General features: G+C 63.3%; 105 protein-coding genes and 2 pseudogenes (1 of these 107 running past the window's edge). 39 read left to right on the forward strand and 68 right to left on the reverse strand.

Annotated elements, in window-relative coordinates; genetic code table 11:
- From tilS to rpsB, 18 genes are all read right to left on the reverse strand, one after another.
- Positions 1-705, reverse strand: the 5' portion of a protein-coding gene (gene tilS / locus CAG18_RS07855) for a tRNA lysidine(34) synthetase TilS (protein ID WP_085720705.1). 579 nt of this gene lie to the left of the window's left edge; the window shows 705 of its 1,284 coding nt (coding positions 1-705); its start codon is at positions 703-705; the stop codon falls past the left edge of the window.
- 141 nt (positions 706-846) lie between these two features.
- Positions 847-1,794: an acetyl-CoA carboxylase carboxyl transferase subunit alpha gene (gene accA / locus CAG18_RS07860; protein WP_013971263.1), complete on the reverse strand. Its 948-nt coding sequence runs from the start codon at positions 1,792-1,794 to the stop codon at positions 847-849.
- 106 nt (positions 1,795-1,900) lie between these two features.
- A complete protein-coding gene (gene dnaE, locus CAG18_RS07865; RefSeq protein ID WP_013971262.1) occupies positions 1,901-5,425 on the reverse strand; it encodes a DNA polymerase III subunit alpha in 3,525 nt (1,174 codons plus the stop codon).
- 187 nt (positions 5,426-5,612) lie between these two features.
- Entirely contained in the window at positions 5,613-6,236 is a 624-nt protein-coding gene (gene rnhB / locus CAG18_RS07870) for a ribonuclease HII (protein WP_013971261.1), read from the reverse strand.
- 1 nt (position 6,237) lies between these two features.
- Positions 6,238-7,365 (reverse strand): lipid-A-disaccharide synthase, encoded by a 1,128-nt coding sequence (lpxB, locus tag CAG18_RS07875; protein WP_061551307.1) that lies wholly within the window; start codon positions 7,363-7,365, stop codon positions 6,238-6,240.
- Between the two features lies 1 nt (position 7,366).
- A complete protein-coding gene (lpxA, locus tag CAG18_RS07880; protein WP_085720706.1) occupies positions 7,367-8,143 on the reverse strand; it encodes an acyl-ACP--UDP-N-acetylglucosamine O-acyltransferase in 777 nt (258 codons plus the stop codon).
- Positions 8,140-8,580, reverse strand: a complete 441-nt coding sequence (fabZ, locus tag CAG18_RS07885; protein WP_004375427.1) for a 3-hydroxyacyl-ACP dehydratase FabZ — start codon at positions 8,578-8,580, stop codon at positions 8,140-8,142. The genes lpxA and fabZ overlap by 4 nt, the downstream gene beginning before the upstream one ends.
- A 114-nt stretch (positions 8,581-8,694) precedes the next feature.
- Positions 8,695-9,750 carry a UDP-3-O-(3-hydroxymyristoyl)glucosamine N-acyltransferase gene (lpxD, locus tag CAG18_RS07890; RefSeq protein WP_013971258.1) on the reverse strand — a complete coding sequence of 352 codons (1,056 nt, stop codon included), beginning with the start codon at positions 9,748-9,750 and terminating at the stop codon, positions 8,695-8,697.
- 1 nt (position 9,751) lies between these two features.
- Entirely contained in the window at positions 9,752-10,255 is a 504-nt protein-coding gene (locus tag CAG18_RS07895; protein WP_015269197.1) for an OmpH family outer membrane protein, read from the reverse strand.
- 44 nt (positions 10,256-10,299) lie between these two features.
- A complete protein-coding gene (gene bamA, locus CAG18_RS07900; protein WP_013971256.1) occupies positions 10,300-12,660 on the reverse strand; it encodes an outer membrane protein assembly factor BamA in 2,361 nt (786 codons plus the stop codon).
- 74 nt (positions 12,661-12,734) lie between these two features.
- Complete coding sequence (gene rseP / locus CAG18_RS07905) at positions 12,735-14,087, reverse strand: RIP metalloprotease RseP (protein ID WP_085720853.1); 1,353 nt, start codon at positions 14,085-14,087, stop codon at positions 12,735-12,737.
- Between the two features lie 71 nt (positions 14,088-14,158).
- A complete protein-coding gene (ispC, locus tag CAG18_RS07910; RefSeq protein WP_085720707.1) occupies positions 14,159-15,349 on the reverse strand; it encodes a 1-deoxy-D-xylulose-5-phosphate reductoisomerase in 1,191 nt (396 codons plus the stop codon).
- A complete protein-coding gene (locus CAG18_RS07915; RefSeq protein ID WP_085720708.1) occupies positions 15,346-16,161 on the reverse strand; it encodes a phosphatidate cytidylyltransferase in 816 nt (271 codons plus the stop codon). Before CAG18_RS07915 ends, ispC begins: the two co-directional genes overlap by 4 nt.
- Entirely contained in the window at positions 16,161-16,916 is a 756-nt protein-coding gene (gene uppS / locus CAG18_RS07920) for a polyprenyl diphosphate synthase (protein ID WP_015269194.1), read from the reverse strand. Before uppS ends, CAG18_RS07915 begins: the two co-directional genes overlap by 1 nt.
- Before the next feature lie 15 nt (positions 16,917-16,931).
- Positions 16,932-17,489 (reverse strand): ribosome recycling factor, encoded by a 558-nt coding sequence (gene frr / locus CAG18_RS07925; protein WP_004375414.1) that lies wholly within the window; start codon positions 17,487-17,489, stop codon positions 16,932-16,934.
- On the reverse strand, positions 17,486-18,229 hold the full coding sequence (gene pyrH, locus CAG18_RS07930) for a UMP kinase (RefSeq protein WP_003252294.1): 744 nt from the start codon (positions 18,227-18,229) through the stop codon (positions 17,486-17,488). Before pyrH ends, frr begins: the two co-directional genes overlap by 4 nt.
- 180 nt (positions 18,230-18,409) lie before the next feature.
- On the reverse strand, positions 18,410-19,273 hold the full coding sequence (tsf, locus tag CAG18_RS07935; RefSeq protein WP_085720709.1) for a translation elongation factor Ts: 864 nt from the start codon (positions 19,271-19,273) through the stop codon (positions 18,410-18,412).
- A 186-nt stretch (positions 19,274-19,459) separates the two neighbouring features.
- Positions 19,460-20,197 (reverse strand): 30S ribosomal protein S2, encoded by a 738-nt coding sequence (gene rpsB, locus CAG18_RS07940; RefSeq protein ID WP_003252287.1) that lies wholly within the window; start codon positions 20,195-20,197, stop codon positions 19,460-19,462.
- 346 nt (positions 20,198-20,543) lie between these two features.
- On the opposite strand from rpsB, the gene map reads away from it, so the two are divergent.
- The 3 genes from map to dapC are packed head-to-tail and all read left to right on the forward strand — an operon-like array spanning position 20,544 to position 25,297.
- Entirely contained in the window at positions 20,544-21,326 is a 783-nt protein-coding gene (map, locus tag CAG18_RS07945) for a type I methionyl aminopeptidase (RefSeq protein ID WP_004375406.1), read from the forward strand.
- Between the two features lie 41 nt (positions 21,327-21,367).
- Complete coding sequence (locus tag CAG18_RS07950; RefSeq protein WP_054573194.1) at positions 21,368-24,070, forward strand: [protein-PII] uridylyltransferase; 2,703 nt, start codon at positions 21,368-21,370, stop codon at positions 24,068-24,070.
- A 30-nt stretch (positions 24,071-24,100) separates the two neighbouring features.
- Positions 24,101-25,297 carry a succinyldiaminopimelate transaminase gene (gene dapC, locus CAG18_RS07955; protein ID WP_039614798.1) on the forward strand — a complete coding sequence of 399 codons (1,197 nt, stop codon included), beginning with the start codon at positions 24,101-24,103 and terminating at the stop codon, positions 25,295-25,297.
- Between the two features lie 151 nt (positions 25,298-25,448).
- On the opposite strand, the gene CAG18_RS07960 is transcribed toward dapC, so the two are convergent.
- The gene (locus CAG18_RS07960) at positions 25,449-27,095 is read right to left on the reverse strand and encodes a Na+/H+ antiporter (RefSeq protein ID WP_015269190.1); all 1,647 of its coding nucleotides are present in this window, start codon (positions 27,093-27,095) and stop codon (positions 25,449-25,451) included.
- Positions 27,096-27,285: 190 nt separating this feature from the next.
- A complete protein-coding gene (locus CAG18_RS07965) occupies positions 27,286-27,600 on the reverse strand; it encodes a DNA-binding transcriptional regulator (protein ID WP_015269189.1) in 315 nt (104 codons plus the stop codon).
- Positions 27,601-28,138: 538 nt separating this feature from the next.
- On the opposite strand from CAG18_RS07965, the gene CAG18_RS07970 reads away from it, so the two are divergent.
- From CAG18_RS07970 to CAG18_RS07985, 4 genes are all read left to right on the forward strand, one after another.
- Positions 28,139-28,486 carry an ArsC family reductase gene (locus CAG18_RS07970; RefSeq protein WP_013971246.1) on the forward strand — a complete coding sequence of 116 codons (348 nt, stop codon included), beginning with the start codon at positions 28,139-28,141 and terminating at the stop codon, positions 28,484-28,486.
- 31 nt (positions 28,487-28,517) lie between these two features.
- On the forward strand, positions 28,518-29,552 hold the full coding sequence (gene dapD, locus CAG18_RS07975) for a 2,3,4,5-tetrahydropyridine-2,6-dicarboxylate N-succinyltransferase (RefSeq protein WP_013971245.1): 1,035 nt from the start codon (positions 28,518-28,520) through the stop codon (positions 29,550-29,552).
- A 120-nt stretch (positions 29,553-29,672) separates the two neighbouring features.
- Entirely contained in the window at positions 29,673-30,878 is a 1,206-nt protein-coding gene (locus CAG18_RS07980; protein WP_085720710.1) for a cysteine desulfurase, read from the forward strand.
- Positions 30,875-31,285, forward strand: coding sequence for a SufE family protein (locus CAG18_RS07985; protein WP_013971243.1), 411 nt, complete (start codon positions 30,875-30,877; stop codon positions 31,283-31,285). Before CAG18_RS07980 ends, CAG18_RS07985 begins: the two co-directional genes overlap by 4 nt.
- Before the next feature lie 311 nt (positions 31,286-31,596).
- On the opposite strand, the gene tcdA is transcribed toward CAG18_RS07985, so the two are convergent.
- Entirely contained in the window at positions 31,597-32,406 is an 810-nt protein-coding gene (gene tcdA / locus CAG18_RS07990; RefSeq protein ID WP_178075694.1) for a tRNA cyclic N6-threonylcarbamoyladenosine(37) synthase TcdA, read from the reverse strand.
- Between the two features lie 119 nt (positions 32,407-32,525).
- Here tcdA and CAG18_RS07995 point away from each other — a divergent pair, with 119 nt between their 5' ends.
- The 4 genes from CAG18_RS07995 (at position 32,526) to CAG18_RS08010 (ending at position 37,672) form a co-directional block, all read left to right on the forward strand.
- Positions 32,526-35,117, forward strand: a complete 2,592-nt coding sequence (locus CAG18_RS07995) for a glycosyltransferase (RefSeq protein WP_061550985.1) — start codon at positions 32,526-32,528, stop codon at positions 35,115-35,117.
- 199 nt (positions 35,118-35,316) lie between these two features.
- Complete coding sequence (gene dapE / locus CAG18_RS08000; protein ID WP_013971240.1) at positions 35,317-36,468, forward strand: succinyl-diaminopimelate desuccinylase; 1,152 nt, start codon at positions 35,317-35,319, stop codon at positions 36,466-36,468.
- Complete coding sequence (locus CAG18_RS08005; RefSeq protein ID WP_085720712.1) at positions 36,468-37,280, forward strand: putative RNA methyltransferase; 813 nt, start codon at positions 36,468-36,470, stop codon at positions 37,278-37,280. The genes dapE and CAG18_RS08005 overlap by 1 nt, the downstream gene beginning before the upstream one ends.
- 17 nt (positions 37,281-37,297) lie before the next feature.
- Entirely contained in the window at positions 37,298-37,672 is a 375-nt protein-coding gene (locus tag CAG18_RS08010) for a hypothetical protein (protein ID WP_003257701.1), read from the forward strand.
- Between the two features lie 122 nt (positions 37,673-37,794).
- On the opposite strand, the gene CAG18_RS08015 is transcribed toward CAG18_RS08010, so the two are convergent.
- The gene (locus CAG18_RS08015) at positions 37,795-38,004 is read right to left on the reverse strand and encodes a cold-shock protein (protein ID WP_003252255.1); all 210 of its coding nucleotides are present in this window, start codon (positions 38,002-38,004) and stop codon (positions 37,795-37,797) included.
- A 231-nt stretch (positions 38,005-38,235) separates the two neighbouring features.
- Here CAG18_RS08015 and plsB point away from each other — a divergent pair, with 231 nt between their 5' ends.
- The 5 genes from plsB (at position 38,236) to CAG18_RS08040 (ending at position 43,178) form a co-directional block, all read left to right on the forward strand.
- Complete coding sequence (gene plsB, locus CAG18_RS08020) at positions 38,236-40,722, forward strand: glycerol-3-phosphate 1-O-acyltransferase PlsB (protein ID WP_054573221.1); 2,487 nt, start codon at positions 38,236-38,238, stop codon at positions 40,720-40,722.
- Positions 40,723-40,801: 79 nt separating this feature from the next.
- Positions 40,802-41,176, forward strand: coding sequence for a YbaY family lipoprotein (locus CAG18_RS08025; protein ID WP_085720713.1), 375 nt, complete (start codon positions 40,802-40,804; stop codon positions 41,174-41,176).
- 39 nt (positions 41,177-41,215) lie between these two features.
- A complete protein-coding gene (locus tag CAG18_RS08030) occupies positions 41,216-41,929 on the forward strand; it encodes a hypothetical protein (protein ID WP_015269181.1) in 714 nt (237 codons plus the stop codon).
- A 127-nt stretch (positions 41,930-42,056) separates the two neighbouring features.
- Complete coding sequence (locus CAG18_RS08035) at positions 42,057-42,455, forward strand: YbaY family lipoprotein (RefSeq protein ID WP_015269180.1); 399 nt, start codon at positions 42,057-42,059, stop codon at positions 42,453-42,455.
- A 33-nt stretch (positions 42,456-42,488) separates the two neighbouring features.
- On the forward strand, positions 42,489-43,178 hold the full coding sequence (locus CAG18_RS08040) for a DUF4197 domain-containing protein (protein WP_015269179.1): 690 nt from the start codon (positions 42,489-42,491) through the stop codon (positions 43,176-43,178).
- 131 nt (positions 43,179-43,309) lie between these two features.
- Here the strand turns inward: CAG18_RS08040 and CAG18_RS08045 are convergent, their stop codons facing one another.
- Together CAG18_RS08045 and CAG18_RS08050 are read right to left on the reverse strand one after the other, a co-directional pair.
- Positions 43,310-46,375: an efflux RND transporter permease subunit gene (locus CAG18_RS08045; protein WP_015269178.1), complete on the reverse strand. Its 3,066-nt coding sequence runs from the start codon at positions 46,373-46,375 to the stop codon at positions 43,310-43,312.
- Between the two features lie 6 nt (positions 46,376-46,381).
- Positions 46,382-47,482: an efflux RND transporter periplasmic adaptor subunit gene (locus CAG18_RS08050; RefSeq protein ID WP_015269177.1), complete on the reverse strand. Its 1,101-nt coding sequence runs from the start codon at positions 47,480-47,482 to the stop codon at positions 46,382-46,384.
- Between the two features lie 360 nt (positions 47,483-47,842).
- On the opposite strand from CAG18_RS08050, the pseudogene CAG18_RS08055 reads away from it, so the two are divergent.
- Positions 47,843-48,127, forward strand: a pseudogene (locus CAG18_RS08055) (hypothetical protein); the annotation flags it as partial.
- 193 nt (positions 48,128-48,320) lie between these two features.
- Here CAG18_RS08055 and CAG18_RS08060 read toward each other — a convergent pair.
- A pseudogene (locus CAG18_RS08060) lies at positions 48,321-48,683 on the reverse strand (hypothetical protein); the annotation flags it as partial.
- Positions 48,684-49,369: 686 nt separating this feature from the next.
- Between CAG18_RS08060 and CAG18_RS08065 the strand changes: the two are divergent.
- Together CAG18_RS08065 and CAG18_RS08070 are read left to right on the forward strand one after the other, a co-directional pair.
- Positions 49,370-50,011 (forward strand): TetR/AcrR family transcriptional regulator, encoded by a 642-nt coding sequence (locus CAG18_RS08065; protein ID WP_085720715.1) that lies wholly within the window; start codon positions 49,370-49,372, stop codon positions 50,009-50,011.
- 150 nt (positions 50,012-50,161) lie between these two features.
- Positions 50,162-51,088, forward strand: coding sequence for an RHS repeat-associated core domain-containing protein (locus CAG18_RS08070; protein ID WP_015269173.1), 927 nt, complete (start codon positions 50,162-50,164; stop codon positions 51,086-51,088).
- Positions 51,089-51,127: 39 nt separating this feature from the next.
- Here the strand turns inward: CAG18_RS08070 and CAG18_RS08075 are convergent, their stop codons facing one another.
- Positions 51,128-51,904 carry a class I SAM-dependent methyltransferase gene (locus CAG18_RS08075; RefSeq protein ID WP_085720716.1) on the reverse strand — a complete coding sequence of 259 codons (777 nt, stop codon included), beginning with the start codon at positions 51,902-51,904 and terminating at the stop codon, positions 51,128-51,130.
- Positions 51,905-52,007: 103 nt separating this feature from the next.
- Between CAG18_RS08075 and CAG18_RS08080 the strand changes: the two genes are divergently transcribed.
- Positions 52,008-52,628 (forward strand): hypothetical protein, encoded by a 621-nt coding sequence (locus CAG18_RS08080; protein WP_039612814.1) that lies wholly within the window; start codon positions 52,008-52,010, stop codon positions 52,626-52,628.
- 12 nt (positions 52,629-52,640) lie between these two features.
- Here the strand turns inward: CAG18_RS08080 and CAG18_RS08085 are convergent, their stop codons facing one another.
- From CAG18_RS08085 to ppc, 7 genes are all read right to left on the reverse strand, one after another.
- Positions 52,641-53,330, reverse strand: coding sequence for an extensin family protein (locus tag CAG18_RS08085; RefSeq protein WP_085720717.1), 690 nt, complete (start codon positions 53,328-53,330; stop codon positions 52,641-52,643).
- Positions 53,330-54,160, reverse strand: coding sequence for an oxaloacetate decarboxylase (locus CAG18_RS08090; RefSeq protein WP_015269169.1), 831 nt, complete (start codon positions 54,158-54,160; stop codon positions 53,330-53,332). Before CAG18_RS08090 ends, CAG18_RS08085 begins: the two co-directional genes overlap by 1 nt.
- Positions 54,161-54,188: 28 nt before the next feature.
- Positions 54,189-55,058, reverse strand: coding sequence for a DUF72 domain-containing protein (locus CAG18_RS08095; protein ID WP_061303165.1), 870 nt, complete (start codon positions 55,056-55,058; stop codon positions 54,189-54,191).
- A 3-nt stretch (positions 55,059-55,061) separates the two neighbouring features.
- Positions 55,062-55,352: a hypothetical protein gene (locus CAG18_RS08100; protein ID WP_025337946.1), complete on the reverse strand. Its 291-nt coding sequence runs from the start codon at positions 55,350-55,352 to the stop codon at positions 55,062-55,064.
- Positions 55,353-55,483: 131 nt separating this feature from the next.
- On the reverse strand, positions 55,484-56,158 hold the full coding sequence (gene tsaB, locus CAG18_RS08105; protein WP_085720718.1) for a tRNA (adenosine(37)-N6)-threonylcarbamoyltransferase complex dimerization subunit type 1 TsaB: 675 nt from the start codon (positions 56,156-56,158) through the stop codon (positions 55,484-55,486).
- A 241-nt stretch (positions 56,159-56,399) separates the two neighbouring features.
- Complete coding sequence (gene adk, locus CAG18_RS08110; RefSeq protein WP_003259830.1) at positions 56,400-57,050, reverse strand: adenylate kinase; 651 nt, start codon at positions 57,048-57,050, stop codon at positions 56,400-56,402.
- A 257-nt stretch (positions 57,051-57,307) separates the two neighbouring features.
- Positions 57,308-59,935 carry a phosphoenolpyruvate carboxylase gene (ppc, locus tag CAG18_RS08115; protein ID WP_015269166.1) on the reverse strand — a complete coding sequence of 876 codons (2,628 nt, stop codon included), beginning with the start codon at positions 59,933-59,935 and terminating at the stop codon, positions 57,308-57,310.
- A gap of 200 nt (positions 59,936-60,135) precedes the next feature.
- On the opposite strand from ppc, the gene CAG18_RS08120 reads away from it, so the two are divergent.
- The 3 genes from CAG18_RS08120 to CAG18_RS08130 all read left to right on the forward strand — a co-directional run bounded on the left by CAG18_RS08120 (position 60,136) and on the right by CAG18_RS08130 (position 62,184).
- Positions 60,136-60,477 carry a hypothetical protein gene (locus CAG18_RS08120; RefSeq protein WP_015269165.1) on the forward strand — a complete coding sequence of 114 codons (342 nt, stop codon included), beginning with the start codon at positions 60,136-60,138 and terminating at the stop codon, positions 60,475-60,477.
- 451 nt (positions 60,478-60,928) lie between these two features.
- The gene (locus tag CAG18_RS08125) at positions 60,929-61,342 is read left to right on the forward strand and encodes a DUF4398 domain-containing protein (protein WP_085720719.1); all 414 of its coding nucleotides are present in this window, start codon (positions 60,929-60,931) and stop codon (positions 61,340-61,342) included.
- Between the two features lie 50 nt (positions 61,343-61,392).
- Positions 61,393-62,184 carry an OmpA family protein gene (locus CAG18_RS08130; protein ID WP_015269164.1) on the forward strand — a complete coding sequence of 264 codons (792 nt, stop codon included), beginning with the start codon at positions 61,393-61,395 and terminating at the stop codon, positions 62,182-62,184.
- A gap of 161 nt (positions 62,185-62,345) precedes the next feature.
- On the opposite strand, the gene CAG18_RS08135 is transcribed toward CAG18_RS08130, so the two are convergent.
- The 15 genes from CAG18_RS08135 to CAG18_RS08200 form a co-directional block, all read right to left on the reverse strand.
- The gene (locus tag CAG18_RS08135; protein ID WP_085720720.1) at positions 62,346-62,672 is read right to left on the reverse strand and encodes a hypothetical protein; all 327 of its coding nucleotides are present in this window, start codon (positions 62,670-62,672) and stop codon (positions 62,346-62,348) included.
- Positions 62,669-63,592 carry an alpha/beta hydrolase gene (locus tag CAG18_RS08140; RefSeq protein WP_054573217.1) on the reverse strand — a complete coding sequence of 308 codons (924 nt, stop codon included), beginning with the start codon at positions 63,590-63,592 and terminating at the stop codon, positions 62,669-62,671. The genes CAG18_RS08135 and CAG18_RS08140 overlap by 4 nt, the downstream gene beginning before the upstream one ends.
- Positions 63,564-64,841, reverse strand: a complete 1,278-nt coding sequence (locus tag CAG18_RS08145) for a flavohemoglobin expression-modulating QEGLA motif protein (RefSeq protein ID WP_013971219.1) — start codon at positions 64,839-64,841, stop codon at positions 63,564-63,566. The genes CAG18_RS08140 and CAG18_RS08145 overlap by 29 nt, the downstream gene beginning before the upstream one ends.
- Before the next feature lie 178 nt (positions 64,842-65,019).
- On the reverse strand, positions 65,020-65,568 hold the full coding sequence (locus CAG18_RS08150) for a hypothetical protein (RefSeq protein WP_003258915.1): 549 nt from the start codon (positions 65,566-65,568) through the stop codon (positions 65,020-65,022).
- A 29-nt stretch (positions 65,569-65,597) separates the two neighbouring features.
- The gene (locus tag CAG18_RS08155) at positions 65,598-66,302 is read right to left on the reverse strand and encodes a TetR/AcrR family transcriptional regulator (RefSeq protein WP_015269162.1); all 705 of its coding nucleotides are present in this window, start codon (positions 66,300-66,302) and stop codon (positions 65,598-65,600) included.
- Between the two features lie 211 nt (positions 66,303-66,513).
- Complete coding sequence (lysS, locus tag CAG18_RS08160) at positions 66,514-68,016, reverse strand: lysine--tRNA ligase (protein ID WP_013971217.1); 1,503 nt, start codon at positions 68,014-68,016, stop codon at positions 66,514-66,516.
- A gap of 92 nt (positions 68,017-68,108) precedes the next feature.
- Positions 68,109-69,204 (reverse strand): peptide chain release factor 2 gene (gene prfB / locus CAG18_RS26345; RefSeq protein ID WP_096009945.1). Its coding sequence is split into 2 segments (ribosomal slippage): positions 68,109-69,131 and positions 69,133-69,204, totalling 1,095 coding nucleotides; the frame shifts between segments, so codons are not numbered across the junction.
- 111 nt (positions 69,205-69,315) lie between these two features.
- Positions 69,316-70,320 (reverse strand): Wsp signal transduction system regulator diguanylate cyclase WspR, encoded by a 1,005-nt coding sequence (gene wspR / locus CAG18_RS08165; RefSeq protein ID WP_025337936.1) that lies wholly within the window; start codon positions 70,318-70,320, stop codon positions 69,316-69,318.
- Positions 70,321-70,371: 51 nt separating this feature from the next.
- Positions 70,372-71,385 (reverse strand): Wsp signal transduction system protein-glutamate methylesterase WspF, encoded by a 1,014-nt coding sequence (gene wspF / locus CAG18_RS08170; protein WP_013971215.1) that lies wholly within the window; start codon positions 71,383-71,385, stop codon positions 70,372-70,374.
- The gene (locus tag CAG18_RS08175) at positions 71,382-73,685 is read right to left on the reverse strand and encodes a hybrid sensor histidine kinase/response regulator (RefSeq protein ID WP_085720721.1); all 2,304 of its coding nucleotides are present in this window, start codon (positions 73,683-73,685) and stop codon (positions 71,382-71,384) included. The genes wspF and CAG18_RS08175 overlap by 4 nt, the downstream gene beginning before the upstream one ends.
- Positions 73,682-74,344 (reverse strand): chemotaxis protein CheW, encoded by a 663-nt coding sequence (locus tag CAG18_RS08180; protein WP_085720722.1) that lies wholly within the window; start codon positions 74,342-74,344, stop codon positions 73,682-73,684. Before CAG18_RS08180 ends, CAG18_RS08175 begins: the two co-directional genes overlap by 4 nt.
- The gene (locus CAG18_RS08185; protein WP_015269157.1) at positions 74,341-75,615 is read right to left on the reverse strand and encodes a protein-glutamate O-methyltransferase CheR; all 1,275 of its coding nucleotides are present in this window, start codon (positions 75,613-75,615) and stop codon (positions 74,341-74,343) included. The genes CAG18_RS08180 and CAG18_RS08185 overlap by 4 nt, the downstream gene beginning before the upstream one ends.
- Complete coding sequence (locus CAG18_RS08190; protein WP_015269156.1) at positions 75,612-76,118, reverse strand: chemotaxis protein CheW; 507 nt, start codon at positions 76,116-76,118, stop codon at positions 75,612-75,614. The genes CAG18_RS08185 and CAG18_RS08190 overlap by 4 nt, the downstream gene beginning before the upstream one ends.
- 5 nt (positions 76,119-76,123) lie before the next feature.
- Positions 76,124-77,746, reverse strand: coding sequence for a methyl-accepting chemotaxis protein (locus CAG18_RS08195; RefSeq protein WP_015269155.1), 1,623 nt, complete (start codon positions 77,744-77,746; stop codon positions 76,124-76,126).
- Between the two features lie 256 nt (positions 77,747-78,002).
- The gene (locus tag CAG18_RS08200; protein WP_015269154.1) at positions 78,003-78,695 is read right to left on the reverse strand and encodes a tellurite resistance TerB family protein; all 693 of its coding nucleotides are present in this window, start codon (positions 78,693-78,695) and stop codon (positions 78,003-78,005) included.
- A 218-nt stretch (positions 78,696-78,913) separates the two neighbouring features.
- Here CAG18_RS08200 and ydcS point away from each other — a divergent pair, with 218 nt between their 5' ends.
- The 5 genes from ydcS to CAG18_RS08225 all read left to right on the forward strand — a co-directional run bounded on the left by ydcS (position 78,914) and on the right by CAG18_RS08225 (position 84,402).
- Entirely contained in the window at positions 78,914-80,065 is a 1,152-nt protein-coding gene (ydcS, locus tag CAG18_RS08205; protein ID WP_039612798.1) for a putative ABC transporter substrate-binding protein YdcS, read from the forward strand.
- 148 nt (positions 80,066-80,213) lie between these two features.
- On the forward strand, positions 80,214-81,251 hold the full coding sequence (locus CAG18_RS08210; RefSeq protein WP_061303175.1) for an ABC transporter ATP-binding protein: 1,038 nt from the start codon (positions 80,214-80,216) through the stop codon (positions 81,249-81,251).
- 1 nt (position 81,252) lies between these two features.
- Positions 81,253-82,164 (forward strand): ABC transporter permease, encoded by a 912-nt coding sequence (locus tag CAG18_RS08215; protein WP_015269151.1) that lies wholly within the window; start codon positions 81,253-81,255, stop codon positions 82,162-82,164.
- Positions 82,154-82,960 (forward strand): ABC transporter permease, encoded by an 807-nt coding sequence (locus CAG18_RS08220; RefSeq protein ID WP_085720723.1) that lies wholly within the window; start codon positions 82,154-82,156, stop codon positions 82,958-82,960. Before CAG18_RS08215 ends, CAG18_RS08220 begins: the two co-directional genes overlap by 11 nt.
- Before the next feature lie 17 nt (positions 82,961-82,977).
- Positions 82,978-84,402 carry a gamma-aminobutyraldehyde dehydrogenase gene (locus CAG18_RS08225; protein ID WP_085720724.1) on the forward strand — a complete coding sequence of 475 codons (1,425 nt, stop codon included), beginning with the start codon at positions 82,978-82,980 and terminating at the stop codon, positions 84,400-84,402.
- A gap of 64 nt (positions 84,403-84,466) precedes the next feature.
- On the opposite strand, the gene CAG18_RS08230 is transcribed toward CAG18_RS08225, so the two are convergent.
- On the reverse strand, positions 84,467-85,573 hold the full coding sequence (locus tag CAG18_RS08230) for an NADH:flavin oxidoreductase/NADH oxidase (RefSeq protein WP_054573212.1): 1,107 nt from the start codon (positions 85,571-85,573) through the stop codon (positions 84,467-84,469).
- 812 nt (positions 85,574-86,385) lie between these two features.
- On the opposite strand from CAG18_RS08230, the gene CAG18_RS08235 reads away from it, so the two are divergent.
- The 4 genes from CAG18_RS08235 (at position 86,386) to CAG18_RS08250 (ending at position 88,957) form a co-directional block, all read left to right on the forward strand.
- Entirely contained in the window at positions 86,386-86,649 is a 264-nt protein-coding gene (locus tag CAG18_RS08235; RefSeq protein WP_025337923.1) for a DUF3077 domain-containing protein, read from the forward strand.
- Between the two features lie 273 nt (positions 86,650-86,922).
- A complete protein-coding gene (locus tag CAG18_RS08240; protein ID WP_085720725.1) occupies positions 86,923-87,519 on the forward strand; it encodes a 2OG-Fe(II) oxygenase in 597 nt (198 codons plus the stop codon).
- Positions 87,512-88,375 carry a hypothetical protein gene (locus tag CAG18_RS08245; RefSeq protein ID WP_085720726.1) on the forward strand — a complete coding sequence of 288 codons (864 nt, stop codon included), beginning with the start codon at positions 87,512-87,514 and terminating at the stop codon, positions 88,373-88,375. Before CAG18_RS08240 ends, CAG18_RS08245 begins: the two co-directional genes overlap by 8 nt.
- Positions 88,376-88,402: 27 nt before the next feature.
- Positions 88,403-88,957: a hypothetical protein gene (locus CAG18_RS08250; RefSeq protein ID WP_061303177.1), complete on the forward strand. Its 555-nt coding sequence runs from the start codon at positions 88,403-88,405 to the stop codon at positions 88,955-88,957.
- Between the two features lie 227 nt (positions 88,958-89,184).
- On the opposite strand, the gene recJ is transcribed toward CAG18_RS08250, so the two are convergent.
- Positions 89,185-90,894: a single-stranded-DNA-specific exonuclease RecJ gene (gene recJ / locus CAG18_RS08255; RefSeq protein ID WP_085720727.1), complete on the reverse strand. Its 1,710-nt coding sequence runs from the start codon at positions 90,892-90,894 to the stop codon at positions 89,185-89,187.
- An 8-nt stretch (positions 90,895-90,902) separates the two neighbouring features.
- Positions 90,903-91,445: a YaeQ family protein gene (locus CAG18_RS08260; RefSeq protein ID WP_013971198.1), complete on the reverse strand. Its 543-nt coding sequence runs from the start codon at positions 91,443-91,445 to the stop codon at positions 90,903-90,905.
- 133 nt (positions 91,446-91,578) lie between these two features.
- Between CAG18_RS08260 and CAG18_RS08265 the strand changes: the two genes are divergently transcribed.
- Both CAG18_RS08265 and CAG18_RS08270 read left to right on the forward strand, forming a co-directional pair.
- On the forward strand, positions 91,579-92,778 hold the full coding sequence (locus tag CAG18_RS08265) for a CaiB/BaiF CoA-transferase family protein (protein WP_015269145.1): 1,200 nt from the start codon (positions 91,579-91,581) through the stop codon (positions 92,776-92,778).
- A 20-nt stretch (positions 92,779-92,798) separates the two neighbouring features.
- Positions 92,799-93,671 carry a TIGR02285 family protein gene (locus CAG18_RS08270; RefSeq protein WP_054573210.1) on the forward strand — a complete coding sequence of 291 codons (873 nt, stop codon included), beginning with the start codon at positions 92,799-92,801 and terminating at the stop codon, positions 93,669-93,671.
- A gap of 285 nt (positions 93,672-93,956) precedes the next feature.
- On the opposite strand, the gene CAG18_RS08275 is transcribed toward CAG18_RS08270, so the two are convergent.
- The 12 genes from CAG18_RS08275 to ffh all read right to left on the reverse strand — a co-directional run bounded on the left by CAG18_RS08275 (position 93,957) and on the right by ffh (position 103,857).
- On the reverse strand, positions 93,957-94,238 hold the full coding sequence (locus CAG18_RS08275) for a DUF3509 domain-containing protein (protein WP_015269143.1): 282 nt from the start codon (positions 94,236-94,238) through the stop codon (positions 93,957-93,959).
- Between the two features lie 79 nt (positions 94,239-94,317).
- Positions 94,318-94,737: a response regulator gene (locus CAG18_RS08280; protein ID WP_039612791.1), complete on the reverse strand. Its 420-nt coding sequence runs from the start codon at positions 94,735-94,737 to the stop codon at positions 94,318-94,320.
- 220 nt (positions 94,738-94,957) lie between these two features.
- Positions 94,958-96,367 (reverse strand): threonine synthase, encoded by a 1,410-nt coding sequence (gene thrC, locus CAG18_RS08285; RefSeq protein ID WP_085720728.1) that lies wholly within the window; start codon positions 96,365-96,367, stop codon positions 94,958-94,960.
- Positions 96,368-96,425: 58 nt separating this feature from the next.
- Positions 96,426-97,730: a homoserine dehydrogenase gene (locus CAG18_RS08290; protein WP_003259434.1), complete on the reverse strand. Its 1,305-nt coding sequence runs from the start codon at positions 97,728-97,730 to the stop codon at positions 96,426-96,428.
- Positions 97,731-97,813: 83 nt separating this feature from the next.
- A complete protein-coding gene (locus CAG18_RS08295; RefSeq protein ID WP_003259432.1) occupies positions 97,814-98,557 on the reverse strand; it encodes a DsbC family protein in 744 nt (247 codons plus the stop codon).
- 153 nt (positions 98,558-98,710) lie between these two features.
- Positions 98,711-99,607, reverse strand: coding sequence for a site-specific tyrosine recombinase XerD (xerD, locus tag CAG18_RS08300; protein WP_015269141.1), 897 nt, complete (start codon positions 99,605-99,607; stop codon positions 98,711-98,713).
- A gap of 170 nt (positions 99,608-99,777) precedes the next feature.
- Positions 99,778-100,185, reverse strand: a complete 408-nt coding sequence (locus CAG18_RS08305) for an acyl-CoA thioesterase (protein ID WP_023660491.1) — start codon at positions 100,183-100,185, stop codon at positions 99,778-99,780.
- Positions 100,186-100,278: 93 nt separating this feature from the next.
- On the reverse strand, positions 100,279-100,629 hold the full coding sequence (gene rplS, locus CAG18_RS08310; RefSeq protein WP_003252148.1) for a 50S ribosomal protein L19: 351 nt from the start codon (positions 100,627-100,629) through the stop codon (positions 100,279-100,281).
- A gap of 42 nt (positions 100,630-100,671) precedes the next feature.
- On the reverse strand, positions 100,672-101,424 hold the full coding sequence (trmD, locus tag CAG18_RS08315) for a tRNA (guanosine(37)-N1)-methyltransferase TrmD (RefSeq protein ID WP_003252146.1): 753 nt from the start codon (positions 101,422-101,424) through the stop codon (positions 100,672-100,674).
- 3 nt (positions 101,425-101,427) lie between these two features.
- The gene (gene rimM, locus CAG18_RS08320; protein WP_013971190.1) at positions 101,428-101,964 is read right to left on the reverse strand and encodes a ribosome maturation factor RimM; all 537 of its coding nucleotides are present in this window, start codon (positions 101,962-101,964) and stop codon (positions 101,428-101,430) included.
- A gap of 5 nt (positions 101,965-101,969) precedes the next feature.
- Positions 101,970-102,221 (reverse strand): 30S ribosomal protein S16, encoded by a 252-nt coding sequence (gene rpsP / locus CAG18_RS08325; protein ID WP_003259424.1) that lies wholly within the window; start codon positions 102,219-102,221, stop codon positions 101,970-101,972.
- Between the two features lie 259 nt (positions 102,222-102,480).
- Positions 102,481-103,857 carry a signal recognition particle protein gene (gene ffh, locus CAG18_RS08330; protein ID WP_013971189.1) on the reverse strand — a complete coding sequence of 459 codons (1,377 nt, stop codon included), beginning with the start codon at positions 103,855-103,857 and terminating at the stop codon, positions 102,481-102,483.
- A 324-nt stretch (positions 103,858-104,181) separates the two neighbouring features.
- Here ffh and CAG18_RS08335 point away from each other — a divergent pair, with 324 nt between their 5' ends.
- From CAG18_RS08335 to CAG18_RS08345, 3 genes are all read left to right on the forward strand, one after another.
- A complete protein-coding gene (locus CAG18_RS08335) occupies positions 104,182-104,991 on the forward strand; it encodes an inner membrane protein YpjD (protein WP_013971188.1) in 810 nt (269 codons plus the stop codon).
- A gap of 9 nt (positions 104,992-105,000) precedes the next feature.
- A complete protein-coding gene (locus CAG18_RS08340; RefSeq protein ID WP_054573206.1) occupies positions 105,001-106,206 on the forward strand; it encodes a transporter associated domain-containing protein in 1,206 nt (401 codons plus the stop codon).
- A 275-nt stretch (positions 106,207-106,481) separates the two neighbouring features.
- Positions 106,482-107,783, forward strand: a complete 1,302-nt coding sequence (locus tag CAG18_RS08345; RefSeq protein ID WP_025337910.1) for an MFS transporter — start codon at positions 106,482-106,484, stop codon at positions 107,781-107,783.
- Between the two features lie 118 nt (positions 107,784-107,901).
- On the opposite strand, the gene purT is transcribed toward CAG18_RS08345, so the two are convergent.
- The 5 genes from purT to CAG18_RS08370 form a co-directional block, all read right to left on the reverse strand.
- Positions 107,902-109,083, reverse strand: coding sequence for a formate-dependent phosphoribosylglycinamide formyltransferase (gene purT / locus CAG18_RS08350; RefSeq protein ID WP_013971185.1), 1,182 nt, complete (start codon positions 109,081-109,083; stop codon positions 107,902-107,904).
- Positions 109,084-109,159: 76 nt separating this feature from the next.
- Positions 109,160-109,627, reverse strand: a complete 468-nt coding sequence (locus tag CAG18_RS08355; RefSeq protein ID WP_015269136.1) for a VUT family protein — start codon at positions 109,625-109,627, stop codon at positions 109,160-109,162.
- A gap of 182 nt (positions 109,628-109,809) precedes the next feature.
- The gene (locus CAG18_RS08360) at positions 109,810-110,007 is read right to left on the reverse strand and encodes a DUF1289 domain-containing protein (RefSeq protein ID WP_043935378.1); all 198 of its coding nucleotides are present in this window, start codon (positions 110,005-110,007) and stop codon (positions 109,810-109,812) included.
- Entirely contained in the window at positions 109,997-110,521 is a 525-nt protein-coding gene (locus CAG18_RS08365; RefSeq protein ID WP_015269134.1) for a gamma carbonic anhydrase family protein, read from the reverse strand. Before CAG18_RS08365 ends, CAG18_RS08360 begins: the two co-directional genes overlap by 11 nt.
- A 44-nt stretch (positions 110,522-110,565) precedes the next feature.
- Positions 110,566-111,165: a CoA pyrophosphatase gene (locus CAG18_RS08370; protein WP_003252125.1), complete on the reverse strand. Its 600-nt coding sequence runs from the start codon at positions 111,163-111,165 to the stop codon at positions 110,566-110,568.
- A gap of 124 nt (positions 111,166-111,289) precedes the next feature.
- On the opposite strand from CAG18_RS08370, the gene CAG18_RS08375 reads away from it, so the two are divergent.
- Together CAG18_RS08375 and CAG18_RS08380 are read left to right on the forward strand one after the other, a co-directional pair.
- Complete coding sequence (locus tag CAG18_RS08375; RefSeq protein ID WP_039612785.1) at positions 111,290-111,841, forward strand: NUDIX hydrolase; 552 nt, start codon at positions 111,290-111,292, stop codon at positions 111,839-111,841.
- Between the two features lie 22 nt (positions 111,842-111,863).
- Positions 111,864-112,418 (forward strand): murein L,D-transpeptidase family protein, encoded by a 555-nt coding sequence (locus CAG18_RS08380; RefSeq protein WP_013971179.1) that lies wholly within the window; start codon positions 111,864-111,866, stop codon positions 112,416-112,418.
- Positions 112,419-112,446: the final 28 nt, after the last annotated feature.

Here is a 112,446-nt window from a genome sequence, read left to right on the forward strand (position 1 = left end):
CGCGCCCTCCCCGGCGAGCGCCAGGTCGTCCTGGGCAAGCTCGTCCAGCAGGCCTTGGGCTTCGCTCAGGTGCTCGGCGGCGCGGGCCAGGTTCTGGCTGGCCTGCGGCCAACGTTGCCGAAGCAGCGGAAAGACTTCGCTGCGCAGGTAGTTGCGGGCAAATTGTGTGTCAGCGTTCGTCGGATCTTCGATCCAGGCCAGCCCATTGGCCTGGGCGTGGTCCTGCAGTTGCTGGCGGGAACAGCCCAGCAATGGCCTGACCAGGCTACCCTGCCCTAGCGCCCGCTGCCCCGGCATTGCAGCCATGCCACGCAGGCCTGCGCCGCGCAGCAGGCGGAACAGCAGGGTTTCGGCCTGGTCGTCGCGGTGCTGGCCGGTGAACAGGATGTCGCCTGGGCCGAGGGCTTGCCTGAAGGCAGCATAGCGGGCGTCGCGGGCGGACTGTTCGAGGCTGGCGCCGGGGATGACCTGGACGTGGATGACCTGGAGTTCGATGCCGAGATTGTCGCAGACGGTTTGGCAGTGGGCGGGCCAGGCATCGGCGGCGGATTGCAGGCCGTGGTGGACGTGGATGGCGCGCAATGGAGGGGATGCGTGATTGCGGGCGTAGTCGGCGAGCAGGTGCAGGAGGACGGTGGAATCGAGGCCGCCGGAGAAGGCGATGTACCAGACTGGGGCGTTGAGCCAAAGGGTGAGGTTGATCATCGAACCCGCACTCAATTCGAGAATGCATTCGCGGGTGAACCCGCTCCCACAGGGATCGCGCCGTTTCAGAGGGCTGCGCAGTACCTGTGGGAGCGGGTTCACCCGCGAACACCGGCGAAGCCGGTGCCATTCATCTCGCTATCAGATACCGTAGCTCATCAGGCGATCGTAACGGCGGGCCAGCAGCGCGTCATGGTCGAGCTTGCCGAGCATGTCCAGCTGCTGTACCAGGTCGGCACGGATGCTTTCCGACATCTTCGCCGGGTCACGGTGGGCGCCGCCCAGCGGCTCCTGGATGACCTTGTCGACGATGTTCAGGCTCTTCAGGCGCTCGGCGGTGATGCCCATGGCTTCGGCTGCGTCGGCTGCCTTGTCGGCAGTCTTCCACAGGATCGAGGCGCAGCCTTCCGGCGAGATCACCGAGTAGGTGGAGTACTGCAGCATGTTCAACTGGTCGCACACACCGATGGCCAGCGCACCGCCGGAACCACCCTCACCGATCACGGTGGCGATGATCGGGGTTTTCAGGCGCGCCATCACGCGCAGGTTCCAGGCGATGGCCTCGCTCTGGTTGCGCTCTTCGGCGTCGATGCCCGGGTAGGCGCCCGGGGTGTCGATGAAGGTCAGGATCGGCATCTTGAAGCGCTCGGCCATTTCCATCAGGCGGCAGGCCTTGCGGTAGCCTTCAGGGCGCGGCATGCCGAAGTTGCGGCGTACCTTCTCGCGCACTTCGCGGCCCTTCTGGTGACCGATGACCATGACCGGCTTGCCGTCCAGGCGGGCAGTACCGCCGACGATGGCAGCGTCGTCCGAGAAATGACGGTCGCCGTGCAGTTCTTCGAACTCGGTGAAGATGTGCTCCAGGTAGTCCAGGGTGTAAGGACGACGCGGATGACGAGCCAGGCGGGCGATCTGCCAGCTGGTCAGGTTGCCGAAGATGCTTTCGGTCAGGGTGTTGCTCTTGTCTTGCAGACGGGCAATTTCATCGCTGATGTTCAGCGAATTGTCGTTGCCTACCAGGCGCAGGCCTTCGATCTTGGCTTGCAGGTCGGCAATCGGCTGTTCGAAATCGAGAAAATTCGGGTTCATAGTCATCCGTCTTGGGTCTACGGCCAGGCGGCCGGCCGGTTGATCCGTTTGGCGCCCTACCTTAAGGGATCAGGCGCATTCAGGTCGAGATTAAATTTTTGTCGGTTCAACGATATTGCAGGAAGACGTTCTCACGCCCGAACTGGTCACGCAGCGCCTGAATCAGCCCATCGGCCGGGTCGATAGCCCACTGCTCGCCGAACTGCAGCATGGCCTTGGCGTCGCTGCCGGTGTATTCGAGGGTGATCGGGCAAGCGCCGCGATGTCGGGTAATCAACTCGCCCAGCCACTTCAGCCGGTCGCCCTTGAGCGCTTCGTGTGCCACCTTCAGGCGCAGGCTCTCGGCCAGCTTGGTGCGCGCATCCTCCATGGTCATCACCTGCTTCACCCGCAGGCGCAGGCCACCGGAGAAATCGTCGTTGCTGACCTCGCCTTCGACCACCACCATGGCATCGGTCTGCAGCAAGGACTGTGCCGCCATGAAGGCATCGGCAAACAGCGACGCCTCGATGCGCCCGGAGCGGTCATCCAGGGTGACGAAGCCCATCTTGTCGCCCTTCTTGTTCTTCATCACCCGCAGGGCAATGATCATGCCGGCGATGGTCTGGGTATCGCGTGACGGCTTGAGGTCGATGATGCGCTGGCGGGCGAAGCGGCGGATCTCGGTCTCGTACTCGTCGATCGGGTGGCCGGTGAGGTACAGGCCAAGGGTGTCCTTTTCGCCCTTCAGGCGTTCCTTGAGGGTCAGTTCGCGCACCTTGCGGTGGTTGGCGTAGACGTCGGCATCCGCCTCTTCGAACATGCCGCCGAACAGGTCGACGTGGCCACTGTCAGCTGTGTGGGCGGCCTGCTCGGCAGCCTTGATGGCCTCGCCCAGCGCCGAGAGCAGGGTTGCACGGTTGATATCGATATTGGCGTGGTAGGCCTTGATCTCGTCATGGAAGTGCGGGCCCAGGCGGTCCAGCGCACCACTGCGGATCAGCGCGTCGAGGGTACGCTTGTTGACCCGTTTGAGGTCGATGCGCTCACAGAAGTCGAACAGGTCCTTGAATGGGCCACCCTGGGCGCGAGCCTCGACGATCGCCTCCACCGGGCCCTCGCCGACGCCCTTGATGGCGCCCAGGCCGTAGACGATGCGCCCGTCATTGTTGACGGTGAACTTGAAGTCGGAGAAGTTCACGTCGGGCGCGTCGAGGCGCAGCTTCATGCTGCGCACTTCCTCGACCAGCACCACCACCTTGTCGGTGTTGTGCATATCCGCCGACAACACCGCAGCCATGAACGGCGCCGGGTGGTGGGTTTTCAGCCATGCGGTCTGGTACGAAACCAGGCCATAGGCGGCGGAGTGGGATTTGTTGAAGCCGTAACCGGCGAACTTTTCCACCAGGTCGAAGATGTTACCAGCCAGGTCTGCATCGATATTGTTGTTGGCACAACCTTCGATGAAACCACCGCGCTGTTTGGCCATTTCCTCGGGCTTCTTCTTACCCATCGCACGGCGCAGCATGTCGGCGCCGCCGAGGGTATAACCAGCCATCACCTGGGCGATCTGCATCACCTGTTCCTGGTACAGGATGATGCCGTAGGTCGGTGCCAGCACCGGCTTCAGGCCTTCGTACTGGTAGTCCGGATGGGGGTAGGCGAGCTCGGCGCGGCCGTGCTTGCGGTTGATGAAGTCGTCCACCATGCCCGACTGCAGCGGGCCTGGGCGGAACAGCGCCACCAGTGCGATAAGGTCTTCCAGGCAGTCGGGCTTGAGCTTCTTGATCAGCTCTTTCATGCCCCGCGATTCAAGCTGGAACACCGCCGTGGTTTCGGCCTTCTGCAACAGCTCGTAGGTCTTGCGGTCGTCCAGTGGGATGAAGTCGATGTTTACATCGGGCAGGTTCTTCTTGGCCTGCTCGCGGTTGATGATCTCCATCGCCCACTTGATGATGGTCAGGGTCCGCAGGCCGAGGAAGTCGAACTTCACCAGGCCGGCGGCCTCGACGTCATCCTTGTCGAACTGGGTTACCAGGCCGCCGCCCTCTTCATCACAGGCGATCGGCGAGAAGTCGGTGAGCTTGGTGGGGGCAATGACCACACCACCGGCGTGCTTGCCGGTACCGCGTGTCACGCCCTCGAGCTTCAGGGCCATGTCCCAGATTTCGCGGGCGTCTTCGTCACCCTTGAGGAAGTCGCGCAGGATCTCTTCCTGCTCGTAGGCCTTTTCCAGGGTCATGCCCACTTCGAACGGGATCATCTTCGACAGGCGGTCGGCCAGGCCGTAGGACTTGCCCTGTACCCGCGCCACGTCTCGCACCACCGCCTTCGCCGCCATGGTACCGAAGGTGATGATCTGGCTGACCGCGTTGCGGCCATAGGCTTCGGCCACATAGTCGATCACCCGGTCACGGCCATCCATGCAGAAGTCAACGTCGAAGTCGGGCATGGAAATACGTTCAGGGTTGAGGAAGCGCTCGAACAGCAGGTCGTAGGCCAGCGGGTCGAGGTCGGTGATCTTCAGTACATAGGCCACCAGCGAGCCAGCACCCGACCCCCGGCCCGGGCCGACCGGCACACCGTTGTTCTTGGCCCACTTGATGAAGTCCATCACGATCAGGAAGTAACCGGGGAAGCCCATCTGGATGATGATGTCCAGTTCGAACTTCAGGCGGTCCAGGTAAACCTGGCGCTTCTCTTCGTAGTTGGGCGTGGTCTCTTTCGGCCACAGCACTGCCAGGCGCTCTTCCAGGCCTTCGTGGGACACATGCCGCAGGTAGTCATCGATGCCCATGCCATTGGGCGTGGGGAAGTCGGGCAGGAAGTACTTGCCCAGCTGCACCTGGATGTTGCAACGCTTGGCAATCTCGACGGTGTTGGCAATGGCGTCGGGCAGGTCGCTGAACAGTTCGGTCATTTCTTCGGCCGACTTCAGGTACTGCTGGTCGCTGTACATCCTTGGACGGCGCGGGTCGTCAAGGGTCCAGCCCTCACCGATGCATACGCGGGTTTCGTGAGCATCGAAGTCCGATTGCTTGATGAAACGCACATCGTTGGTTGCCACCAGCGGAGCGCCGAACCTGTCGGCCAAGGCCACGGCGGCGTGCACATATTCCTCGTCGCGGGCGCGGTTGGTGCGCTGCACCTCGACATAGAAGCGCTCGGGGAACATCGCCATCCAGTCCTGCAGCAGGGCCTCGGCTTCATCTTGCCGCCCCGCCAGCAAGGCCATGCCGATGTCACCTTCCTTGCCTGCGGACAGGGCGATCAGGCCCTCGCTGGCCGGGGCGATCCATTCACGCTGAAGGATCACCAGGCCGTTGCGCTGGCCCTCGGTCCAGCCGCGCGAGATCAGCTCGGTGAGGTTGCGGTACCCCTTGGGGTTCATGGCCAGGAAGCAGATACGCGACAGCGGTGCTTCCGGGTCGGCAGCGGCCAGCCACAGGTCGGCGCCGCAGATCGGCTTGATGCCCGCGCCCATGGCAGTCTTGTAGAACTTTACCAGCGAGCACATGTTGCTCTGGTCGGTGATCGCCACCGCCGGCATGTTCATCCCGGCCAGCGCCTTGGCCAGCGGCTTGATCCGCACCAGGCCGTCGACCAGCGAGAATTCGGAGTGGACGCGCAGGTGAACGAAGGGAACCGACATGGAAGATCCTGTAGCAGTGCTGAACGACAAGGGCGGGATTGTAGCGTAAATGGGGATGTTTTTTGGGGCTGCTTCGCAGCCCTTCGCGGGCACGCCCGCTCCCAGAGGAATATCATCGCCCTCGGGAACGGCGCCATACCTGTGGGAGCGGGCGTGCCCGCGAAGGGCCGCAAGGCGGCCCCAGAGGTCAGATCAGGGAGTCGGTGACGCCTTCACGTGCGTCCCACGCAGCCCGCACCGGGGCAAAGGAGCGCCGATGAATGGGCGTAGGCCCCAACCGTGCCAGCGCCTCGAGGTGCACCGGGGTCGGGTACCCCTTGTGCCCACCAATGCCATAACCCGGGTAGATCAGCTCGAATGCGCTCATCTCCCGGTCACGGGTCACCTTGGCCAGGATCGACGCCGCCGCGATGGCCGGCACCTGGCTATCGCCCTTGACTACCGGCGACGCCGGTACGGCCAGTTTCGGGCAGCGGTTACCGTCGATCAGGGCCAGCTTCGGTGTAATGTGCAGGCCTTCCACCGCGCGCTGCATGGCCAGCATGGTCGCATGCAGGATGTTCAGGCGGTCGATTTCCTCGACCTCGGCACGCGCGATGCAGAAGCTCAAGGCCTTTTCGCAGATCTCGTCGAACAGCGCTTCGCGCTTGGCTTCGGTGAGTTTCTTCGAATCGTTCAGGCCGAGGATCGGGCGCGCCGGGTCGAGGATCACCGCCGCGGTCACGACTGCACCGCACAGCGGGCCACGGCCCACTTCGTCGACGCCCGCGACCAGGTCCTCGACCAGGTTGAAGTCCAGTCCAATTTGCATGTCAGCGGTCCTTGAGCAAGGCCAGTACCGCCTCGGCCGCCTGGTTGGAGGCGTCACGGCGAAGGGTGCGGTGAATTTCGTCGAAACTTTCGGTCTGCCGGCTGCCATCGGCTACCAGCGGAGCCAGGGTATTGGCCAGTGCTTCGCTGGTGGCGTCATCCTGCAGCAGCTCGGGTACCAGCGCACGCTGGGCCAGCAGGTTCGGCAACGAAACGTAGGGGCTCTTTACCAGGCGTTTGAGGATCCAGTAGGTCAGGGGCGCCAGGCGATAGGCCACAACCATCGGCCGCTTGTACAGCAGCGCTTCGAGGGTGGCAGTACCCGAGGCGATCAGCACCGCGTCACAGGCCGCCAAAGCCTGGTGCGACTGGCCATCGAGCAGGGTCAGCGGCAGCTTACGCCCTTCGAGCATCTGCTCGATCTGGGCACGCCGCGCGGCATTGGCACAGGGCAGTACGAAACGCACGCCCGGTACCTGCTGGCGCAGCCTTTGGGCAGCATCCAGGAACAGTGCCCCCAGGCGCCCTACTTCGCCGCCCCGACTGCCCGGCATCAACGCCACTACCGGCCCTTCGCCCAGGCCAAGCGCGGCACGCGCCGCAGGACGGTCGGCTTCTAGCGGGATGGTATCGGCCAACGGGTGGCCAACGAAGCGCACTGGCACGCCCTGCTCTTCATAGAACCGCGCCTCGAATGGCAACAGCGTCAGCATCAGGTCGCAGCCTTCGCGAATCTTCAGCACACGCTTCTGCCGCCAGGCCCATACCGACGGGCTGACGTAGTGCACGGTCTTGATCCCGGCCTGACGCAGTTTCAGTTCGATGTTGAGGGTGAAGTCGGGGGCATCGATGCCGATGAACACATCGGGCTTTTCGCCGATCAGGGTCTCGATCAGCAGCTTGCGCCGCTTGAGCAGCTCGCGCAGGCGCCCCAGCACTTCGACCAGGCCCATGACGGCCAGGCGCTCCATGGGGAAATAGGATTGCAGGCCTTCGGCTTCCATCAAGGGACCACCAACGCCGATGAACCGTACATCGGGGTGGCGTGCCTTGATGGCACGCATCAAGCCTGAACCGAGAATATCGCCGCTGGCCTCACCTGCGACCAAGGCTACGCAAAGCTGGGCCATGTCAGCGGGTGATGCCGCGGGCGGAGCTCACGATCGACTGGCGGAACAGATCGACCTCAGGGTGCTTCGCAGCCAGTTCGTCCAGCTCCTTGAGCGCGTCTTCGACGGTCAGGCCCTGGCGATAGACAATCTTGTAGCAACGGCGCAGCACATGGATCACCTCGTCGCTGAAACCCCGGCGGCGCATGCCTTCGAAGTTCATGCTGCGGGCTTCGGCCGGGCTGCCGAACACGGTGACGAAGGCAGGGACATCCTTGCCGATCGCCGTGCCCATGCCGGAAAACGCGTGGGCACCGATATGGCAGTACTGGTGCACCAGGGTGTAACCGGACAGGATCGCCCAATCCCCCACGTGCACATGGCCGGCCAAGGCCGTGTTGTTGACCAGGATGCAGTGGTTGCCGATAACGCTGTCGTGGCCGATGTGGGCATAGGCCATGATCAGGTTATGGTCACCGACGGTGGTTTCCGAACGGTCCTGGACGGTACCGCGGTGAATGGTCACCCCTTCGCGGATCACATTGTGGTCACCGATCACCAGGCGCGTCGGCTCACCCTTGTACTTGAGGTCCGGGGTGTCTTCGCCGATCGAGGAAAACTGAAAGATACGGTTGTGCTTGCCGATGCGGGTCGGCCCTTTGAGCACAACATGCGGGCCGATAACGGTGCCCTCCCCGATCTCCACATCAGGGCCAATGATCGACCAGGGGCCGACCTCGACACCATCGGCCAGCCTGGCCGAGGGGTCGATAATGGCCCGAGGATCAATCGAATTCATAGGGAGCGTTCCGCACAGGTGATTTCTGCCGAGCAAACCGGCTTGCCGTCGACCAGGGCGCGGCACTCGAATTTCCAGATCATGCTCTTGCGGCTGAGGAACTTCGCCTCCAGCACAAGCTGGTCACCCGGCAGTACCGGCTGACGGAAACGCAGCTTGTCGGAGCCGACGAAGTAGTACAGGGTGCCATCGGCCGGTTTGGCGTCGAGCATCTTGAAACCGAGGATACCCGCGGCCTGTGCCATGGCTTCGATGATCAGGACGCCCGGCATGATCGGGTGCGCCGGGAAATGGCCGTTGAAGAACGGCTCGTTGATGCTGACATTCTTGTAGGCACGAATGCTCTGGGCCTCGTAGTCCAGCTCCGTCACGCGGTCCACCAACAGGAACGGGTAACGGTGAGGCAGGTATTCGCGAATCTCGTTGATGTCCATCATTTCGGGGGGGAAGCCTGTAATAAGAATAGGGAGCGCAGGTGCTGACCACACGCTCCTTTTGCAGTCCAAAGAGGAGCCAGCTAGCGACTGTTCACTCTTGCTCAGGGAATGGTATCAGCCTTCTGATGTCGGCTGGCCACCTGAGGTCACGGTATCGACGCGTTTTTCCAGCTGCTGGAGACGCTTGGCCATGTCGTCCAGGTGGCGGATACGCGCGGCGCTCTTGCGCCATTCAGCCAGTGGCTGCATGGCAGTGCCGGAAGAATAGGCACCCGGTTCGGTGATCGAACGGGTCACCATGGTCATCCCGGACACGAAAACGTTATCACAGACATCGATATGACCCACCATGCCGACACCTCCGGCAATGGTGCAATGCTTGCCGATGCGCGTGCTGCCGGAAATCCCGACGCAGGCAGCCATGGCCGTGTGCTCACCGATCTGCACGTTGTGGGCGATCTGGATCTGGTTGTCGAGCTTGACCCCATCAGCGATGCGCGTATCCGACAGTGCCCCGCGGTCGACCGCAGTGTTGACACCGATTTCCACGTCGTCGCCGATGGTAACACCACCGATCTGGGCAATTTTGCGCCACACGCCCTTCTCGTTGGCAAAACCGAAGCCTTCACCGCCAATCACGGCACCTGACTGGATGACCACACGCTTTCCGATGGTCACATCATGGTACAGGGTGACCCTCGGGGCCAGCCAGCCGCCCTCACCGATCACGCAACGGGCACCGACCACACAGTGTGCACCCACACTGACATTAGCCGCGATGCGCGCACCGCTTTCGATGACCGCGAACGGCCCGATGCTGGCACTGGCGTCCACCTGCGCGTCCTCGGCCACCACGGCGCTGGGATGAATACCCGCCACAGCCTTGGGTTTGGGGTCGAACAGGTGGGAGATGCGCGCATAGGCCAGATACGGGTCGGCGACGATCAGCGCATTGCCGGCAAAGCCTTCGGCGTCCGCCGCCTTCAGCAGCACCGCAGCCGCCTGGCTGCTATCCAGGAACTTGCGGTACTGCGGGTTGGCGAGGAAGCTCAACTGACCTGGGCCAGCCTCCTGCAAGGTGGCCAGCCCGGTAATCTGCAGCGCCTCGGGCCCCTTGAGAGTGGCGCCGAGGGCCTCGGCCAACTGGCCTAGCGTCATGGTCACAGTCATATCAACGGGCTTGGTTCATGCGCTCGATGACCTGGCGGGTGATGTCGTACTGAGGCTTGACATCGATGACCGCGCCACGCTCGAGGACCAGGTCGTAACCACCCTTCTTGATCACTTCCTCGACAGCGCCATCCAGCTTCGGCTTCAGTTGCTTGAGCATGTCGCGGTCAGCAACGGCCTTGGCTTCGTTCAGTTCTTTGGACTGGAACTGGAAGTCACGGGCCTTCTGCTTGAACTCGAGTTCCAGGCGCTCGCGCTCCTGCTGCTGCATCTTGTCGCCGCCCTTGATCAGACGGTCCTGGATGCCCTTGGCGCTGCTTTCCAGGCTTTTCAGCTTGGTCAATTGCGGGCCGAACTTCTTCTCGGCATCCACCGCGTATTTCTTGGCGGCGTCCGACTCCAGCAGGGCCATCTGATAGTTCAGGACGGCAACCTTCATTTCGGCGAAAGCCGGGGTGGCGACAAGCGCCGCGGCCACTACGGCCAGTTGGGTCAACTTACGCACGATGCACTCCTGGATAAACCGTTGTCATTAAGCGAGGGCCGACCTCAGAAGGTCTGGCCCAGAGAGAATTGGAACACCTGGGTGTCGGCATCGTCCGGCTTCTTGACCGGCATTGCCAGGCTGAAGCTCAGCGGGCCCAGTGCGGTGATCCAGGTCACGCCCAGGCCGACCGAGCTGGCCATACCCGAGAAACCGACCTTCTCGCAATCAGGCTGGTTGCCGCAATTGGTGTCGAACACGTTACCCACATCCCAGAACACGGACGTGCGCAGCGAACGCTGATCCTTGACGAATGGCAGCGGGAACAGCAGCTCCACACCACCTTGTACCAGCACGTTGCCACCAAACGGCAACGGATCCTGGTCCGGGTCGGCGATGGTGCCTGGCTTGCCGCCGTTGGCCTCGCCGCGGCTTGGGGTACTGCGTGGGCCCAGGCTGCTGTCCTTGAAGCCACGGACGGAGTTGAAGCCACCCGCGAAGTAGTTCTCGTAGAACGGCAGGCCGGAGGTGCTGCCGTAACCATCACCATAGCCCAGCTCGGTGTGCAGGCGCAGGGTGTAGTCGTTGGTAATCGGCTTGAACAGCTGGCCGCGGTAGTCGAGCTTGAAGAACGACAGGTCGCTGCCCGGAATGGTGGATTCCAGGGTCAGGCTTTGCGAGTGACCACGGGTCGCCAGCACGCCTTTGTTCAGGGTCGACTCCGACCAGCCGATCGAGGCCTTGAAGTTCAGGAAGCTGTCGCCTTCCTCTTCGAGGAAATCGAAGATCTCGTCAACGGTGTACTTGCCGGTCTTGATCTTGTCCTGCTGCACGCTCAGGCCATAGGTCAGGCGCGAGGTCTCGCTGATCGGGTAGCCGAGGCTGACGCCTGCACCGTAGCTGTCCACCGCGTAGCTGGCCACGTCGACGTCGAGGTCGTCGTAGTCGGTGCTGCGGTAGAAGGCGTTGTAACCCAGGCTCACGCCATCGGCAGTGAAGTAGGGGTCAACGAAGCCGAAGTTGTAGCGGGTCTGGTATTCCGAACGGGTCAGGCCGATGGATACCTTGTTACCGGTACCGAGGAAGTTGCTCTGGCTGATCGAACCACCGAGGATCAGGCCGGCGCTCTGGGCGAAACCGACGCTGGCGGTGATCGAGCCGGAGGCCTGTTCCTCGACGCTGTAGTTGACGTCGACCTGGTCGTCGGTGCCCGGCACCGGCGGGGTCTCGACGTTCACTTCCTTGAAGAAGCCCAGGCGTTCCAGGCGGGTCTTGGACTGGTCGATCAGGTAGGTCGAGGCCCAGCCGCCTTCCATCTGGCGCATTTCGCGACGCAGCACTTCGTCTTCGGTCTTGGTGTTGCCGCGGTAGTTGATGCGGTTGACGTAGGCACGCTTGCCCGGGTCGACCACGAACATGATGTCGACGGTGTGGTCTTCATCGTTCGGCTGCGGCACACCGTTGACGTTGGCGAAGGTGTAGCCTTCGTTACCCAGGCGGCGGGTGATCAGCTCGGAGGTGCTGGTCATCACCTTGCGCGAGAACACCTGGCCAGGCTGCACCAGCAGCAGCGACTTGACCTGATCTTCCGGCACCTTCAGGTCACCGGACAGCTTCACGTCACGGACGGTGTACTTCTCGCCTTCGTTGATATTGACGGTGATGTAGACGTGTTTCTTGTCCGGCGTGATGGACACCTGGGTGGAGGCGATGTCCATGTTGATGTAGCCGCGGTCCAGGTAGTAGGAACGCAGGCGCTCCAGGTCACCGGAGAGCTTTTCGCGGGCGTACTTGTCGTCGTTCTTGAAGAACGACAGCCAGTTGGTGGTCTTCAGCTCGAACAGCTGCGCCAGGGTCTCGTCGTCGAACACGTTGTTGCCAACGATGTTGATGTGCTGAATGGCGGCGACGGTGCCTTCGTTGATCTTGATCTTCAGCGCCACGCGGTTGCGCGGCTGCGGCACCACCTCGGCGTCGACCTCGGCCGAATAGCGGCCCTGGGCCACGTATTGGCGCTGCAGTTCGTTACGCACACCTTCGAGGGTGGCACGCTGGAAGATCTCGCCTTCGGCCAGGCCGGATTGCTTCAGGCCTTTCATCAGGTCTTCGGTGCTGATGGCCTTGTTGCCTTCGATCTCGATGCTCGACACCGACGGGCGTTCGACCACGTTGATGATCAGGACATTGCCATCGCGGTTCAGCTGAATGTCCTGGAAGAAGCCGGTCTTGAACAGGGAACGGGTCGACTCCACCAGTCGGCGGTCATCGGCCTGGTCGCCGACGTTCAGCGGCAAGGCACCGAAGACACTGCCGGCGGAAACCCGCTGCAGGCCGTTGACGCGGATATCGGAGATGGTGAAGGACTCGGCGTGAACTTCAGCGATCATCAGTGCGGACATGACCGCAGTTAGCAGCAGACGTTTCATGAAGTCCTTTTATTCCAACTGGCAATAAACAGCCCGCCGCGACAAGACGGCAGGTTTCGCAATTGAGCGAAGCTTTATAGTCGACCCAGATCGTTGATCAGGGCGAGCAACATCACCCCTATGACCAAACTGATACCGATCTGGACCCCCCAACCTTGCACCCGATCCGACAGCGGACGACCGCGCACCCACTCGACCAGGTAAAACAGCAAATGCCCCCCATCCAGAACCGGGATGGGCAGCAGGTTAAGAACCCCCAGGCTTATGCTCAGGTAGGCCAGGAAATTCAGGAAATCCCCCACGCCGGACTGGGCTGAAGCGCCCGCCACTTTAGCAATGGTTATCGGTCCGCTCAAGTTTTTTACCGAGAGCTCCCCGAACAGCATTTTCTTCAGCGATTCAAGGGTCAGGACGCTCATGTTCCAGGTGCGTGACAAGCCCTCACTCACCGCATCCAGCGGGCCGTAGCTGACTTCGCGAAGCATGCTGGCAGGCCATTCGCCACCTTTTACCCCGGCGCCCAGATAGCCGCCGGCCGCCTTGCCCTCGCCCTTGCGCGCCAGGATGACCGGGACGTCCAGCGCAGCACCATCGCGCTCGACACGCACAAGAACCTTGGCTTGCGGGCGGGCCCGCACGGCATCGACCACCTGCTGCCATTCGCTCACTGCCACGCCATCGAGGGCCAGCAGCTTGTCACCGGTTTTCAGGCCCGCAGCGGCAGCCGGCCCCTTCGGATCGATCTCGGCCAACACCGGCAAGATCGCCGGGCGCCAAGGGTGCAGCCCAAGGGACTGGATCGGGTCCGGCTCGTCGGCGCCCTTGAGCCAGCTGTCCAGCTTCACCTGCAGCTGGCGCTCGGCGCTGGTGCCCTCTTCACGCACGCCAATCTGCAAGGTGCCGCTCTCGCCCAGGCGGCGAACCAGTTGCAGGTTGACCGCAGACCAACCATTGGTCGGCTTGCCGTCGATGGAGACGATTTCCTGACCTGCGGTCAGGCCTGCCGATGCTGCCAGGCTGCCCGCATCGACCGCGCCGATCACCGGGCGGATCTGCTGGGTACCCAGCATCGCCAGCACCCAGAAGAACAGGATGGCCAGCAGGAAGTTGGCAACCGGGCCCGCCGCGACGATCGCGATGCGCTGGCGCACGGACTTGCGGTTGAACGACTGCTCGATCAGCGCCGGCGGCACGTCCCCCTCGCGCTCGTCGAGCATCTTGACGTAGCCACCCAGCGGGATCGCCGCGACCACGAACTCGGTGCCATGGCGGTCATGCCAGCGCAGCAGCGGCGTGCCGAAGCCCACCGAGAAGCGCAGCACCTTGACACCGCAGCGGCGTGCCACCCAGAAGTGGCCGAATTCATGGAAAGTGACCAGTACACCCAAGGCTACGAGGGTGCCGATAATCATGTAGAGCGCTGTCATATCCATCTCCGAATGATGTTCAGCGGGCTGGCATCATGCCCAGCCCCCTCGTGAACCGTGGCGGGCCTGCATCAGCGACCGTGACGCCTCAGCCACTCACGGGAAAGCTCCCGGGCACGCTGGTCGGCGGCGAACACCGCGTCCAACGACGGCAGCGGTACGACGGGCTCCTGATCGAGCACCTGTTCGATCATACCCGCGATCTCCGGGAAGCGGATACGCCGCTGGAGAAATGCCTCGACTGCGACCTCGTTTGCCGCATTGAGCACGGCCGGTGCGCTGTTGCCGGCCTCGGCAGCCTGCCGCGCCAGGCGCAGGCAAGGGAAGCGCTGTTCGTCGGGCGCCTGGAAGTCCAGACGGGCGATGGCGAACAGGTCCAGCGGTGCCACACCGGAATCGATCCGCTCGGGCCAGGCCAGGGCGTTGGCGATGGGTGTGCGCATGTCCGGGTTACCCAACTGCGCCAGCACCGAACCGTCCACATAATCCACCAGGGAGTGGATCACGCTCTGCGGGTGCACTACCACCTCGACCTTGGCCGGTGCGGCATCGAACAACCAGCAGGCCTCGATCAGCTCCAGGCCCTTGTTCATCATGCTGGCCGAATCCACGGAAATCTTGCGCCCCATGGACCAGTTGGGGTGCGCGCAGGCCTGTTCCGGGGTGACGTCCAGCAACGCCTCGACGGGCGTCTCGCGGAACGGGCCACCGGAGGCAGTAAGCAGGATCCGGCGCACGCCGACGGCACTCAGGCCGCGCGCGTAGTCGCCGGGCATGCACTGGAAGATCGCATTGTGCTCGCTGTCGATCGGCAACAGCACGGCACCACTGCGCCGCACCGCCTCCATGAACAGCGCGCCGGACATCACCAGCGCCTCCTTGTTGGCCAGCAACACCTTCTTGCCCGCCTCGACCGCCGCCAGGGTGGGGCGCAGGCCGGCGGCACCGACGATGGCGGCCATCACCGCGTCCACTTCCGACGCAGAAGCCACCTGGCACAACCCGGCCTCGCCTTCCAGCACCTCGGTGGCGCAGCCCGCTGCTACCAGGCTTTCGCGCAGTCGCGCGGCCGCCTCGGCGCTCGGCACCACGGCGAATGCCGGGCGATGGCGCACGCACAGGACCTGCAAATCGTCGATACGCGAATAGCCACTCAGAGCGAACACCTGGTAGCGGTCGGGATGACGCGCGATGACATCCAGCGTGCTCAGGCCGATGGAGCCGGTGGCCCCGAGCACGGTAATACGCTGCGGACGGCTCACATCACACCCCATTCGGCGGCCCATAGCAGCACGGCGAAAATAGGGATCGCCGCAGTCAGGCTGTCGATGCGATCGAGTACCCCACCATGGCCAGGCAACAGGTTGCTGCTGTCCTTGATGCCGGAACGGCGCTTGAACATGCTTTCGGTCAGGTCACCGACCACCGAAGACATGACCACCAGGGCTGCACTCAGCAGGCCCAGCAGAATCTGGCCGAAGCCCCAGTCGCGACTGATGCCGACCACCAGGGTAATCACCAGGCTGACCGCCAGGCCGCCATACACGCCTTCCCAGCTTTTGCCAGGGCTCACCTGAGGCGCCAGCTTGCGCTTGCCGAAGGCACGGCCGGAGAAGTACGCGCCAATATCGGCAGCCCACACCAGCACCATGACCGACAGGATCAGCCAGTTACCCAGCGGCCAGTGCTTGAGCAGCACCAGACCCTGCCAGGCCGGCAGCAAAACCAGCAGGCCGATCAGCAACCGGCAGGCTGCACTGGCCCACAGCTCGCTACTACGTGGATAGGTAAGCACCAGCCAGGTGGCCAACCCCCACCAGATCACCGCAGCGCCCAGCACCCAGGGCGCCAGCTCCGGAAGGATGTACAGCAGCATCAGCGCTCCGGCGACGACCACGGCATAGGCGATGCGCAGCGGCTGGGCCATGAGCCCGGCCAGACGCGCCCACTCCCAGGCGCCGAGGGTCACCACTAAGCCGATGAACAGGGCGAAGTCCCCACCGTTGAGCAGGAAGAAGCCACCCAGCGCGATCGGCAGCAGGATCAGCGCGGTAATGATGCGTTGTTTAAGCATTAAGCACGAGCTCCAGCCTCGACCTGCTCGCTGGTCTTACCGAAGCGGCGCTGGCGCGAAGCGAAATCGGCCAGGGCGTTGCGCATGGCCTCGTGTTTGAAGTCCGGCCAGTACAGGTCGGAGAAGTACAGCTCGGCGTAGGCCAGCTGCCACAACAGGAAGTTGCTGATGCGGTGCTCGCCACCGGTGCGGATGCACAGGTCCGGCAGCGGCAACTCGCCGGTTGCCAGGCAGGTCTGCAGCAGGCCCGGGGTGATGTCTTCCGGGCGCAGGTGCCCGGCTTGCACCTCCCGCGCCAGCCGCTGGGCGGCCTGGGCGATGTCCCACTGGCCACCGTAGTTGGCCGCGATCTGCAGGATGAAGCGGTTGTTGCCGGCGGTGAGCGCCTCGGCCTCGCGCATGGCGGCCTGCAGCTCGGGATGGAAGCGCGAACGGTCACCGATGATACGCAGGCTGATGTTGTTCTCGTTGAGGCGTTTGGCCTCGCGGCGCAGGGCCGAGAAGAACAGTTCCATCAGCGCACCGACCTCTTCGGCGGGACGCTGCCAGTTCTCGCTGGAGAAGGCGAACAGGGTCAGCACCTCGACCCCGGATTCGGCACAGACTTCGATGACCGCGCGAACGGCGTCTACACCCGCCTTGTGCCCGGCAACGCCGGGCAACAGGCGCTTTTTCGCCCAGCGGTTGTTGCCATCCATGATGATCGCGACATGACGCGGCACCGAGGACGGCGCCGCTGGCTTGGTCTTTTCCATTAAAAAGCCCCGGCCTTAGACGGCCATCAGGTCCTTTTCCTTGGCTTTGAAGGCTGCATCGACTTCGGCAACGTACTTGTCGGTCAGCTTCTGGATCTCGTCAGCGGCGCGACGCTCTTCGTCTTCGCTGATTTCCTTGTCCTTGGTCAGCTTCTTCAGGTCGGCCAGAGCGTCACGGCGCACATTGCGCACGGCTACCTTGGCATCCTCGGCAACGCCACTGGCCTGCTTGGTGTAGCCCTTGCGGGTTTCCTCGGTCAGGGCCGGCATCGGCACACGAATGGTGGTGCCGGCGCTGGACGGGTTCAGGCCCAGGTCGGAGGTGAGGATGGCCTTTTCGATGGCAGCACTGAGGTTCTTGTCGTGGGCGACGATCTTCAGGGTGCGGGCATCTTCGACGGTGATCGCGGCCACCTGGTTCAGTGGCATCTCGCTACCCCAGGCAGTGACCTTGACGCTGTCCAGGATGCTTGGGTGGGCGCGACCGGTGCGGATTGCCGCGAGGTTGCGAGCCAGGGCTTCGATAGACTTGCCCATGCGCTCCTGCGCGTCTTTCTTGATGTCGTTGATCATGCTTGGCCTTCCTCGATCAGAGTACCTTCAGCGCCACCCACCACGATGTTCAGCAGGGCGCCAGGCTTGTTCATGTTGAATACCCGCAATGGCATCTTGTGGTCACGGCACAGGCAGATTGCGGTCAGGTCCATCACACCCAGCTTGCGATCCAGGACCTCGTCGTAGGTCAGGTGATCGAACTTCTCGGCATGCGGGTCCTTGAATGGATCGGCAGTGTACACACCATCGACCTTGGTCGCCTTCAGCACCACGTCGGCATCGATTTCGATGGCGCGCAGGCAGGCGGCGGAGTCGGTGGTGAAGAACGGGTTGCCGGTACCGGCGGAGAAAATTACCACATCCCCGGAGTTGAGGTGGCGAATAGCTTTGCGACGATCGTAATGATCGGTGACACCGACCATGGAAATGGCCGACATGACCAGGGCCGGGATGTTCGAGCGCTCCAGCGCGTCGCGCATGGCCAGGCCGTTCATCACGGTAGCCAGCATGCCCATGTGGTCACCGGTGACGCGATCCATGCCGGCTGCGCTGAGCGCGGCGCCGCGGAACAGGTTGCCACCACCGATCACCAGGCCGACCTGGACACCGATCCCTACCAGCTGGCCAACTTCGAGGGCCATGCGATCCAGCACTTTCGGGTCGATCCCGAAGTCTTCCGAGCCCATCAGGGCCTCGCCGCTAAGTTTGAGCAAAATGCGTTTATAGCGAGGTTGGCGACCACTCACCTGCTGAGCCATTGCGAGTCTCTCCTGCGGCGTACTTTTAGAAAATTCGTGCGGGCTGTTTGCAGCCTGCTAACTGTAGCGTGGCACCGCTTCGGTGCCAGCGACGACGGGCCTTATAAACCCTTCGCCGTTTTGACAAAGAGGCTGCGCGCGTGAGCGGGCAGCCTCTTTGGGGCGACAGACGGGGCTGTCTTACTGCTTGGCAGCAGCGACCTGAGCGGCAACTTCAGCAGCGAAGTCGTCGACTGGCTTCTCGATGCCTTCGCCTACCTTGAAGTAGGTGAAGGAAACGATTTCAGCGCCGGCTTTCTTGGCCAGATCGCCAACCTTGACTTCCGGGTTCATGACGAAGGCTTGCTCTTTCAGCGAGGCTTCGGCCTTGAACTTGGTGATACGGCCGTTGATCATGTTCTCGACGATGTTTTCCGGCTTGCCGGCGATCTTGTCGGCGTTCAGCTGCAGGAAGACGTTCTTCTCGCGCTCGATGGCTTCAGCGGAGATTTCCGACGAATCCAGGAACTCAGGGTTCGAAGCTGCAACGTGCATGGCGATGTTCTTGGCCAGCTCGATGTCGCCGCCTTTCAGAACAACGGCAGCGCCGATCTTGTTGCCGTGCAGGTAGGCACCGACAACGTCACCCTCAACGCGCACCAGGCGACGGATGTTGACGTTCTCGCCGCACTTGGCAACCAGGGCTTCACGAGCAGCTTCACGCGAAGCGATCAGCGGAGCAGCGTCGGTCAGTTTCTGGGCGAAGGCTTCTTCGATGCTGTCGGCTACGAAAGCCTTGAAGTCGTCTTGCAGGGCCAGGAAGTCGGTCTGCGAGTTCACTTCCAGCAGGACGGCGGATTTACCGTCGGTCTTGACGGCGATAGCGCCTTCAGCAGCGACGTTGCCAGCCTTTTTGGCGGCCTTGATGGCGCCCGAGGCACGCATGTCGTCAATGGCTTTTTCGATGTCGCCGCCGGCCTTTTCCAGGGCCTTCTTGCAATCCATCATGCCTTCGCCGGTACGCTCGCGCAGTTCTTTGACCAGCGCTGCAGTAATTGCTGCCATTTCAAAATCCTCTTGGAAAGTTTTTCAACCATTCCACCCGTTCGTCACGGGCGTTCAATTCTGCAAATCCACTGTGTTTATCTCAGCGGGCCCATGATGCGGGGCCGATGCTGACAGCAGGATTTCAAGGTGGCAAAAAGGGGGCAGAGCCCCCTTTTTGCGTGCCAAGTCGACGCTAGCGTCTAATTACTCGGCAGCAGGTGCAGCCGCTTCTTCAGCGTAAACTTCGGTGCCGCCGGCAACGTTGTTGCGGCCGCGGATGACTGCGTCAGCCATCGAAGTCATGTACAGCTCGATAGCGCGGATGGCGTCATCGTTACCTGGGATGATGTAGTCAACACCTTCCGGGCTGCTGTTGGTATCGACAACGCCGATTACCGGGATGCCCAGCTTGTTGGCTTCGGTGATCGCGATGCGCTCGTGATCAACGTCGATAACGAACAGAGCGTCTGGCAGACCACCCATGTCCTTGATGCCGCCCAGGCTGCGATCCAGTTTTTCCAGGTCGCGGGAGCGCATCAGGGCTTCTTTCTTGGTCAGCTTGGCGAAAGTGCCGTCTTCGGCCTGGGTTTCCAGGTCGCGCAGGCGCTTGATCGAAGCGCGGATGGTCTTGTAGTTGGTCAGCATGCCGCCCAACCAACGGTGGTCAACGTACGGCGAACCGCAACGAGCAGCTTGCTCGGCGACGATCTTGCCGGCGGAACGCTTGGTGCCGACGAACAGGATCTTGTTCTTGCCCTGGGCCAGGCGCTCTACGAACGACAGAGCGTCGTTGAACATTGGCAGGGTTTTTTCCAGGTTGACGATGTGGATCTTGTTACGCGCGCCGAAAATGTACTTGCCCATTTTCGGGTTCCAGTAACGGGTCTGGTGGCCGAAGTGCACACCGGCCTTCAGCATATCGCGCATGTTGACTTGGGACATGATAGTTCCTTGATAAGTCGGGTTGGGCCTCCACGTATCCCAATGACCAACCCGCGAATTCTGCAACTCGGGGCACCCAGGTCATCGTGTCGACACGTGTGTGGGTTAAGTGCTGACGGGGTCGTCCCCGAAAGCGGCGCATTTTATACCACAGACCGCGACCGAACGGAACCCGGATACCGTTGCGTCCGTCAGCGGTTTTTGCAGCACCCCGGCTTTCGCGCCAGAATGCCAGCTGTAGACAGCAGCATTGCCGCCTTTATCCCGACCGATCGGCGCCCTGCTCTGCTAGAATCCGGCCTTTCCCGTTTGTTCGCGCCGTGCACGGCGCTGTAGAGAGCCTGTAATGACCGTCACCATCAAGACCGCAGAAGACATCGAGAAGATGCGCATCGCCGGCCGTCTGGCCGCCGAGGTGCTGGAAATGATCGAGGAACACGTCAAGCCCGGTGTCACCACCGAAGAGCTGGACCGCCTGTGCCACGACTACATCGTCAACGTCCAGCAGGCCATCCCGGCACCGCTCAACTACAAGGGCTACCCGAAGTCGATCTGCACCTCGATCAACCATGTGGTCTGCCACGGCATCCCCAACGACAAGCCGCTCAAGGACGGTGACACGCTGAACATCGACGTCACCGTGATCAAGGACGGCTACCACGGCGATACCAGCCGCATGTTCCACGTCGGTACCGTGCCGGTATGGGCCGAGCGCCTGTCCAAGGTGACCCAGGAGTGCATGTACAAGGCCATCGAACTGGTCAAGCCGGGCTGCCGACTGGGCGACATCGGCGAAGTGATCCAGAAGCACGCTGAAAAGAACGGTTTCTCGGTGGTACGCGAGTTCTGTGGCCACGGCATCGGCAAGGTGTTCCACGAAGAGCCGCAGATCCTGCACTACGGCCGCGCCGGCACCGGCATGGAGCTGAAGGAAGGCATGACCTTCACCATCGAGCCGATGATCAACCAGGGCAAGGCCGACACCAAGGTGCTGGGCGACGGCTGGACCGCCATCACCAAGGACCGCAAACTCTCGGCCCAGTGGGAGCACACCCTGGTGGTGACCGCGACCGGCTACGAGATCTTCACCCTGCGCAAGGACGACACCATCCCGCGCACCTCGGCCTGACCGCACTCCCACAGGCCACCCTACGACAGGAACGTGACGCGATGCCCCAGGTGGACCCCGAGCTGTTCGACCGCGGCCAGTTCCAGGCGGAACTGGCCCTCAAGGCGAGCCCCATCGCCGCCTTCAAGAAAGCCATCCGCCAGGCCGGCGAGGTGCTCGACAAGCGTTTCCGCAGTGGCAGCGAAATCCGCCCACTGATCGAGGCCCGCGCCTGGCTCGTCGACAACATCCTGCAACAGGCCTGGAACCAGTTCGACTGGGGTGACCAGAGCGGCATCGCCCTGGTCGCGGTGGGTGGCTACGGACGCGGCGAGCTGCACCCGCATTCGGACATCGACCTGCTGATCCTGCTGGGTGCTGCCGAACACGAGCAGTACCGCGACGCCATAGAGCGGTTTCTCACCCTGCTTTGGGACATCGGCCTGGAAGTGGGCCAGAGCGTGCGCACCGTCGACGAGTGCGCCGAGCAGGCCCGCGCCGACCTGACGGTCATCACCAACCTGATGGAAAGCCGCACCATCGCCGGCCCCGAGGCGCTGCGCCAACGCATGCTTGAGGTGACCAGCACTGCGCACATGTGGCCGAGCAAGGACTTCTTCCTGGCCAAGCGCGCCGAACTCAAGGCCCGCCATCACAAGTACAACGACACCGAGTACAACCTCGAACCCAACGTGAAAGGTTCACCCGGTGGCCTGCGCGATATCCAGACAGTGCTGTGGGTGGCCCGCCGCCAGTACGGCACCCTCAATCTGCACGCGCTGGCCGGCGAAGGCTTCCTGCTGGAAAGCGAGAACGAACTGCTGGCCTCGTCCCAGGACTTCCTGTGGAGGGTGCGCTACGCCTTGCACATGCTGGCCGGGCGCGCCGAGGATCGCCTGCTGTTCGACCACCAGCGCAGCATCGCAGCGCTGCTGGGCTACAGCGACGACAACCCCAAGCGGGCGATCGAGCAGTTCATGCAGCAGTACTACCGGGTGGTGATGAGCATCAGCCAGCTGTGCGACTTGATCATCCAGCACTTCGAGGAGGTCATCCTCGCCGATGACGACAGCGGCACCACCCAGCCGCTGAATGCGCGCTTCCGCCTGCATGATGGCTATATAGAGGCAGTCAGGCCGAACGTGTTCAGGCGCACACCGTTCGCCATGCTGGAAATCTTCGTGCTGATGGCTCAGCACCCCGAGATCAAGGGCGTACGCGCCGATACGGTGCGGCTGCTGCGCGAACACCGGCACCTGATCGACGACACTTTCCGCACCGATATCCGCAACACCAGCCTGTTCATCGAGCTGTTCAAGTGTGAAATCGGCATCCACCGCAACCTGCGGCGGATGAACCGCTACGGCATCCTTGGCCGCTATCTGCCGGAGTTCGGCCTGATCGTCGGGCAGATGCAGCACGACCTGTTCCACATCTATACGGTCGATGCGCACACCCTCAACCTCATCAAGCACCTGCGCAAGCTGCAATACACCCCGGTGTCCGAGAAATTCCCGCTGGCCAGCAAGCTCATGGGCCGCCTGCCCAAGCCCGAGCTGATCTACCTGGCCGGCCTGTACCACGACATCGGCAAGGGCCGCCAGGGCGACCATTCCGAGCTGGGCGCGGTGGATGCGCAGAAGTTCTGCGAGCGCCACCAGTTGCCGGCCTGGGACAGCCGGCTGATCGTCTGGCTGGTGCTGAACCACCTGGTGATGTCGACCACCGCCCAACGCAAGGACCTGTCCGACCCTCAGGTAATCAACGATTTTGCCCTGCACGTGGGCGACGAGACACGCCTGGACTACCTGTACGTGCTGACCGTGGCCGATATCAACGCCACCAACCCCAGCCTGTGGAACTCGTGGCGGGCCAGCCTGCTGCGCCAGCTGTACACCGAGACCAAACGCGCCCTGCGCCGAGGCCTGGAAAACCCGCTGGACCGCGAAGAGCAGATTCGCCAGACCCAATCGGCGGCGCTGGATATCCTGGTGCGCGAAGGCACCGACCCAGACGATGTCGAGCAGCTGTGGTCGCAGCTGGGGGATGACTACTTCCTCAAGCACACCGCTGCCGACGTGGCCTGGCACAGTGACGCGATCCTCCAGCAGCCAGCCGATGGCGGGCCGCTGGTGCTGATCAAGGAAACCACCCAGCGCGAGTTCGAGGGTGGCACGCAGATCTTCATCTATGCCCCCGACCAGCACGACTTCTTCGCCGTCACGGTGGCAGCCATGTCGCAGCTGAACCTGAACATTCATGACGCGCGAATCATCACCTCGAGCAGCCAGTTCACCCTCGACACCTACATCGTGCTGGACAACGACGGCGGCTCGATCGGCGACAACCCGCAGCGGGTCAAGCAGATTCGCGACGGCCTGACCGAAGCGCTGCGCAACCCCGAGGACTACCCGACCATCATCCAGCGCCGGGTACCGCGCCAGCTCAAGCACTTCGACTTCCCGCCACAGGTGACCATCCTCAACGATGCCCAGCGGCCGGTGACCATCCTCGAAATCACCGCGCCCGACCGCCCAGGCCTGCTGGCCCGGCTGGGGCGGATCTTCCTGGAGTTCGACCTGTCGCTGCAGAACGCCAAGATCGCCACCCTTGGCGAGCGGGTGGAAGACGTGTTCTTCATCACCGATGCCGACAACCAGCCGCTGTCCGACCCACAGCTGTGCAGCCGACTGCAGGAGGCCATCGTCCAGCAGTTGCAGGCCGGCCAGGCCAGCGATGCCAGCCCCACCCGCGTGACCTTTTAACGACTAGACGATTGACGAGACCTTGCGCCGATGAACCATGCCTTGACCCAGCTTCAGCCCTACCCGTTTGAGAAACTCCGCGCCCTGCTGGGCAGCGTGAAGCCTGCGGCGGACAAGCGCGCCATCGCGCTGTCGATCGGTGAGCCGAAGCACGAATCGCCGGTGTTCGTCGCTCAGGCCATGGCCGACAACCTCGACAAGCTGGCAGTGTACCCAAGCACCATCGGCCTGCCCGCCCTGCGCCAGGCCATTGGCCAGTGGTGCGAGCGGCGCTTCGGCGTACCGGCCGGCTGGCTGGATGCCGACCGCCACATCCTGCCGGTCAACGGCACCCGTGAAGCGCTGTTCGCCTTCACCCAGGCCGTGGTCAACCGCGCCGATGACGGCCTGGTGGTCAGCCCCAACCCGTTCTACCAGATCTACGAAGGCGCAGCGCTGCTGGCCGGTGCCACCCCGCACTACCTGCCGTGCCTGGAAAGCAACGGTTTCAACCCCGACTTCGACGCCGTGCCGGCTGAAGTGTGGAAGCGTTGCCAGATCCTGTTCCTGTGCTCGCCGGGCAACCCCACCGGCGCACTGGTGCCGATGGACACCCTGAAGAAGCTGATTGCCCTGGCCGACGAGCACGACTTCGTGATTGCCGCCGACGAGTGCTACAGCGAGTTGTACTTCGACGAGGATGCCCCGCCACCAGGCCTGCTGACCGCCTGTGCGGAACTGGGCCGCAGCGACTTCAAGCGCTGCGTGGTATTCCACAGCCTGTCCAAGCGCTCCAACCTGCCGGGCCTGCGCTCGGGCTTCGTCGCCGGTGACGCCGAGATCATCAAGCCGTTCCTGCTGTACCGTACCTACCACGGCTGCGCCATGCCGGTACAAACCCAGCTGGCCAGTATCGCTGCCTGGCAGGACGAGGCGCATGTGCGTGAAAACCGCGACCAGTACCGCGCCAAGTACGACGCCGTGCTGGATATCCTGCAGCCGGTGCTGGATGTGCAGCGCCCGGATGGCAGCTTCTACCTGTGGGCCAAGGTGCCCGGCAGCGATGCCGAGTTCACCCGCGACCTGTTCGAGGCTCAGCATGTGACGGTGGTACCGGGGTCGTACCTGTCGCGTGAAGTGGATGGCGTGAACCCGGGCGCCGGGCGTGTGCGCATGGCACTGGTTGCACCGCTGGCCGAGTGCATCGAGGCGGCGGAGCGGATTCGCGAATTCCTGCAGAACCGCTGATTCCACAGGGGCCGTACAACTCTCGAGTGTTGTGCAGTACCTGTAGGAGCGGTTTTACCCGCGAACACCGGCACAGCCGGTGCCATGCACCGCGTCGCCTGATTCGCGGGTAAACCCGCTCCCACAGGGCCGCAAAGCGGCCCCTTGGGGTCTACCTGACTGACCCCAGGTTCGCTTCACTCATATCCAGCTCACCCAGCACCTGCCGCACCACTTCATCCCCCACCAGATGCTGGCGATGCAGTTCATACAGCTCCAGCCGCTGGGCCCGCAGCGCCCGCAGGCGCAAACGCCGCTCCAGCAGGTCCATCTGCTCGGCCAGGGCCTTGGCCTCGGCGCTGTTGTTGTAGCTGTCCAGCTCATCGCGGTATTCCGCCATCAAGCGCGCCTTCAACTCGGTCGCCAGGGTCGCCTGCGCGGCATCCTGCGGCGCATTGCTGTCGATCACTTCCTCTGCCTCCAGCGCATGGATCGCCGCCTCGGCCGTGCGTCGCCAGGCCTCCTGCACTTCCTGGTGCAAGCGCTCGTCCGGGCTCTTGGTCACCCCGCGCAGCAACAGCGGCAGCGCGATACAGGCGCTGATCAATGACAACAGGATCACACCGGCCGCAATGAAGATCAGCAGGTCACGCTCCGGGAAGGCCTTGCCTGCTCCCATCAGCAACGGGATCGACATCACGCCGGCCAGGGTGACCGCACCGCGCACACCGCCCAGGGTCAGCAGCCAGCACGAGCGCGCCGTGGGCACCAGCACCAGCGCCGGCTTGCCACGCCAGCGGCGTACCACATCGATCAAGCGCCAGATGCTCTGGACCCAGATGAACCGCAGCAAGATCAGCGCCACAAAGATCGCCACCACGTCCAGGCAGCGCCAGGCCAGGGTCGGCCAGACGGTGGGCTCATGGCTGACCACGGCCTTGATGATGTCCGGCAACTGCAGGCCCAGCAGCAGGAAGATCAGGCCGTTGAAAGCGAACTCCAGCAGCGACCATACGCTGCGGTTGAGCAGGCGCGTGCTGGTCTGCCGTGGCAGCAGGTCCAGCCAGCTCTGCATCATGCCGGCGGCCACCGCCGAAAGGATGCCCGATACGCCCAGGCGCTCGGCCAGCACGTAGGCAGCGAAGGGCAGCAGCAACATGAACACCACGTGGGTGGCCGGGTCATCCCAGCCGCGAGCGATCATCCAGGCACGCAGGCGGCCGATCAGCCAGCTCAGGCCCACGCCCACCGCCAGGCCGCCCAAGGCGACCAGCACAAAGCTGAAGCTTGCATCGGTCAGCGAGAACACCCCGGTGATCGCCGCCGCCAGGGCGAACTTGAAGGTCACCAGGCCCGAGGCATCGTTCATCAGGGCCTCGCCCTGGAGCATGTGCATCAGCGGGGTGGGCAGGCGGTCCTGGGTAATGGCCGAAACCGCCACGGCGTCGGTTGGCGACAACACTGCGGCCAGGGCGAAGGCCACGGGCAGCGGGATGCTCGGCAGCAGCCAGTGAATGAAGTAACCGGCCCCAACCACGGTAAACAGCACCAGGCCCACGGCCAGCGCCACCACCGGCCCACGAATGCGCCACAACTCACGCTTGGGAATGCGCCAGCCGTCGGCGAACAGCAACGGTGGCAGGAACAGGAACAGGAACAGCTCGGGGTCCAGTGCCACATGCAGGCCCAGTGTCGGCCAAGCGAGCAAGGCACCAGCGGCGATCTGTACCAGCGGCAAGGGCAGCGGAATCATGCGGCCGACCAGCTTCGACACGCTGACCAGCGTCAGCAGGATGAGGACGGTGTAGGCGGACTGCATCCGGGAAAGCTTCCTTTGTGAACCAGAAACGACAACAGGGCGAAACATCGCCATTGAAACAATATGTTAGCGGCGGTGGGCGATTCGGGGCCGCTGCACAATAGTCGCAAGGGAACCACGAATATGTAACACGATGCGTCTCAAGCGAAAAAATAGACCCGCCGAAGCGGGTCTGGGTAATTCCAAATGTTTACACCGCTTCAAGCCGCTCCAGCATATCCGGGTATTTTTCAACCAACTTGAGCAACATTGCCGCCTGAGGGTTCGGGCTGGCTTTATCCTGCTCCCAGTTCCGGAGCGTTGCTGCCTTCGTCCTGATGCACCTGGCAAATACCTCCTGCGACATACGCAGCCCCTCACGTATGGCGACAATCTCCTGCGGAGTAACCTTGGGTGCATCCAATGCCTTTACATGATGCTGGCGCAGGGTGATCTTCCCCTCGCGCTGCGCTTTCATCTCGTCGATGCCGCTCATCATTTCGGCAAACAAATCACGCTTTTTCATTCATTTGCTCCTCTGCTTGACCGATCGCTTCGTTTTTCGCGCCTCGACTTCCACAGTGATGGCCATAGAGAAAACGTACGCAAGTTGCACATACTTAACAATGGTGCAGGCTTGACCGGGTGTTGCCTTGGAACTGTATGCCTTGAAGTTGAGGTGATGCTGAGATCGAGCGCCGCCCGCGCGGCGCATCGCCGGCAAGCCAGCTCCCACATCTGTTTCGGGCCAGTCTCTTCTGTGAAATTACCGCTGCCCGCCCTGTTTGTTCCCTTCGATATTGAAGGTATCGCTTCTGCTTCTCACCAAAATTCAGTCATGCACTAAGGGTTCGCGCGGCTGAGGTGCAGGAATAACTGGCCCGAAACAGATGTGGGAGCTGGCTTGCCGGCGATGCGCCGCGCGGGCGGCGCTCGGTCTCCGACACACTGCAAGACCCAAGACATGCACACCCGTGGCGCTCACAGGATCGTTCCCGCATAATCCAGCGACTGAAATCGGAAAATGGAGAAATTGGGGCAGCCTGTGATCCCCAATGCACACAATGACCTACACGCTCTACGGCATCAAAGCCTGTGACACCATGAAAAAGGCACGTACCTGGCTCGAAGACCAGGCCATCGCCTACGAATTCCACGACTACAAGGCCCAAGGCATCGACCGTGACAGCCTGAACCGCTGGTGCGAGGAACACGGCTGGGAAGTCATCCTCAACCGTGCCGGCACCACCTTCCGCAAGCTGGACGACGCCAGCAAGGCCGACCTCGACCAGGCCAAGGCCGTCGAGCTGATGCTGGCCCAGCCGTCGATGATCAAGCGCCCGGTGCTCGACCTTGGCGCGCGTACCCTGGTCGGCTTCAAGCCCGACCTGTACGCCGCTGCCCTGGCCTGAGCCCCTACCCTATTTCGCACGAGGTAATCACATGTCCAATACCCTGTTCAGCCTGGCCTTCGGTGTCGGCTCCCAGAACCGCCAGGGCGCCTGGCTGGAAGTGTTCTACGCACAACCACTGCTCAACCCGAGCGCCGAACTGGTCGCTGCAGTAGCCCCTGTTCTCGGTTACCAAGGTGGCAACCAGGCCATCGCCTTCAGCAACGCCCAGGCCGCGCAACTGGCCGAAGCCGTGAAAGGTGTGGATGCCACCCAAGCCGCCCTGCTGACCCGCCTGGCCGAAAGCCACAAGCCGCTGGTCGCCACCCTGCTGGCCGAAGACGCCGCGCTGACCTCGACGCCAGAGGCCTACCTCAAGCTGCACCTGCTGTCGCACCGCCTGGTCAAGCCGCACGGCGTGAGCCTGGCTGGCATCTTCCCGCTGCTGCCGAACGTGGCCTGGACCAACCAGGGCGCGGTCGACCTGGCCGAACTCGCCGAACTGCAACTGGAAGCGCGCCTGAAGGGCGAGCTGCTGGAAGTGTTCTCGGTGGACAAGTTCCCGAAAATGACCGACTACGTGGTCCCGGCAGGCGTGCGTATCGCCGACACTGCCCGAGTGCGCCTGGGCGCCTACATCGGCGAAGGCACCACCATCATGCACGAAGGCTTCGTCAACTTTAACGCCGGCACCGAAGGCCCGGGCATGATCGAAGGCCGCGTTTCCGCTGGCGTATTCGTCGGCAAGGGCTCGGACCTGGGCGGCGGCTGCTCGACCATGGGCACCCTGTCCGGTGGCGGCAACATCGTCATCAAGGTTGGCGAAGGCTGCCTGATCGGCGCCAACGCCGGTATCGGCATTCCGCTGGGCGACCGCAACACCGTCGAAGCCGGCCTGTACATCACCGCCGGTACCAAGGTGAACCTGCTGGACGAGAACAACCAGCTGGTCAAAGTGGTCAAGGCCCGCGACCTGGCCGGCCAGACCGACCTGCTGTTCCGCCGCAACTCGCTGAACGGCGCGGTGGAGTGCAAGACCCACAAGTCGGCCATCGAGCTGAACGAGGCGCTGCACGCGCACAACTGAGAACCCTTCAACCGCTGCCGGAGCGAGCTTGCTCGCGAACAGCGGATTCTCAGCGTTTGAAATGTTAAGATCGGGTCTGGCACCACGCCAGACCCGATTTTCATTCCAGGCCCCGCGACCATGTTTCAGCCCTCCCCCTGGCGTGCCGATTTTCCCGCCATCGCCGCCCTGCAACGGCAGCACCAGACCTACCTGGACAGCGCCGCCACCACCCAGAAGCCGCAAGCCCTGCTCGATGCCCTTAGCCATTACTACGGCCATGGCGCAGCCAACGTGCACCGTGCCCAGCACTTGCCCGGCGCACTGGCGACCCAGGCCTTCGAAACCAGCCGCGACAAGGTTGCCGCCTGGCTCAATGCGGCAGACTCGCGGCAGATCATCTTCACCCACGGTGCCACTTCGGCGCTGAACCTGCTGGCCTATGGCCTGGAACACCGCTTCGAGGCCGGTGACGAAATTGCCGTCAGTGCCCTGGAGCACCATGCCAACCTGCTGCCCTGGCAACAGCTGGCGCGCCGGCGCAACCTGCGCCTGGTGGTGCTGCCGCTGGACGCCCATGGCCGCATCGACCTGGACCAGGCGCTGCAACTGATCGGCCCGCGCACCCGGGTGCTGGCGGTGAGCCAGCTGTCCAACGTACTGGGTACCTGGCAGCCGCTGCCGGCGCTGCTGGCCCATGCCCGCGCCCAAGGCGCACTGACCGTGGTCGACGGTGCCCAGGGCGTGGTGCATGGCCGCCATGATGTGCAGCAGCTTGGCTGCGACTTCTATGTGTTCTCCAGCCACAAGCTGTACGGCCCGGAAGGCGTCGGTGTGCTGTACGGCCGCAGCCAGGCGCTGGAACTGCTGCACCACTGGCAGTTCGGTGGCGAGATGGTGCAACTGGCCGAGTACCACAACGCCAGCTTCCGCCCGGCGCCGCTGGGGTTCGAGGCTGGCACGCCACCGATCGCCGGGGTGATCGGCCTGGGTGCGACCCTGGACTACCTGGCCAGCTTCGATGCCCAGGCACTCGAAGCCCATGAAACCAGCCTGCACCAGCACCTGCTGCGCGGCTTGGCAGACCGCGATGGTGTGCGCATCCTGGGCACGCCACAGGCGGCCCTTGCCAGTTTCGTCATCGAAGGCGTGCATAACGCCGATATCGCCCACCTGCTGACCGAGCAAGGCATTGCCGTACGTGCCGGGCACCACTGTGCCATGCCGCTGCTGCAGGGCCTTGGCCTGGAGGGCGCGATCCGCGTGTCCTTGGGGCTGTATAACGACAGCGATGACTTGCAGCGTTTCTTCGAGGCGTTGGATCAGGGCCTGGAGCTGTTGCGATGACCTTGCCCGATCAGGCGCGCCAGGCGCTGGAAGCTTTCGAGCAGGGCAAGGGTTGGGAACAGCGTGCGCGGCTGCTGATGCAGTGGGGCGATCGGCTGGAACCGCTGGCTGATACTGAAAAGACCGAGGCCAACCGGGTGCATGGTTGCGAAAGCCTGGTATGGCTGGTGGCCGAGCAGGCCGAGGGTTTGTGGCGGTTCAAGGCCAGCAGCGATGCACGCCTGTTGCGCGGGCTGCTGGCGTTGTTGCTGGTGCGGGTGCAGGGGTTGGCCAGTGAAGAACTTGCCGGGCTCGATCTGCGTGAGTGGTTCACTCAGCTGGGCCTGGAGCGCCAGCTTTCGCCATCGCGCAGCAATGGGCTGCATGCGGTGTTGCAGCGGATGGCGGAGCTGGCGTCCAACCGTTGAATCGGTGCTGGCCTCTTCGCGGGCTCGCCCGCTCCCACAGGACTTTCACCTTTCTTGAGAGAGATGCAGTACCTGTGGGAGATTGCCCAGCCCTTTGGGCTGCGCTTTCGCGCAGAGAACCAATATCGCTCGTCTGACGCGTCCTTTGTAGGAGCAGCCTTGTGCTGCGAAGAGGCCGGTACAGCCAATAGACAGGCTTTGTCAGCCCGGCCTCTTCGCAGCACAAGGCTGCTCCTACAGAACCTCGCCGAACCAATGAGTCATGTGTTGTTCTATGAGAGCGGGCAAGCCCGCGAAGAAGCCCACGCGGTCTATTCAGGCTTGACCCGCTCCAAAGGCCGCCGCGCCCCCGCTACCAGTTTTTCCACCGCCTTGCTCGCCGCCACCATGCCAAAGGTCGCGGTCACCATCATCACCGCGCCAAAGCCACCCGAGCAGTCCAGCCGCACGCCCTCGCCCACGAAGCTTTTCTGCAGACAAACGCTGCCATCGCCCTTGGGGTAGCGCAGCTGTTCACTGGAGAACACGCATGGCACGCCATAGTTGCGGCTGACATTGCGCGAGAAGTTGTAGTCGCGGCGCAGGGTGGAACGCACCCGCGAGGCCAGCGGGTCGTTGAAGGTCTTGTTCAGGTCGGCGATCTGGATCTGTGTCGGGTCGATCTGCCCACCGGCGCCCCCCGTGGTGACGATGGCGATCTTGCGCCGCCGGCACCAGGCAATCAGCGCCGCCTTGGCCATGACGCTGTCGATGCAGTCGATCACACAGTCGAGGTTCTCGGTGATGTACTCGACCATGGTGTCGCGGGTGACGAAGTCAGCGACAGCATGCACCGTACACCCCGGGTTGATCGCCCGCAGGCGCTCGGCCATGACCTCGACCTTGGGCCGCCCCACCTGCCCTTCCAAGGCATGGGCCTGGCGGTTGGTGTTGCTGACGCACACATCGTCAAGGTCGAACAGGGTGATCTCGCCCACGCCACTGCGTGCCAGCGCTTCCGCCGCCCACGAGCCTACTCCGCCAATACCGACCACGGCCACATGGGCCTGACCCAGACGGTGCAACCCCTGGTCGCCATACAGCCGGGCAACGCCGGCGAAGCGTGGATCTTCTGTGCTCATGTTCATACCCCAAAAAACCGGCGCGCATTATATGCCAGCGGGCCCATGGCCTGCATCGTTAGGAAAGAGACTACCAACCCTGCTTTAATGTCCTATCACTTCGACACATATGGACGACAATGTCTTCACGTAAATTCGGCCTGAACCTGGTCGTGGTCCTGGCCATCGCCGCGTTGTTCACCGGGTTCTGGGCACTGATCAACCGCCCGGTCTCCGCCCCCGCCTGGCCAGAGCAGATCTCTGGCTTCTCGTATTCACCGTTCCGCCTGGGCGAAAGCCCGCAGAAGGGCCAGTACCCCAGTGACGACGAGATGCGCCAGGACCTGGAACAGTTGAGCAAACTGACCGACAGCATCCGGATCTACACCGTGGAGGGCACCCAGGCGGATATCCCGCGCCTGGCCGAGGAATTCGGCCTGCGGGTGACGCTGGGCATCTGGATCAGCCCGGACCTGGAGCGCAACGAACGCGAAATCGCCACGGCCATCCAGCTGGCCAACACTTCGCGCAGCGTGGTGCGGGTGGTGGTCGGCAACGAGGCGCTGTTCCGCGAAGAAGTCACCCCGGAAAACCTGATCAAGTACCTGGACCGGGTACGCGCAGCGGTCAAGGTGCCGGTGACCACCAGTGAGCAATGGCACATCTGGAAGGAAAACCCGCAGCTGGCCAAGCACGTCGACCTGATTGCCGCGCACATCCTGCCGTACTGGGAGTTCGTGCCAATGAAGGATTCGGTCGAGTTCGTGCTCGACCGTGCCCGCGAGCTGAAGCACCAGTTCCCGCGCAAACCCCTGCTGCTGTCGGAAGTCGGCTGGCCGAGCAATGGCCGCATGCGCGGCGGCGCCGATGCCACCCAGGCTGACCAGGCCATCTACCTGCGTACCCTGGTCAACACCCTCAACCGCCGTGGTTACAATTACTTCGTCATCGAAGCCTACGACCAGCCGTGGAAGGCCAGCGACGAAGGCTCGGTAGGCGCCTACTGGGGCGTGTACAACGCCGAACGCCAGCAGAAATTCAACTTTGACGGCCCGGTGGTGGCGATCCCGCAATGGCGCGCCCTGGCGGTGGCCTCGGTAGTGCTGGCGATGATCGCCCTGATGGTACTGTTCATCGACGGTTCGGCCCTGCGCCAGCGCGGCCGCACCTTCCTGACCTTCATCACCTTCCTGTGCGGGTCGGTGCTGGTATGGATCGCCTACGACTACAGCCAGCAATACAGCACCTGGTTCAGCCTGACCGTAGGCGTGCTGCTTGCCCTCGGCGCGCTGGGCGTGTTCATCGTGCTGCTGACCGAGGCCCACGAACTGGCCGAGGCAGTATGGATACACAAGCGCCGGCGCGAATTCCTGCCGGTGCAGGCCGATAGCGCCTACCGGCCCAAGGTATCGGTGCATGTGCCGTGCTACAACGAGCCGCCGGAGATGGTCAAACAGACCCTCGATGCCCTGGCCGCGCTGGATTACCCAGACTACGAAGTGCTGGTGATCGACAACAACACCAAGGACCCGGCCGTGTGGGAGCCGCTCAAGGCCCATTGCGAGAAGCTCGGCGAGCGCTTCAGGTTCTTCCACGTCGCGCCCCTGGCCGGTTTCAAGGGCGGCGCGCTGAACTACCTGATCCCCCACACCGCCAAAGACGCCGAGGTGATCGCGGTGATCGACTCGGACTACTGCGTCGACCGCAACTGGCTCAAGCACATGGTGCCGCACTTCGCCGACCCGAAGATTGCCGTGGTGCAGTCGCCGCAGGACTACCGCGACCAGCACGAAAGCGCCTTCAAGAAGCTGTGCTACAGCGAGTACAAGGGCTTCTTCCACATCGGCATGGTCACCCGCAACGACCGTGACGCGATCATCCAGCACGGTACCATGACCATGACCCGCCGCAGCGTGCTGGAAGAGCTGGGCTGGGCCGAGTGGTGCATCTGCGAGGACGCCGAACTGGGCTTGCGGGTATTCGAGAAGGGACTGTCGGCCGCCTATGCCCACAACAGCTACGGCAAGGGCCTGATGCCCGACACCTTCATCGACTTCAAGAAGCAACGCTTCCGCTGGGCCTACGGCGCCATCCAGATCATCAAGCACCACGCCAGCGCCCTGCTGCGCGGCAAGGGCAGCGAGCTGACCCGCGGCCAGCGCTACCACTTCCTGGCCGGCTGGCTACCGTGGATCGCCGATGGCATGAACATCTTCTTCACCATCGGCGCGCTGCTGTGGTCGGCGGCGATGATCATCGTGCCGCACCGGGTCGACCCACCGCTGATGATCTTTGCCATTCCGCCGCTGGCACTGTTCTTCTTCAAGGTCGGCAAGATCATCTTCCTCTACCGCCGCGCGGTAGGGGTGAACCTGAAGGATGCCTTTGCTGCGGCGCTGGCCGGGCTGGCACTGTCGCATACCATCGCCAAGGCGGTGCTGTACGGGTTCTTCACCAGCAGCATGCCGTTCTTCCGCACACCGAAGAACGCCGACAGCCACGGGCTGCTGGTGGCGATTTCCGAGGCTCGGGAAGAGCTGTTCATCATGTTGCTGCTGTGGGGCGCCGCGCTGGGCATCTACCTGGTACAGGGGCTGCCGAGTTCGGACATGCGCTTCTGGGTGGCGATGTTGCTGGTGCAATCGTTGCCTTATGTGGCGGCGCTGGTGATGGCGTTCCTGTCTTCGCTGCCCAAGCCTGGGGAAAAGGCCGCCGAGCCGCAGCAGGCCTGAGAATGCCGGGGGCGCTTTGCGCCCCTATCGCGACACAAGGCCGCTCCTACAGGGGATCGCATCCCGTCAGATATGGCGAGATCGCCTGTAGGAGCGGCCTTGTGTCGCGATGGGCCGCAAAGCGGCCCCATTGGCCTGACGGTTTGATATAAGATAACGCCCTCAGATTTCCCCGCCTTGCCTTGCCCCGGAGTTCCCCATGACGGCCCCTGCCGAGCTCTCGCCTACCCTTCAACTGGCCTGCGACCTGATCCGTCGCCCCTCGGTCACCCCCGTCGACGCCGACTGCCAGGCGCAGATGATGAACCGCTTGGGCGCCGTAGGCTTCCAGCTCGAGCCGATGCGCATCGAGGACGTCGACAATTTCTGGGCCACCCACGGCAGCCAGGATGGCCCGGTGCTGTGCTTCGCCGGCCACACCGACGTGGTACCCACCGGCCCGGTGCAGCAATGGCAGCATGAGCCGTTCGAAGCGCTGATCGACGCCGACGGCATGCTCTGCGGTCGTGGCGCCGCCGACATGAAAGGCAGCCTGGCCTCCATGGTGATTGCCAGCGAGCGCTTCGTGCAGGACTACCCGGACCACCGCGGCAAGGTCGCGTTCCTGATCACCAGCGACGAGGAAGGCCCGGCCCACCATGGCACCAAGGCCGTGGTCGAGCGCCTGAAAGCACGCAACGAGCGCCTGGACTGGTGCATCGTCGGCGAACCCTCCAGCACCACCCTGCTGGGTGACGTGGTCAAGAACGGCCGCCGTGGCTCGCTGGGCGCCAAGCTGACCGTGCGCGGCAAGCAGGGCCATGTGGCCTACCCGCACCTGGCGCGCAACCCGATCCACTTGGCCGCTCCGGCCCTGGCGGAACTGGCGGCCGAGCACTGGGACGAAGGCAACGCGTTCTTCCCGCCGACCAGTTTCCAGATCTCCAACCTCAATTCCGGCACCGGCGCCACCAACGTGGTCCCCGGCGAGCTGACCGCCCTGTTCAACTTCCGTTTCTCTACCGAGTCCACCGTCGAAGGCCTGCAGGCGCGGGTGTCGGCGATCCTCGACAAGCATGAGCTGGACTGGTCGATCGACTGGGCGCTGTCGGGCCTGCCGTTCCTTACCGAACCGGGCGAATTGCTGGACGCCGTCTCGGCCAGCATCAAAGGCGTCACCGGCCGCGACACCCAGCCGTCGACCAGCGGCGGTACCTCCGATGGGCGCTTCATCGCCACCATGGGCACCCAGGTGGTGGAGCTCGGCCCGGTCAACGCCACCATCCACCAGGTGGATGAGCGGATCCTGGCCAGCGATCTCGACCTGCTGACCGAAATCTATTACCAGACCCTGGTCCGGTTGCTCGCCTGATGCTCGCCTGCCCTCTTTGCCAGGCACCGCTGAGCCGGCTCGACAACGGTGTGGTGTGCCCGGCCGGCCACCGCTTCGACCGCGCCCGCCAGGGTTACCTGAACCTGCTGCCGGTGCAGCACAAGAACAGCCGCGACCCGGGTGACAACCAGGCCATGGTCGAAGCCCGCCGCGATTTCCTCGACGCCGGCCACTACGCGCCGGTGGCGCGCCGCCTGGCCGAGCTGGCCGCCGAACGCCAGCCCGGGGCCTGGCTGGACATCGGCTGTGGCGAGGGTTACTACACTGCGCAAATCGCCCAGGCACTGCCGGCTGCCGACGGCTATGCCCTGGACATTTCCCGCGAGGCAGTCAAGCGTGCCTGCCGTCGCGCGCCCGAGGTTACCTGGATGGTCGCCAGCATGGCCCGCGTGCCGCTTGCCGACGCCAGCTGCCAGTTCATCGCCAGCGTATTCAGCCCGCTGGACTGGGACGAGGCCAAGCGCCTGCTCAGCCCGGGCGGCGGCCTGATGCGGGTCGGCCCCACCAGCGGCCACCTGATGGAACTGCGCGAAGTGCTCTACGATGAAGTACGCCCTTACGCCGACGACAAACACTTGGCCCTGGTCCCCGAAGGCATGGCCCATGCCCACAGCGAAACCCTGGAGTTCCGCCTGAGCCTGGCCGCGCCCAAGGCCCGCGCCGACCTGCTGGCCATGACCCCGCACGGCTGGCGTGCCAGTGCCGAAAAGCGTGCCCGGGTGATCGACCAGCCCGAGCCGTTCGAGGTCACGGTTTCCATGCGTTATGACTATTTCGTGCGCCAAGACTGAGCACACCCGGAGCCCTTATGCGCCAACCTGATATCGAGATCTACCTGAAGGACGCCGACGTCGACCACAAGCAGATTGCCGAGTGGCTCGCCCAGGCAATCGGCCCCTGCAGCGAATGGAAGCAGAAAGGCCATACCTTCAAATGCCAGGCCGGTAACATTCCGGTCACCTGGCTACCCAAGGCTGTAGGGAAATGGAACAGCCTGTACCTGGAAAGCGACCAGACGCCGTGGGCCGATGATGTCGCCTGCGCCCGCGCCGCATTTGCCGCACTGGGCGTGGAAGTGCGCTGCGCGCCAGGTGGCTGGGTGGAGGAAGATGGGGAAGAAGATGCCGACCGTTGGGTCCGCATCAGCGCCGACGGTGAAGAGGAAATCACCTGGCGTACATGAATGCACTGCATTCGTTGCGGGAGCCCGGCTTGCCGGCGATGCAGGCAACACGGTGCCTGGCATCGGCTTCGCCGGTGATCGCCGGCAAGCCAGCTCCCACAACAAGCCTTACAGCATGAGGCTCAGAGGCCCACTACGTCCTCGGCTTGCAGGCCTTTCTGGCCCTGCACGCAGGCGTATTCCACCCGCTGACCTTCGACCAGGGTACGATGCCCCTCACCGCGGATCGCCCGATAGTGGACGAATACATCCGCACCACCTTCGCGCTGAATGAAGCCATAACCCTTGGCATCGTTGAACCACTTTACATTCCCAGTCTCACGAGACGACATCTGAACTACTCCGGATTTTTATTGTGAAGATCGCCTTGCAGACACAGAGTCCCTCCCTGTGTCGACGCCGCTTGCGCAAATATCTTGCAAGTGGCAGGCCGAGTATATGACACAGAACAAAAAAATTTGATGACCGTCGCGCCGTTCGGCGATTTTTGCTGAACTTGCGCGGATACGGCAGACTAATTGGCTGGATACCCACCTGAAAACCACCCCCAGGGCACACACCCCATGACCCGTTCCCCCCTGCGCCGCCTGATCTTCGGCGCCCTGCGTCGCCTGTTGTACCTGTGGGTGCGCTCCGAGACCATCAACCAGTCTTCCCTCACCCTCAAGCTCGACCGCAGCCGGCCGGTGTTCTATGCCTTGCCCTCGCCCGCGCTCACCGACCTGGTCGTGCTCGACCATGAATGCACCAAGGCGGGCCTGCCGCGCCCGGTGCTGCCGGTGGCGGTTGGCCCGCTGCAGGAACCTGCGGCATTCTTCTACCTCACCCCGGACCCGGACTGGCTCGGCCGCCATGACAAGCGCGGTGCCCCACCCACCCTGGAGCGCCTGGTCGCCGCCGTCAGCCAGCATGCCGAAGAGGATGCGCAGATCATTCCGGTCAGTGTGTTCTGGGGGCAGACCCCGGCAAGTGAATCCAGCCCGTGGAAGTTGCTGTTCGCCGACAGCTGGGCGGTTACCGGGCGCCTGCGCCGGCTGCTGACCGTACTGATCCTCGGGCGCAAGACCCGGGTGCAGTTCTCCGCGCCCATTCACCTGCGCGAACTGGTACAGCACAACAAGGGCCACGAACGCACCGTACGCATGGCCCAGCGCCTGATGCGCGTGCACTTTCGCAACCTGAAGACCGCAGTCATCGGCCCGGACATCTCGCACCGGCGCAACCTGGTCAAAGGCCTGATCCACGCGCCCCAGGTGCGCCAGGCCATCGTCGAAGAGGCGCAGCGCGAAAACCTGCCGCTGGCCAAGGCCGAAGCCCAGGCCCTGCGCTATGGCAACGAGATTGCCTCGGACTACACCTACACCGCGATCCGCTTCCTCGAAGTGGTGCTGAGCTGGTTCTGGAACAAGATCTACGACGGCATCAAGGTCAACCACATCGAGCAGGTGCAAGGCATCGCACCCGGCCACGAAGTGATCTATGTGCCGTGCCACCGCAGCCACATCGACTACCTGCTGCTGTCATACCTGCTGTTCCGCAACGGCCTGACGCCGCCGCACGTGGCCGCGGGCATCAACCTCAACATGCCGCTGGTGGGTAACCTGCTACGCCGTGGCGGCGCCTTCTTCATGCGCCGCACGTTCAAGGGCAACCCGCTGTACACCGCGGTGTTCAATGAGTACCTGCACACCCTGTACACCAAGGGCTTTCCGGTCGAGTACTTCGTCGAAGGCGGGCGCTCGCGCACCGGGCGCATGCTGCAGCCGCGCACCGGAATGCTGGCCATTACCCTGCGCAGCTTCCTGCGTTCGTCGCGTACGCCGATCGTTTTCGTGCCGGTTTACATCGGCTACGAGCGCGTGCTCGAAGGCCGCACCTACCTGGGCGAGCTGCGCGGTGCCAGCAAGAAGAAAGAGTCGATCTTCGATATCTTCAAGGTGTTCGGCGCGCTCAGGCAGCGCTTTGGCCAGGTGTACGTGAACTTTGGCGAGCCGATCCGCCTGGCCGGTTTCCTCGACCAGCAACAACCCGGCTGGCGTGAACAGGACCACGGCCCGCAGTACCGCCCGGCCTGGCTCAACGCCACCACCACCCGCCTGGGCGAAACCGTTGCCCGCCACCTCAACGAGGCGGCCGCTATCAACCCGGTCAACCTGGTGGCGCTGGCGCTGCTGTCCACCAGCCGCCTGGCCCTGGACGAGCGCGCCCTGACCCGCGTGCTCGACCTGTACCTGGCCTTGCTGCGCCAGGTACCCTACTCGCCGCACACCACCCTGCCCGACGGCGACGGCCAGGCGCTGATCGAGCACGTGCGCGGGATGAACCTGGTGGCCGAGCAGAAGGACGCCCTGGGCCGCATCCTGTACCTGGATGAAGGCAACGCGGTACTGATGACCTATTACCGCAACAACGTGCTGCACATCTTCGCCCTGCCGGCGCTGCTGGCCAGCTTCTTCCTCAGCAGCTCGCGCATGAGCCGCGAACTGCTGGGCCAGTATGTACACGCGCTGTATCCCTACCTGCAGGCCGAACTGTTCCTGCGCTGGACGCCGGAACAACTGGATGCGGTGATCGACCAGTGGCTGGCCGCACTGGTCGAGCAAGGGCTGCTGCGCCAGGACAACGCCATCTACATTCGCCCGGCGCCCAGCTCGCGGCAGTTCGTGTTGCTGACCCTGCTCGCCCGCACCATCACCCAGACCCTGCAGCGTTTCTACATGGCCACCTCGCTGTTGCTCAACAGCGGGCAGAACAGCCTCAGCGCCGAAGAGCTGGAAGACCTGTGCGTGATGATGGCCCAGCGCCTGTCGATCCTGCACGGCCTGAACGCCCCGGAATTCTTCGACAAGACCCTGTTCCGCCACTTCATCCAGACCTTGGTCGAGCAAGGCGTGCTACATGCTGACGCCCAAGGCAAGCTCGGTTATCGCAACAAGCTCGGCGAGCTGGCCGAAGGCGTGGCCAAGCGCGTGCTGTCTGCGGAACTGCGCCTGTCGATCCGCCAGGTGGCATTGCACCGCGATGAGCCTGCGGAGGTTATACAGCGGTAGCTTTTCAGGCTGCTCTCAGCCCTTGGGAGGGATCAGGATCACAGTGCTCTTCAGCACATCCCTCTCAAGGAGCACCAACATGACTCAAATGAAGACGCTGGACGTTGAAATCGTTTCCTCTGGCGATAACGCGCTCGCACCGTCCGGCCTGGTTGAATTGAAGCTGATCGATATTTCGAAGGCAGATGCGCGCTCCATCAGCCTTGCCGAGTTGCGTCTGCGCTGTGGCGGCCTGATGCCGATCAATCTACCGCTGACGTTTGATACCAGCCTTATCGACCCACGCCGCAGCTATGCCCTCGCCGCGCGCATCGAGATAGACGGCCAACTGCGCTACCTCACCACCAGCCGTCACTCGATAGAACCAGCCACGGTATCGGGTACACAACGGGTGACTGTCGACCAGATTGCCACCGAAAACGGTCGCCAGTTCAGCAACAACCTCGCTGAGTGACTGGCGCCTGTACCCATGACCGAACCGAGGAATACCAACATGCTACCCGCCAACTTCATCGAGATCCGCGGGACCGTGCTTGTCCCGTCGTGCATCCATACAGCTGAAGGCGCACCGCACCTTGGCGTACGCGTACAGTTGGGCACGGATGAGAACAAGATCATCCTGGCCGCCTGGGGGTGCCAGACGCTTGGCGTCGCAATGCCTTTCAACTTGCTGCTGGACCGCAATAGCCTGCCGGAAGGTGCCGAACCAACGCTAGTGGCCAGTTATGGTGTTGGCGTCAATGAAGAGCCAAACGGCTTGAGCCTGTCGATGCCTCTTGCAATCAACCAGCCTGAGCCAAACCCTCCCATGGTCCTGAGGATACCCGCCCAGCCTGGCGAGCAAAGTCAGCAGCCCCTGTCGCCCGCGATCATCGAGATGAAGAACATCATCGAGATTCCCGAAGAGTTGCTAAGGCCACAGGCGCTCATGACGTTCGGCCTGTATCGGACCCAGGAAGACGGTTACAGCAACAGAAGCTCCAGCTACATTGCCGGTGCCGCCCTGTGGCCGACACACGGACCTGTGACGCTTACCACGTACCTGGATGGCAACACAGTCAATGACGACGAACCCTTGCATCTGCGCGTGGCCTACTACGACCCACACACCATGACCCCGTACGCCGGGAGAACGCTGCGCGGCCTGACCCTTCCAAGCGTTACCGAACTGGAGGCAATCAGCCTGCGACCGCCGCGCCGTAGCTGAATATTGCGCTTCGCCTTGCTCTCCACCTCTTTGTCTTTGTCGCATCTTCATCAAGGACCCACCAGAAGAAATCCGCTAAAGTCCCTGGGGTTGGCCACAAGCCAACGCCAAGGACTTCGGAGATACCATGAAAAAGCTCTTTATGCTGTGTTGCGCATCCTTGCTAGCAGCCTGTTCCAGCCACACCCCGTCCAACCAGGCCAGCCTGGATGGCGAAGTCTTCTACCTGCAACGCAGTGCCCTGCCACCGGCCGCCACCCTCAGCGTGGAGCTGCAGGACGTCTCGCTGATGGACGCCCCGGCGGTTACCCTGGCCCGCCAGGCTGGCCCGGTCAAAGGCAACGTACCGCTGCCATTCCACCTCATCTACGACCCGGCCCAGGTCAAGCCAGGCCACCGCTATGCGGTAAGCGCGCGCATCGAGCTGGACGGCAAGCTGCTGTTCATAAACACCGAGCACCACGGTGTCATGCTCGACGGCAGTGACCCTCAGCCCGTGCGGATCAAGGTCGATCCGGTCCGCTGAAACCCGTATTCATCTGTTTACAAGGAAAGCTTCATGATCCGCACTTCCCTGCGCTTCACCACCCTGTGTGCCGGCCTGCTGCTGTCGGCCAGTGCCCTGGCCCTGTCGCTGGGCGATCTGACCCAGAAAGACGCCACTGGCGGCCTGAAGGATGCCCTGACCCAAGGCGCACAATTGGCCGTCAAGCAGCTGAGCACCCCGGGCGGCTTCAGCGACAACCCCGACGTGCGCATCGAACTGCCTGGCAACCTGGGCAAGGCCGCCAAGGCGATGAAGATGTTCGGCAAGGGTGAACAGGTCGAGGCCTTGGAAACCAGCATGAACAAGGCCGCCGAGGCTGCCGTGCCGCAGGCCCAGGCGATTCTGGTAGATGCCGTGAAGAACATGAGCGTGACCGATGCCAAGGGCATCCTCGCCGGCGGTGACGACTCGGCCACCCAGTACCTGAACAAGAGTAGCCGCGAGCAGATCCGCGCCAAGTTCCTGCCGATCGTCAAGCAGGCTACCGACAAGGTTGGCCTGGCTCAGCAGTACAACAACTTTGCCGGGCAGGCAGTGGCGTTGGGTGTGGTCGATGCCAAGAGCGCCAGCATCGAGAACTACGTGACTGAAAAGGCACTGGATGGCCTGTTCGAAATGATTGCCAAGCAGGAGCAGAGCATTCGCCAGAACCCGGCTGAAGCGGCTACCAGCCTGGCCAAGAAGGTCTTCGGCGCCCTCTGAATCCCGGTTGTCGCAAATCCTTGTAGGAGCAGCCTTGTGCTGCAAAGAGGCCGGGGCAGCACATGAAAATTCATGTTGCCGTGCCGGCCTCTTCGCAGCACAAGGCTGCTCCTACAGTGCGATGACAGCCGCTAGGCTTTCTTCACCCTGAACCAAGCCGCATACAACGCCGGCAGGAACAGCAGGGTAAGCACGGTGGCCACGATCAACCCGCCCATGATCGCCACCGCCATCGGCCCGTAGAACACACTGCGAGACAACGGGATCATCGCCAGCACCGCCGCCAAAGCAGTCAGCACGATCGGGCGGAAGCGCCTCACCGTGGCTTCGATGATCGCTTGCCAGCGATCCAGCCCCGCCGCGATGTCCTGCTCGATCTGGTCCACCAGGATCACCGAGTTGCGCATGATCATCCCCGCCAAGGCAATGGTGCCAAGCATGGCGACAAAGCCGAACGGCTGGCGGAATACCAGCAAGAACAAGGTCACGCCAATCAGCCCCAGCGGCGCGGTGAGGAACACCATCACCGTGCGCGAGAAGCTGCGCAGCTGGATCATCAGCAAGCTCAGCACCACCACCACGAACAGCGGCATGCCGGCATTCACCGACTTCTGCCCGCGCTCGGAGTCCTCGACCGTGCCGCCCACTTCCAGCAAATAACCATCCGGCAGCTTGGCACGAATGTCACGCAGGGTCGGTTCTATCTGTTTCACCAGCGTCGCCGGCTGCTCCTTGTCGTAGATATCGGCGCGCACGGTCACCGTCGGCAAGCGGTTACGGTGCCAGATGATGCCCTCCTCGAAGCCGTACTCCAGGGTCGCGACCTGCGACAACGCCACGCTCTGGCCATTGTCGGTCGGCAGTGCCAGGCTGCCGAGGTTGCCAAGCTCGCTGCGTTCCTGCCGGGTGCCGCGCAGCAGGATCTCGATCAACTCGTTGTCCTCGCGATACTGGCTGACCGTGGTGCCGGTCAGCGAGCTTTGCAGGAAGCTCGACAGGTGAGCGGTGCTCACACCCAAGGCGCGGGCGCGGTCCTGGTCGATCTCGAGGAACACCGCCTTGCTCGGCTCTTCCCAGTCCAGGTGCACGTTCACCACATGCGGGTTCTGGCGCACCTTGTCGGCCACTTCACGGGCCAGCGCGCGGGCCTTCTCGATGTGCTCGCCAGTCACCCGGAACTGCACCGGGTACCCCACGGGCGGGCCGTTTTCCAGGCGGGTGACCCGGGCACGCAGGTCGGGGAACTGCTGGTCCATGGTGCTGATCAGCCAGCTGCGCAGGCGCTCGCGGTCTTCCATCGACTTGGCCAGTACCACGAACTGGGCGAAGCTGGCCGCCGGCAGCTGCTGGTCCAGTGGCAGGTAGAAACGCGGCGAACCGGTGCCCACGTAGGCCACATAATTGTCGATACCTTCCTGCTGCTTGAGCAACGCCTCCAGTTGCTTGACCCGCTCGGCGGTGTTGGCCAGCGAGGCACCCTCGGCCAGTTTCAGGTCGACCATCAACTCCGGGCGCCCTGAGGCCGGGAAGAACTGCTGGGGCACGAAACGGAACAGCAGGATACTGCCGACAAAGGCGGCAATGGTCAGCAGGATCACCGTCTTGCGCCGACGCACACACCACTCCACCACACGCCGTACACGCTGGTAGAACGGTGTGGCGTAAGGGTCTGGCGCGTGGCCGTCCTTGCCATGACGGGAGGCATGCAGCTTGGCCAGGTCCGGCAGCAGGCGCTCGCCCAGGTAAGGCACGAATACCACGGCGGCCACCCAGGAGGTCAGCAAGGCAATAGTCACCACCTGGAAAATCGAACGGGTGTACTCGCCCGTACTGGAGGCCGCCGTGGCAATGGGCAGGAAGCCCGCCGCCGTGATCAGGGTGCCGGTGAGCATCGGGAACGCGGTGCTGCTCCAGGCGTAGCTGGCCGCCTTGAGGCGGTCGTAGCCCTGCTCCATCTTGATCGCCATCATCTCCACGGCAATGATCGCATCATCGACCAACAAGCCCAAGGCCAGCACCAGCGCGCCGAGGGAGATCTTGTGCAGGCCGATACCGAAGTAGTGCATGGCGGCGAAGGTCATGGCCAGCACCAACGGGATGGCCAGCGCCACCACCAGCCCCGTGCGCAGGCCCAACGAGAAGAAACTCACCAGCAGCACGATGACCAACGCCTCGACCAGCACCTGGACAAACTCGCCCACGCCGGCCTTGACCGCCGCAGGCTGGTCCGAGACCTTGCGCAGTTCCATGCCGGCCGGCAGGCTGCGTGCCAGGCGCTCGAACTCGCTTTCCAATGCCTTGCCCAGCACCAGGATGTCGCCGCCGTCTTTCATCGAAACCGCCAGGCCAATGGCATCCTCGCCCATGAAGCGCATGCGCGGTGCGGGCGGGTCGTTGAAGCCGCGGTGCACCTCGGCCACATCGCCGATACGGAAGGTGCGTTCAGCTATGCGGATGGGGAACTGGCGGATCTGCTCGACGCTGTCGAAGCGCCCGCTCACCCGCAGTTGCAGGCGCTCGCTGGGCGTTTCGAAGAAACCGGCGGTGCTGACCGCATTCTGCTCCTGCAGGGCCTGCTGCACGGCCTCCAGCGGCACGCCGAGGGTGGCCAGCTTGACGTTGGATAGCTCGATCCAGATTTTCTCGTCCTGCAGCCCGATCAGCTCGACCTTGCCCACGTCCTTGACCCGCTGCAACTGGATCTGGATACGGTCGGCATAGTCCTTGAGCACCGCGTAGTCGAAGCCCTCACCGGTCAGTGCATAGATATTGCCGAAGGTGGTGCCGAACTCGTCATTGAAGAACGGGCCCTGGATCTCCGGCGGCAAGGTGTGGCGGATGTCCGCGACCTTCTTGCGGATCTGGTACCACAGCTCGGGGATGTCCTTGGAATGCAGCGAGTCGCGGGCCATGAAGGTGACCTGCGATTCGCCCGGGCGGGAGAACGAGACGATCCGCTCGTACTCGCCAGTTTCCATCAGCTTTTTTTCGATGCGCTCGGTGACCTGACGCGACACTTCCTCAGCGGTGGCACCGGGCCATAGGGTACGAATGACCATGGCCTTGAAGGTGAACGGCGGGTCCTCACTCTGGCCGAGCTTGGTGTAGGACATGGCGCCAATGGCCGCCAGCAGGATCATCAGGAACAGGACGATCTGGCGGTTGCGCAGCGCCCAGGCAGAAAGGTTGAAACCCATCGGGACTTACTCCTTGGCCGTCAGGTTCACTACGCGGTTGGTACGGTCCACGGGGCGTATCTCCTGGCCCTCGCGCAATACATGGCCACCCGCGGCGACAACCCAGTCGCCGGGGGCGAGGCCTTCGAGCACGGGTACGCTGTCGGCGCCATAGGGCCCCAGGCGCACCACTGCCCGCTCCAGGCGGCTGTCCTTGTTGACCCGCCAGACGTAGGCCTGGCCGTTTTCCGCTGTGACTGCCGACAGGGGCACCGCCAACGGGATCAGCCCTTCGTGGGCGATGAACACCCGGGCGCTCTGGCCCAGCTCCGCCGGGGTGGCGGCCGATGTAAAGGCGATGCGGGCAGCGAAAGTGCGCGAACGTGGGTCGGCAGCCGGTGACAGCTCGCGGATACGCCCCTGGAAGCGCTCCTGCGGGTGCGACCATAGCTCCACGCTCACCGGCTGGCCCACGGCAAAGCGGGCGAACTGCTGCTCCGGCAGGCCGATGGCGACTTCCCGCTCGCCATCTGCGGCCAGGGTGAACACAGTCTGCCCTGCGCCGACCACCTGGCCCACTTCCACCTGGCGCTTGGCGATCACCCCGGCCTGCGGGGCGCGCAGCACAGCATATTCAGCCTGGTTGCCAGCCACGTCGAACTCGGCCTTGGCCTGTTTCAACCGGGCCAGGCCGGCACGGTAGAGATTTTCGGCGTTATCGAACTGGGAATGGCTGACCATTTGCCGGTCCAGCAGCTTCTGGTAGCGATCGCGCTCGGCGCGCACCAGCGACAGGTTGGCCTCGGCGGCTGCCAGCTGGGCACGGTTGGCCTCCAGTTGCAGGCGCACATCCTGCGGGTCCAGTTCGGCCAGCGGCTGGTCGGCCTTTACCCGCTGCCCCTCCTCGACCAGGCGCTTGCTGACCTTGCCGCCTATGCGGAAAGCCAGTTCCGGCTCGAAGCGTGCACGCACTTCGCCGGGGTAACTGTCGGCAGCGGCTTCGGCCGGCTGCGGCTGCACCACCAGCGCCGGGCGCGGCGCAGCCGGTGGGGCGGCTTCCTGGCCGCACGCCGCCAGCAACAGCGCGGCAGCGGCAGACAGAGCAATGAACAAGGCATGGCGCAACATGATGAATCCTTTCGCGGAGGGCACATTCAATATTTGTACTGGAGAGTATATTAAGTCAGGCAACGGATGCCGGGAAGAGGTTGCAGCCGAATACGGCAGGCGTGCGTTGAACGGCATGTGACCGTGCGCCTTCGGGCTCCCGGCGCCAGGGCCATATAGTCCGATACTCCCAGTCCGCCTAGGAGTATCAGCCGATGCGCAGCTCATGGCGCTTCGCCATAGTGGAGGTCTATTACAGAGCCCTGTGGTCAGGCCTCGACAACCGGTAGTGGTGAGGGCCACGGCCTCGTTCACAGACAGCGCGCCGATCATCACCGCGACCGGTGTGAGCGTGACGCTGGACGAAACGACCTCGTTGCAGACAACAACATAGTGCTGGGCCGGGCTGGCGGGCCAACAGGCGCGATCATCTTCGCGGGCTATATCGAAGAAACCGGATCGCCCGTCAGCGGCGGCAAGATCTGGACGGTGGAATACCAACCGCTGAAGCATCCGGACACGAGCAACTCCGACGACGCGCTCAATCTGCTGAACAAGGTGTTCATCGGCACCAGTCAGGACCTGTTATTCAGCCTGGCCAACGCCCCCTCCCGCCAGAACCTGTTCCTGATGTTCACCACCGCGAACCCGACCGTCGTCAATGACGTAAGATCGAGTACACCACCACACAGGATCACAACCGCGTACTCGTCGAGAACGGGGCCGCCGTCGACCCCAAAGGCCAGACCGGTAGCCCCCAGGCCGTCGGCGCCGATCGTACTGTCCCAGAACCCATATTGCGGCAGGATACTTCCGGTTCCGATCAGGTTGCCGAAGGCATAGGACTCGGGGCACCCGACCCGACCGAAGCCCCGCTACAGATGCTGTCTGCGCCAGTGTTGTCGATCGACTGGACGACGGCGTTCGGATCACCATTGAGCACCAGCGTGTCTCGTTGCCCCGCGCCAGCATCGAACCCGCTGACCTGGTAGAGGAGCTGATCGGTCGACAGGTCGACGTTGAAGGCATCGCGCTGGCCAGTCGTGCCAACCAGGGTGAAGTCGAACGGTGCGTTGTCCGATTCGTTGGCGAACAGGTTGGCGTCGAACGTGCTACTCGCCGAGTCGCCATCTTTGTCCGTCAGCGTCGCACTGAACTGCAATTTGACGTCGTAGGCCAGGTTCTCGGTTTCCTTGATGAACTCGATCACCGGGATCTCCATTGCCGAATCCGGCGGGCAGACGACGACCATCACCCTGGTCGGGGTCGATATCTTCAACAGCGACATCTTCAACGGCAGCGCCTGAAACACTGCGTACGTGAAACCTGCGAGGGTGGCCTGGAAACCACCCTCGCAGCGCAATGCCAGTCAGTTAAGCGAAGTGGAGCCGCTTTGCGGCCCATCGCCGGCAAGCCGGCTCATATAACAAAACATGACTCATTGGTTCGGCGAGGTTCTGTAGGAGCAGCCTTGTGCTGCGAAGAGGCCGGTACTGACAAAGCCTCTCTATTGCTTGTACCGGCCTCTTCGCAGCACAAGGCTGCTCCTACTGTCTCCCATGAAAAACGTTCCATGTCCTCCCCTTGTAAGCCTTTTCCTACAGACCCTTCGGTGGAGTCTAGGCGAACCTTGCCTGCTGCCAGTCCCTCGCGCCGGCAGGCAGCACCTCAAGCCCCCTGTGGATGGGAGCCATGCTCACCCCGTCCCGCCCCTGAAAATCAATGTCTTGGGCTCATCGGGCGCCCCCATGAGGGCACTCCTGCATGCGACGAAAAGTCAACTAATCGACGAATGGCGCGAAGTTACACACGTTAAAATTATCTCGTCAATTTACCGCCACACAGGTTTTCCCCGCAGGCTTTAGCCGGATGGCGCCTGAACCGTTAAGATGGTGTTTCTTCAACCAGATGCAGACCACAATGTCCAACGACGCACCCATCGGCCCGGGCCGGCCCAAGGACCTGGCCAAACGCGAGGCTATTCTCGAAGCAGCAAAAGCCCTTTTCCTCAGCCTCGGTTACGCCAACACCAGCATGGATGCGGTCGCTGCGGCGGCAGGTGTTTCAAAGCTCACCGTATACAGCCACTTCACCGACAAGCAGACGCTTTTCGGCTCGGCGGTCATGGCAACCTGCCAGATCCAGTTGCCCGACCTGCTGTTCGAGTACCCCGACGGTGTGCCGGTAGAAGAGATACTGCTGACCATTGCCCGTGGTTTCCAGGCGCTGATCAGCAGCGATGAAGCGGTCAAACTGAGCCGCCTGATCATGGCCCAGGGCAGCCTCGACCCGAGCTTTGGCGAGTACTTCTACGAAGCCGGGCCCAAGCGCGTGCTGGCGGGGATGGAAGCTTTGCTGCGCGGGGCGCATGAGCGCGGGCTGCTGCGCATCGAAAACCCGCTGCGAGCTGCCGAACACTTCTTCTGCCTGGTCAAGGGCGCGCCGGATTATCGGTTGCTGCTGGGGTGTGCCGGGCCGCTGGAAGGTGACGAGGCAGAAGCGCATGTGCGCGAGGTGGTGGGGGTATTCTTGCGAGCTTACCTACCCTGAAAGCACCTTCTGGCATACGCGGTCACTTTGTAGAACCCCGTATGCCAGTTACTGCGCCCCAACCGGCGCACTACCTGACATTTTTGCCAGTATCTGACCAGCCCCCCTCCTGACAGACTCTCATGTACTCGTCCGCAATAGAACGCGACCATGTCCATGCAAACACTCAAACTTTTTTACAAGGGCAGCAAACTCTCGACAGTGCACTCAGGCAGTGCTCATTTCACAGTCGTCAGCGCCAACCACCAGAATCTGTGCGAAACGACCAACCAAACCACGCCAACACAGCTTTTGGCCACCGATGCCCAAGCGTCGACAGTTACCGCCCATGCAGGAAGCCAAACGGCCATTGCCTACAGCCCTTATGGCAATGACAGTTTACCGGCCTCTTACCAGGTACTGTCCCGCTTTACCGGGCAAACCTGGCTACCCTCAGCCATCGGTTACCTGCTCGGTAATGGCCATCGCTTGTTCAACGTGGGACTGATGCGCTTTCACAGTGCAGATAGCTTGTCCCCATTCGAAAAAGGGGGAATCAATGCTTACGCTTACTGTACCAATGATCCCATTAACAGATCGGATCCTAGCGGTATGTTTTCGATACTAAAATTCGTGACCGGAGGATACCGCGCAAAAAACATCATTCTTCGCCTGTACGAGAACAACCCCAGTTTGACATCCCGAGAATACAAAATACTTACACGACACTTTGCAGCCCAAAAAGTTAAAGGGATGAAGGAGGCAATATCCCAATCCCCCGAAATAAGAACAATAGGTAAAAATAGAATCCTCAACGCCACTTCCCAAGAATCCATTTTAACGAGCCTTACGCGTGACGAATTCAATGGAAAAGCACAATACGTCAACGCGGCAGCAATCTTTGAAGATGTAACAGAAAGATTTGAAAAACTTAAGGCAAAATACAGTAGCAACGGTGCCTCTACCTCTTCTAATTTCTACAAAAGGCGGGATCAGCCGTCGTCTACGTGGCCCAGAAGAGAGCCACGTTCGGAACAACTCGATAAATGCACAGGTAATTACATCGACAAGGAAGTAGCAAAAATCCGCATGGACTAGCATTGAGGCCAGACTGACAAGATGATCTCGCAGTTGCGATCAGCCTCTCAACGCTTTCTTCGGGTAAATGTCATACCGGCTCGACTTGCCCTCCAGGCTGTGGCTCGGCTTCGGCCCGTCGATGATCGGCGCCTTGCGCGGCCGCTTCACCACCACCCGGTGGCTGGCCAGCGCCAGGGCGGCTTCGAGCAGGGCCGGGGCATCCAGGTCATCACCGACCAATGGGCGGAACACACGCATTTCCTTCTTCACCAGCGCACTCTTGTCCCGGTGCGGGAACATCGGGTCGAGGTAGATCACCTGGGGCGCCTCACCTTCCCAGGCGCGCATGCGCTCGATGGCGTTGCCGGTCAGCAGGCGCATGCGCCCCACGATCGGCCCCACCTCTTCATCCGACCGCGCCCGCGCCAGGCCATCCTCCAGCAACGCGGCAATCAGCGGCTGGCGCTCGATCAGGGTCATCTGGCAGCCCAGGCTGGCCAGCACGAACGCGTCCTTGCCCAGCCCGGCAGTGGCATCCAGCACCTGCGGACGCACGCCCTGGGCAATGCCCACCGCCTTGGCGATCATCTGCCCGTTGCCACCACCGAACAGGCGCCGGTGCGCGGCCTGGCCTTCGACAAAGTCCACCCGCACCGGCCCCGGGGCCTGCGGGCCCAATTGCTGGATCTGCAAACCATCGACGCCCACCTGCACGGCAAACCCGGCAGCATCGTCCTGCAGCGGCAACTCAAGGCGCTCGGCCCACGCAGCGGCTTGCGCCTCGAATTCAGCCGACAGCGCCTCGACCCGGATACCTGTGCCCTGCTCTTCCATCATTCACACCTAGAAATTGAACCCAGCCGTTAATGTATCGGCTACTTCGGCCGATACAGGCAATATCCCGCTATTCTGCCAGAGCACAACGCGCGCGACTGCCATGTCAGATACTCTTCCCATCGGCTTGACCTACCTGTCGCCTGTCGGCAACTACAGTCAGCACAACACTCAGGCACTCGGGGGCGTCAGCCACCTGTGGCAGGATTTCTTTGCCCGGGCCATGGCCGAGCAGCAGGAAGAGCCCGTAGACAGCGTCAGCCAGTCGTTCGTGCAATACGACCAGAGCAGTGGCGAGCCGATCGGCGGCGCCCGGGCGCTAGCCCTGATCGACGCCCAGCGTGCCTGCCCGGTGCATGACACCATCGTGGCACCGCCCGAGCCACTGTTCCTGCCCAAGGCAGAACTCGAAGCCAACCTGCTGCCGCCCGCCCCCGAGCCGTTCAGCGCAGTCGAGCTGATCGAGCAGCAGCGCCAGCTCGATATCAGCAACAGCTGGCTACGCCCGGTGGTGATGAGCCAAGGTCACCCGATTGCCGAGCCCGGCCCCGGCCCTGCTCCGCGCTCGCTGTTCCTGCCGATCGCCGAGTTCGAGACCAACCTGCTGGACCCGGCGCCCGAACCGTTCGATGACGCCACCCTGGCCAAGCAACAGAACGACCTGGAGTTCGACATCCACTGGGCACGCCCGGTGGTGCTTAACAACGTGCGCGCCCACGCCTGAACGCGCCCACGCTCAGCGACAGATCTGCCAGCGGCCCATGTCCACATGAAAGTGGTTGTGGTGTGCAGCGTTGTAGTCCGGCCCAAGTACCGTGCTGAAGCTGTCACAGGCCGCCCGCTGCACCTGACGAAGGAATTCCGCTTTCTGCCCGCCCGCCTGCCAGTCCCGCGCAAGGACGATGCGCTGGCCGTCTCGCAGGCGAAAGCCACTGATGTCCAGGGCATCGGCCGTGGCGTGCTGGCTCAGCCGGCCCTGCTTGCGGTGGTAGACATTGCGGCAGGCAAAACTGCCCAGGTGGTCGACCTGAACCACCGGCTGCCCCAACACCCGTTGCGCCACAGGCTGCAGCCCATGGTTTTCGAACAGTGCATACGCCACTGCCAACGGACAACTGGCCAGGAAGCTGCCGCCGAGCCGCGCCTGACCACCGTCGATACGCCATACGTTCCGCAATGGGCAGTTGGCAGTAGCCGAACTGTCGGCTTGTGCCCGGTAGCGCAGCTGGCTGGTTTGAAGTGCCAGGCGACACAGCGTCGGGTCATCGCGAAGGCGAGACAACTTGTACGGGGTCAGCAGGTTGGGGGGCTGACGCACGTCGAGCGGCGCCCACGGGTTCCACGCGGCGGGCAGCCGCCAACCCAGGTGCCAGGCCAGCCCCGCAAGCAGCGACAGGCTGGCCAGCAACGCCAGCACGGCCCTCATCAGCGGCGGAACAGGTCGTTGAGTTTGGCGAATGGCAGCGCCTGCTCCCCATAGCCGAAGGTGCCCTCATCGCGAATCTCCAGCGCGGCACGGTGGAAGGCCCCCAACGCGGCACGGGCAAGCGACGAGCCGACGCTGATGCGGCGTACACCCAGGTCCTGCAACTGGTTGACGCTCAGCGGCACGCCCGCCATGCCCATCAGCACATTCACCGGCCGCGGCGCGAGGGCCTGCACCACCGCGCGGATTTCCTCGACAGTCCGCAGCCCTGGCGCGTACAGCACATCAGCACCGGCCTCGGCATAGGCCTGCAGGCGCAGGATGGTGTCGTCCAGGTCCATGCGCCCGTGCAGCAGGTTCTCTGCCCGGGCGCACAGGGTGAACGGGAACGACAGGCTACGCGCTGCCTGCACAGCTGCACGAATGCGCTCCACGGCCAGCCCGGAGTCGTAGATGGGCGCTTCACTGCGGCCACTGGCATCTTCGATGGAACCGCCTACCAGGCCAGCCTCGGCAGCGCGGAGGATGGTCTGGGCACAATCTTCGGGCAGGTCACCAAAGCCGTTCTCCAAGTCGGCAGCCACCGGCAGCGGGGTGGCATCGACGATCTCCCCGGCATTATCAAGGGTATCGTCCAGGCTCAAGGCGCCTTCGGCGTCCGGACGCCCCAGGCTGAAAGCCAGGCCTGCACTGGTGGTGGCCAGCGCCTCGAAGCCCAGGCTGGCCAGCAACTTGGCCGAGCCGGCATCCCACGGGTTGGGGATGACGAAGGCGCTGTCGCGCTCGTGCAGAGCCTTGAAGGCTTCGGCTCGCAGGGTTTGCACATCCATGGTTCAACCTCCGGCAGTCAGGGGAAGGTCAGAGTAGCCCCAATTGTTCGACCTCGGGGGTGCGCGGCAATTCCGGCAACGCGGCAAGGCCCGGTAGGCGCTGCATCAGGCGTTGATGAAAACGCTGGGCCAGCGCCGCGGCCAATCGGTTGTCCGAGGTGTGCAGGAAGATGTAGGGGTTGCGGCCTTCCTCGATCCAGGCGGCGACCTTGTCCACCCAGGGGGTAAGAAAGGCCTCGTTGGCCTCCAGCTGCGGGTGGCCGATGAAGCGCACCTGCGGGTGCTGGGTGAAGGCTGCCGGGCGTGGCGGTACCTTGGGCTTCTTCGCCTGCGCATGCAGCACGGCAGGTTCACGAGAGGTGCAGCTGAACAAGGCGCGCGGGTCCAGGCAGATACGTTCCACGCCACGCTCATGCAGCAGGCGGTTGAGCAACCGCTCTTCTTCACCCTTGGCGAAGAAGGCCTGGTTGCGCACCTCCACGGCCACCGGCACTCCGACTTCGTCAAGGAAGTGGCAAAGCTCGCCCAGCCGTGCTGGGCTGAACTGGGCCGGCAACTGCAGCCAGTATGGCGCTACGCGCTGGCCCAGCGGGGCCATCAGGCGGGTGAAGTCAAAGGCCGGTTCCAGCTGATCGCGCAGGTCGCCTTCATGGCTGATGTCCCGGGGGAACTTGGCAGTGAAGCGAAAGTGTTCGGGCATGATCTGCGCCCAGCGCGCAATAGTGCCTGGTGCGGGGCGTGCGTAGAAAGTGGTATTGCCCTCGACGGCGTTGAACACCTGGCTGTAGTAGCCGAGCATTTCACCGCTGTTGGCGTCGGCGGGATACAGGTAGTCGCGCCAGGCGTTTTCGCTCCATGACGGGCAACCGAGAAAATAAGGCAGTGGTGATGGACTCATCCACTAAATGTACAGGTCGAGCCCCAGTACTTCCATGTCCCAGTCGGTAAAACCGGCAGTGCTCAGGTAGCTGGCCAATGCGGTAGCGGTGCGGCGGTCACGGGCGCGGGGGAAGATCATGTCCTGCTGGCGTGCTGGCAGGCCACCGCTGCGGCGGCGAGCGGTGGCTTCCTGAGGGGCGGTCTCGACCTCCTCGATCACCTCGGCATCATCGATGGCCTCGTCACGTACCGCTGCCTTGCGCGGGGTGCGCTTGATCGGATAGGACTGCGATGAGAAACCGTCGATACGCATGGCATGAGCACTCAGAACCAATGATGGCAATTTAGCAGCATCAGGGTTCCATCGCTAATGCTCGAGTGATAACTGGACCACAGATCGCGCAAAAGGTTTTAGTGTCATCGGCGATAACCGACGAAAAACACTCAGCGCTTCTTGGGTGTCGCTACATTATCGCGCAGGTAGACCGGTTGCGCCTGTTCGGCAACGATCGCCTCGCCACGCGCCCAGGCAAAGCTGGCCAGGCTGAGGATGTCCAGGGCGTTGGGCAAGGCACTGGCATTGCTGGCGGCCACCTGCACTGCCAGGCGCTCGGCATAACCCCAACCGGTACCGGCGCCGAACCACTCGCCAGCGCTGCCCACCGGCAGCGCCACCTGCTCGGGCGGCAGCACTGCCTCCTGGCCGACCAGGCGCATTTCACCTTCGGCGGCCTGGTAGCAGCCCCAATACACTTCATCCATGCGCGCATCAATGGCGGCCGCCACTTGCTGTACACCGTGTTCACGCAGCGCGCCCTGGGCCAGTGCGGCCAGGTTGGACACCGGCAAAACCGGGCGCTCCAGTGCGAAGGCCAGGCCCTGGACCACCCCGATGGCAATGCGCACGCCGGTGAAAGCGCCCGGGCCACGGCCAAAGGCGATGGCATCCAGCGCATTCAGCACCACGCCGGACTCGGCCAGCAGCTGCTTGATCATCGGCAGCAGCTTCTGGGCATGCATGCGCGGGATCACCTCGTAATGGCTGGTTACCTTGCCGTCATGCAGCAGTGCGACGGAACAGGCTTCGGTAGCGGTATCCAGGGCCAGCAGGGTGGTCATCGAACGGGTATCCAGGTACTAGGGGGAAAAGAGCGGCAGTATAGAGCAGCCGCGGCGTTGTGTCCGCAAGGGGCCGCTGTGCGGCCCATCGCCGGCAAGCCAGCTCCCACGGGTACGGCACAGCCTTCGGAATCGGCGCGGTCCTGTGGGAGCCGGCTTGCCGGCGATGGGCTGCTTAAGCAGCCCCCCAAAAGACAACGGCCCGCAAGCGGGCCGTTGTCGAGGTGCGTCAGGCGCTGGATCAGCTCAGGGCTGCCAGGACCTTGGCGGTGATGGCTTCGACCGAGCCGACGCCTTCGATGTGGCTGTACTTCGGCTTGCCGGCATTGGCCGCCGACAGCTTCTGGTAGAAGTCCACCAGCGGCTTGGTCTGGCTGTGGTAAACCGACAGGCGATGGCGAACGGTCTCTTCCTTGTCGTCATCACGCTGGATCAGGTCTTCACCAGTCTCGTCGTCCTTGCCTTCCACTTTCGGCGGGTTGTACTGAATGTGGTAGGTGCGGCCCGAAGCCAGGTGCACGCGGCGGCCAGCCATGCGGCCGACGATTTCCTCGTCGTCCACGGCGATTTCGACCACGGCGTCGATATCGACACCGGCAGCGACCATGGCTTCGGCTTGCGGGATGGTGCGTGGGAAGCCGTCGAACAGGCAGCCCTTGGCGCAATCAGGCTGGGCGATGCGCTCCTTGACCAGGCTGATGATCAACTCGTCGGAGACCAGCTGGCCGGCATCCATGACTTTCTTCAGTTCCAGGCCCAGCGGGGTACCGGCCTTGACGGCGGCACGCAGCATGTCACCGGTGGAGATCTGGGGGATACCGAACTTTTCGGTGATGAACTTTGCCTGAGTACCTTTACCGGCCCCGGGAGCTCCCAGCAGAATTACGCGCATCTCGTGCTCCTCAAATTTTGTTATGAAATTCAATGGATTCGGCGACCAGGGCCAAGTCCGGAAAATCGGGTATGACCATAAATCGGTCAGAAGGCTGCTCAAGATACACAGCGCCCGGCAGCCAGACAAGCGTCCCAAAGTTGCAGGATTGCGCCACCTACGGCTGGCCTGGCAGGCGGTTGCGCCCGGCGCAACCACCCTCTTCGCCCACTTGCATCCCCCGCACGGCACCTGCCCTGTGCGCCCCGGGCTTACCCTCAGCCGGTGTTGCGCAGGCCGGCTGCAATACCCGCCACAGTCACCAGCAAGGCCTGCTCCAACGGGCTGTCCAGAGCGGCTTCGCGGCTGCGCGAGCGGGCCAGCAACTCGGCCTGCAGGCGGTGCAACGGGTCCAGGTAGGTATTGCGCAGGCTGATGAATTCCAGCGTCTCGGGGCTGTGCGCCAGTAGCACCGGCTGCCCGGTAAGGCCCAGTACCACCTGGCACGACTGCGACAATAGGTCGCGCAGGTGCGCACCCAAAGGCAGCAGGTGCGGTTGCACTAGACGTTCGTCGTAGGCCTCGGCGATCTGCGCATCGGCCTTGGCCAGCACCATCTCGAGCATGTCGATGCGGGTGCGGAAGAACGGCCATTGCTCGCGCATCTGCGCCAGCAGTTCACCCTGGCCACGGGCCAGGGCATTGTTCAATGCCGTTTCCCAACCAAGCCAGGCGGGCAGCATCAGGCGGGTCTGGGTCCAGCCGAAGATCCACGGGATGGCCCGCAGGCTTTCGATGCCACCGGCGCGGCGCTTGGCCGGTCGGCTGCCCAGCGGCAGGCGCCCCAGTTCCTGCTCCGGGGTCGACTGGCGGAAGTACTCGACAAAATCGGGGTTCTCCCGCACCACGCCGCGGTAGGCCTTGACGCCATCGGCGGCAAGCTGGTCCATCACCTCGCGCCAGGCCGGCTGCGGTGGTGGCGGTGGCAACAAGGTGGCTTCCAGCACCGCAGCCAGGTACAGGTTCAGATTCTGCTCGGCGATACCCGGCAAGCCGAACTTGAAGCGGATCATCTCGCCCTGCTCGGTGGTGCGGAAGCGCCCCGCCACCGAACCCGGTGGCTGCGACAGGATCGCCGCGTGGGCCGGGCCACCGCCGCGGCCCACCGTGCCGCCACGGCCGTGGAACAGCAGCAATTCGACCTGGTGCTCGGCGCAGATGCGCACCAGGTTTTCCTGGGCCCGGTACTGCGCCCAGGCTGCTGCCGTGGTACCAGCGTCCTTGGCCGAGTCGGAATAGCCGATCATCACTTCCTGCGGGCCGCGCAGGTTCGCTCGGTAGCCTGGCAGGCCAAGCAGGCGTTGCATCACCGGGCCAGCATTGTCGAGGTCGGCCAGGGTCTCGAACAGCGGCACCACGCGCATGGGCCGCGTCAGGCCGGCCTCCTTCAACAGCAGCTGCACCGCCAGCACATCCGAGGCGGCACCGGCCATGGAGATCACGTAAGAGCCCAGCGATGCGGCTGGCGCGGCGGCAATTTCCCGGCAGGTGGCAAGCACCTCGGCGGTCTCGGCCTGCGGCTTGAAGTGCGCGGGCAGCAGTGGCCGGCGGTTTTTCAGCTCGGCCTGTAGGAACTCAATGCGCTGCTCTTCATCCCAGTCGGCATAACGCCCCAGGCCCAGGTAGTCGGTAATCTCGCTCAACGCATCACGGTGGCGGGCAGCGTCCTGGCGCACGTCCAGGCGGCCCAGGAACAGGCCAAAGGTCACGGCGCGGCGCAGGCAGTCGAGCAACGGGCCTTCGGCGATCACACCCATGCCGCAGGCGTGCAGGGACTGGTAGCACAGCTCCAGCGGCGCGATCAGGTCGCGGTTGTCCACCAGCACCTCGGCGCTGGCCGGCTGGCTGCTGGTCAATGCCGAATGCGCCCACGCGCGCGTTGCTCGCAGGCGATCGCGCAGTTGCTTGAGCAGGGAGCGGTAGGGTTCGGGACTGTCGCCGACCTGCTCGCGCAGCGCATCGTCCGCCTGCTGCATGGACAACTCGGAAGCCAGCGCATCGATGTCGCGCAGGAACAGGTCGGCAGCCATCCAGCGCGCCAGCAGCAGGACTTCGCGGGTGACCGCTGCGGTCACGTTGGGGTTGCCATCACGGTCACCGCCCATCCACGAGGCGAAGCGGATCGGCGCCGCTTCCAGCGGCAGGCGCAGGCCGGTAGCCTCCAGCAGGGCCTTGTCGACCTTGCGCAAGTGGCTGGGGATGGCGTGCCACAGCGAATGCTCGATTACCGCAAAGCCCCACTTGGCTTCGTCCACCGGCGTCGGTCGGGTACGGCGGATTTCTTCGGTGTGCCAGGCCTCGGCGATCAGCCGGCGCAAGCGCTCGCGCACCTGCTGGCGTTCCCCCGGGGTCAGGTCGCGGTGGTCCTGGGCAGCCAGTTGGCCGGCGATGGCGTCGTACTTCTGGATCAGGGTGCGGCGAGCCACTTCGGTGGGGTGCGCAGTGAGCACCAGCTGGATGTCGAGCTTGGCCAATTGCCGGGCCAGGGCATCATTGCTGTGCCCGGCCTGCTTCAGGCGCGCCAGCAGCTCGGGCAGCACCCGGGCCTCGAACGGCTCGGGCTGGTCGGCGTCGCGGCGGCGGATCAACTGGTACTGCTCGGCCATGTTGGCCAGGTTGAGGAACTGATTGAAGGCCCTGGCCACGGGCAGCAAGTCTTCATCGGCCAGGTCCGCCAGGGTCGAGCTCAGTTGCTCGCCGGCGCTACGGCGGTCGGCCTTGGCACTGTGACGGATGTCCTCGATCTTCTGCAGGAACGCCTCGCCATGCTGCAGGCGAATGGTATCGCCAAGCAGTTCACCCAACACATGGACATCTTCACGCAAACGCACATCGATATCGGTCATTGGCCCTCTCTCCGGCGCGGCTCTGGCGCAGTGCATCCCTTTTTCAGCCTTTACGCGATCCCCTGTGGGAGCGCGGTATTCGCTCCAAGAGTGCCCACAGCCAGGCGCCGATGGCAAGCCGTGATCGGCCAAAGCAAACTAAAGTGAAAGCACGACACTCCCATGCATTGCAGCCCTTTCAGGCGTCAACAGAGGTCAGCATGAAAATCCGTGAACTCGCCCAGCACTGGGAACAGAATGCCGCCGGTACCCTCAGCCCCACGGGCCATGTCCTGCATCTGGACCTTGAGTCCGAAGCGCGCCTGGCCGCGCTGATCGACATGTACCCCAAGCGCACCGCCGAGGAACTGCTCGGAGAGCTGGTCGCGGCAGCCCTCGAGGAACTGGAGGCCAGCTTCCCCTATGTGCAAGGCCGCCAGGTCATTGCCACCGACGAGGAAGGCGACCCGCTGTACGAGGACATCGGCCCTACTCCGCGCTTTCTGTCACTGTCGCGACAGCATCTGCACGCCCTGAGCAACCCAGCAGCCGACAGCGAATAGCTAAGGTGTAGGTCATGAGTTTTGCAGCGCCCGGGAGATCGAGCGCCGCCCGCGCGGCGCTTCGCAGCGCAAGGCTGCTCCTACATCTGTTTCGGGCCAGTCACGCCTGTGCCAGTGCACGCGACCACCTTGTTCGTACAACGCGATATCGAGCCATGCGCCAAAGCGTTCGCGCACAAACCTCACAGGAATAATTGGCCCGAAATAGATGTAGGAGCAGCCTTGCGCTGCGAAGCGCCGCGCGGGCGGCGCTCGATCTCCCAGGCGCCACAAACCCCAAACATGATCAAATTTTTCTGAACTATCCAAAAAACGCGTCAGTCACAGCCAATAGCCATCACGCTAAAACCCTGCACACCTGCCGTTGTGCACCGTTGAGCTGAAGCGCGCGCACGTGTCAGGGAACGAGCGATGGACTGCTACGGACAACGTCGTAAACAGGAGTGATCCAATGGAACTGACCACCAAGAACACCCGCATCTACAAACCCGCATCCACTCATGTGCGCGGGTTCAAGCTGGCAGCGCTGGCCCTGGGCAGCAGCCTGGTCCTGGCCGGCTGTGCGGGCAACCCGCCCACCGAGCAGTATGCAGTCACCCAGTCCGCCGTGAACTCGGCCGTCAGCGCTGGCGGCACCGAGTTCGCCGCCGTGGAAATGAAAGCGGCCCAGGACAAGTTCAAGCAGGCCGAGATCGCCATGCATGACAAGAAATACGACGACGCCAGGCGCCTGGCCGAACAGGCCGAATGGGACGCCCGCCTCGCCGAACGCAAGGCCCAGGCGGCCAAGGCCCAGAAGGCAGTGCAGGATGCCCGCCAGGGCGTTCAGGACGTACGTGAGGAAGGCCTGCGCAGCGCTCAGTGAGCCCTGCCCTGCCCACCTCGGTCTTCGCACACGATCAAAGGATGAACACTATGCGCAACTACGTCATGATTCCCGCCCTGCTGGCCCTGAGCGTCGGCCTTGCCGCCTGCTCGCACGACCCTAACGCCAACCTCGAATCGGCCCGCACCAACTTCTCCTCGCTGCAGAGCGACCCGCAATCGAGCAAGGTTGCGGCGCTGGAGACCAAGGACGCCCAGGACTGGCTGAACAAGGCCGACAAGGCCTACATGGACCGTGAAGACGAGAAGAAGGTCGACCAATTGGCCTACCTGACCAACCAGCGCGTCGAAGTGGCCAAGCAGACCATCGCCCTGCGCACTGCCGAAAGCGAACTGAAGAACGCTTCGGCCCAGCGCGCCCAGGCCAAGCTTGACGCACGCGACGCACAGATCGCCAAGCTGCAGGACAGCCTCAACGCCAAGCAGACCGACCGCGGCACGCTGGTCACCTTCGGAGACGTGCTGTTCGACTTCAACAAGGCCGAACTCAAGAGCAACGCCTACCCGAACGTCACCAAGCTGGCGCAATTCCTCCAGGAAAACCCGGAACGCAAGGTGATCGTCGAGGGTTACACCGACAGCGTCGGCTCGGCCAACTACAACCAGGGCCTGTCGGAGCGCCGCGCCAACAGTGTACGCATGGCACTGGTACGTGCTGGCGTCGACCCAGCGCGCATCGTCGCCCAGGGCTATGGCAAGGAGTACCCGGTAGCGGACAACTCGAGCAATTCGGGGCGTGCGCAGAACCGCCGGGTGGAGGTGACCATCTCCAACGACAACCAGCCGGTGGCACCTCGCTCTGTGAGCCAGGTACAGCAGTAAGGCTGGCTAGCTGAACTGACAAGCCCCGCGATCGAAGCGGGGCTTTCTTTTGCCTGTGCTGGCCCTTTCGCGGCTGAAGCTGCTCCCACAGGGACTGGCGCGGTCCCTGTAGGAGCGGCTTCAGCCGCGAAAGGGCCAGCACAGGCAGCAGAGATAATGGCTCACTGCACCTGCTGCGGCGTTTCCTCGCCCATGCAACGCACAGCGCGCTTGCGGTTGTCCACCAGCACCCCTGTCAGGCCTTTCTGCTGGGTATCGAACAGCACCAACACGCCGTCGACGCACTGGGCCATTTGTGGTGCCGGGTCCAGCGAGACCTTGTAGTCCTCGCCGGGGATGGTCTTGAGCATGGTGAAGTCCTGCAGCAACAGGGCATCTTCGGGCTTGGCGAAATGCAGGTAACCGTAGTACCACAAGGCCCCCACCGTCACGATGATGCTGCAGACACCGGTCAGGATCAGCGGGATGGCGTTGCGTTCTTCACTCATTGCTTGTTCTTCTCGTCAGGGTAATTGGGCACTTCGGCCAGCCGCCGCAGGCCGTTGAAATGGCTGGGGTCGTCAAGAAAACGCAGCATGACCTGGCGCCAGGTCGGGTCGGCGAAGGTCTGCACGTGGCCACCACGGGTCAGTTGCAGCACCCGCGGCGCTGGCGCGTGCTGGTACAGGCGGATGCCGTTGTCCATCGGCACCAGGGTATCGTCGATGCTGTGGAAGAACAGCTTGGGCGGGCTGCTCAGCTGTTCGATCGAGCGGATCGCGCTGTCGCCGTCCGGCACCAGCCACGACAGCGGCACCTGCAGCGGCCAGGTCATCCACGAGGTGCTGAGGGCAAAGCGCCCGACCGCACGGTAACTGGCCGGCACACCATCGAACACCAGGGCGTTGAAACGCTGGCGCTGCTCCGGATGGGCCGCCAGGTAGTGAATGGCCATGGCCCCGCCAAGGCTCTGCCCCAGCAGCACCAGCGGCTTGCCCTTGACCTCGGGCGCCTGCTCCAGCCAGGCCATGGCCGCGGCGATGTCCTGGTACACTTCGGGCAGGCTCGGCTCGCCCTGGGACAGGCCATAGCCGCGGTAATCGATCATCAACACCTGGTAGCCCTGCTCCGGCAGCCAGTAGCTGCCGCCCAGGTGCCCAGGCAGGTTGCCGCCATTGCCATGCAGGTGCAGCACCGTGCCCTTGACCTCGACCCCGGCCTTGGCCGGCAACCACCAGCCGTGCAGGCGGATGCCATCAGCAGTGATCAAGGTGACATCGCGGTACTCGAGCCTGGCCCGCTCGGGCGTGAACGGCTGGCCGCGCTCGGGATAGAACAGCAGGCTGCTGCAACCGCCCAGGCCCAGCAGGATCAAACCCAGGGCCAGCAGGCGGCAGCACTCAGAGAATGTTCGCGTAATCGGCTTCAATACGGTCCAGGCTCAGGTGGTTGAGGAAGTTGGAGAAGCACATCCAGGCCGACAGCGCATTGAGGTCGCGGAACTGCTCGGGCAGGTACTTGGGCGGCTCGACCAGGCCTTCCTCGACCAGCTGTCGCAGGGTACGCATGTCTTCCAGGGTGGTCTTGCCACAGAACAGCAACGGGATCTGTTCGAGCTTGCCCTTCTTCACGGCCAACTGAATGTAGTTGTAAACCATGATGAAGCCTTTGAGGTAGGACAAGTCCTTGGTAAATGGCAGGCCATTGGGCACCGACCCGCGGAACACCCGGCTGGCGTTGCTGTAGCTCTGCGCCATCTCGAACCCCTGCTCGCGGAAGAAGTTGTAGATCTGCATGAAATCGGCACCCTCCTCGACCATGTGGATGGCGCGGGTGCGGTTGGTGAGCTTGCGCAGGCGGCTGGGGTAGGAGGCGAAGGCGATCACCTCCATGAGGATGGCCAGGCCTTCCTGGGTCACCGTCGACGAGGGCGGGCCCTTGGCCAGGAAGGTACAGATCGGCTGGTTCAGGCCGTTGAGCGTGGTGCCGACATGCACCAGCCCTTCGTGCACCTCCAGGGCGCGCACGTCACGGGAGTTGAACATGGCGTCGGCACGCACCTTGATGTAGTCGGCCCCGGCCGCGGCATCGGCGACGATACCGTCGGACTCGAACACACGGATGGTCTCTTCGGCCTCGCCAAACACCTTGTTCAGCCGGTGCTGGAGGATTTCCACGGCCTCCTTGGCGGTGAGGTTCTTCGGTTCGTCCTTGAGGTCGCCACGGCCATCGATGTTGTTCAGGTAGTCCGACAGCATCAGGCCGAGGTCGGCCAAGGTCGGATCACCAGCGTGGAAGGCATCCGAGGCAGCGCCGTACAGTTCCTGGGAGATCAGCCCGAAATCCTCGGTGCCACGCGCTTCGAGCATGCGCACCACCATGCGGTATTCGCGGCACATGCGCTTCATGATCTGCCCGACCGGGTTGAACTGGCCGAGCTGGCGAATGATGTCGCGCTCGATGCCCTGAAACTCGGCCTTGACCGCGCTGGAATCGAACGCCAGCGGGCGCGACTGGTAGTAGGCACGGTCGACAGCCGGCGGCTCCTTGCCCTTGGCCTTGAGGAAACCCTGGCGGATGTTGTCGTCCCACTTCACCGCGTCCAGAACCCGGATCGGGGTCTGTGCCGCGACGATGCGGTCGGACAGGGCGCGGATGGTTTGCTGGTATTCGTCCACCGGGGACTCCTTATTGGAACAAAGTGCCAAGCCTTGCTTTGCCTGTACCGGCCTCGGTTCCTGTAGGAGCAGCCTTGTGCTGCGAAGAGGCCATTAGCGGCAACTGAAATGGTTTGCCCTACTGGCCTCTTCGCAGCACAAGGCTGTTCCTACAGGGGACCTGGGCCGGCACAGGTAATTACTTGCCGGAGCGCTGGAACCGCGCCACTTCAACGAACAGGTCGGAGTTGGCCGGGTCGTCCAGGTACGCCAGCACCCGCGCCGATGGGCTGTCGATCAGCACGCCGTCGCCGTTGTCTTCCGGCACTTCGGTGCTGCGCCCGGTCAGCTCCTTCTTGTCCACCGCCTGCTGCACCTGCTCGACATCCAGGTTGTAGACCACCAGTTCCTTGCCATCGACGATATCGAAACCGCCGATCAGGAAATTGCCACCCAGGCGCTTCGGCACGCCAGCCGACAGGTACCAGCGGTTGCCGTGGCGCGACACGGTGAACACGTATTCCTCAGGGGCTTTGCCTTTGGCCGTGGCCACCGCCTTGTAGGCATCACCGCCGCTACGGCTGATCACCAACTTCAGCGGCTCGCCCCAGGCGTCCTTGCTGCTCCACTTGCCGAGCAGGGCCTTGGGCGCCGCCTGGTTGCTAGGCAAGGGCTCGTGGAAGGTCACCAGACAACCGCCCAGCAGCAGGAATGACAGAGTCAACAACACCACACGCCAGGCTTTCATCAGGTTCTCCTTGAAAAGTCAGTCTCGGCTCAGGCCGATGCAAGCACCAGCTGCAGGTATCGGCTAAGCATAGCGAGCATCTGCCCATCGGCTTGCGCGTTCGCATCCTTGAGCAGGCCCTGATATTCCATCTGCTCGATAATCGCCGTCAACATTTGGGCGTCCTGTTCCGGTTGTTGCGAGCCCACCACCTGCAGCAATTGGCGGGTGCCATGCAGCAGGATCTGTTCATGGGCGCACACCAGTTGAGCCAGGCGCGGGCACAGTAGCGCCTCCTGGCGGAAGGCCTGCTCGGCCATCAGAAAATCACGGCGGTTCAGCAACTGTCGCTGCACGTAGTCGGCAGTCATGCGTGCTACCTCGTCAGCCAGACGTGCCCGCGCCTGCGGGCTGCCGTCACCCTGGGCCAGCAACTGGCGCAACACCACCTCGGTATTGGCCCACAGCTTGGCCATATAGGCGGCGCTGCGTTCGACGTACTGGGCAAAGGTATCGGTGAGCAGGTCCTCGATATCCTTGAAGTAGTAGGTGGTGGCCGACAATGGCACACCGGCCTCGGCGGCGACGGCGCGATGGCGCACACCGCGTACGCCATCGCGCACGACAATGCGCATGGCGGCGTCGAGGATCAATTGGCGACGCTGCTCGCTGCCCTGGCGGGCAGTCTTGCGGCCTTGGTATTGCACGCTTTCGGCGACGGCGGTGGCGATGCCGGCGGCGCCCTGGTGAGGCATTGCGGGTGTCACAGGGGGTACCTCATGGTTCAAGTCATCTGCAGCCTGTACCGGCCCTATCGCCGGCAAGCCAGCTCCCACAGGTACTGCACAAGTCCTGAAGATTGTGGGAACCCTGTGGGAGCTGGCTTGCCGGCGATAGGGCCGGTACTGACAACATAAAGCTTCAGGCAAGAAAAAGCCGCCTCGAAAGGCGGCTCATTCAATTCACTCAGGCCTGCGGACGCATGTGCGGGAACAGGATCACGTCGCGGATCGACGGCGAGTTGGTCAACAGCATCACCAGGCGGTCGATACCGATACCTTCACCTGCAGTCGGCGGCATGCCGTACTCCAGTGCGCGAACGAAGTCGGCGTCGTAGTGCATGGCTTCGTCGTCACCGGCGTCCTTCTCGGCCACCTGGGCCAGGAAGCGCTCGGCCTGGTCTTCGGCATCGTTGAGCTCGGAGTAGGCGTTGGCGATCTCGCGGCCACCGATGAACAGTTCGAAACGGTCGGTAACAGCCGGGTTGTCGTCGTTGCGACGGGCCAGCGGCGATACTTCGAACGGGTACTCGGTGATGAAGTGCGGCTGCTCCAGCTTGTGCTCGACCAGCTCTTCGAAAATCATCACCTGCAGCTTGCCCAGGCCCTCGTGGCCCAGCACCTTGGCACCGGCCTTTTTGGCGATGTCGCGGGCGCGGTCGACGTCCTGCAGGTCGGCAGCGGTCAGCTCCGGGTTGTACTTGAGGATCGAGTCGAATACCGACAGGCGGGCGAACGGCTCGCCGAAGTGGAACACCTTGTCGCCGTACGGCACGTCGGTAGTGCCCAGTACCAGCTGCGCCAGCTCGCGGAACAGTTCCTCGGTGAGGTCCATGTTGTCGCGGTAGTCGGCGTAGGCCTGGTAGAACTCGAGCATGGTGAATTCAGGGTTGTGACGAGTCGAAACGCCTTCGTTACGGAAGTTGCGGTTGATCTCGAATACCTTCTCGAAGCCACCAACCACCAGGCGCTTGAGGTACAGCTCCGGCGCGATACGCAGGAACATGGCCATGTCCAGGGCGTTGTGGTGGGTTTCGAACGGCTTGGCTGCGGCACCGCCCGGGATGGTTTGCAGCATCGGCGTCTCGACTTCGAGGAAGTCGCGCTCGATGAGGAACTTGCGGATGTGCGAGATCACCTGCGAACGCACACGGAAGGTGTGGCGGGTTTCTTCATTGACCATCAGGTCGACGTAACGCTGGCGGTAGCGCTGCTCGGTGTCGGTCAGGCCGTGGTGCTTGTCGGGCAGCGGGCGCAGCGACTTGGTCAGCAGGCGCACGTTGGTCATTTCGACGTACAGGTCGCCCTTGCCGGAACGGGCCAGGGTACCTTCGGCGCTGATGATGTCGCCCAGGTCCCAGGTCTTGACCGCAGCCAGGGTCTCTTCCGGCAGGGTCTTGCGGTTGACGTAGACCTGGATACGGCCGGTCATGTCCTGAATGACCATGAACGAGCCGCGGTTGAGCATGATGCGGCCGGCAACCTTGACCGGAATCGCTGCAGCTTCCAGTTCTTCCTTGGTCTTGTCCGCATACTGCTTCTGCAGGTCGTTGCAGTAGCTGTCGCGACGGAAGTCATTGGGGAAGGCATTGCCCTTGGCGCGCTCGGCGGCAAGCTTTTCCTTGCGCAGGGCGATCAGGGCGTTTTCTTCCTGTTGCAGGTCTTGCGCTTCGGTCTTGAGGTCGCTCATTTCGTCATTCTTTCCATCAGGTGTTCGGTGCCCCTTTCGGGCAGGGCACGCGGTACCGGCCCAGGCCAGGTACCGCGGCGGTTGTGTGCGATTTACAGCCCTTGCTTGAGGCTCGCTTCCAGGTACTGGTCGAGGTCGCCGTCCAATACCTTCTGGCAGTCGCTGCGCTCGACACCGGTACGCAGGTCCTTGATACGCGAGTCATCCAGCACGTAGGAGCGGATCTGGTGGCCCCAGCCGATGTCCGACTTGCTGTCTTCCAGCGCCTGCGAGGCGGCGTTGCGCTTCTGCATTTCCAGCTCGTACAACTTGGCCCGCAGCATTTTCATGGCGGTGTCCTTGTTGGCGTGCTGGGAGCGTTCGTTCTGGCAGGCCACCACGGTGTTGGTCGGTACGTGGGTAATACGCACCGCCGAGTCGGTGGTGTTCACGTGCTGACCACCGGCACCGGAGGAACGATAGGTGTCGATACGCAGGTCGGCCGGGTTGATCTCGATCTCGACCTTGTCGTCGATCTCGGGCGACACGAACACCGCCGAGAACGAGGTGTGGCGACGGGCACCGGAGTCGAACGGGCTCTTGCGCACCAGGCGGTGCACGCCGATCTCGGTGCGCAGCCAGCCGAAGGCGTACTCGCCCTTGATATGCACGGTGGCGCCCTTGATGCCGGCGACTTCACCTTCGGAAAGCTCGATGATGGTGGCATCGAAACCACGCTTGTCGGCCCAGCGCAGGTACATGCGCAGCAGGATGTTGGCCCAGTCCTGCGCCTCGGTACCGCCGGAGCCGGCCTGGATGTCCAGGTAGGCGTTGTTCATGTCCATCTCGCCGCTGAACATGCGACGGAACTCAAGCAGGGCCAGGGACTCTTCCAGGGCTTGCAGCTCGGTCTCGACGTCGCTTACGGCGCCTTCATCCTCTTCCTCGACGGCCATGTCGAGCAGGTCCTTGCAGTCGGACAGGCCATTGGACAGTTTGTCCAGGGTCTCGACGACCTGCGCCAGCATGGCACGCTCGCGGCCCAGGGCCTGGGCGTACTCGGGCTTGTTCCAGACGTTGGGGTCTTCCAGCTCGCGGTTGACTTCGATCAGGCGGTCATGCTTGTGATCGTAGTCAAAGATACCCCCGAATGGACTGGGAACGCTCGGTGAGGTCCTTGATGGTGTTCAGGATCGGTTGGATTTCCATGGGCTGGCTACTCGCACGAATTCGGTGAAAAGCCTGCGAGTATAACCGAGTCCGCCGCAGGGCGGCAGACCCGCCGGGCGCCGAATGGCTGCAATTACCGTGCAGGCCCTGTCAGGCGATGCCAACCTGGTTGCGCCCGCCATTCTTGGCCTGGTACAGGCCTTTGTCCGCAGCCGAGATCAGTTGCCGGCTATGGCTGCCGATGGACGGAGTCTGGGTAGCCAGGCCAATGCTCACGGTCAGATACGAGTCGGGCACCGGCGCGGTGTGCGGGATGCCCAGGCCGAGCACGGTCTGGCGCAGCTTCTCGGCCACCAGGCGTGCCCCACCCGGCGAGGTGTTGGGCAATACCAGGACGAATTCCTCGCCGCCATAGCGCGCCGGCAGGTCGGTCGGCCGCGAGCACGAGCCGCGGATCGCCTCGGCCACCTGGCGCAAGGCCTCGTCACCGGCCAGGTGGCCAAAGCTGTCGTTGTAGGCCTTGAAGTAGTCCACGTCGATCATCAGCAGCGACAACTGCTGCTGCTCACGCATGGCCCGGCGCCATTCCAGTTCCAGGTACTCGTCGAAGTGGCGGCGGTTGGACAACCCGGTCAGGCCATCGGAGTTCATCAGCCGCTGCAGCATCAGGTTGGTATCGAGCAGTTGCTGCTGGCTGACACGCAAAGCGCGGTAGGCCTCGTCGCGCTGCAACAGGGTAAGGTAGGAACGCGAGTGATAGCGGATGCGCGCCACCAGCTCGATGGTGTCCGGCAGCTTGACCAGGTAATCGTTGGCCCCGGCAGCAAAGGCTGCGCTCTTGACCAGCGGGTCTTCCTTGGTCGACAGGACGATGATCGGAATGTCCTGGGTCGCCGGGTTGTTGCGGTATTCACGCACCAGGGTCAGCCCGTCCAGGCCAGGCATGATCAGGTCCTGCAGGATCACCGTGGGCTTGATGCGCACGGCCTGGGCCACCGCCTGGTGCGGGTCGGCGCAGAAGTGGAAGTCGATGTTCTCTTCATGGGCCAGGCCACGCCGCACCGCCTCGCCGATCATGGCCTGGTCGTCGACCAGCAGCACCATCGCCGAGTTCTCGTTGGGGGTCGTGAAACCTTCGATCGGTAAATCATTCATACCTGTTCACCCGATCACTGCCGGCCTGGCGGCGTGATTCAATACACTTCGTCATTTTGCGAAAAATTCCATCAAGCGCCCGGCTATGCGTTCCAGCGGGCGGATTTCCACTGCGGCATCGATGGCCGCAGCGGCCTTGGGCATCCCGTACACCGCACTGCTGGCCTGGTCCTGGGCAATGGTCAGGAAACCCTGCTGGCGCATCAGCTTCAGGCCCTGGGCACCATCGCGACCCATGCCGGTAAGCAACACACCCACCGCATCGCCGGTCCAATAGCGCGCCACACTCTCGAAGAACACATCGATCGAGGGCCGGTAAATTTCATTGACAGGTTCGGCAGTGTAGGCCAGTTGGCCGTTCTGTAGCAGGCGGATGTGGTGATTGGTGCCGGCCAGCAATACCTGCCCCGGCTGTGGTGGCTCGCCCTCACGGGCCAGGCGCACCGGCAAGCCGGCGGCGCTGCTGAGCCATTCTGCCATGCCCGCGGCAAATACCTGGTCCACATGCTGGACCAGCACGATGGCCGCCGGAAACGCCGCCGGCAGGCCCTTGAGCAGTACTTCGAGGGCCGCCGGGCCGCCAGCGGACGAACCGATCGCAACCAGCCCGCGGTGCTGTGACGCCGCCCGCACGGGTGCGGCGACCGGGCGTGCGGCCGGTGCGCGCTGCTGACCAATCAACCAGCTTATGTTGAGGATCTTGCGCAGCAGTGGCGCTGCCGCTTCACGCGGATCGCCCGCCCCCAGCGCCGGCGTGTCGACCACGTCGAGGGCGCCGTGGCCCATGGCCTCGAATACCCGGTGCACGTTCTGCTTGCGATCGACCGTGACGATGACGATGGCGCAAGGGGTTTCGGCCATGATCCGCCTGGTGGCCTCGACGCCATCCATGACCGGCATGATCAGGTCCATGAGGATCAGGTCTGGCTGCTGCTCGGTGCAGCGCTGCACCGCCTCGGCGCCATTGCTGGCCACCCACACCACCTGGTGCGCCGGTTCGAGGGCAACCGCCCGGCGCAGCGCCTCGACGGCCATGGGCATGTCGTTGACGATGGCGATCTTCATCCCTGAGCACCTCCGATCAGCTCAACCACAGCATCCAGCAACGCATCGTCATGGAAACTGGCCTTTGCCAAATAGTAGTCGGCGCCGGCATCCAGGCCCCGCCGTCGGTCTTCCTCACGGTCCTTGTAGGACACCACCATCACCGGCAGCGATTGCAGGCGCTGGTCGCGGCGTACCAGGGTGACCAGCTCGATGCCGTCCATGCGCGGCATGTCGATATCAGTGATCAGCAGGTCGAAGTCCTCGCCACGCAAGGCGTTCCAGCCGTCCATGCCATCCACCGCCACGGCCACGTCGTAGCCACGGTTGCCGAGCAGCTTGCGCTGCAGTTCACGCACGGTCAGCGAATCATCGACCACCAGGATGCGCTGGCGCGCCACGCCACGGGTGCCGCTGCTGCCGCGGTCGATGCGTTCCAGGCTGCCGGTGCTGAGCAGCTTCTCCACCGAACGCAGCAGGTCCTCCACATCGACGATCAGCACCACCGAGCCATCGTCGAGCAGGGCACCGGAAGAGATGTCCTGCACCTTGCCCAGCCGTGGGTCGAGCGGCATCACCACCAGCACCCGCTCGCCCACCAGTCGCTCCACGGCTACCCCGTACAACTGCTCGCGCTCGCGGATCACCACCACGCGCAGGTTGCTCTCCTGCGTTTGCCCGGCCGGGCGATTGAGCAGTTGGCTGGCCGCGACCAGGCCTATGTGCCGGCCTTCGTGCCAGAAATGCTGGCGCCCCTCGATCTGCACGATCTCTTCGGCACTTACTTCGAGCGTGCGTTCGATATGAGCGAGCGGGAAGGCATAGGCCTCGCCACCCACCTCGACCACCAGGCTGCGCACAACCGACAAGGTCAGTGGCACCTGCAAATGGAAACGGCAGCCCTGCCCGGCCAGCTGGGTCAGCTCTATCGAACCGCGCAGCTCCCGGATCATGTGCTGCACCGCATCCAGGCCGACACCGCGCCCGGACACCTCGGTGACTTTGTCGCGCAGGCTGAAACCGGGCAGGAACAGGAATGTCAGCAACTCTTCCTCGCTCATGCGCGCCACCGTGTCAGCGGGCGACAGGGCGCGCTCGACAATGCTGCTGCGCAGGCGTTCGAGGTCGATGCCGGCACCGTCGTCGATCAGTTCAAGGCTGAGCATACCGGCCTGGTGCGAGGCCCGCAGGCGGATCACGCCCTCCTCCGCCTTGCCCGCCAGCAGGCGCCGCTCGGGCAGCTCGATGCCGTGGTCGACCGCGTTGCGCAACAGGTGGGTCAACGGTGCCTCGAGCTTTTCCAGCACATCACGGTCGACCTGGGTCTTTTCCCCTTCCACCAACAGCCGCACCGGCTTGCCCAGCGAACGACCAAGGTCGCGCACCATGCGGCTCTGGCCGGTCAGCACATCGGCAAACGGCCGCATCCGGCAGGCCAGCGCGGTGTCGTAGAGCAGTTGTGCGCGCTGGCTGGCCTGCCAGCCGAACTCGTCCAGGTCGGCAGCCTGCTGCTGCAGGATCTGCTGGGTTTCCGCCAGCAGGCGCTGGGTCTGTGCCAGGGCTTCGAGCACCTCGCTGCTCTGGCCACTGTCCTCCAGTTGCAAGCGCAGGCCATCAAGCGCCTGCATGCCCTGGCCGTGCATGCGCTTGAGGCGCTGCAGGGTGGCCAGGTAAGGCTTGAGCCGCTGGGTTTCCACCAGCGACTTGCTGGACAGGTCGAGCAGGCTGTTGAGGCGGTCGGCGGTGACCCGCAGCACCCGCTCCGTACCTTCGCCGGTGCGCTTGCCGGCCTTGCGACGCGGGGCCAGCTCGGGCTCGGGCTCAGGCTCCAAGGGTTCGACGGGTAGCGGCAAAGGTTCGGCTTGCACGGTTTGCGCCGGCGCTTCCGGCAGCGCTGGCACGGCTGGCGGCGCGGGGGGCAAGGCTGCCGTCCCCGGGTCGAGCAGGTTGGCCATTTGCGCAAGGAACACCGGCAGGGTCGCCTGCGCCCCGGCATCGCCAGGCGTGGCGATGCGCATCAACAGGTCGGTGCCCTGCAACAGGGCATCGATATGCTCGGCGCTCAGCCGCAGGCGACCCTCCTGGGCGGCCACCAGGCAGTCCTCCATGACATGGGCAACGCTGACGCCAGCGTCCACCCCGACGATCCGCGCCGCACCCTTCAGCGAGTGGGCCGCGCGCATGCAAGCCTCAAGCTGGTCGGCCTGCGTGGGATTACGCTCCAGCGCCATCAGGCCGGCACTGAGCACCTGGGTCTGCGCCTCGGCCTCCAGGCTGAACAGTTCGAGCAACGATGCGTCGCGCATTTGCTCTGGGGTCATGACAGGCTCCGCTGCACGGCAGACAGTAAATGTTGATCGTCCAGTACCCGCACACTGCGGCCACGCCATTGCAGGACCGCTGCGGTGAAGTGGGAGGCGTCCTGCCCGCTGTTCAGCAGCAGCGGGTCGAGCCGGTGAATGCCGTCGATTTCCTCGACCGCCATCACCACCGGCCCGCCCTCCGCGGCCAGGATCAGCATGCGTGGCATCGCCCGGCCGCCACGTTGCTCGGCAGCGCTGGCCTGCACACCCAGCAAGTCAGCCAGTGACAGGCACGGCACCAGCGCACCACGTACGTTGGCCACCCCCTGCAGCACCCGCGAGCGCTGGTGCGGCAGCGAATGCACCGCCTGCAGCGGGGCAATTTCGGCCAGGCAGGCGGTGGGCAGCGCCAGCCATTCTTCGCCAAGGCGGAACAGCAGCATGGAGCGGCCAGTGTTTTCCTCCACCGGCGCAGCCACGGCGGCCTGGTGGTCCTGCATAAGTGCGTAGCGGTCGAGCAGGCGTGTGGCCGCTGTGGCATATACCTCGCAGTTGCGACAGTGAACATGACGCTCCAGCAATGGGCACTGCTTGTCGCCGTGCACGCCAATGCGGTTCCAGCAGTCATCGACGTGCGTGTCAGCCTCGGCGAGCAATTGCATCGCGGATTCCTTCATCGTTCAGACTCCCGGCCAACCCGCGCGGCGCGCTCCTGCAGGCGCCGGGCACCGGCCAGGTCACCCTGGGCTGCCAGCAAGGCAGCCAGGTGTACCAGCGCCTCGGAGTGCTGCGGTTCCAGGTACAGGGCTTTGCGATAGTGGGTCAGAGCCTGCTGCGCATCGCCTTCGGTGTCGCTGAGCAGCCCCAGCCAGTAGTAAACCTGCGCCGAAGGCGCGAACTGGCCCAGGTAGCGCTGGCATTCGGCACGGGCCTGCTCGCTGGCACCGGCGTTGGCAAGCCGGGCAATGCTGGCCAGCAACTCAGTTGCATCCTCGCGTTTGTGCTCGCGCGCTGGTGCTGGCTTGGCGGCAAAGGGGAGCACCCGCAATGGGCGCGGCAACGCTGCGCTCGGTAACGGAGAGCCTGGCTTGGCAGGTGCTGGCGACGTGCGACGCAAGGGCTGGACCGGGGGCGTAGCCAGCGCAGCGCTACCGCCCTCCTGGCGCACGTAGGCGAACGACTGGGCAATCCCCAGCGGGCGCATGCCCAACCGCGCCAGCAAGCTGCCTTCGGCGGGGCCGATGAACAGTACGCCCTGTGGATGCAGCAAGCGCTTGAGCACTTCGAACACCCGTTGCTGGGTCGGCACGTCGAAATAGATCAGCAGGTTGCGGCAGAACACGAAGTCGTACAGGCCATCGCGGCTGGCCAGGGCCGGGTCGAGTACGTTGCCCACCTGCAGGCTTACTTGGTCACGCACCCGCTCATGCAGGAGGTGGCCTTCGTCGAGCGCATCGAAGTAACGCTCGCGAAAGCCCAGGTTACTGCCACGGAAGGCATTGCGCCCGTACACGGCCTGCCCGGCCTTGGCCACGGAACTGGGGCTGATGTCCATGCCGTCGATCATGAACGCCCCCGGCGCGATACCGGCATCGAGCAAGGCCATGGCCAACGAATAGGGCTCCTCGCCGGTCGAGCAAGGCAGGCTGAGCAAGCGCAGCGGGCGCGCCCCGGCCAGCTCGGCCAGGCGCTTGTGCGCCAGGCTGGCCAAGGCGGTGAAGGATTCGGGGTAACGGAAGAACCAGGTTTCCGGAACGATGACCGCTTCGATCAACGCCTGTTGCTCATCCGTCGACTGCTGCAGGTGCAGCCAGTAATCATCCAGGTCCGCGGCGTCCACGGCCACGCAACGCTGGCGCAGCGCACGCTCGACCATGGGCGCGCCCACCGACTCCACGTCCAGGCCAATGCGCTCGCGCAAGTAGCGGAAGAAATGCTGTTCGTTCATGTCGGCATCCCTGTCGGATCACCCGCATACAGCAACTCGTGCACGGCATCGGGGAGCAGGTCGTTGACTTCGATGCGCTGCAACAAGCCCTGCTCATCCTGACGCACCGGGCCCAGGTACGGGGCCTCGCCGCTGTCCACGCCATACGGCTGGAACTCGTCGGGGTGGCAACGCAGGGTTTCGGTGGCCTGCTCCAGTATCAGACCAAGCTGTAGGCCGACTCGGTAGTGCACCAGAACCAGGCGGGTACTGGTGCGCTGCGCTGCCGGTTGGCCGAAGCTCAATGCCGCCAGGTCGACCACTGGTACCAACAGGCCTCGGTGCGCAAGGATGCCTGCGACCCAGGCAGGTGCCTTGGCGATCGGTTTCAGCGGCTGACGCGGCAGCACCTCGATCACCTCGTGCACGCTCAGGGCAAAGCGTTGCTCCCGAATGCGAAACTGCAGGTACAACGCCCCCTTGGCGTTGCCCGTCCGCGCGGCCCGCGATTGCAAGTCGTTCATCGCGGTCAGACTTTGAAGCGCGACACGCCGCCACGCAGGCCCGCGGCCACCTGGCTCAGCTCATCGATGGCGAAACTGGCCTGGCGCAGCGACTCGACTGTCTGGGTGCTGGCATCGCTGAGCTGGGCCAGCGCCTGGTTGATCTGCTCGGCACCGGTGGCCTGGGCCTGCATGCCTTCGTTGACCATCAGCACGCGCGGCGCCAGGGCCTGCACCTGGTGGATGATCTGGCTGAGCTGTTCGCCCACCTGCTGCACCTCGAACATGCCGCGGCGCACTTCTTCGGAAAACTTGTCCATGCCCATGACCCCGGCCGACACCGCCGACTGGATCTCGCGCACCATCTGCTCGATGTCGTAGGTGGCAACGGCGGTCTGGTCGGCCAGGCGGCGCACTTCGGTGGCCACCACGGCAAAGCCCCGGCCGTACTCGCCGGCCTTTTCCGCTTCGATGGCAGCGTTGAGCGACAGCAGGTTGGTCTGGTCGGCAACCTTGACAATGGTCACCACCATCTGGGTGATGTTGCTGGCCTTTTCGTTGAGGATGCCCAGCTTGGCGTTGACCAGGTCGGCGGCACCCATCACCTGGTGCATGGTTTCTTCCATGCGTGCCAGGCCCTGCTGGCCGGAGCCGGCCAGGCTGGAGGCCTGGTCGGCGGCCGAGGTGACTTCGGTCATGGTGCGCACCAGGTCACGCGAAGTGGCGGCGATTTCCCGCGAGGTGGCGCCGATTTCGGTGGTGGTGGCGGCCGTTTCGGTGGCGGTGGCCTGCTGTTGCTTGGAGGTTGCGGCAATTTCGGTCACCGAGGTGGTCACCTGCACCGACGAACGCTGGGCCTGGGCCACCAGGTTGGCCAGGGCCTCGGCCATTTCGTTGAAGCCGCTTTCGATGGCGCCGAACTCGTCCTTGCGGTCCAGGCTCAGGCGCATGCTCAGGTCGCCGGAGCGCAGTTTGTCGAGGGCATGGACAATGCGTTGCATGGGCGCGGTGATGGCGCGCATCAGCAACAGGCCGCAGATACCGGCGGCGATGATCGCCAGCAGCAGCGAAACCATCATGCTGCCCTTGGCGGTGCTCACGGCGCCGACGATCTCGTTGGTGTCGGTGTCGGCGGCGGCCCGGTTGTGCTCGATCACTTCGTTCAGAAGCTTGCGGCCTTCTACCCAGGCCGGGGTCAGCACATCGGTGATCAACCGCTGGGCTTCGGCATAGTCGTGCTTTCGATAGGCTTCCAGCACCTGCTCGATGATCTTGAGGTAGGCAACCTCCATCTGGATGAAGGCGTCGAACCGCGCCTGGTCGTCATCATCCTGAATGGTGCCCTGGTAGCTGGCCATGTGCTCTTTCAGGCGGTCCTGGAAGCTCTTGAACAGTTCCGCATCGGCCGAGGTGAATTCACGCTGGTTGGACAGGCCTACCAACTGCTGGCTAGCCACGTAACCGTCGACCCAGGCACTGCGGATCATCGAGCTGTAGTAGAGGCCGGGAATGCTGTCGGTCCCCACTGCCTGTTCGGCGGATGCGATGGTCACCAACCGCGAGTAGGCGGCCACGATCATCAGCAGCATGATGGCGATGATCACGGCGAAACTTGCCAGGATCCGTTGGCGCAAGGTCCAGTTCTTCACATTCAGCCCTCAGGAATTCACAACGAGCGGGAAAAATCGCCGAAGTATAGCCCAGGCGCCCAGTGCTCATGCGGCTGAAATGTGGGGTGACCAGGTAACCTTGCCGACAGACCGGTCATTTGTGCCCAACGCCATTGGGGCCGCTGTGCGGCCCATCGCCGGCAAGCCAGGCTCCCACCTCGACCGCATGACCTCAGGTCATGTGTGATCCCTGTGGGACCCGGCTTGCCGGCGATGGGCTGCAACGCAGCCCCCATCACTGGCCGGCGGCAAGCCTTGCCTGGCTTTCCAGCTCCTGGCGCAGGGCCGGGTCCAGGCGCAGCTGGCGGGCCAGTTCGTCCAGGTAGGCGCGCTCCATGAAGTTTTCCTGGTCGACCATCATCACGCTGGCCAGGTACATCTCGGCGGCCATTTCCGGCGTTTGCGCGGCACGGGCCACTTCGGCCGGGTCCAGCGGCTTGTTCAGCTCGGCATGCAGCCAGTGCTGCAACTCGCGGTCGTTGTCCAGGCGGGTGAATTCACCCTCGATCAGCGCACGCTCGCGTTCATCGATATGGCCATCTGACTTAGCCGCCGCCACCAGCGCCCGCAGCACCGCCTGGCTGTGCAGTTCGGCCTGGGCCGGCGGCAGGCGGTCGACGGTCTGCGGCTCGGCGGCGGCCACCTGCTGGCGCGCCTGCCAGTTGCCGTAGGCCTTGTAGGCCAGCACACCGAGCGCGGCCAGGCCGCCATAGGTAAGGGCCTTGCCGCCATACTTGCGGGCCTTCTTGTTGCCCAGCAGCAAGCCCATGGCGCCCGCCGCCAGGGCGCCGCCACCGGCACCGGAAAGCAGGCTGCCAAGGCCGCCGGCACTGGCGCCTGGCTTGCCAGAGCTGCCCTTGCCGGCCTGGCTGGCGAGCAAGTCCTGGCCGGACTTGAGCAACTGGTCGAGCAATCCCCGGGTGTTCATCAAACGGTCTCCACGTTGGCCAAGGGAGCCGTCAGGTTAAGCCCTGCCCGCCCGATCGCCATGGGGGGATTTGCTTCCGGATGTTGCATTGGCTGGCAAAAAGCCAACTAGACTCGATATCGCCAATACCGCGCGTAAACCGCACTACGCCTATAACGCTCGCTTCACGGCTTGCTTGATGACTGCCCCGACCAAAATCTCCAAGAAGAGGGAACACCATGTCAGTGCACAAGACCGCATTGCTCGGCGCAACCGCCTGCGCCGTGCTGGCCAGCGCCAGCCTGCAGGCTGCCGAACCGCCCAAGGCCCTGGGGCCCGGCGAGGGCCGCCTGGACATCGTCGCCTGGCCCGGCTACATCGAGCGCGGTGAAAGCGACAAGGCCTACGACTGGGTGACCGGCTTCGAGAAGGAAACCGGCTGCAAGGTCAGCGTCAAGACCGCCGCCACCTCGGACGAGATGGTCAGCCTGATGACCAAGGGCGGCTATGACCTGGTCACCGCCTCGGGCGATGCCTCGCTGCGGCTGATCGCGGGCAAGCGGGTACAGCCGATCAACACCGACTTGATCCCCAACTGGAAGAACATCGACCCACGGCTGCAGAACGGTGGCTGGTACGTGGTCGACAAGCGGGTCTACGGCACCCCGTACCAATGGGGCCCGAACGTGCTGCTGTACAACACCGACGTGTTCAAGCAGGCGCCCACCACCTGGGGTGTGCTGTTCGAGCCGCAGAACCTGCCCGACGGCAAGCCGAACAAGGGCCGCGTGCAGGCCTACGATGGGCCGATCTACATCGCCGATGCGGCGTTGTACCTGAAGACGGCCAAACCGGAGCTGGGCATCCAGGACCCGTACGAGCTGAGCGAAGCGCAGTACAAGGCCGTGCTGGAGCTGCTGCGCCAGCAACAACCGCTGATCCACCGCTACTGGCATGACGCCACGGTGCAGATGAGCGACGTGAAAAACGAAGGCGTGGTTGCCTCCAGCTCCTGGGGCTACATGGTCAACGGCCTGAAGGCCGAGAAGCAGCCCGTGGCCTCGACCATTCCCAAAGAAGGCGCGACCGGCTGGGCCGACACCACCATGCTGCACAGCGAGGCCAAGCACCCCAACTGTGCCTACAAATGGATGGACTGGTCGCTGCAGCCGAAAGTACAGGGTGACGTGGCGGCCTGGTTCGGTTCGTTGCCGGCGGTGCCGGCGGCCTGCACCGGCAACGAGCTGCTGGGGGCCGAGGGCTGCAAGACCAACGGTTTCGACAACTTCGACAAGATCGCCTTCTGGAAAACCCCGCAGGCCCAGGGCGGCAAGTTCGTGCCGTATAGCCGCTGGACCCAGGATTACATTGCGATCATGGGCGGGCGCTGAGGGTTTCTTCACCTGTACCGGCCCTATCGCCGGCAAGCCGGCTCCCACAGGGCCCGCATAGGCCTTGAAGCCTGCACAGTACCTGTGGGAGCTGGCTTGCCGGCGATAGGGCCGGCACTGGCAATACAAGAACAACCGAGTACCGCCTATGCCCCTAGCCGTCCAGTTCACCCAGGTTTCCCGCACCTTCGGCGAGGTCAAGGCCGTCGACCAGGTCAGCATCGACATCATCGATGGCGAATTCTTCTCCATGCTCGGCCCCTCTGGCTCGGGCAAGACCACCTGCCTGCGCCTGATCGCAGGCTTCGAGCAACCCACCAGCGGTTCGATCCGCATCCACGGTGTCGAAGCTGCGGGCGTACCGCCCTACCAGCGCGACGTCAACACCGTATTCCAGGACTACGCCCTGTTCCCGCACATGAACGTACTGGACAACATCGCCTACGGCCTGAAGGTAAAAGGCGTGGCCAAGGCCGAACGCCACAGCCGCGCCGAAGAAGCCCTGGCGATGGTGGCCCTGGCCGGCTATGGCGCGCGAAAGCCGGCGCAGTTGTCCGGTGGCCAGCGCCAGCGCGTGGCCCTGGCCCGCGCGCTGGTCAATCGGCCACGGGTACTGCTGCTGGACGAGCCGCTTGGCGCGCTGGACCTGAAGTTGCGCGAACAGATGCAGGGCGAGCTGAAAAAGCTGCAACGCCAGTTGGGTATCACCTTCATCTTCGTCACCCACGATCAGACCGAGGCGCTGTCGATGTCCGATCGCGTCGCAGTATTCAACCGCGGCCGTATCGAGCAGGTCGACACCCCACGCAACCTGTACATGCAGCCGGCCACCACCTTCGTCGCGGAATTCGTCGGCACCTCCAATGTGCTGCGTGGCGAACTGGCCATGGCGCTCAATGGCAGCCCGGCCCCCTTCTCCATCCGCCCCGAACACATCCGCCTCGGCGACCCGGCCACAGCCAGCCAGCACGTCCAGGTCAGCGGCCTGCTGCGCGATATCCAGTACCAGGGCAGTGCCACCCGCTACGAGCTGCAGCTGGACGGCGGCCAGCTGCTGGCGGTGAGCCAGGCCAACGACCGCTGGCAGGCGCAGGCACAGGCACAGGCATGGCAAACAGGGCAACGGGTACAGGCGCACTGGCCCCGTGAAGCCATGACAGTGCTGCAGGAAACGGAGGGCCGCTGACATGAGCACGCTGCGCGGCCTGTCCAACCTGCTGTACCGGCGCCCCAACCTGTACCTGGCCCTGCTGCTGATCCCACCGCTGACCTGGTTCGGCGCGATCTACCTGGGCTCGCTGCTGAACCTGCTGTGGCAAGGCTTCTATACCTTCGACGACTTCACCATGGCGGTGACCCCGGACCTGACCCTGGGCAATTTCGCCGCGCTGTTCAACCCGTCGAACTTCGACATCATCCTGCGCACCCTGGGAATGGCGCTGGCGGTGTCGCTGGCCAGCGCGGTGCTGGCCTTCCCCATCGCCTACTACATGGCGCGCTACACCAGCGGCAAGACCAAGGCATTTTTCTACATCGCAGTGATGATGCCGATGTGGGCCAGCTACATCGTCAAGACCTACGCCTGGACCCTGCTGCTGGCCAAGGGCGGCGTGGCCCAGTGGTTCGCCCAGCAACTGCACCTGGATGCCCTGCTGCAAATGGTGCTGACGGTGCCGGGCGTGGGCGGCAGCACGCTGTCGACTTCGCACCTGGGGCGCTTCATGGTGTTCGTGTACATCTGGCTGCCGTTCATGATCCTGCCGATCCAGGCCTCGCTGGAACGCTTGCCGCCGTCGCTGCTGCAAGCCTCGGCAGACCTGGGCGCCAGGCCCGGCCAGACCTTCGTGCAGGTGATCCTGCCGCTGTCGATCCCGGGCATCGCCGCCGGTTCGATCTTCACCTTCTCGCTGACCCTGGGCGACTTCATCGTGCCGCAGCTGATCGGCCCGCCCGGCTATTTCATCGGCAGCATGGTCTATGCCCAGCAAGGGGCGATCGGCAACATGCCGATGGCCGCCGCGTTCACCCTGGTGCCGATCGTGCTGATCGCGGTGTACCTGTCCATCGTCAAGCGACTGGGGGCCTTCGATGCACTCTGAAAAAGCCTCGACCGGGCTGCGCCTGGCGGCCTGGGGCGGATTGCTGTTCCTGCACTTCCCGATCCTGATCATCTTCCTGTACGCCTTCAACACCGAAGACGCGGCGTTCAGCTTCCCGCCCAAGGGCTTTACCCTGAAGTGGTTCGCCGTGGCCTTTGCCCGGCCCGATGTGCTGGAAGCGATAAAGCTGTCGCTGCAGGTGGCCTGCCTGGCCACGCTGATCGCCCTGGTGCTCGGCACGCTGGCCTCGGCGGCGCTGTACAGGCGCAGCTTTTTCGGCAAGGAGAGCATTTCGCTGATGCTGATCCTGCCCATTGCCCTGCCTGGCATCATTACTGGCATCGCCCTGCTCTCGGCGTTCAAGAGCCTGGGTATCGAGCCCGGCGTGTTCACCATCGTGGTCGGCCACGCCACGTTCTGCGTGGTGATCGTCTACAACAACGTGATCGCCCGCCTGCGGCGCACTTCGCAGAGCCTGATCGAAGCTTCGATGGACCTCGGTGCCGACGGTTGGCAAACCTTCCGCTACATCATCCTGCCCAACCTCGCCTCGGCGCTGCTGGCCGGTGGCATGCTGGCCTTTGCCCTGTCGTTCGACGAAATCATCGTCACCACCTTTACTGCCGGCCACGAGCGCACCCTGCCGATCTGGCTGCTCAACCAGCTCAGCCGCCCGCGCGACGTGCCGGTGACCAACGTGGTCGCCATGCTGGTGATGCTGGTGACCATGCTGCCGATACTTGGCGCCTATTACCTGACCCGTGGCGGCGAAAGCGTCGCGGGCAGCGGCAAATGACCCTGGAGGAGTCCCCGATGCAAACGCAGATGCTGATCAATGGCCAACTGGTCGCTGGCGAAGGCCCGGCCTGGACCGTGCTCAACCCGGCGCTGGGCAGTGCCCTGGCGCAGATCAACGAAGCCAGCGAGGCCCAGGTGGACAGCGCCGTGCGCGCCGCCGACCAGGCCTTCGACAGCTGGTCGCAAACCAGCCCCAAGGAACGCTCGCAAGCCTTGCTGGCACTGGCCGACGCTATCGAAGCCCATGGCGACGAACTGGCCCGACTGGAATCGCAGAACTGCGGCAAGCCGCTGAGCGCCGCGCTGAATGATGAGATCCCGGCAATTGCCGACGTGTTCCGCTACTTCGCCGGTGCGGCGCGCTGCATGGGCGGCTCGGCAGCCGGCGAGTACCTGCCGGGCCATACTTCGATGATCCGCCGCGACCCGCTGGGCGTGGTGGCCTCGATCGCGCCGTGGAACTACCCGTTGATGATGCTGGCGTGGAAGATCGCCCCGGCCCTGGCTGCCGGCAACACGGTGGTGATCAAGCCCTCCGAGCTGACCCCGCTGACCGCCCTGCGCCTCGGCGAACTGGCCCGGGACCTGCTGCCACCGGGGGTGCTGAACATCCTCTTCGGCCGTGGCCAGACGGTCGGCAACCCGCTGGTCAACCACCCCAAGGTGCGCATGGTGTCGCTGACCGGCTCGATCCCCACCGGCGCGCACATCATCAGCGCCACCGCCGACAGCGTGAAACGCATGCACATGGAACTGGGCGGCAAGGCCCCGGTGCTGGTGTTCGACGATGCCGACATCGATGCCGCCATCGACGGCATCCGTACCTTCGGCTTCTACAACGCCGGCCAGGACTGCACCGCCGCCTGTCGGCTGTACGTGCAGGATGGCATCTACGAGCGTTTCGTCGAACGCCTGGGGGCCGCGGTGGCCAGCCTCAAACCGGGCCTGCAGGAAGCCGAGGACACCGAACTGGGGCCACTGATCAGTGCCCAGCACCGCGACAAGGTCGCAGGGCTGGTGCAACGGGCCATCGCCCAACCGCACATTCGCCTGGTGACCGGTGGCAAGGCGATCGAGGGCGACGGTTTCTTCTTCGAACCGACCGTACTGGCCGACGCCCTGCAGGACGACGAAATCGTGCGTAATGAAGTGTTCGGCCCGGTAGTGTCGGTGACCCGCTTCAACGACGAAGCGCAGGCGCTGGAATGGGCCAACGACTCCAACTACGGCCTGGCCTCATCGGTATGGACCCGCGACACCGGCCGCGCCCACCGCCTGGCGGCGCGCCTGCAGTATGGCTGCACCTGGGTGAACACCCACTTCATGCTGGTCAGCGAAATGCCCCATGGCGGGCAGAAGCATTCGGGGTATGGCAAGGACATGTCGATGTATGGGCTGGAGGACTACACCTGTGTGCGGCATGTGATGATCAAGCACTAGTCCAGGGTTGAATCTACTGGCCTCTTCGCGGGCTTGCCCGCGAAGAGGCCTGTGCAGGTAGAACCTAGTCCCGCAGGTCCGACTCGTGAATCGGGTTGGCCCGGCTGGTGGCGCGCTGGTATTGCGCTGGCCAGGTAGCTTTGTTGCCGCCCAGGTCGTCGTCGGCATGCAGCGGCCAGTACGGGTCGCGCAGCAGTTCGCGGGCGAGGAAGATGATGTCGGCCTGGCCAGTGCGCAGAATGTGCTCGGCCTGGGCCGGTTCGGTGATCATGCCCACGGTGCCGGTGGCGATTTCCGATTCCTTGCGCACACGCTCGGCGAAGCGCGTCTGGTAGCCCGGGCCGGTGGGGATTTCGGCGTTGACCGAGGTGCCGCCGGAGGACACGTCGATCAGGTCGACGCCCAAACCACGCAGGCGGCGGGCCAGTTCGACGGTTTCATCCGGGTTCCAGCCGTCCTCGACCCAGTCGGTTGCCGATACCCGCACGAACAGCGGTAACTCGGCAGGCCAGACCTTGCGCACGGCCTCGACCACCTGCAGGGTCAGGCGGATGCGGTTTTCGAAGCAACTGCCGTATTCGTCGCGACGCTGGTTGCTCAGCGGCGACAGGAACTGGTGCAACAGGTACCCGTGGGCGGCATGGATTTCGACCACCTTGAAACCGGCCTTCAGGGCGCGCTCGGTCGAGGCGACGAAGGCGTCGATCACACCCTGAATCTCATTGTGGTTCAACTCGTGCGGCGTCGTGTGTTGCGGGTCGAAGGCGATTTTCGACGGGCCCACCGGCTGCCAGCCGCCCTCCTCGAGCTTGACGCTGCCTTGCTTGCCCAGCCATGGGCGATAGGTGCTGGCCTTGCGCCCGGCGTGAGCCAGCTGGATGCCGGGCACGCTCCCCTGGGCGGTGATGAAACGGGTGATGCGTTGCAGCGGGGCGATCTGAGCGTCGTCCCACAGGCCGAGGTCTTCAGCGGTGATGCGGCCATCGGCGGTCACCGCCACGGCTTCAGTGATTACCAGGCCAGCGCCACCCACGGCGCGGCTGCCTAAATGGACAAGGTGCCAATCATTGGCCAGGCCATCGACGGCGGAATACTGGCACATCGGCGAAACGGCGATGCGGTTGGGCAGGGTCAGCTGACGCAGGGTGTAAGGCTCGAGCAGCAGGCTCATGAGGGCACCTCCCAAGGACTCCAATGGTGATCCGGCCCGGACACTCAATTGCACGTCCCTGGCCCAGGTCCGGTCATAACTTCAGACTAGACCAGAATGGTTGGGGGGGAGGTTCCATGGGATTTCGGGTGGGATGCGAGGGGGGGGTGGATCGAGAGTGGTGGCGCCTATGAGATCGAGCGCCGCCCGCGCGGCGCTTCGCGGGGCAAGCCCGCTCCCACATTTGTTGCAACGTGCCAAACCTGTCAGGCCATGGTTGCCCGCTTTGTTGGCCTGACGATGTCTCCCCGTTGGCGCGGCTGCCACCCCACATGTCTTCACTCATGCACCAAGGCTGACAACCATGGCCTTGCAGGCATGGCCACGTTGCAACAAATGTGGGAGCGGGCTTGCCCCGCGAAGCGCCGCGCGGGCGGCGCTCGATCTCCTAGGCGACATCACTCTCAAGGCAGGCACATGGCAGCCCTGACCGTCGCTAAAGGCAAACCCTCTGACAGGCATTTCAGATATCCCCTACGAGTCGGATCTGGTGATACCTGGCCTGAGGAAATACCCTACATGTTCTGTCGACAGGCATCTGATTGTTCCTGGAAACACTGCCACTTAGTCTTTTCAGGTCGCTGAAATCCAGCGATGCGGGTGTGGAAACCCGGTCAACCTTCAAGTTCCTGTCGTAATGGCAGCTGTGTGCGGGAGGCCTTTTGGCCTACCGGGTTCCTTGAAGGCCGGTTTTCCACCCTGCATACAGTTGCCGCCCTTCGTGTGGAAACGGCGGTGGCAACTCCTTTAACCTTCAAGGAATTGCTAGAAAAATGACTACAGAAGACACCCAGTTCACCGTCGGCAAGACCACTTTCTTCCAGGGTGAAAACCAGACCCACCCATTATTTCGCATCGAAGCGGGCATTCCGTGCCGAGACGCCCGTGATCAGGCTTCGGAATTGATGGGCTATGTGCGGGAGTTGACCATCGTCGGGCTAATGGATGAGAAACCCATGATGATCTGGGCTGCGCACTATCTCAGTGCGATGGCCAAGGCGCTGATGGATGATGCCGAGTTAGGTATGGCTCGTTGACGTTACTGTTATTTGCTAGAGACCAGTAATTACTCCAAACATAAATGGGTTGCCACACCCATGTATACCTTGTCGCCCCGGCGCGCCGGGGCAATGAGAAATTTCCCACAGCCAATTTCCTCAAAAGCCACATCCGGGTCGGAAAATCTTCTCAATCGGTAAGTCCCACTTCCTATCGCCCCCTCGACACCAAATCACTAATGTCTCACTGCGTCAGCCAGCACTACTTGGGCAAGAGCCTTTAAGGCATGTACAAAATTTGAGACATAGAAAATGACGAGACAATTTACATCTAGAGATGTAAGCATTCTAGACGATGCTATTACACCTGATGAACAAGCCAAACTCAACAACGCATTCTCACATACCCTATGGAGATACGACTGGCCAATAAACTCCACGCCCTTCGCTCGCCCCTGCTGGCATTTTTTCATTGCAGGAAGCAAGCGTGAATCACTGGAATGTTGTGAGCAAGAACTGGTTGCAAACGAGCGCTGGGGATTCCTCATCAACATCTGGAAACGTCTATGTGCTGTGCATATGAAAAACTCCAGACTGATCGGCGTGTATGCAAACGGCCAAACCTCTGGGCAAGACAGCCCGATTCACCGAGATAACCTGCCAGGCGAGCCGGGGTATACCGCAGTGCTCTTCTGTAACGACTACTGGGCTACGACGTGGGGAGGTGAGCTTTTATTCTGCAATGACGCCAAGACGGACGTTATCGCCGCGGCGTTACCCAAACCAAGGCGCATCACAATCTTCAATGGTGAAATACCGCACCGTGCTAAATCTCCAGCCACAGACTGCGACCGCCTGCGCATCACCATTGCATTCAAGACAATCAACAAGGACTTCAACTATGACTAATCGAGTAGAGATATTTGTCGCCATGGTCGACAGGGTCGGGAGGCCTGGGTTCCAAGCTGGCGCGGCCGCTGCGGTTCACGATCAGTTCAAGACTGACAACCAGGGCTTCGCACTTGTAGTACAGAGCGCCCAGACAAGCAGCGCGATTGCTTCTGTATTGTCAGTTACGCAAATGACTGCGGGCGCGGTTCCGTTTATAAATATCGTTACCAACACCTTGGCGGGCACGGTAACCTTTCTGAAGATTGTTGCCGAGTACCAGCCCAACGACGAACCGAATGTAGGGGACTATGTCAGCCTTGTAGGTAATGTAGCAGGCGTCGTTGCGGGTTTTGCAATACTGGTAGGTGCACCTTGGGTCGCAGGCGCCTTTACCGCCATATCATTGGGAACGAGCTTATTTGGGACGTATAATTCAGAACTTGCAAAACAAATTCAAACGGCAATCACCCCAATAATAGACGCACTCATTAAACACGACATAACAAAAGAGAGCGCAACACCGGTGCTAGCGCCGAGCCTAGTTATTACAGACCCACAATCCATACGCGACCATTTCGGAGGACTAATACAAGTCATCACATGGAACCCGAACACCTTGGAAATCAAACTAGACACTAGAACGCTAGAGTCATTCACTATCACCCCACCGATAATACAACATGGCGGCATCAACCCACCTATTGCACCACCCACACCTCCCGCCACTGGAGGGGGAGCTACGATAACAGTAGGAATTGAAAGCATTAACGGGCAATCACCGGCCGGGCCAATCCCCTCTATTACAACTGTAGTGGGTGGAGGCCAAGACAAATATGCCTGCTGCTCAGCACCGCAGCAAGACAAGTATCGTTGAATAGAATAGGGCCGAGGGTTGTTTCCGATGTTGACTTGGCAGTCGTGGATGCAAATGATGCGAGCATTGGAGCCGGGTAAACGGGTTACCTGCCTGTTATTTGCAGGCTCTATATTTTTTTGTTTTGTACTCGCACAGCTTACCATGAGAACGGAAGACCCAGAGCCGATAACCGCGCCATGGGTAAGCGTCAGAGCAACTCTTGCATCCGCACCTGATACTTGGGATTACGACAAATCGCTTTACACCTTTCAGATCACCTACAAAGAGCCAAGCGGACAAGTTACCAGACGTCGGATATATGCTCAAAAAACGCGTTATGATGCTGCCAACATCAATAAGAAAACACCACTCTTCGTCGAGATCGAGGATGCTTTGTCCGGACCAATCGTCAGGCGGCTATCGACCGATAACGAAATCCTGTATGAGCCATCCCTCAAGCAGTATGTGATCGAAATATACAATCGCGAACTTTTGGAGGGAACTGTGTTTTTCTCACTGCTTAGCCTGGCCTCGTTTGGCGCAGCAGGTGTGATGCACTGGCAAAACCGGCAGCGAAAAAAGCAATCTGAGCTCCGCTGATAGCTTTTACCCGCAAAGAATGCGACGCGGTGGATGGCACCGGCTTCGCCGGCGATCGCCGGCAAGCCAGCTCCCACAGGTACAGCGCAAGTCTCAAGCCCGCCGCTGGCCCTGAGGGTTTACCCGCGAAGCAGGCGACGCGGTGCACCGGCTTCGCCGGTGTTCGCGGGTGAACCCGCTCCCACAACGGGCCTGCGCCAGGCCGTCAGCAGCGGCGGTATCTACCCTCAACGCGGCTCCATGTGGGCAATCATCAACTGCACACTTTCATTGCCACGAAACTCGTTCACATCCAGCTTGTACGCCAGCTCGACCCAACGCACCGTCGGGTTCGGCCACACTTCGCGGTCAATGCCAAAGGCAATGCCGTCCAGCCGCACCGAGCCGCACTCGCTCTTGAGCACCACCTTCAGGTGCCGCTCGCCCACCACGCGCTGCTCCACCAACTGGAACACGCCATGGAACAGCGGCTCGGGGAAGTGCTGCCCCCAGGGCCCGGCATGGCGCAGGGCCTTGGCCAGGTCGAGGTGGAACTCCTCCACCGCCAGACTGCCGTCGGACAACAGCCGACCGGTCAGGTCCTCTTCGCGCAGCTGGCGTCGCACTTCTTCATCGAACGCCTCGGCAAATGCCGGGAAATTGGCCTCGGGCAACGACAACCCCGCCGCCATCGCGTGGCCGCCGAATTTGCTGATCAGGTGCGGGTGGCGCGCCGCCACCGCATCCAGCGCATCGCGAATATGGAACCCCGGCACCGAACGCGCCGACCCTTTGAGCATGCCCTCGCCAGCGTCGGCAAAAGCGATGGTCGGCCGGTGGTAACGCTCCTTCAGGCGCGAAGCCAGAATACCGATTACCCCCTGGTGCCAGTCGGCATCGAACAGGCACAGGCCATATGGCATCGACTCGACAGGCAGGTCCTTGAGCTGGGCCAGGGCCTCGCGCTGCATGCTCTGTTCGATGGACTTGCGGTCCTGGTTCAGGTCGTCCAGCTGCTGGGCCATGTCCTGGGCCAGGGCCGCGTCTTCACACAGCAGGCATTCGATGCCCAGGCTCATGTCGTCCAGGCGCCCGGCAGCGTTCAGCCGCGGGCCAAGGATGAAGCCGAGGTCGGTCGAGGTGATGCGCCGGTGATCGCGACGGGCCACTTCAAGAATGGCCTTGAGCCCCGGCCGGGCACGGCCGGCGCGAATGCGCTCGAGGCCCTGGTGCACCAGGATGCGGTTGTTGGCATCCAATGGCACCACGTCGGCGACGCTGCCCAGGGCAACCAGGTCGAGCAATTCGCCGATGTTCGGCTGCGGCTGCGTTTCGTAGCGCCCCAGGCTGCGCAGGCGCGCACGCAGGGCCATCAGCACGTAGAAGATCACCCCTACCCCGGCCAGCGCCTTGCTCGGGAAACTGCAGCCCGGCTGGTTGGGGTTGATGATGGCGTCGGCGTCGGGCAACTCCGCGCCCGGCAGGTGGTGGTCGGTGACCAGCACCTTGAGCCCGGCGGCTTTGGCAGCAGCCACACCCTCGACGCTGGAAATGCCGTTGTCCACGGTGATCAGCAGCTGCGGCTGGCGTTGCAGCGCCACCTCGACGATTTCCGGGGTCAGGCCGTAGCCGTATTCGAAGCGGTTGGGCACAAGGTAGTCGACGTGGGCCGCGCCCAGCAGGCGCAGGCCCAGCACGCCGACAGTACTGGCAGTGGCGCCGTCGGCATCGAAGTCGCCGACGATGAGGATGCGCTGGCGCTGGTCGATAGCCTCGACCAGCAGATCCACACCGGCCTCGATGCCCTTGAGCTGCTGGTACGGCAGCAGGCGCGCGAGGCTTTTGTCCAGCTCGGCCTCGCTCTGCACGCCGCGCGCGGCGTACAGGCGGGTCAGCAAGGGTGGCAGGTTACCCAGGAATGGCAGGGTGGGCGGCAGCGGGCGAGGTTCGATACGCATGGGGTGCTTCAGCCGCGCTCACCAAGCAGCCACTCCAGCTGCACTTCGTGCTGGCCACGGTCGTCGGTGACGAACAACGTGCCTTCACTGATCATCACGTCCCACTTGATGGTGCGGGGCATGTCGGTGGCGAGGGTTTCCAGCACCTCCTGCGGCACAGCGGCGATGCTCAGGTTCTTCAGCCCCTTGACCGCGTCTACCACTTTGTTCTGCCATACGCGCAGGCTGCCGTAGGCCAGCAGGCTGGTACGCTCGGTGCGGCGCGAGCACCAGGTCAGTCGGTCGGCGTCCGGCTGGCCTACTTCGATCCAGTGCAGGATGCGATCGTCCAGGCTCTTTTCCCACAGCGCCGCCTCGTCCACGTCGGACAGGCCACGGCCGAACGACAGGTTTTCGTTGTACCAGAGGGCGTAGGCCAGCAAGCGTACGGCCATGCGTTCTTCGGTTTCCGAAGGGTGGCGGGCAATGGTTTGACGGACGTTTTCGTACACGCCGCGGTCGAGGTCGGTCAGGTTCAGTTCGAATTTGTAGGTGGTGGACGGCTGGGCCATGGTCGACGGGCTTCTTGCGCAGAGAAAAAGTGACACAGTCTAACCGATACTGCCCTTCGTTGCCCCGCAGCAGTATCTGCCGCTTCGGACCTATGATAAAACCACGCATCTGCCCAGCTGCCACGGATGCCCCATGACTACGCCCAGCAAACCCCTCGCCGGTCTCAAGGTTGTCGAACTCGGCACCCTCATCGCTGGCCCGTTCGCCTCGCGTATCTGTGCCGAATTCGGCGCCGAGGTGATCAAGGTCGAATCGCCCGATGGCGGCGACCCGTTGCGCAAATGGCGCAAGCTGTACGAGGGCACTTCGCTGTGGTGGTTCGTGCAGGCCCGCAACAAGCAGTCGCTCACCCTCAACCTCAAGCACCCAGAGGGCCGCGAGATTCTAAAACGCCTGCTGGCCGACGCCGACATCCTGATCGAGAACTTCCGCCCGGGCGTGCTGGAAAAACTCGGCCTGGGCTGGGACGTGCTGCACGCGCTCAACCCGCGCCTGGTAATGGTGCGCCTGTCGGGCTTCGGCCAGACCGGGCCGATGAAGGACCAGCCGGGCTTCGGCGCCGTGGGCGAGTCGATGGGCGGCCTGCGCTACATCACCGGCTTCGACGACCGCCCACCGGTGCGCACGGGTATTTCCATCGGTGACTCGATTGCTGCCCTGTGGGGTGTGATCGGTGCACTGATGGCGCTGCGACACCGGGAAGTCAACGGCGGCCAGGGCCAGGTGGTGGACGTGGCCCTGTACGAAGCGATCTTCGCCATGATGGAAAGCATGGTCCCGGAGTTCGATGTGTTCGGCTTTATCCGCGAACGTACCGGCAACATCATGCCAGGCATCACGCCCTCCTCCATTCACACCAGCGCCGACGGCAAGCATGTACAGATCGGCGCCAACGGCGATGCGATCTTCAAGCGCTTCATGCAAGCCATTGGCCGCACCGACCTGGCCGACGACCCGACCCTGGCCACCAACGATGGCCGCGACCTGCGCCGTGACGAGCTGTACGGGGTAATCGACCGCTGGGCCAACAGCCTGCCGCTGGAGCAACTGATACAGGTGCTGAACGCCGCCGAAGTACCGGCCAGCCGCATCTATTCGGCCGAGGACATGTTCAATGACCCGCAGTACCTGGCACGCGAAATGTTCCTGCAGGCCAAGCTGCCGGACGGCAAGCCATTCCGCATGCCGGGGATCGTGCCCAAGCTGTCGGACACCCCCGGCTCTACCGAGTGGGTAGGCCCGGCGCTGGGCGAACACACCGAGGCACTGCTCGGCACCCTGGGCTACGACGCGGCGGCCATCGCCAGCCTGCGCGCAGCAGGCACGGTCTGACCCTGGCGCGGCCCTGGTCCATGCGCGCTGCCCGTTGCCTATGTCACCTGGTCCTGCTGTGCGGGCTGCTGCCTGCACTGCTGCAGCCAGCCAGCGCCAAGGAGCGCATCTTCTGGCTGGTGCGCGACCTGCCGCCGTTCACCATTCTCGAAGGACCGGAAAAAGGCCAAGGGGTGATCGACCAGTTGCTGCCCCTGCTGATCAGGCAGATGCCCGAGTACGACCACAGCATCCTGCGGGTCAACCGCGCCCGCGGCATCCAGATGCTGCAGGACCCGAAAAGTTTCACCTGCGACCCGACCCTGCTGTGGACGCCGGAACGCGCCGAATATGTGAGGTTTTCCGTGCCTTCCCTGGGCGTGCTCAGTGGCGGCCTGGTGCTGCGCAAGGAAAGCGAGGCGCTGGTGGCGCCTTACCTCGACGGCCAGGAGGTAGACCTGCTCAACCTGCTGAGCAAGACCCCACTGAAGCTGGGTGTTGTCGCCGAGCGCAGCTATGGCACACAGATCGACGCCATCCTGCGCCAGTTGCCCGACACCGCGTTCAGCCGCCACTACGGCAACGACGCCACCGCCAACCTGCTGCAGATGCAACAGCTCGGGCGCCTGCGCATGGTGCTCGGCTACTGGCCCGAGGTGCGCTACCTGGTCGACCTGCAAGGCGGGGCGCTGGCTGACTACCAGTTTCACCCTGTGAAAGGGGTAAACCGCTACCAGTTTCTGCATGTGGGCTGTTCAAACAGCGAGCTGGGGCGTGAAGCCATTGCGCACATCGACCAGCTGCTGCCTGCCCTGCGTCGGGATGTGTTGCCGGGGTTGTATGCACGCTGGCTGGACCCGGCGTTGCAGGAAGACTACCTGGAAGAGAGCAAGCGCTTCTTCGAAGACCACTAGCTGCCCGATCGGCCCCTGTAGGAGCGGCCTTGTGTCGCGATGGGGCGCGTAGCGGCCCCACATTTTCAGCTTCGCCGCAAAGATTGCCGGGGCCGCTTTGCGGCCCATCGCGACACAAGGCCGCTCCTACAAGGACATGTGCCTGCCCCCCAAGAAAAGAAACCCCGGGCGCTGGGGAAACACGCCCGGGGCCAAGCGAAAGCCCTTGGGGGCTTCCCGTGACAGCCTTGCCAGCGCCGGAGCAAAGCACTGGCCAGGCTGCCCCTACAGTGTCTGATAAACCACTCAGGCAAAGGTTCCATGGGGTTGCTGACGCTGCTGCAATGCCGCGATCACACAGGGCTGCAAACGCCCTTCGGCGATCTGCAGGTCACGGTGAAGGCCATCCACCAGGTCGACCAACAGGCGTTGTTCCTGCAACTGGCGTTCGCTCACCGTGCGCCGCAAGGTGATGCCGGCGAGGCGGTCATGAACGGTCAGTTGGCGATTACCCTGGGCATCGGCGACGCCGAGGTGGGTCTGATAGGGGGTCAGGGCTTCGTTGAGCAGTCTGCAGATTCTTTCCATCCGGATCACTCGCTGCGTGGTGGGATATAGAGGAACTGACCAACAGACGCAGCGGAAAGTTCGTTACACCGCGGCTGCTTCAGTGAGCATGCGGGGCGGACGTGACAGTTTGAATACGCCGCCACGGGCGCACCTGCAGTGCCTGCAGAGCTCGCTGCAGGCATGGCATCGACAGTGGCCAGGACAGTTCCGCGAGCACCCACAGGCCGCGGTTTCTGGCCTCTTGGGCAAGGTTGCGGCGCTTGGGGGTAGCCTGGCCGACGAACAGCAAAGCACGAGTTCGGTGCTGCTGTTCGAGCAAGGCAAGGCCGGCCCGGGTTGGCATGGCGTGGTCAAGGATCAGCAGATCGGGGCGGTGATCGGCGTTCAGGCAGGCGTCGAGGTCTGCACTGGTTTCGCTGATGCGCACATGGAACATGCCCTGAGCGTTGAGGGCCTGGTGCAGGAGGATCTGATGGGATGGGCGAGCCTGGTGGATCAACACGTAGGGCTGGTGCATGAGCCGCTCCTGATGGGAGGACCGGCTAATTTAGGCGTTGCGCTGGGCGGCCTGAATAGGATGTTTCTGATGGAGCAGTGGGAAGATTCGGATAATTAGGGCTGCTCCGCAGCCCATCGCCGACAAGCCAGCTCCCACAGGGATTGCACATGACCTTGGGTCTATGCGGTCGGGGTGGGAGCTGGCTTGCCGGCGATGGGCCGCAGTGCGGCCCCGATGCTTACAAAGGCTTGCCGCGGTTACCATGCTGGCTGACAAAGCCCTGCACGGCCTTCAGGTCATTGGCCAGCACCGTGCAACGCTCTTCACGGCTGAACAGGTCGCTGAGGTGCGCTGGCAGCTCCAGCGCCTTGCCAACACCGGCCTTCTCCACCGCTTCCGGGAACTTGACCGGGTGCGCGGTGCCCAGCACCACCATCGGCGTGTCCAGGCTGCGGCGGCACTCGCGGGCGGCCTTGACGCCGATAGCGGTGTGCGGGTCGAGCACTTCGCCGGTAGCGGCGAACACTTCGGCGATGGTTTCGCAGGTCTGCTCGTCGCTCACTGCCAGCGAGTCGAACAGCTTGCGCGCTTCGGTCCAGCGGTCTTGCTCGACGCTGAAGCCGCCACCTTGCTTGAAGTTGGCCATCAGCTCGGCAATGGCGCCGCCGTTGCGGCCGTGCAGGTCGAACAGCAGGCGCTCGAAGTTGGACGAGACCATGATGTCCATCGACGGCGACAGGGTCGCGTGCAGGGTTTCCTTGACGTACTGGTTGCCGCTCATGAAGCGGTGCAGGATGTCGTTGCGGTTGGTGGCGACGATCAGCTGGCTTACCGGCAGGCCCATGTTACGTGCCAGGTAGCCGGCGAAGATGTCGCCGAAGTTGCCGGTCGGCACCGAGAACGCCACGGAACGCGCCGGGCCACCCAGCTGCAGGGCAGCGTGGAAGTAGTAGACGATCTGGGCCATGATCCGCGCCCAGTTGATCGAGTTGACCGCAACCAGGCGGGTGCCCTTGAGGAACGACTGGTCGGCGAAGCTGGCCTTGACCATTTCCTGGCAGTCGTCGAAGTTGCCTTCGATGGCGATGTTGTGGATGTTGTCGCCGAAGATGGTGGTCATTTGCCGGCGCTGCACTTCCGACACGCGCTGGTGCGGGTGCAGGATGAAGATGTCGACGTTGTCGCAACGGCGGCAACCTTCGATGGCGGCGGAACCGGTGTCACCACTGGTGGCGCCGATGATCACCACGCGCTCGTTGCGCTTGGCCAGCACGTGGTCCAGCAGGCGGCCGAGCAGTTGCAGGGCGAAGTCCTTGAACGCCAGGGTCGGGCCGTGGAACAGCTCCAGCACCCACTCGTTGCTGTTCAATTGACGCAGCGGGGCAACCGCGGCGTGGGCGAACTCGCCGTAGGTTTCCTCGAGGATCTTCTTGAAGTCGGCGTCGGCGATGCTGCCTTCGACGAACGGGCGCATTACCCGGAAAGCAAGTTCGTGGTACGGCAGGCCAGTCCACGAGGCGATTTCTTCCTGGGTGAAGCGTGGCAGGTTTTCCGGGACGTACAGGCCGCCGTCGCTGGCCAGGCCAGCCAGCAGGACGTCTTCGAAATTGAGGGCCGGAGCCTGGCCGCGGGTACTGATATAGCGCATGGGTGCAAACCTTCGATACTGGGGCCGGGGCCGCGCTGGCGGCCCCACGGCACTATTGTTAGTTGAGCTGCTCGACGCGAATGCGCACGACCTTGCCGATGACGTCCTGCAGGGCTTCCAGGGCGACGATAGCGTCGTTGATGCGCTGCTCGACCACGCGATGGGTCAGCAGGATCATCGGCACCAGGCCGTCCTGTTCCTCGGCTTCCTTCTGCATGATCGACTCGATGTTGATGCCACGCTCCGAGAGGATGCTGGCCACCTGGGCCAGTACGCCAGGGTGATCCTTGGCCTGGATACGCAGGTAGTAGGCACTTTCGCAGGCCTCGATCGGCAGGATCGGGTGGGCCGACAACGAATCCGGCTGGAAGGCCAGGTGCGGTACGCGGTTTTCCGGGTCGGAGGTCATGGCACGGACCACATCGACCAGATCACCGACTACCGACGAAGCGGTAGGCTCCATGCCGGCACCGGCGCCGTAGTACAGGGTGGAGCCAGCGGCGTCGCCGTTGACCATGACGGCGTTCATCACGCCGTTGACGTTGGCGATCAGGCGGTCGGCCGGGATCAGCGTCGGGTGTACGCGCAGCTCGATACCTTCGGCAGTGCGGCGGGCCACACCCAGGTGCTTGATGCGGTAGCCCAGGGCCTCGGCATAGTTCACGTCAGCAGTGGTCAGCTGGGTGATGCCTTCGGTGTAGGCCTTGTCGAATTGCAGCGGGATGCCGAAAGCGATCGAGGCCAGGATGGTCAACTTGTGCGCGGCATCGATGCCTTCAACGTCGAAGGTCGGGTCGGCTTCGGCGTAACCCAGCGCCTGGGCTTCGGCCAGCACGTCCGGGAAGGCGCGGCCCTTCTCACGCATTTCGGTGAGGATGAAGTTGCCGGTGCCGTTGATGATGCCGGCCAGCCAGTTGATGTGGTTGGCCGACAGGCCTTCGCGGATGGCCTTGATCACCGGGATGCCACCGGCCACGGCCGCTTCGAAGGCGACGATCACGCCCTTCTCGCGGGCCTTGGCGAAGATTTCGTTGCCGTGCACGGCAATCAGCGCCTTGTTGGCGGTGACCACGTGCTTGCCGTTTTCGATGGCCTTGAGCACCAGTTCGCGGGCCACGGTGTAGCCACCGATCAGCTCGATGACAATGTCGATCTCCGGGTTGCTCGCAACTTCGAACACATCAGCGGTAATGGGGGTACCGGTAATCTGGCAGTTCGGGTTCTGCGAGCGCATGGCAATCTGTGCCACTTCAATACCGCGCCCGGCACGGCGGGCGATCTCCTCGGCGTTGCGCTGAAGTACATTGAAGGTTCCGCCACCGACGGTCCCCAACCCACAGATGCCTACTTTGACCGGTTTCACTGTGAACTCCCCATTGAACGGCCGACACCTATGCCGACCGTGAAACATGCCGTCACCCCATGACGACGGCGTACTGAATTGGATTACTTGGCCAGTGCCAGCTTGGCGACCTGAGGTGCCGGCTGGTAGCCCGGAATGACCTGGCCGCTTTCAAGGACGATCGCCGGCGTGCCGTTGACGCCGATCGACTGGCCCAGCTGGAACTGCTTGCTGACCGGGTTGGCGCACTTGGCGGCCTTGATTTCCTCACCCTCGACCATCTTGTCCATCGCCGCACGGCGGTCGCTGGAACACCAGACAGCCTGCAACTGCTGGTCACCCGACGAACCGAGGCCCTGACGCGGGAAGGCGACATAGCGCACTTCGATACCGCGGCGGTTGAGCTCGGGCACCTCGGCGTGCAGCTTGTGGCAGTACGGGCAGGTGGTGTCGGTGAACACGGTGATGTGCGACTTGGTCTCGCCTTTGGCAGGATAAACCACCATCTCGGCGGCTGGAATGCCGTTGATGAGCTTGGCAATGCCCAGGCGCTCGGTCTTCTCGGTGAGGTTGACCGGCTTGCCGTCCTGGATCTGGAACAGGTAGCCCTGCATCACGAACTGGCCGTCGCCGCTGGCATACAGCACGCGGCCGCCCTGCAGCTTGACTTCATACAGGCCACTGACCGGGCTGCTGGCCACGCTTTCGACGGGCACTTCCAGCTCGAGGTTCTGCAATGACTTACGGATGGCCTGCTCGGCAGCAGCATTGCTATCGGTTGCCGCGGCAGCGGCAAAGGTACTGGCCAGCGCCAACGCGGCGGCGGCGAAAAACTGGGTCACGCGCATGGGAACTCCTGAAGGCGGACAGGGGCCGGAGGGCGCCACCTGCGGAAAATACGCGGTGACCGTGCGGCCCTTGGTGCAAACCGCTCAAGCCTACCACATCACACCGCCAGTGAAGGGCCTTGCAAGGACCGGTCGGCGGAACATGAAAAACATTCATCCACGCGGGTGGTGCTGGGCATGCAATTGCTGCAGGCGGGCCTTGGCGACATGGGTGTAGATCTGCGTGGTCGAAAGGTCACTATGGCCCAGCAGCATCTGCACCACGCGAAGGTCGGCACCATGGTTGAGCAGATGAGTAGCGAAGGCATGGCGCAGGGTATGCGGCGACAGCGGTTTGTCGATACCGGCGACCCGCGCATGATGCTTGATGCGATGCCAGAAGGTCTGGCGGGTCATCTGCTCGCCACGCTGGCTGGGGAACAAGACATCGCTGGGGCGGCCATTGAGCAGTTCGGCGCGGCCATCGCGCAGGTAGCGTTGCAACCAAAGCACCGCCTCTTCGCCCATGGGCACCAGGCGCTCCTTGCTGCCCTTGCCCATCACCCGCAGCACGCCCTGGCGCAGGTTGACCTGATCGAGGGCCAGGCTGACCAGTTCGGTGACCCGCAGGCCGCAGGCGTAGAGGACTTCGAGCATGGCGCGGTCACGCTGGCCAATGGCTTCGCTCAGGTCCGGGGCCTGCAGCAAGGCTTCGACGTCGGCTTCGGACAACGACTTGGGCAGCGGCTTGCCCAGTTGCGGCATGTCGACTTGCAGGGTCGGGTCGATGGCCACCAGCTTTTCCCGCAGCAGGTAGCGGAAGAAACCGCGCAGGCCGGACAGGAAGCGTGCCGTGGAGCGCGGCTTGTAGCCTTGGTCGAGGCGCCAGGCCAGGTGGTCGAGAATCAGGTCGCGGCCGGCATCGGGCAAGCTGACGCCGTGTTCCTGCAGCCAACCGTTGAACAGGGCCAGGTCGCTGCGGTAGGACATGCGGGTGTTGTCGGACAGGCCCTTTTCAAGCCACAGGGCGTCGAGGAACTGGTCGATCAGGGGGTGGTCTAGGGCGGGCATTCGGGGCTGCTGGGTGTTGGAGGTGGCTTAGTGTTTCACAGCAGCATAATTGTTGTCTGTACTGGCCTCTTCGCGGCTAAAGCCGCTCCCACAGAGATATCACCGCCCTTGAGGTATGTGCGATCCCTGTGGGAGCGGCTTTAGCCGCGAAAGGGCCAGTGCAGGAGAACTCAGGCCTGGGGCAAAACCGGCACCGGCCGCTTGTCCTCGTCGATGGCGACGAAGCTGAACACCCCGTGAATCGCTCGCTCGCGCCCATCCAGGTACATGTTCTCGACGAACACATCCACCTGCACCTGCAAACTGGTATTACCCACCTTGATGACCGTCCCCACCAACTCGACGATCGAGCCCGCCGGGATCGGGTGCTTGAAGTCGATGCGGTCAGTGGACACGGTCACCAGTGGCAGGCGGCAGAAGCGCGTGGCAGCAATGAACGACACTTCGTCCATCCAGGCCAGGGCGGTGCCGCCGAACAGGGTGTTGTGGTGGTTGGTGGTGTTGGGGAACACCGCCTTGGTCACGCGGGTCACCGACAGCTCGGTGCGGCGCAGGATTTCCTGGTCTCGGGTAGTCATGGCAATCACATCTTCGGGGGTCAAAACGCAAAAAAGCAGCCCGAAGGCTGCTTTTTTCTCGCTAGGCGGCCTCGGCCACCGGGCAAACTGCACTCAGGACAGTTTTTCCTTGATGCGAGCGGCTTTGCCGGACAGGTCGCGCAGGTAGTACAGCTTGGCTTTACGCACGTCACCACGACGTTTCACGGCCAGGCTGTCGATTTGCGGGCTGTAGGTCTGGAAGGTACGCTCTACGCCAACGCCGCTGGAGATCTTGCGCACGGTGAAGGCGCTGTTCAGACCGCGGTTACGCTTGGCGATAACGACGCCTTCGAACGCCTGCAGACGGGAACGCTCACCTTCCTTCACTTTAACCTGAACGACAACGGTGTCGCCTGGTGCGAAGGTCGGGATTTCCTTGCTCATCTGCTCGGCTTCGAGCTGCTGGATGATCTTGTTGGTCATGCTGTGCTCCTAAGATGGATACGTGATCCACCATCGATACGTTTAACTATCGTCCCGCTCGCGGAGATATTCCTCGAGCAGCTTCTTCTCTTCTCCAGAAAGCGAGCGACTTTCCAGAAGATCGGCGCGTCGTTCGAAGGTCCTACCAAGGGACTGCTTCATTCTCCAACGCCGGATGTGTGCATGGTTGCCACTTAGCAACACGTCGGGAACACGCTGATCCGCATACACCTCAGGTCGGGTGTAGTGCGGGCAATCGAGCAGACCGTCGGTGAAGGAATCTTCTTCCGCCGAGTCCACATGCCCTAAAGCTCCGGGCAGCAGCCGTGTAACCGCATCGATCAGTACCATGGCCGGCAGCTCGCCACCGGAAAGCACATAGTCGCCAATCGACCACTCCTCATCGACATGAGCCTCGATAAAGCGCTCGTCGATGCCTTCATAACGACCGGCGATCAGGATCAACGATTCCTGTTCGGCCAGGCCTTTGACCGCCTGCTGAGTCAGCTTGCGGCCTTGTGGCGAAAGGTAGATCACCTTCGCCGCTGCTCCGGTCGCTTGCCTGGCGCTAACCAGGGCATCTTCCAGAGGCTTGATTTTCATCACCATGCCCGGACCACCGCCAAACGGCCGATCATCCACCGTGTGGTGACGATCTGTGGTGTAGTCCCGCGGGTTCCAGCAAGTCACCTGAAGCAACCCCTGTTTCACCGCGCGGCTGGTAATGCCGTACTCCGTGATGGCCGAGAACATCTCGGGGAACAACGTGATGACGTCTACGCGAAGGTTACCCATCGTTTAGAAGTCCGCGTCCCATTCAACCCGCATCACGCCTGCTTCCAGGTCGACGTCGAGCACGCATTGCGCCGTATAGGGCAACAGACGCTCGCGATCATCCAGGCTGCCTGCGCAGGGCTTGACCACCATTACATCGTTCGCACCGGTCTCCAACAGGTGATCGACCTTGCCGAACAGTTGTTCGTCCTGGTTGATGACCTTCAGGCCGACCAACTGGTACCAGTAGTACTCGTCAGCAGCCAGGTTGGGCAGAAGGCTCCGCGGAATGCAGATTTCGTAACCGCTCAGAAGACGGGCTTCATCGCGATCATCGAGGCCTTTCAGCTTCACGACCAGGCCCTTCTGGGAGCCACGACCGTTGACCAGCTCGACCTGCTTTACCTTGCCTTCGTGCCGAAGCGTCCAGCGCGGATAATCCAACAGGTTTTCAATCGGATCGGTAAAGGAATACACCTTCACCTCGCCGCGAACGCCGTGAACCGAAAAAATCTTGCCAACGACGATGAGGTCGTCAGCCTTTTCTGGCGTCGCGTTCATACTACTCAGGCAGCAGCCTTGGCAGCGTCCTTCAGCAGCTGAGCAACGCGCTCAGACGGCTGTGCACCCTGGCTCAGCCAGTAGTTGACGCGCTCTTGGTTGACCGACAGCTTGACTTCGGCGCCAGCAGCGATCGGGTTGAAGAAACCTACGCGCTCAACGAAACGGCCGTCACGGGCGTTACGCGAGTTGGTCACGGTCAGGTGGTAGAATGGGCGCTTTTTCGAGCCGCCACGGGCCAGACGAATGGTTACCATGTGAACATCGTTCCTATAGTCGGTGCTGCAGTTGATACAGCAGCTGGTACTGCAAATCTGAATGCCAAATAGGCACACGGGTGCCCAAAAGGCCGCATATTCTCGGGGAATACACGGACATTTGCAAATGACTTTTTCGGCAAGGCCCTGCCCTGCCGTCCAGATCTGCCGGTTGAGCCGCGAAATCCGCGGCCATTGCCCCGCCACGGCGGGGGTTCTGGACGCCTGCCGGACAAACGGCAGGCCCCCGGAATAGGGGTTACAGCTTCGGCATGCCGCCGCCCGGCAGCATCCCGCCAAGGCCGCGCATCATCTTGGCCATGCCGCCCTTGGCGGAGAATTTCTTCATCATCTTCTGCATTTGCTTGTGCTGCTTGATCAGGCGGCCGACGTCCTGCACCTGGGTGCCGGAACCGATGGCAATGCGGCGCTTGCGCGAGCCGCTGATCAGCTCCGGATCACGGCGCTCGGCCGGGGTCATGGAGTTGATGATCGCTTCCATCTGCTTGAACTGCTTCTCGGCGGCGCCCTGGGCGTTGCCCATCTGCGACAGGTTGACCCCGCCGATGCTCGGTAGCTTGTCCATCAGGCCGCCGAGGCCGCCCATGTTCTTCATCTGCTGCAGCTGGTCACGGAAGTCTTCGAGATCGAAGCCCTTGCCCTTCTTCAGCTTCTTGGCCAGCTTGTCGGCCTTGGCCTTGTCGATGTTCTGCTCGGCCTGCTCGATCAGGCTGAGCACGTCACCCATGCCGAGGATGCGCGAGGCGACGCGGTCGGGGTGGAACGGTTCGAGGGCTTCGGTCTTCTCGCCCATACCGATGAACTTGATCGGCTTGCCGGTGATGGCACGCACCGACAGCGCGGCACCGCCACGGGCGTCACCGTCGACCTTGGTCAGCACCACGCCGGTCAGCGGCAGCGCCTCGCCAAAGGCCTTGGCGGTGTTGGCCGCGTCCTGGCCGGTCATGGCGTCGACCACGAACAGGGTCTCGATCGGCTTGACCGCGGCATGCAGCGCCTTGATCTCGTCCATCATGTCGGCGTCGATGTGCAGACGGCCGGCGGTGTCGACGATGACCACGTCGATGAACTTCAGCTTGGCTTCGCGGATGGCCGCTTCAGCGATGGCCACCGGCTTCTGGCTGATGTCGGACGGGAAGAAGGTTACGCCGATGTCGTTGGCCAGGGTTTCCAGCTGCTTGATCGCCGCCGGGCGGTAGACGTCGGCGGACACCACCATCACGCTCTTTTTCTTGCGCTCCTTGAGGAAGCGCGCCAGCTTGCCGGCGGTGGTGGTCTTACCGGCACCCTGCAAGCCGGCCATCAACACCACGGCTGGCGGAGCGGCGTTCAGTGCGAGGTCTTCGTTGGCCGCGCCCATCAGGCTTTCCAGCTCGGCCTGGACGATCTTCACGAACGCCTGGCCTGGGGTCAGGCTGCGCGACACTTCGGTGCCGACTGCACGGTCCTTGACGCTGTTGACGAAATCCTTGACCACCGGCAGGGCAACGTCGGCCTCGAGCAGGGCCATGCGCACTTCGCGCAGCGTGTCCTTGATGTTGTCTTCGGTCAGCTTGGCCTTGCCGGTGACATGGCGCAGCGTCTGTGACAGGCGGTCGGTCAGGTTTTCGAACATGGTGATCCTTTCAGGCCCAGTAAAAGCCGAGGTTTGTCAGGCGCCCAGGGGGGAATGCATACCCGCCGGGCACAGCAAGGCGGCGATTATAGCGAAGTGCGGCGGCGGCGCACACCTTGCTGGCGGCCGGGTAGATATTCGGTGGCTGTGCCGGCCTCTTCGCGGGTGAACCCGCTCCCACAGGAACATCACCATCCTGAAGAGCGGCGCGATCCCTGTGGGAGCGGGCGCGCCCGCGAATGCCGCACCGCAGTCTGCCAGTCTTCCTAGACCAGCGCGATCTATGCCAAACTCCGTCTCTTTAAGGCTCGCCAACCAGGACTTATGTTCTCCTCACCCAGCCTCATCCCCAACCTGATCGCCGCCGGCCTATATATAGCAGCGGCCATCTACCAGGGCTCTTACCTTGCCCAGAACCGCAAGGCCGACAAGCGCCTGCTTGCCCTGCTGGGTGCCTTCGCGGTACTCGCCCAGGCCGGTGCGCTGTTCTTCCAGCTGATCACCCCGCTGGGCCTGAGCCTGGACTTCTTCAGTGCCGCCAGCCTGATCGCCGTGGCCGTCATCGCCCTGACCCTGCTGGCCTGCTTGCGCATACCCGTGGAAAACCTGTTGGTGCTGCTGTTCCCGCTGGGCGCGGTGACCGCGCTGCTGGCCCAGTTCGCGCCCCCCGGCACGGTGCCGCTGGTCAACGAAGAGCCGGGCATCCTCGCGCATATCCTGCTGTCGATCCTGGCCTATGGGCTGTTCACCATTGCGGTGTTCCAGGCCCTGCTGTTGCTGCTGCAAGACCGCCAACTGAAGAACAAGCACCCATCCGGGCTGATCCGCAACTTCCCGCCGCTGCAAACCATGGAAAGCCTGCTGTTCGGCTTCCTCTGGGCTGGCTGGTGCCTGCTGTCGCTGTCGCTGATCTCCGGCTGGCTGTTCCTCGACAACCTGTTCGCCCAGCACCTGGTACACAAGACCCTGCTGGCCTGTATCGCCTGGGTGGTGTTCAGCGTGCTGCTGTGGGGCCGTACCCGCCTGGGCTGGCGTGGCCACAAGGCCATCCGCTGGACGCTGGCCGGTTTCTGCCTGCTGATGCTGGCCTATTTCGGCAGCAAGCTGGTTCGCGAATTCATCCTGCATATCTGACGGCCGCCCATGGATACCCTGCCGTACGCACCGCTATTCGGCACCCTGGCACTGGCGCTGTTGTGGTCGGCGCTATTCACCGCGGTGGATGCCGCCCGCCTGCAACTCAATGGCGCGCTGCGCACAGGCGAGGAGGGCCAGCCGGTGCTGCCGACCCAGGCCTTGGTGCTGTGCGCCAGCCTGGGCAAGCTGCTGGTGCTGGGCCTGGCCTGCCTGGTTGGCCAGCGCCATAGCGGCGAGCACGGCTTCTGGCTGGCCGGGTTGGCCGCCACCCTCGTCCTGCTGGTGTTTGCCGAATACCTGCCGCGGCGCCTGGCCCGGCGCAACCCGCAAGCGTTCGTCAGCCTCGGCACTAGCCTGCTGAAAGTCCCCCTCGCCCTGCTGCAACCGCTGGCCTGCCTGCTGGATGGCATTGCCAAGCTGATCCTGCGTCCGTTCCGTGTACAACCCACGGCCGTGGCCCTGCACCCGCAGGAAGCCGACGAGTTCGACGAGGATGAGGAACACGAAGCACCGCGCCACGGCCTGCTCGACGGCCTGCAGTCACTGGACAAGATGACCGTCAACGACATCCTGGTACCGCGCAACGAAGTGGACGGCATCAGCCTCGACGAGCCGATCGAGCGCATCATCGAGCAACTGATCGTCAGCCGCCACACCCGCCTGCCGGTGTACCACAGCGACATCAACCAGGTTGAAGCTATCCTCAATACCAAGCTGATCAGCCACCTGCTGCCCAAGGCCGAACTGACTCTGGAGATGTTGCTCGGAGCCTGCTACGAGCCCTATTTCGTGCCCGAGAGCACCCCCTTGCAAATGCAGTTGCTGAACTTCCACAAGCAGCAGCGCCGCCTGGGCGTGGTGGTGGACGAGTACGGCGAAGTGCTGGGCATCGTCACCCTGGAAGACATCCTCGAAGAGATCGTTGGCGAGTTCGAGGATGAACACAGCCTGGACAACCCCCACGTGCACCCGCAGCCCGATGGCACCTTCGTCATCGACGGCACTGCTTCGCTGCGCGAGATCAACCGCAGCCTGGGCTGGCACCTGCCCTGCGACGGCGGGCCGAAAACCCTCAACGGGCTTGTCACCGAAGCGCTGGAAAGTATCCCGGAAAGCGCCGTTTGCCTGAAGATCGGCCGCTATCGCCTGGAAATCCTCGAAACAGAGGACAATTGTGCCAGCAAGGTACTGGTGTGGACCGTGACCCGATAGCTATACTCGGGTCACGCTTACCCAGCCCCGCCGTCCCGCCTGCTACCCGCACCCGGCGCTCCACGGCCAGTCCGCTCCACTGACACGCCCCGCGGTCCTGCTTCAACACCCCGAACAGTGCCCGCCCCCGCCCCTATCCCCCTTGGGCTATCGTCAGTCGGGCGCACACAACAACAAAACGCTCCGGCGCCCGCGCCACCGTGCCTGCCCTTTTGCATTGCACGCCGCGGGGCTTATCCCAATGGAGCCGGACCAGACTGTCAGGGACCTATTCAATGACAACCAGCAGCACCTATGCCGAAGCGCCTGCCGCGCCGGTCAACTCGCCCGCGCGGGTAGCCACTGCCAGCTTCATCGGCACCGCCATCGAGTTCTACGATTTCTACGTCTACGCCACTGCCGCCGCCCTGGTGATCGGCCCGGTGTTCTTCCCGTCCGGGTCGGGCACCGCGCAGATGCTGGCGGCCTTTCTCACCTTCGGTATCGCCTTCCTGGCGCGCCCGCTGGGTTCGGCACTGTTCGGCCACTTTGGCGACCGTATCGGCCGCAAGTCGACCCTGGTCGCCTCGCTGCTGCTGATGGGCGTGTCCACCACGGCCATCGGCGTGCTACCGGGCTACGACAGCATTGGTGTATGGGCGCCGATCATCCTCTGCCTGCTGCGCTTTGGCCAAGGCCTGGGCCTGGGTGGCGAATGGGGTGGCGCGGCCTTGCTGGCCACCGAGAACGCGCCCGAAGGCAAGCGCGCCTGGTTCGGCATGTTCCCGCAGCTGGGCCCGTCGATCGGCTTTTTGGCCGCCAACGGTCTGTTCCTGACCCTGGCCCTGGTGCTCAGCGACGAGCAGTTCCGCGAGTGGGGCTGGCGCATTCCGTTCCTGCTCAGCGCCGCGCTGGTACTGGTAGGCCTGTATGTGCGCCTGAAGCTGGAAGAAAGCCCGGTGTTCGCCAAGGCCGTCGCCCGCCACGAGCGGGTGAAAATGCCGGTGGTCGACCTGTTTTCCAGATACTGGCTGCCGACCCTGCTGGGCGCAGCGGCGATGGTGGTGTGCTACGCGCTGTTCTACATCTCCACGGTGTTCTCGCTGAGCTATGGCGTGACCACGCTGGGCTACAGCCGCGAGACGTTCCTTGGCCTGCTGTGCTTCGCGGTGGTGTTCATGGCCCTGGCCACACCACTGTCGGCCTGGCTCAGCGACCGCTACGGGCGCAAACCAGTGCTGATCGTCGGCGGCCTGCTGGCGGTGGCCTCGGGCTTTACCATGGAGCCGCTGCTGACTTCGGGGTCGACCGCAGGCGTGGCGCTGTTCCTGGCCATCGAACTGTTCCTGATGGGCGTGACCTTTGCGCCGATGGGGGCACTGCTGCCTGAACTGTTCCCGACCCACGTGCGTTATACCGGCGCTTCGGCGGCCTATAACCTGGGCGGCATCGTCGGCGCCTCGGCGGCACCGTTCTTTGCCCAGAAGCTGGTGAGCATGGGTGGGTTGAGCTGGGTGGGGGGTTATGTTTCGGTGGCGGCGGTGATCAGCTTGATTGCCGTGCTGTGCCTCAAAGAGACCCGCAATACCGAACTTTGAACAGTTGGGGGCGCCCTGCGCCCCATTCGCAGCACAAGGCTGCTCCTACAGAGGGATGCGTTGCCCTTGTAGGAGCAGCCTTGTGCTGCGAATGGGCTGCAACGCAGCCCCAATCGGATCAGAACTCGACCTTGACCGCCTGCGAAGCACGGGTCGCCTTGGCACGCGCCGCTTCGACCGATTCGTCACGCGCCAGGCATACGCCCATGCGGCGGGTACCGTTGATTTCCGGCTTGCCGAACAGGCGAATGGCGGTATCCGGCTCGCTCAGCGCCGCACCCAGGTTGGCAAAGCTGGTCTGCTGCGACTGCCCCTCGGGCAAGATCACCGCCGAAGCCGAAGGGCCGAACTGGCGCACAACCGGAATTGGCAGGCCAAGAATGGCGCGGGCATGCAGGGCAAACTGCGACAGGTCCTGGGAAATCAGGGTCACCAGGCCGGTGTCATGCGGGCGCGGCGAGACTTCGCTGAACCACACCTGGTCGCCCTTCACGAACAGTTCCACGCCAAACAGGCCACGACCGCCCAGGGCATCGGTGACCGCCTTGGCCACCCGCTGCGACTCGGCCAGCGCCTTCGGGCTCATGGCCTGCGGCTGCCACGATTCCTGGTAGTCACCCTTCTCCTGGCGGTGGCCGACTGGCTCGAGGAAGGTGGTGCCACCGACGTGGCGCACGGTCAGCAGGGTGATTTCGTATTCGAAGTCGATGAAGCCCTCGACGATGACCCGGCCTTTGCCGGCGCGGCCGCCTTCCTGGGCGTAGGCCCACGACTTCTGCAGGTCGGCATCGCTGCGCAGCAGGCTCTGGCCCTTGCCCGACGAGCTCATCACCGGCTTGACCACGCACGGGTAGCCGACATCGGCCACGGCCTTGGCGTAGTCTTCATAGGTGTCGGCGAAGTGGTACGGCGAGGTCGGCAGGTCCAGCTCTTCGGCGGCCAGGCGGCGGATGCCTTCACGGTTCATGGTGAGCTGGGTGGCGCGGGCGGTCGGCACCACGTTGAAACCTTCGTTTTCCAGCTCGACCAAGGTGGCGGTGGCGATGGCCTCGATTTCAGGGACGATGTAGTGCGGCTTCTCGGCCTCGATCACCGCGCGCAGGGCCACGCCATCGAGCATGTTGACCACGTGGCTGCGGTGCGCCACCTGCATCGCCGGGGCATTGGCGTAGCGGTCGACGGCGATCACTTCGACGCCCAGGCGCTGCAGCTCGATCACCACTTCCTTGCCCAGCTCGCCACAGCCGCAGAGCAGTACACGGGTCGCAGTGGGCGACAAGGGGGTTCCGATACGGGTCATTTCAGGTCCTCGAAGGCGTCCGGGGCCGCACCAGGCTTGGCGCCGCCCGCTGAAAAAGGACCGCTATTCTACACCATCAACCCGCCACGGCGGCCCGCCGAGCGCGAAATGCCATGGCCAGCCACACGGCGGTGACACCGGCGAATTTCGAGGCCATGGCGGTGCCGATCACGGCTGGGGTCAGGGCGCCGATCATGCCGAAGAAGATGAAGGTGTCCACCGGGATGCTCAGTGCCGAGCTCAGCCACAGGCGGTCGCGCAGCGGTCGGCGGGTAACGCTGAACACCAGCCAGTCGATCAGTTCGGAAATGAAGAACGCGGTAGCACTGGCCAGGGCGATGGCTGGCTCCGAGGTGACATAGGACAGCACCAGCGCCACCAGCATGGCGACCAGGGCGCCATGGCCGAAGCGGGTCTGCACCATGTCGCGCAGGATGAACACCAGGCCACCCCAGGCGGACCAGATGATGTCCAGGTGCGGCGCGCTGGAGAAGGCGTAGTTGATCAGCACTACGCTGCTGATGTAGGCAATCAGATAGAACATTGGCGGGTGGTCTGTGGGCAAGCCGCACAGATTACCGCTGGCTTGTTCGCGGGTAAACCCGCAGGCACAGGACATGTAGGAGCAGCCTTGCGCTGCGAAGAGGCCACATCTGCAAACGATCACCTTTTGCCTTGCTGGCCTCTTCGCAGCACAAGGCTGCTCCTACAGGGGGGCGCGTCAGCCTACAGGATGAGGCCAGCCTCCACGGCCCTTTCATGGCAACGCTTGAGCACAGCCCGGCGCTCGTCGTTGTCCATCCGCCCCCAGCGGCTGATTTCCGCCACGCTTCGCTGGCAACCGGTGCAGATATCCTGCTCGTCCAGTGCACAGATGCTCACGCACGGCGAGGCCACCGGCCGCTCCACTACATCACTCATCATCAACCACCAACTCCCGTGCATAACGCTGGGCATTGTGCACGTAATGCGCGGCACTGGCTTCAAGCATGCGTTTCTGCTGTTCGGTCAGCTCGCGCACCACCTTGCCCGGCGAACCCATCACCAGCGAACCGTCGGGGATCTCCTTGCCTTCTGCAATCAGCGCATTGGCGCCAATGATGCAATGCTTGCCGATACGCGCGCCATTGAGGATGACCGCGTTGATACCGACCAGGCTGTAGTCGCCCACCGTGCAACCATGCAGCATGGCGTTGTGGCCAACGGTCACGCCCTTGCCCAGGGTCAGCGGCGAGCCCATGTCAGTGTGCATCACCGTGCCATCCTGCACGTTGCTGCCTTCGCCAATGTCGATCAGCTCGTTGTCCCCGCGCAGCACCGCGCCAAACCACACGCTGGCATCGGCCTGCAGGCGCACCTTGCCGATCAGCGTGGCGTTGGGTGCGGCCCAACTGGTGGGGTGGCTCTCGACCCGCAGGTCGCCCAGGCGGTATTTCATGCTTGCTCCTCAGGCTGCAACGCAGACGACGGGGTTGGCCCCGCTCAGTTTTCGATGTAACGCTCCGGGGGCTGGTGCAGGCTGATGCCGGCATCGAACAGCAGGTTGACCAGTTCGACGATCATGATCGCCGACAACCCCCAGATCTTGTATTCGCCATAGCGATAGCTGGGCACATACCAGCTGCGCCCCTGGTAATCGATACGATGGGTATGGTCGCGCGGATCCTGGCGGAAGAATTCCAGCGGCACGGTGAATACTGCCGCGATCTCGGCATCATTGGCACGGTATTCGACGAAATCGGGAATGAGCCCGACGAATGGCGTCACTTTCAGGCCGTGCAGCGAAATCAGCGGGCTGAGTGGGCCGATCACCTCCACCAGGCCTGGTGGCAGGCCGATTTCTTCTTCGGCTTCACGTAGCGCGGTGAACACCAGGTCCGGGTCTTCCGGGTCGCGGCGGCCACCGGGAAAAGCCACTTCGCCGCCGTGGGTGGACAGGCCCTTGGCGCGCAGGGTCAGGACCAGCTCGGGCGCTTCGCTGCGGGTAATGGGCAAGAGGACCGCCGCTTCGGGGAACCGCCGGTCGGTTTCCAGTGATGCGGGTTGGTGGTTGCTCATTCGGCGAAGTAGCTCGTCCAGCATTGCGCACGCTCATATCCAAGGCCTGCCTTGCATGATGCACCAAAGGCGCGAAGCACCCAAGCCCCGTGCGCTTGCGACGGCACGGCCGGCGCGCCAAGATAGCCCGGAGCAAAAGGAACGACACATGAAATTCTGCAGCGCGTGCGGCCAGCCGGTCACTCAGCGGATCCCCGAGGGCGACAGCCGCCTGCGGTATGTCTGCGAGGTTTGCCAGACCATCCACTACCAGAACCCCAACATCGTCGCCGGCGTGTTGCCGACCTGGGGCAGCCAGGTGTTGCTGTGCCGGCGCGCCATCGAGCCACGCCGCGGCTTCTGGACCCTGCCCGCCGGTTTCATGGAAAACGGCGAAACCCTGGACCAGGCCGCCCGTCGCGAAACCGTCGAGGAGGCCTGCGCCCGGGTCGGCAGCATGAGCCTGTACCAGCTGTTCGACCTGCCACACATCAACCAGGTGCACGTGTTCTTCCGCGCCGAGCTTGCGGACCTTGATTTCGCTGTCGGTGTCGAAAGCCTGGAGGTGCGGCTGTTCGAGGAACATGAGATTCCGTGGGGCGAGCTGGCTTTCCGCACCGTCACTCGCACACTAGAATGCTACTATCGCGATCGCATCGGGCAGCACTACCCCATAGGCCATGAATACCTGCCGCCGATGAACGTCTCGCCCACCACCTAGAAGCCTTCAGGGATACCGTTACATGCGCTGGTTGCTTGCCCTTTTCTGCCTTTGCGTTACCTCGGTGTCCCAGGCGGCCTTCACCGAGACCATCATCCGCAAGCCCCAGCCGGCAGTGCAAACCCCGTCGCCTTCGCAGCAGGCCATGCAACCGCTGATCGACAAGGTGCTGGTGATCAAGTCCGAGCGCCGTCTGCAACTGATCAGCCGTGGCGAACCGCTGAAGACCTACCGCATCTCGCTGGGCAAGCAGCCAAAGGGTGCCAAGGAGCGCGAAGGCGACAAGAAAACCCCCGAGGGCCTTTACTGGCTGGACTGGCGCAAGCAAAGCGACCGTTTCAACCTGGCCATACACATCAACTACCCGAACATCAACGACGCGGCCCGTGCCACTCGTGAAGGGGTGAGTGCCGGCAGCATGATCATGATCCATGGCACGCCGATCAACGACGAGTATCCGGAGTGGTACTTCCACACCCTGGACTGGACGGATGGGTGTATTGCCATGCGTAACCGCGACATGCAGGAAGTGTGGGACCTGGTGCGGGATGGCACGTTGATCGAAATTCGGCCCTGATAGCGGGCCTTTCAACTGATGCTGTAGG

The sequence above is a fragment of the Pseudomonas sp. B22(2017) genome (assembly GCF_002113105.1).
In the GTDB taxonomy this organism is placed as follows: Bacteria; Pseudomonadota; Gammaproteobacteria; order Pseudomonadales; family Pseudomonadaceae; genus Aquipseudomonas; species Aquipseudomonas asiatica.

Excerpts from the sequence above, each read along its gene's own strand:
- accA (WP_013971263.1), bottom strand. The coding sequence starts at position 1,794 with ATGAACCCGAATTTTCTCGATTTCGAACAGCCGATTGCCGACCTGCAA.
- dnaE (WP_013971262.1), bottom strand. The coding sequence starts at position 5,425 with ATGTCGGTTCCCTTCGTTCACCTGCGCGTCCACTCCGAATTCTCGCTG.
- rnhB (WP_013971261.1), bottom strand. The coding sequence starts at position 6,236 with ATGCAAATTGGACTGGACTTCAACCTGGTCGAGGACCTGGTCGCGGGC.
- lpxB (WP_061551307.1), bottom strand. The coding sequence starts at position 7,365 with ATGGCCCAGCTTTGCGTAGCCTTGGTCGCAGGTGAGGCCAGCGGCGAT.
- lpxA (WP_085720706.1), bottom strand. The coding sequence starts at position 8,143 with ATGAATTCGATTGATCCTCGGGCCATTATCGACCCCTCGGCCAGGCTG.
- fabZ (WP_004375427.1), bottom strand. The coding sequence starts at position 8,580 with ATGATGGACATCAACGAGATTCGCGAATACCTGCCTCACCGTTACCCG.
- lpxD (WP_013971258.1), bottom strand. The coding sequence starts at position 9,750 with ATGACTGTGACCATGACGCTAGGCCAGTTGGCCGAGGCCCTCGGCGCC.
- bamA (WP_013971256.1), bottom strand. The coding sequence starts at position 12,660 with ATGAAACGTCTGCTGCTAACTGCGGTCATGTCCGCACTGATGATCGCT.
- rseP (WP_085720853.1), bottom strand. The coding sequence starts at position 14,087 with ATGACAGCGCTCTACATGATTATCGGCACCCTCGTAGCCTTGGGTGTA.
- CAG18_RS07915 (WP_085720708.1), bottom strand. The coding sequence starts at position 16,161 with ATGCTTAAACAACGCATCATTACCGCGCTGATCCTGCTGCCGATCGCG.
- uppS (WP_015269194.1), bottom strand. The coding sequence starts at position 16,916 with ATGGAAAAGACCAAGCCAGCGGCGCCGTCCTCGGTGCCGCGTCATGTC.
- frr (WP_004375414.1), bottom strand. The coding sequence starts at position 17,489 with ATGATCAACGACATCAAGAAAGACGCGCAGGAGCGCATGGGCAAGTCT.
- pyrH (WP_003252294.1), bottom strand. The coding sequence starts at position 18,229 with ATGGCTCAGCAGGTGAGTGGTCGCCAACCTCGCTATAAACGCATTTTG.
- tsf (WP_085720709.1), bottom strand. The coding sequence starts at position 19,273 with ATGGCAGCAATTACTGCAGCGCTGGTCAAAGAACTGCGCGAGCGTACC.
- rpsB (WP_003252287.1), bottom strand. The coding sequence starts at position 20,197 with ATGTCCCAAGTCAACATGCGCGATATGCTGAAGGCCGGTGTGCACTTC.
- map (WP_004375406.1), top strand. The coding sequence starts at position 20,544 with ATGACCGTCACCATCAAGACCGCAGAAGACATCGAGAAGATGCGCATC.
- CAG18_RS07950 (WP_054573194.1), top strand. The coding sequence starts at position 21,368 with ATGCCCCAGGTGGACCCCGAGCTGTTCGACCGCGGCCAGTTCCAGGCG.
- dapC (WP_039614798.1), top strand. The coding sequence starts at position 24,101 with ATGAACCATGCCTTGACCCAGCTTCAGCCCTACCCGTTTGAGAAACTC.
- CAG18_RS07960 (WP_015269190.1), bottom strand. The coding sequence starts at position 27,095 with ATGCAGTCCGCCTACACCGTCCTCATCCTGCTGACGCTGGTCAGCGTG.
- CAG18_RS07965 (WP_015269189.1), bottom strand. The coding sequence starts at position 27,600 with ATGAAAAAGCGTGATTTGTTTGCCGAAATGATGAGCGGCATCGACGAG.
- CAG18_RS07970 (WP_013971246.1), top strand. The coding sequence starts at position 28,139 with ATGACCTACACGCTCTACGGCATCAAAGCCTGTGACACCATGAAAAAG.
- dapD (WP_013971245.1), top strand. The coding sequence starts at position 28,518 with ATGTCCAATACCCTGTTCAGCCTGGCCTTCGGTGTCGGCTCCCAGAAC.
- CAG18_RS07980 (WP_085720710.1), top strand. The coding sequence starts at position 29,673 with ATGTTTCAGCCCTCCCCCTGGCGTGCCGATTTTCCCGCCATCGCCGCC.
- CAG18_RS07985 (WP_013971243.1), top strand. The coding sequence starts at position 30,875 with ATGACCTTGCCCGATCAGGCGCGCCAGGCGCTGGAAGCTTTCGAGCAG.
- tcdA (WP_178075694.1), bottom strand. The coding sequence starts at position 32,406 with ATGAGCACAGAAGATCCACGCTTCGCCGGCGTTGCCCGGCTGTATGGC.
- CAG18_RS07995 (WP_061550985.1), top strand. The coding sequence starts at position 32,526 with ATGTCTTCACGTAAATTCGGCCTGAACCTGGTCGTGGTCCTGGCCATC.
- dapE (WP_013971240.1), top strand. The coding sequence starts at position 35,317 with ATGACGGCCCCTGCCGAGCTCTCGCCTACCCTTCAACTGGCCTGCGAC.
- CAG18_RS08005 (WP_085720712.1), top strand. The coding sequence starts at position 36,468 with ATGCTCGCCTGCCCTCTTTGCCAGGCACCGCTGAGCCGGCTCGACAAC.
- CAG18_RS08010 (WP_003257701.1), top strand. The coding sequence starts at position 37,298 with ATGCGCCAACCTGATATCGAGATCTACCTGAAGGACGCCGACGTCGAC.
- CAG18_RS08015 (WP_003252255.1), bottom strand. The coding sequence starts at position 38,004 with ATGTCGTCTCGTGAGACTGGGAATGTAAAGTGGTTCAACGATGCCAAG.
- plsB (WP_054573221.1), top strand. The coding sequence starts at position 38,236 with ATGACCCGTTCCCCCCTGCGCCGCCTGATCTTCGGCGCCCTGCGTCGC.
- CAG18_RS08025 (WP_085720713.1), top strand. The coding sequence starts at position 40,802 with ATGACTCAAATGAAGACGCTGGACGTTGAAATCGTTTCCTCTGGCGAT.
- CAG18_RS08030 (WP_015269181.1), top strand. The coding sequence starts at position 41,216 with ATGCTACCCGCCAACTTCATCGAGATCCGCGGGACCGTGCTTGTCCCG.
- CAG18_RS08035 (WP_015269180.1), top strand. The coding sequence starts at position 42,057 with ATGAAAAAGCTCTTTATGCTGTGTTGCGCATCCTTGCTAGCAGCCTGT.
- CAG18_RS08040 (WP_015269179.1), top strand. The coding sequence starts at position 42,489 with ATGATCCGCACTTCCCTGCGCTTCACCACCCTGTGTGCCGGCCTGCTG.
- CAG18_RS08045 (WP_015269178.1), bottom strand. The coding sequence starts at position 46,375 with ATGGGTTTCAACCTTTCTGCCTGGGCGCTGCGCAACCGCCAGATCGTC.
- CAG18_RS08050 (WP_015269177.1), bottom strand. The coding sequence starts at position 47,482 with ATGTTGCGCCATGCCTTGTTCATTGCTCTGTCTGCCGCTGCCGCGCTG.
- CAG18_RS08065 (WP_085720715.1), top strand. The coding sequence starts at position 49,370 with ATGCAGACCACAATGTCCAACGACGCACCCATCGGCCCGGGCCGGCCC.
- CAG18_RS08070 (WP_015269173.1), top strand. The coding sequence starts at position 50,162 with ATGTCCATGCAAACACTCAAACTTTTTTACAAGGGCAGCAAACTCTCG.
- CAG18_RS08075 (WP_085720716.1), bottom strand. The coding sequence starts at position 51,904 with ATGGAAGAGCAGGGCACAGGTATCCGGGTCGAGGCGCTGTCGGCTGAA.
- CAG18_RS08080 (WP_039612814.1), top strand. The coding sequence starts at position 52,008 with ATGTCAGATACTCTTCCCATCGGCTTGACCTACCTGTCGCCTGTCGGC.
- CAG18_RS08085 (WP_085720717.1), bottom strand. The coding sequence starts at position 53,330 with ATGAGGGCCGTGCTGGCGTTGCTGGCCAGCCTGTCGCTGCTTGCGGGG.
- CAG18_RS08090 (WP_015269169.1), bottom strand. The coding sequence starts at position 54,160 with ATGGATGTGCAAACCCTGCGAGCCGAAGCCTTCAAGGCTCTGCACGAG.
- CAG18_RS08095 (WP_061303165.1), bottom strand. The coding sequence starts at position 55,058 with ATGAGTCCATCACCACTGCCTTATTTTCTCGGTTGCCCGTCATGGAGC.
- CAG18_RS08100 (WP_025337946.1), bottom strand. The coding sequence starts at position 55,352 with ATGCGTATCGACGGTTTCTCATCGCAGTCCTATCCGATCAAGCGCACC.
- tsaB (WP_085720718.1), bottom strand. The coding sequence starts at position 56,158 with ATGACCACCCTGCTGGCCCTGGATACCGCTACCGAAGCCTGTTCCGTC.
- adk (WP_003259830.1), bottom strand. The coding sequence starts at position 57,050 with ATGCGCGTAATTCTGCTGGGAGCTCCCGGGGCCGGTAAAGGTACTCAG.
- ppc (WP_015269166.1), bottom strand. The coding sequence starts at position 59,935 with ATGACCGATATCGATGTGCGTTTGCGTGAAGATGTCCATGTGTTGGGT.
- CAG18_RS08120 (WP_015269165.1), top strand. The coding sequence starts at position 60,136 with ATGAAAATCCGTGAACTCGCCCAGCACTGGGAACAGAATGCCGCCGGT.
- CAG18_RS08125 (WP_085720719.1), top strand. The coding sequence starts at position 60,929 with ATGGAACTGACCACCAAGAACACCCGCATCTACAAACCCGCATCCACT.
- CAG18_RS08130 (WP_015269164.1), top strand. The coding sequence starts at position 61,393 with ATGCGCAACTACGTCATGATTCCCGCCCTGCTGGCCCTGAGCGTCGGC.
- CAG18_RS08135 (WP_085720720.1), bottom strand. The coding sequence starts at position 62,672 with ATGAGTGAAGAACGCAACGCCATCCCGCTGATCCTGACCGGTGTCTGC.
- CAG18_RS08150 (WP_003258915.1), bottom strand. The coding sequence starts at position 65,568 with ATGAAAGCCTGGCGTGTGGTGTTGTTGACTCTGTCATTCCTGCTGCTG.
- CAG18_RS08155 (WP_015269162.1), bottom strand. The coding sequence starts at position 66,302 with ATGCCTCACCAGGGCGCCGCCGGCATCGCCACCGCCGTCGCCGAAAGC.
- lysS (WP_013971217.1), bottom strand. The coding sequence starts at position 68,016 with ATGAGCGACCTCAAGACCGAAGCGCAAGACCTGCAACAGGAAGAAAAC.
- wspR (WP_025337936.1), bottom strand. The coding sequence starts at position 70,320 with ATGAATGATTTACCGATCGAAGGTTTCACGACCCCCAACGAGAACTCG.
- wspF (WP_013971215.1), bottom strand. The coding sequence starts at position 71,385 with ATGAAGATCGCCATCGTCAACGACATGCCCATGGCCGTCGAGGCGCTG.
- CAG18_RS08175 (WP_085720721.1), bottom strand. The coding sequence starts at position 73,685 with ATGACCCCAGAGCAAATGCGCGACGCATCGTTGCTCGAACTGTTCAGC.
- CAG18_RS08180 (WP_085720722.1), bottom strand. The coding sequence starts at position 74,344 with ATGAAGGAATCCGCGATGCAATTGCTCGCCGAGGCTGACACGCACGTC.
- CAG18_RS08185 (WP_015269157.1), bottom strand. The coding sequence starts at position 75,615 with ATGAACGAACAGCATTTCTTCCGCTACTTGCGCGAGCGCATTGGCCTG.
- CAG18_RS08190 (WP_015269156.1), bottom strand. The coding sequence starts at position 76,118 with ATGAACGACTTGCAATCGCGGGCCGCGCGGACGGGCAACGCCAAGGGG.
- CAG18_RS08200 (WP_015269154.1), bottom strand. The coding sequence starts at position 78,695 with ATGAACACCCGGGGATTGCTCGACCAGTTGCTCAAGTCCGGCCAGGAC.
- ydcS (WP_039612798.1), top strand. The coding sequence starts at position 78,914 with ATGTCAGTGCACAAGACCGCATTGCTCGGCGCAACCGCCTGCGCCGTG.
- CAG18_RS08210 (WP_061303175.1), top strand. The coding sequence starts at position 80,214 with ATGCCCCTAGCCGTCCAGTTCACCCAGGTTTCCCGCACCTTCGGCGAG.
- CAG18_RS08215 (WP_015269151.1), top strand. The coding sequence starts at position 81,253 with ATGAGCACGCTGCGCGGCCTGTCCAACCTGCTGTACCGGCGCCCCAAC.
- CAG18_RS08220 (WP_085720723.1), top strand. The coding sequence starts at position 82,154 with ATGCACTCTGAAAAAGCCTCGACCGGGCTGCGCCTGGCGGCCTGGGGC.
- CAG18_RS08225 (WP_085720724.1), top strand. The coding sequence starts at position 82,978 with ATGCAAACGCAGATGCTGATCAATGGCCAACTGGTCGCTGGCGAAGGC.
- CAG18_RS08230 (WP_054573212.1), bottom strand. The coding sequence starts at position 85,573 with ATGAGCCTGCTGCTCGAGCCTTACACCCTGCGTCAGCTGACCCTGCCC.
- CAG18_RS08235 (WP_025337923.1), top strand. The coding sequence starts at position 86,386 with ATGACTACAGAAGACACCCAGTTCACCGTCGGCAAGACCACTTTCTTC.
- CAG18_RS08240 (WP_085720725.1), top strand. The coding sequence starts at position 86,923 with ATGACGAGACAATTTACATCTAGAGATGTAAGCATTCTAGACGATGCT.
- CAG18_RS08245 (WP_085720726.1), top strand. The coding sequence starts at position 87,512 with ATGACTAATCGAGTAGAGATATTTGTCGCCATGGTCGACAGGGTCGGG.
- CAG18_RS08250 (WP_061303177.1), top strand. The coding sequence starts at position 88,403 with ATGTTGACTTGGCAGTCGTGGATGCAAATGATGCGAGCATTGGAGCCG.
- recJ (WP_085720727.1), bottom strand. The coding sequence starts at position 90,894 with ATGCGTATCGAACCTCGCCCGCTGCCGCCCACCCTGCCATTCCTGGGT.
- CAG18_RS08260 (WP_013971198.1), bottom strand. The coding sequence starts at position 91,445 with ATGGCCCAGCCGTCCACCACCTACAAATTCGAACTGAACCTGACCGAC.
- CAG18_RS08265 (WP_015269145.1), top strand. The coding sequence starts at position 91,579 with ATGACTACGCCCAGCAAACCCCTCGCCGGTCTCAAGGTTGTCGAACTC.
- CAG18_RS08270 (WP_054573210.1), top strand. The coding sequence starts at position 92,799 with ATGCGCGCTGCCCGTTGCCTATGTCACCTGGTCCTGCTGTGCGGGCTG.
- CAG18_RS08275 (WP_015269143.1), bottom strand. The coding sequence starts at position 94,238 with ATGGAAAGAATCTGCAGACTGCTCAACGAAGCCCTGACCCCCTATCAG.
- CAG18_RS08280 (WP_039612791.1), bottom strand. The coding sequence starts at position 94,737 with ATGCACCAGCCCTACGTGTTGATCCACCAGGCTCGCCCATCCCATCAG.
- thrC (WP_085720728.1), bottom strand. The coding sequence starts at position 96,367 with ATGCGCTATATCAGTACCCGCGGCCAGGCTCCGGCCCTCAATTTCGAA.
- CAG18_RS08295 (WP_003259432.1), bottom strand. The coding sequence starts at position 98,557 with ATGCGCGTGACCCAGTTTTTCGCCGCCGCCGCGTTGGCGCTGGCCAGT.
- xerD (WP_015269141.1), bottom strand. The coding sequence starts at position 99,607 with ATGCCCGCCCTAGACCACCCCCTGATCGACCAGTTCCTCGACGCCCTG.
- CAG18_RS08305 (WP_023660491.1), bottom strand. The coding sequence starts at position 100,185 with ATGACTACCCGAGACCAGGAAATCCTGCGCCGCACCGAGCTGTCGGTG.
- rplS (WP_003252148.1), bottom strand. The coding sequence starts at position 100,629 with ATGACCAACAAGATCATCCAGCAGCTCGAAGCCGAGCAGATGAGCAAG.
- trmD (WP_003252146.1), bottom strand. The coding sequence starts at position 101,424 with ATGGGTAACCTTCGCGTAGACGTCATCACGTTGTTCCCCGAGATGTTC.
- rimM (WP_013971190.1), bottom strand. The coding sequence starts at position 101,964 with ATGAACGCGACGCCAGAAAAGGCTGACGACCTCATCGTCGTTGGCAAG.
- rpsP (WP_003259424.1), bottom strand. The coding sequence starts at position 102,221 with ATGGTAACCATTCGTCTGGCCCGTGGCGGCTCGAAAAAGCGCCCATTC.
- ffh (WP_013971189.1), bottom strand. The coding sequence starts at position 103,857 with ATGTTCGAAAACCTGACCGACCGCCTGTCACAGACGCTGCGCCATGTC.
- CAG18_RS08335 (WP_013971188.1), top strand. The coding sequence starts at position 104,182 with ATGTTCTCCTCACCCAGCCTCATCCCCAACCTGATCGCCGCCGGCCTA.
- CAG18_RS08340 (WP_054573206.1), top strand. The coding sequence starts at position 105,001 with ATGGATACCCTGCCGTACGCACCGCTATTCGGCACCCTGGCACTGGCG.
- CAG18_RS08345 (WP_025337910.1), top strand. The coding sequence starts at position 106,482 with ATGACAACCAGCAGCACCTATGCCGAAGCGCCTGCCGCGCCGGTCAAC.
- purT (WP_013971185.1), bottom strand. The coding sequence starts at position 109,083 with ATGACCCGTATCGGAACCCCCTTGTCGCCCACTGCGACCCGTGTACTG.
- CAG18_RS08355 (WP_015269136.1), bottom strand. The coding sequence starts at position 109,627 with ATGTTCTATCTGATTGCCTACATCAGCAGCGTAGTGCTGATCAACTAC.
- CAG18_RS08360 (WP_043935378.1), bottom strand. The coding sequence starts at position 110,007 with ATGATGAGTGATGTAGTGGAGCGGCCGGTGGCCTCGCCGTGCGTGAGC.
- CAG18_RS08365 (WP_015269134.1), bottom strand. The coding sequence starts at position 110,521 with ATGAAATACCGCCTGGGCGACCTGCGGGTCGAGAGCCACCCCACCAGT.
- CAG18_RS08370 (WP_003252125.1), bottom strand. The coding sequence starts at position 111,165 with ATGCTGGACGAGCTACTTCGCCGAATGAGCAACCACCAACCCGCATCA.
- CAG18_RS08375 (WP_039612785.1), top strand. The coding sequence starts at position 111,290 with ATGAAATTCTGCAGCGCGTGCGGCCAGCCGGTCACTCAGCGGATCCCC.
- CAG18_RS08380 (WP_013971179.1), top strand. The coding sequence starts at position 111,864 with ATGCGCTGGTTGCTTGCCCTTTTCTGCCTTTGCGTTACCTCGGTGTCC.